At 71.7% G+C, this 112,170-nt stretch carries 101 protein-coding genes, 11 tRNA genes, 1 other RNA gene, 1 pseudogene and 1 riboswitch (1 of these 115 only partly in view); of the genes and pseudogenes, 54 read left to right on the forward strand and 60 right to left on the reverse strand.

The window, feature by feature from the left end:
* Both ABZ877_RS28720 and ABZ877_RS28725 read left to right on the forward strand, forming a co-directional pair.
* Positions 1 to 1,306: MFS transporter (locus tag ABZ877_RS28720; protein WP_361076606.1), on the forward strand; the 1,306-nt coding region annotated here is incomplete at its 5' end.
* A gap of 109 nt (positions 1,307 to 1,415) precedes the next feature.
* Positions 1,416 to 2,183: a TetR/AcrR family transcriptional regulator gene (locus tag ABZ877_RS28725; protein WP_361076610.1), complete on the forward strand. Its 768-nt coding sequence runs from the start codon at positions 1,416 to 1,418 to the stop codon at positions 2,181 to 2,183.
* 13 nt (positions 2,184 to 2,196) lie between these two features.
* Here ABZ877_RS28725 and ABZ877_RS28730 read toward each other — a convergent pair whose 3' ends face one another.
* On the reverse strand, positions 2,197 to 2,667 hold the full coding sequence (locus tag ABZ877_RS28730) for a PPOX class F420-dependent oxidoreductase (protein ID WP_361076613.1): 471 nt from the start codon (positions 2,665 to 2,667) through the stop codon (positions 2,197 to 2,199).
* A 94-nt stretch (positions 2,668 to 2,761) separates the two neighbouring features.
* Entirely contained in the window at positions 2,762 to 3,124 is a 363-nt protein-coding gene (locus ABZ877_RS28735) for an STAS domain-containing protein (RefSeq protein WP_361076616.1), read from the reverse strand.
* A gap of 303 nt (positions 3,125 to 3,427) precedes the next feature.
* Here ABZ877_RS28735 and ABZ877_RS28740 point away from each other — a divergent pair, with 303 nt between their 5' ends.
* On the forward strand, positions 3,428 to 4,075 hold the full coding sequence (locus ABZ877_RS28740) for a GAF and ANTAR domain-containing protein (RefSeq protein ID WP_361076618.1): 648 nt from the start codon (positions 3,428 to 3,430) through the stop codon (positions 4,073 to 4,075).
* Between the two features lie 28 nt (positions 4,076 to 4,103).
* Positions 4,104 to 4,877, forward strand: coding sequence for a GAF and ANTAR domain-containing protein (locus tag ABZ877_RS28745; protein WP_361076621.1), 774 nt, complete (start codon positions 4,104 to 4,106; stop codon positions 4,875 to 4,877).
* A gap of 21 nt (positions 4,878 to 4,898) precedes the next feature.
* Here the strand turns inward: ABZ877_RS28745 and ABZ877_RS28750 are convergent, their stop codons facing one another.
* The 3 genes from ABZ877_RS28750 to ABZ877_RS28760 all read right to left on the reverse strand — a co-directional run bounded on the left by ABZ877_RS28750 (position 4,899) and on the right by ABZ877_RS28760 (position 8,990).
* Entirely contained in the window at positions 4,899 to 5,717 is an 819-nt protein-coding gene (locus tag ABZ877_RS28750; RefSeq protein ID WP_361076624.1) for a YceI family protein, read from the reverse strand.
* 203 nt (positions 5,718 to 5,920) lie between these two features.
* On the reverse strand, positions 5,921 to 8,464 hold the full coding sequence (locus ABZ877_RS28755) for an MFS transporter (RefSeq protein WP_361076628.1): 2,544 nt from the start codon (positions 8,462 to 8,464) through the stop codon (positions 5,921 to 5,923).
* 19 nt (positions 8,465 to 8,483) lie between these two features.
* Positions 8,484 to 8,990, reverse strand: coding sequence for a MarR family transcriptional regulator (locus ABZ877_RS28760; RefSeq protein WP_361076631.1), 507 nt, complete (start codon positions 8,988 to 8,990; stop codon positions 8,484 to 8,486).
* Between the two features lie 195 nt (positions 8,991 to 9,185).
* On the opposite strand from ABZ877_RS28760, the gene ABZ877_RS28765 reads away from it, so the two are divergent.
* Positions 9,186 to 9,398, forward strand: coding sequence for a hypothetical protein (locus tag ABZ877_RS28765; protein ID WP_361076634.1), 213 nt, complete (start codon positions 9,186 to 9,188; stop codon positions 9,396 to 9,398).
* A gap of 20 nt (positions 9,399 to 9,418) precedes the next feature.
* Here ABZ877_RS28765 and ABZ877_RS28770 read toward each other — a convergent pair whose 3' ends face one another.
* The 9 genes from ABZ877_RS28770 to ABZ877_RS28810 form a co-directional block, all read right to left on the reverse strand.
* Positions 9,419 to 10,219 carry a hypothetical protein gene (locus ABZ877_RS28770; protein WP_361076637.1) on the reverse strand — a complete coding sequence of 267 codons (801 nt, stop codon included), beginning with the start codon at positions 10,217 to 10,219 and terminating at the stop codon, positions 9,419 to 9,421.
* A gap of 45 nt (positions 10,220 to 10,264) precedes the next feature.
* A complete protein-coding gene (locus ABZ877_RS28775) occupies positions 10,265 to 11,197 on the reverse strand; it encodes an RNA polymerase sigma factor SigF (RefSeq protein ID WP_361076640.1) in 933 nt (310 codons plus the stop codon).
* A gap of 246 nt (positions 11,198 to 11,443) precedes the next feature.
* Positions 11,444 to 12,274: an RNA polymerase sigma factor SigF gene (locus ABZ877_RS28780; RefSeq protein ID WP_361076643.1), complete on the reverse strand. Its 831-nt coding sequence runs from the start codon at positions 12,272 to 12,274 to the stop codon at positions 11,444 to 11,446.
* 199 nt (positions 12,275 to 12,473) lie between these two features.
* Positions 12,474 to 12,767 (reverse strand): Dabb family protein, encoded by a 294-nt coding sequence (locus ABZ877_RS28785; RefSeq protein ID WP_361076646.1) that lies wholly within the window; start codon positions 12,765 to 12,767, stop codon positions 12,474 to 12,476.
* Positions 12,768 to 12,804: 37 nt separating this feature from the next.
* On the reverse strand, positions 12,805 to 12,993 hold the full coding sequence (locus ABZ877_RS28790; RefSeq protein ID WP_361076648.1) for a hypothetical protein: 189 nt from the start codon (positions 12,991 to 12,993) through the stop codon (positions 12,805 to 12,807).
* Positions 12,994 to 13,134: 141 nt separating this feature from the next.
* Positions 13,135 to 13,219, reverse strand: a tRNA-Ser gene (locus tag ABZ877_RS28795).
* Between the two features lie 10 nt (positions 13,220 to 13,229).
* Positions 13,230 to 13,688: a tRNA adenosine(34) deaminase TadA gene (gene tadA, locus ABZ877_RS28800; protein WP_361076651.1), complete on the reverse strand. Its 459-nt coding sequence runs from the start codon at positions 13,686 to 13,688 to the stop codon at positions 13,230 to 13,232.
* Positions 13,689 to 13,827: 139 nt separating this feature from the next.
* Positions 13,828 to 14,394: a hypothetical protein gene (locus tag ABZ877_RS28805; RefSeq protein WP_361076654.1), complete on the reverse strand. Its 567-nt coding sequence runs from the start codon at positions 14,392 to 14,394 to the stop codon at positions 13,828 to 13,830.
* 224 nt (positions 14,395 to 14,618) lie between these two features.
* Positions 14,619 to 14,825 (reverse strand): hypothetical protein, encoded by a 207-nt coding sequence (locus tag ABZ877_RS28810; RefSeq protein ID WP_361076657.1) that lies wholly within the window; start codon positions 14,823 to 14,825, stop codon positions 14,619 to 14,621.
* A 112-nt stretch (positions 14,826 to 14,937) separates the two neighbouring features.
* On the opposite strand from ABZ877_RS28810, the gene upp reads away from it, so the two are divergent.
* Positions 14,938 to 15,573 (forward strand): uracil phosphoribosyltransferase, encoded by a 636-nt coding sequence (upp, locus tag ABZ877_RS28815; RefSeq protein WP_361076659.1) that lies wholly within the window; start codon positions 14,938 to 14,940, stop codon positions 15,571 to 15,573.
* A 103-nt stretch (positions 15,574 to 15,676) separates the two neighbouring features.
* On the opposite strand, the gene ABZ877_RS28820 is transcribed toward upp, so the two are convergent.
* From ABZ877_RS28820 to ABZ877_RS28835, 4 genes are all read right to left on the reverse strand, one after another.
* Entirely contained in the window at positions 15,677 to 16,330 is a 654-nt protein-coding gene (locus ABZ877_RS28820) for a LytR C-terminal domain-containing protein (RefSeq protein ID WP_361076662.1), read from the reverse strand.
* Positions 16,331 to 16,442: 112 nt separating this feature from the next.
* Positions 16,443 to 16,739, reverse strand: a complete 297-nt coding sequence (locus tag ABZ877_RS28825) for a type II toxin-antitoxin system VapB family antitoxin (protein ID WP_003955420.1) — start codon at positions 16,737 to 16,739, stop codon at positions 16,443 to 16,445.
* A gap of 318 nt (positions 16,740 to 17,057) precedes the next feature.
* Positions 17,058 to 17,222, reverse strand: coding sequence for a hypothetical protein (locus ABZ877_RS28830; protein ID WP_361076665.1), 165 nt, complete (start codon positions 17,220 to 17,222; stop codon positions 17,058 to 17,060).
* A gap of 70 nt (positions 17,223 to 17,292) precedes the next feature.
* Entirely contained in the window at positions 17,293 to 17,757 is a 465-nt protein-coding gene (locus ABZ877_RS28835) for a hypothetical protein (RefSeq protein ID WP_361076668.1), read from the reverse strand.
* 190 nt (positions 17,758 to 17,947) lie between these two features.
* Here ABZ877_RS28835 and ABZ877_RS28840 point away from each other — a divergent pair, with 190 nt between their 5' ends.
* Positions 17,948 to 20,593 carry a GNAT family N-acetyltransferase gene (locus ABZ877_RS28840; protein WP_361076671.1) on the forward strand — a complete coding sequence of 882 codons (2,646 nt, stop codon included), beginning with the start codon at positions 17,948 to 17,950 and terminating at the stop codon, positions 20,591 to 20,593.
* 34 nt (positions 20,594 to 20,627) lie between these two features.
* On the opposite strand, the gene ABZ877_RS28845 is transcribed toward ABZ877_RS28840, so the two are convergent.
* Positions 20,628 to 21,389, reverse strand: a complete 762-nt coding sequence (locus tag ABZ877_RS28845) for a sulfite exporter TauE/SafE family protein (RefSeq protein WP_361076674.1) — start codon at positions 21,387 to 21,389, stop codon at positions 20,628 to 20,630.
* A gap of 189 nt (positions 21,390 to 21,578) precedes the next feature.
* On the opposite strand from ABZ877_RS28845, the gene ABZ877_RS28850 reads away from it, so the two are divergent.
* Both ABZ877_RS28850 and ABZ877_RS28855 read left to right on the forward strand, forming a co-directional pair.
* Positions 21,579 to 22,505 (forward strand): LysR family transcriptional regulator, encoded by a 927-nt coding sequence (locus ABZ877_RS28850; RefSeq protein ID WP_361076677.1) that lies wholly within the window; start codon positions 21,579 to 21,581, stop codon positions 22,503 to 22,505.
* Positions 22,506 to 22,547: 42 nt separating this feature from the next.
* Positions 22,548 to 22,874 (forward strand): cupin, encoded by a 327-nt coding sequence (locus ABZ877_RS28855; RefSeq protein WP_361076680.1) that lies wholly within the window; start codon positions 22,548 to 22,550, stop codon positions 22,872 to 22,874.
* Between the two features lie 32 nt (positions 22,875 to 22,906).
* Here the strand turns inward: ABZ877_RS28855 and ABZ877_RS28860 are convergent, their stop codons facing one another.
* Positions 22,907 to 25,000, reverse strand: coding sequence for a TerD family protein (locus ABZ877_RS28860; RefSeq protein ID WP_361076683.1), 2,094 nt, complete (start codon positions 24,998 to 25,000; stop codon positions 22,907 to 22,909).
* Between the two features lie 190 nt (positions 25,001 to 25,190).
* Between ABZ877_RS28860 and ABZ877_RS28865 the strand changes: the two genes are divergently transcribed.
* Positions 25,191 to 27,116 carry a propionyl-CoA synthetase gene (locus tag ABZ877_RS28865; RefSeq protein WP_361076687.1) on the forward strand — a complete coding sequence of 642 codons (1,926 nt, stop codon included), beginning with the start codon at positions 25,191 to 25,193 and terminating at the stop codon, positions 27,114 to 27,116.
* Here the strand turns inward: ABZ877_RS28865 and ABZ877_RS28870 are convergent.
* Complete coding sequence (locus ABZ877_RS28870; protein ID WP_361076690.1) at positions 27,087 to 27,788, reverse strand: sensor domain-containing protein; 702 nt, start codon at positions 27,786 to 27,788, stop codon at positions 27,087 to 27,089. The genes ABZ877_RS28865 and ABZ877_RS28870 overlap by 30 nt on opposite strands.
* A gap of 434 nt (positions 27,789 to 28,222) precedes the next feature.
* On the opposite strand from ABZ877_RS28870, the gene ABZ877_RS28875 reads away from it, so the two are divergent.
* The 3 genes from ABZ877_RS28875 (at position 28,223) to ABZ877_RS28885 (ending at position 31,465) form a co-directional block, all read left to right on the forward strand.
* Positions 28,223 to 29,497 carry an alkene reductase gene (locus tag ABZ877_RS28875; RefSeq protein ID WP_361076693.1) on the forward strand — a complete coding sequence of 425 codons (1,275 nt, stop codon included), beginning with the start codon at positions 28,223 to 28,225 and terminating at the stop codon, positions 29,495 to 29,497.
* Between the two features lie 136 nt (positions 29,498 to 29,633).
* A complete protein-coding gene (locus tag ABZ877_RS28880) occupies positions 29,634 to 29,852 on the forward strand; it encodes a hypothetical protein (RefSeq protein WP_361076891.1) in 219 nt (72 codons plus the stop codon).
* 593 nt (positions 29,853 to 30,445) lie between these two features.
* Entirely contained in the window at positions 30,446 to 31,465 is a 1,020-nt protein-coding gene (locus tag ABZ877_RS28885; RefSeq protein ID WP_361076696.1) for a hypothetical protein, read from the forward strand.
* Positions 31,466 to 32,183: 718 nt separating this feature from the next.
* Here ABZ877_RS28885 and ABZ877_RS28890 read toward each other — a convergent pair.
* Positions 32,184 to 32,366: pseudogene (locus tag ABZ877_RS28890) on the reverse strand (GNAT family N-acetyltransferase); the annotation flags it as partial.
* On the opposite strand from ABZ877_RS28890, the gene ABZ877_RS28895 reads away from it, so the two are divergent.
* Positions 32,341 to 33,576 (forward strand): site-specific integrase, encoded by a 1,236-nt coding sequence (locus tag ABZ877_RS28895; protein ID WP_361076699.1) that lies wholly within the window; start codon positions 32,341 to 32,343, stop codon positions 33,574 to 33,576. The pseudogene ABZ877_RS28890 and the gene ABZ877_RS28895 overlap by 26 nt on opposite strands.
* Positions 33,577 to 33,638: 62 nt before the next feature.
* Here ABZ877_RS28895 and ABZ877_RS28900 read toward each other — a convergent pair.
* A tRNA-Ser gene (locus ABZ877_RS28900) sits at positions 33,639 to 33,726 on the reverse strand.
* A gap of 72 nt (positions 33,727 to 33,798) precedes the next feature.
* Here ABZ877_RS28900 and ffs point away from each other — a divergent pair.
* The 6 genes from ffs to ABZ877_RS28930 all read left to right on the forward strand — a co-directional run bounded on the left by ffs (position 33,799) and on the right by ABZ877_RS28930 (position 42,458).
* Positions 33,799 to 33,895: signal recognition particle sRNA small type (gene ffs / locus ABZ877_RS28905), an RNA gene on the forward strand.
* Positions 33,896 to 33,954: 59 nt separating this feature from the next.
* The gene (locus ABZ877_RS28910; RefSeq protein ID WP_361076702.1) at positions 33,955 to 36,174 is read left to right on the forward strand and encodes a DNA polymerase III subunit gamma and tau; all 2,220 of its coding nucleotides are present in this window, start codon (positions 33,955 to 33,957) and stop codon (positions 36,172 to 36,174) included.
* Positions 36,175 to 36,299: 125 nt separating this feature from the next.
* Positions 36,300 to 37,559, forward strand: a complete 1,260-nt coding sequence (purD, locus tag ABZ877_RS28915) for a phosphoribosylamine--glycine ligase (protein ID WP_361076704.1) — start codon at positions 36,300 to 36,302, stop codon at positions 37,557 to 37,559.
* A gap of 380 nt (positions 37,560 to 37,939) precedes the next feature.
* Positions 37,940 to 39,724, forward strand: a complete 1,785-nt coding sequence (locus ABZ877_RS28920) for a hypothetical protein (RefSeq protein WP_361076707.1) — start codon at positions 37,940 to 37,942, stop codon at positions 39,722 to 39,724.
* A 291-nt stretch (positions 39,725 to 40,015) separates the two neighbouring features.
* On the forward strand, positions 40,016 to 41,464 hold the full coding sequence (locus tag ABZ877_RS28925; protein WP_361076894.1) for a N,N-dimethylformamidase beta subunit family domain-containing protein: 1,449 nt from the start codon (positions 40,016 to 40,018) through the stop codon (positions 41,462 to 41,464).
* A gap of 91 nt (positions 41,465 to 41,555) precedes the next feature.
* A complete protein-coding gene (locus ABZ877_RS28930) occupies positions 41,556 to 42,458 on the forward strand; it encodes a phosphoribosylaminoimidazolesuccinocarboxamide synthase (RefSeq protein WP_361076710.1) in 903 nt (300 codons plus the stop codon).
* 70 nt (positions 42,459 to 42,528) lie between these two features.
* Here ABZ877_RS28930 and ABZ877_RS28935 read toward each other — a convergent pair.
* The 8 genes from ABZ877_RS28935 to ABZ877_RS28970 form a co-directional block, all read right to left on the reverse strand.
* Positions 42,529 to 42,604, reverse strand: a tRNA-Gly gene (locus ABZ877_RS28935).
* Between the two features lie 46 nt (positions 42,605 to 42,650).
* On the reverse strand, positions 42,651 to 43,259 hold the full coding sequence (locus ABZ877_RS28940; protein ID WP_361076713.1) for a response regulator transcription factor: 609 nt from the start codon (positions 43,257 to 43,259) through the stop codon (positions 42,651 to 42,653).
* A 198-nt stretch (positions 43,260 to 43,457) separates the two neighbouring features.
* Positions 43,458 to 44,693 carry a histidine kinase gene (locus tag ABZ877_RS28945; RefSeq protein WP_361076897.1) on the reverse strand — a complete coding sequence of 412 codons (1,236 nt, stop codon included), beginning with the start codon at positions 44,691 to 44,693 and terminating at the stop codon, positions 43,458 to 43,460.
* A 25-nt stretch (positions 44,694 to 44,718) separates the two neighbouring features.
* Entirely contained in the window at positions 44,719 to 45,501 is a 783-nt protein-coding gene (locus tag ABZ877_RS28950) for an ABC transporter permease (protein ID WP_361076716.1), read from the reverse strand.
* On the reverse strand, positions 45,498 to 46,481 hold the full coding sequence (locus ABZ877_RS28955; protein ID WP_361076719.1) for an ABC transporter ATP-binding protein: 984 nt from the start codon (positions 46,479 to 46,481) through the stop codon (positions 45,498 to 45,500). The genes ABZ877_RS28950 and ABZ877_RS28955 overlap by 4 nt, the downstream gene beginning before the upstream one ends.
* Positions 46,482 to 46,610: 129 nt before the next feature.
* Positions 46,611 to 46,686 (reverse strand) — tRNA-Gly (locus tag ABZ877_RS28960).
* Positions 46,687 to 46,765: 79 nt separating this feature from the next.
* Positions 46,766 to 46,837 (reverse strand) — tRNA-Gly (locus ABZ877_RS28965).
* Between the two features lie 135 nt (positions 46,838 to 46,972).
* Entirely contained in the window at positions 46,973 to 47,293 is a 321-nt protein-coding gene (locus tag ABZ877_RS28970; protein WP_361076722.1) for an Lsr2 family protein, read from the reverse strand.
* Between the two features lie 349 nt (positions 47,294 to 47,642).
* On the opposite strand from ABZ877_RS28970, the gene purS reads away from it, so the two are divergent.
* The 5 genes from purS (at position 47,643) to ABZ877_RS28995 (ending at position 52,384) form a co-directional block, all read left to right on the forward strand.
* On the forward strand, positions 47,643 to 47,936 hold the full coding sequence (gene purS, locus ABZ877_RS28975; RefSeq protein ID WP_361076725.1) for a phosphoribosylformylglycinamidine synthase subunit PurS: 294 nt from the start codon (positions 47,643 to 47,645) through the stop codon (positions 47,934 to 47,936).
* Positions 47,933 to 48,616 carry a phosphoribosylformylglycinamidine synthase subunit PurQ gene (purQ, locus tag ABZ877_RS28980; RefSeq protein WP_324774090.1) on the forward strand — a complete coding sequence of 228 codons (684 nt, stop codon included), beginning with the start codon at positions 47,933 to 47,935 and terminating at the stop codon, positions 48,614 to 48,616. Before purS ends, purQ begins: the two co-directional genes overlap by 4 nt.
* On the forward strand, positions 48,613 to 50,874 hold the full coding sequence (gene purL, locus ABZ877_RS28985; RefSeq protein ID WP_361076729.1) for a phosphoribosylformylglycinamidine synthase subunit PurL: 2,262 nt from the start codon (positions 48,613 to 48,615) through the stop codon (positions 50,872 to 50,874). Before purQ ends, purL begins: the two co-directional genes overlap by 4 nt.
* Positions 50,875 to 50,987: 113 nt before the next feature.
* Positions 50,988 to 51,506 carry an ArsR family transcriptional regulator gene (locus ABZ877_RS28990; RefSeq protein ID WP_361076732.1) on the forward strand — a complete coding sequence of 173 codons (519 nt, stop codon included), beginning with the start codon at positions 50,988 to 50,990 and terminating at the stop codon, positions 51,504 to 51,506.
* 50 nt (positions 51,507 to 51,556) lie between these two features.
* Positions 51,557 to 52,384: a sterol carrier family protein gene (locus ABZ877_RS28995; RefSeq protein ID WP_361076735.1), complete on the forward strand. Its 828-nt coding sequence runs from the start codon at positions 51,557 to 51,559 to the stop codon at positions 52,382 to 52,384.
* A 48-nt stretch (positions 52,385 to 52,432) separates the two neighbouring features.
* Here ABZ877_RS28995 and ABZ877_RS29000 read toward each other — a convergent pair whose 3' ends face one another.
* Both ABZ877_RS29000 and ABZ877_RS29005 read right to left on the reverse strand, forming a co-directional pair.
* Positions 52,433 to 53,848, reverse strand: a complete 1,416-nt coding sequence (locus ABZ877_RS29000; RefSeq protein ID WP_361076738.1) for a sulfatase-like hydrolase/transferase — start codon at positions 53,846 to 53,848, stop codon at positions 52,433 to 52,435.
* 125 nt (positions 53,849 to 53,973) lie between these two features.
* Entirely contained in the window at positions 53,974 to 54,072 is a 99-nt protein-coding gene (locus ABZ877_RS29005; RefSeq protein WP_361076741.1) for a putative leader peptide, read from the reverse strand.
* 295 nt (positions 54,073 to 54,367) lie between these two features.
* Between ABZ877_RS29005 and purF the strand changes: the two genes are divergently transcribed.
* Positions 54,368 to 55,894, forward strand: coding sequence for an amidophosphoribosyltransferase (gene purF / locus ABZ877_RS29010; protein WP_361076744.1), 1,527 nt, complete (start codon positions 54,368 to 54,370; stop codon positions 55,892 to 55,894).
* Positions 55,895 to 56,053: 159 nt separating this feature from the next.
* Positions 56,054 to 57,124 (forward strand): phosphoribosylformylglycinamidine cyclo-ligase, encoded by a 1,071-nt coding sequence (purM, locus tag ABZ877_RS29015; protein WP_361076747.1) that lies wholly within the window; start codon positions 56,054 to 56,056, stop codon positions 57,122 to 57,124.
* 179 nt (positions 57,125 to 57,303) lie between these two features.
* Here purM and ABZ877_RS29020 read toward each other — a convergent pair whose 3' ends face one another.
* Positions 57,304 to 57,570, reverse strand: a complete 267-nt coding sequence (locus ABZ877_RS29020) for a DUF3073 domain-containing protein (RefSeq protein ID WP_361076750.1) — start codon at positions 57,568 to 57,570, stop codon at positions 57,304 to 57,306.
* Positions 57,571 to 57,833: 263 nt separating this feature from the next.
* Positions 57,834 to 58,946, reverse strand: coding sequence for a Glu/Leu/Phe/Val dehydrogenase dimerization domain-containing protein (locus ABZ877_RS29025; protein ID WP_361076899.1), 1,113 nt, complete (start codon positions 58,944 to 58,946; stop codon positions 57,834 to 57,836).
* Between the two features lie 249 nt (positions 58,947 to 59,195).
* Here ABZ877_RS29025 and ABZ877_RS29030 point away from each other — a divergent pair, with 249 nt between their 5' ends.
* Both ABZ877_RS29030 and bldC read left to right on the forward strand, forming a co-directional pair.
* The gene (locus tag ABZ877_RS29030; RefSeq protein WP_361076753.1) at positions 59,196 to 60,047 is read left to right on the forward strand and encodes a hypothetical protein; all 852 of its coding nucleotides are present in this window, start codon (positions 59,196 to 59,198) and stop codon (positions 60,045 to 60,047) included.
* Positions 60,048 to 60,557: 510 nt separating this feature from the next.
* Positions 60,558 to 60,764: a developmental transcriptional regulator BldC gene (gene bldC / locus ABZ877_RS29035; protein WP_003949541.1), complete on the forward strand. Its 207-nt coding sequence runs from the start codon at positions 60,558 to 60,560 to the stop codon at positions 60,762 to 60,764.
* Between the two features lie 469 nt (positions 60,765 to 61,233).
* Here the strand turns inward: bldC and ABZ877_RS29040 are convergent, their stop codons facing one another.
* The 3 genes from ABZ877_RS29040 to hrpA all read right to left on the reverse strand — a co-directional run bounded on the left by ABZ877_RS29040 (position 61,234) and on the right by hrpA (position 65,740).
* Positions 61,234 to 61,437 carry a DUF6274 family protein gene (locus ABZ877_RS29040; RefSeq protein WP_361076756.1) on the reverse strand — a complete coding sequence of 68 codons (204 nt, stop codon included), beginning with the start codon at positions 61,435 to 61,437 and terminating at the stop codon, positions 61,234 to 61,236.
* A gap of 127 nt (positions 61,438 to 61,564) precedes the next feature.
* Positions 61,565 to 61,639 (reverse strand) — tRNA-Asp (locus ABZ877_RS29045).
* Positions 61,640 to 61,732: 93 nt separating this feature from the next.
* Positions 61,733 to 65,740: an ATP-dependent RNA helicase HrpA gene (gene hrpA / locus ABZ877_RS29050; RefSeq protein ID WP_361076759.1), complete on the reverse strand. Its 4,008-nt coding sequence runs from the start codon at positions 65,738 to 65,740 to the stop codon at positions 61,733 to 61,735.
* Between the two features lie 126 nt (positions 65,741 to 65,866).
* Between hrpA and ABZ877_RS29055 the strand changes: the two genes are divergently transcribed.
* Positions 65,867 to 66,958 (forward strand): ABC transporter permease, encoded by a 1,092-nt coding sequence (locus ABZ877_RS29055; RefSeq protein ID WP_361076762.1) that lies wholly within the window; start codon positions 65,867 to 65,869, stop codon positions 66,956 to 66,958.
* 69 nt (positions 66,959 to 67,027) lie between these two features.
* Here ABZ877_RS29055 and ABZ877_RS29060 read toward each other — a convergent pair.
* The 4 genes from ABZ877_RS29060 to ABZ877_RS29075 all read right to left on the reverse strand — a co-directional run bounded on the left by ABZ877_RS29060 (position 67,028) and on the right by ABZ877_RS29075 (position 68,991).
* Positions 67,028 to 67,101, reverse strand: a tRNA-Phe gene (locus tag ABZ877_RS29060).
* 23 nt (positions 67,102 to 67,124) lie between these two features.
* A tRNA-Asp gene (locus ABZ877_RS29065) sits at positions 67,125 to 67,199 on the reverse strand.
* A gap of 37 nt (positions 67,200 to 67,236) precedes the next feature.
* Positions 67,237 to 67,309 (reverse strand) — tRNA-Glu (locus tag ABZ877_RS29070).
* 80 nt (positions 67,310 to 67,389) lie between these two features.
* Positions 67,390 to 68,991: a metallophosphoesterase gene (locus tag ABZ877_RS29075; RefSeq protein WP_361076765.1), complete on the reverse strand. Its 1,602-nt coding sequence runs from the start codon at positions 68,989 to 68,991 to the stop codon at positions 67,390 to 67,392.
* Positions 68,992 to 69,050: 59 nt separating this feature from the next.
* Between ABZ877_RS29075 and ABZ877_RS29080 the strand changes: the two genes are divergently transcribed.
* From ABZ877_RS29080 to ABZ877_RS29105, 6 genes are all read left to right on the forward strand, one after another.
* Positions 69,051 to 69,401: a metallopeptidase family protein gene (locus ABZ877_RS29080; protein ID WP_361076768.1), complete on the forward strand. Its 351-nt coding sequence runs from the start codon at positions 69,051 to 69,053 to the stop codon at positions 69,399 to 69,401.
* 536 nt (positions 69,402 to 69,937) lie between these two features.
* On the forward strand, positions 69,938 to 70,477 hold the full coding sequence (locus ABZ877_RS29085; RefSeq protein WP_361076771.1) for a hypothetical protein: 540 nt from the start codon (positions 69,938 to 69,940) through the stop codon (positions 70,475 to 70,477).
* 239 nt (positions 70,478 to 70,716) lie between these two features.
* Positions 70,717 to 72,915: a DEAD/DEAH box helicase gene (locus ABZ877_RS29090; protein ID WP_361076774.1), complete on the forward strand. Its 2,199-nt coding sequence runs from the start codon at positions 70,717 to 70,719 to the stop codon at positions 72,913 to 72,915.
* A 207-nt stretch (positions 72,916 to 73,122) separates the two neighbouring features.
* Entirely contained in the window at positions 73,123 to 75,204 is a 2,082-nt protein-coding gene (locus tag ABZ877_RS29095) for an FG-GAP-like repeat-containing protein (protein WP_361076778.1), read from the forward strand.
* 38 nt (positions 75,205 to 75,242) lie between these two features.
* The gene (locus ABZ877_RS29100; protein WP_361076785.1) at positions 75,243 to 76,739 is read left to right on the forward strand and encodes an amino acid permease; all 1,497 of its coding nucleotides are present in this window, start codon (positions 75,243 to 75,245) and stop codon (positions 76,737 to 76,739) included.
* 112 nt (positions 76,740 to 76,851) lie between these two features.
* A tRNA-Lys gene (locus ABZ877_RS29105) sits at positions 76,852 to 76,924 on the forward strand.
* A 73-nt stretch (positions 76,925 to 76,997) separates the two neighbouring features.
* On the opposite strand, the gene ABZ877_RS29110 is transcribed toward ABZ877_RS29105, so the two are convergent.
* A complete protein-coding gene (locus ABZ877_RS29110; RefSeq protein WP_361076788.1) occupies positions 76,998 to 77,264 on the reverse strand; it encodes a chaplin in 267 nt (88 codons plus the stop codon).
* 124 nt (positions 77,265 to 77,388) lie between these two features.
* Complete coding sequence (locus ABZ877_RS29115; RefSeq protein WP_361076902.1) at positions 77,389 to 78,585, reverse strand: FAD-dependent monooxygenase; 1,197 nt, start codon at positions 78,583 to 78,585, stop codon at positions 77,389 to 77,391.
* Between the two features lie 159 nt (positions 78,586 to 78,744).
* Between ABZ877_RS29115 and ABZ877_RS29120 the strand changes: the two genes are divergently transcribed.
* Positions 78,745 to 79,095, forward strand: coding sequence for a chaplin (locus ABZ877_RS29120; RefSeq protein WP_361076791.1), 351 nt, complete (start codon positions 78,745 to 78,747; stop codon positions 79,093 to 79,095).
* A 96-nt stretch (positions 79,096 to 79,191) separates the two neighbouring features.
* Here the strand turns inward: ABZ877_RS29120 and ABZ877_RS29125 are convergent, their stop codons facing one another.
* From ABZ877_RS29125 to ABZ877_RS29155, 7 genes are all read right to left on the reverse strand, one after another.
* On the reverse strand, positions 79,192 to 80,040 hold the full coding sequence (locus ABZ877_RS29125) for a tyrosinase family protein (protein WP_361076795.1): 849 nt from the start codon (positions 80,038 to 80,040) through the stop codon (positions 79,192 to 79,194).
* Between the two features lie 3 nt (positions 80,041 to 80,043).
* The gene (locus ABZ877_RS29130; protein WP_361076797.1) at positions 80,044 to 80,436 is read right to left on the reverse strand and encodes a tyrosinase family oxidase copper chaperone; all 393 of its coding nucleotides are present in this window, start codon (positions 80,434 to 80,436) and stop codon (positions 80,044 to 80,046) included.
* Entirely contained in the window at positions 80,415 to 80,954 is a 540-nt protein-coding gene (locus ABZ877_RS29135; RefSeq protein ID WP_361076904.1) for a vitamin K epoxide reductase family protein, read from the reverse strand. The genes ABZ877_RS29130 and ABZ877_RS29135 overlap by 22 nt, the downstream gene beginning before the upstream one ends.
* 135 nt (positions 80,955 to 81,089) lie before the next feature.
* On the reverse strand, positions 81,090 to 81,593 hold the full coding sequence (locus tag ABZ877_RS29140) for a DUF5949 family protein (RefSeq protein WP_361076799.1): 504 nt from the start codon (positions 81,591 to 81,593) through the stop codon (positions 81,090 to 81,092).
* Positions 81,594 to 81,731: 138 nt separating this feature from the next.
* Positions 81,732 to 82,040, reverse strand: a complete 309-nt coding sequence (locus ABZ877_RS29145; RefSeq protein ID WP_361076802.1) for a hypothetical protein — start codon at positions 82,038 to 82,040, stop codon at positions 81,732 to 81,734.
* Positions 82,041 to 82,111: 71 nt separating this feature from the next.
* Positions 82,112 to 82,669 carry a hypothetical protein gene (locus tag ABZ877_RS29150; RefSeq protein WP_361076805.1) on the reverse strand — a complete coding sequence of 186 codons (558 nt, stop codon included), beginning with the start codon at positions 82,667 to 82,669 and terminating at the stop codon, positions 82,112 to 82,114.
* A gap of 146 nt (positions 82,670 to 82,815) precedes the next feature.
* Positions 82,816 to 83,055, reverse strand: coding sequence for a chaplin (locus tag ABZ877_RS29155; RefSeq protein ID WP_361076807.1), 240 nt, complete (start codon positions 83,053 to 83,055; stop codon positions 82,816 to 82,818).
* 301 nt (positions 83,056 to 83,356) lie between these two features.
* On the opposite strand from ABZ877_RS29155, the gene ABZ877_RS29160 reads away from it, so the two are divergent.
* From ABZ877_RS29160 to ABZ877_RS29200, 9 genes are read left to right on the forward strand one after another with little or no spacing between them, the layout of a single operon-like run.
* Complete coding sequence (locus tag ABZ877_RS29160; RefSeq protein WP_361076810.1) at positions 83,357 to 84,469, forward strand: DUF3344 domain-containing protein; 1,113 nt, start codon at positions 83,357 to 83,359, stop codon at positions 84,467 to 84,469.
* A 50-nt stretch (positions 84,470 to 84,519) separates the two neighbouring features.
* Positions 84,520 to 85,689: a glycosyltransferase gene (locus ABZ877_RS29165; protein WP_361076813.1), complete on the forward strand. Its 1,170-nt coding sequence runs from the start codon at positions 84,520 to 84,522 to the stop codon at positions 85,687 to 85,689.
* Complete coding sequence (locus ABZ877_RS29170; protein ID WP_361076815.1) at positions 85,686 to 87,119, forward strand: exopolysaccharide biosynthesis polyprenyl glycosylphosphotransferase; 1,434 nt, start codon at positions 85,686 to 85,688, stop codon at positions 87,117 to 87,119. Before ABZ877_RS29165 ends, ABZ877_RS29170 begins: the two co-directional genes overlap by 4 nt.
* A 58-nt stretch (positions 87,120 to 87,177) precedes the next feature.
* The gene (locus ABZ877_RS29175) at positions 87,178 to 88,482 is read left to right on the forward strand and encodes an O-antigen ligase family protein (RefSeq protein WP_361076907.1); all 1,305 of its coding nucleotides are present in this window, start codon (positions 87,178 to 87,180) and stop codon (positions 88,480 to 88,482) included.
* Positions 88,479 to 90,131: a lipid II flippase MurJ gene (locus ABZ877_RS29180; protein WP_361076819.1), complete on the forward strand. Its 1,653-nt coding sequence runs from the start codon at positions 88,479 to 88,481 to the stop codon at positions 90,129 to 90,131. The genes ABZ877_RS29175 and ABZ877_RS29180 overlap by 4 nt, the downstream gene beginning before the upstream one ends.
* On the forward strand, positions 90,121 to 90,903 hold the full coding sequence (locus ABZ877_RS29185; RefSeq protein ID WP_361076821.1) for a polysaccharide deacetylase family protein: 783 nt from the start codon (positions 90,121 to 90,123) through the stop codon (positions 90,901 to 90,903). The genes ABZ877_RS29180 and ABZ877_RS29185 overlap by 11 nt, the downstream gene beginning before the upstream one ends.
* Positions 90,900 to 92,033: a glycosyltransferase gene (locus ABZ877_RS29190; protein WP_361076824.1), complete on the forward strand. Its 1,134-nt coding sequence runs from the start codon at positions 90,900 to 90,902 to the stop codon at positions 92,031 to 92,033. The genes ABZ877_RS29185 and ABZ877_RS29190 overlap by 4 nt, the downstream gene beginning before the upstream one ends.
* Before the next feature lie 7 nt (positions 92,034 to 92,040).
* Entirely contained in the window at positions 92,041 to 92,703 is a 663-nt protein-coding gene (locus tag ABZ877_RS29195) for a lipopolysaccharide biosynthesis protein (protein WP_361076827.1), read from the forward strand.
* The gene (locus ABZ877_RS29200; protein ID WP_361076830.1) at positions 92,703 to 93,905 is read left to right on the forward strand and encodes a GNAT family N-acetyltransferase; all 1,203 of its coding nucleotides are present in this window, start codon (positions 92,703 to 92,705) and stop codon (positions 93,903 to 93,905) included. The genes ABZ877_RS29195 and ABZ877_RS29200 overlap by 1 nt, the downstream gene beginning before the upstream one ends.
* Here the strand turns inward: ABZ877_RS29200 and ABZ877_RS29205 are convergent.
* On the reverse strand, positions 93,880 to 95,271 hold the full coding sequence (locus ABZ877_RS29205) for a glycosyl hydrolase (protein WP_361076834.1): 1,392 nt from the start codon (positions 95,269 to 95,271) through the stop codon (positions 93,880 to 93,882). The two genes, ABZ877_RS29200 and ABZ877_RS29205, sit on opposite strands and share 26 nt — an antisense overlap.
* A 172-nt stretch (positions 95,272 to 95,443) precedes the next feature.
* Between ABZ877_RS29205 and ABZ877_RS29210 the strand changes: the two genes are divergently transcribed.
* Positions 95,444 to 96,712, forward strand: a complete 1,269-nt coding sequence (locus ABZ877_RS29210) for an ATP-grasp domain-containing protein (protein WP_361076837.1) — start codon at positions 95,444 to 95,446, stop codon at positions 96,710 to 96,712.
* Positions 96,712 to 97,971 carry an NAD(P)-binding domain-containing protein gene (locus ABZ877_RS29215; RefSeq protein ID WP_361076840.1) on the forward strand — a complete coding sequence of 420 codons (1,260 nt, stop codon included), beginning with the start codon at positions 96,712 to 96,714 and terminating at the stop codon, positions 97,969 to 97,971. Before ABZ877_RS29210 ends, ABZ877_RS29215 begins: the two co-directional genes overlap by 1 nt.
* Positions 97,972 to 98,138: 167 nt before the next feature.
* Here ABZ877_RS29215 and ABZ877_RS29220 read toward each other — a convergent pair whose 3' ends face one another.
* The 3 genes from ABZ877_RS29220 to ABZ877_RS29230 form a co-directional block, all read right to left on the reverse strand.
* A complete protein-coding gene (locus ABZ877_RS29220) occupies positions 98,139 to 98,642 on the reverse strand; it encodes a chaplin (protein ID WP_361076843.1) in 504 nt (167 codons plus the stop codon).
* Between the two features lie 88 nt (positions 98,643 to 98,730).
* The gene (locus tag ABZ877_RS29225; RefSeq protein WP_361076910.1) at positions 98,731 to 98,958 is read right to left on the reverse strand and encodes a chaplin; all 228 of its coding nucleotides are present in this window, start codon (positions 98,956 to 98,958) and stop codon (positions 98,731 to 98,733) included.
* Between the two features lie 177 nt (positions 98,959 to 99,135).
* Complete coding sequence (locus tag ABZ877_RS29230) at positions 99,136 to 99,540, reverse strand: rodlin (RefSeq protein ID WP_361076845.1); 405 nt, start codon at positions 99,538 to 99,540, stop codon at positions 99,136 to 99,138.
* Positions 99,541 to 99,749: 209 nt separating this feature from the next.
* Here ABZ877_RS29230 and ABZ877_RS29235 point away from each other — a divergent pair, with 209 nt between their 5' ends.
* Positions 99,750 to 100,154, forward strand: a complete 405-nt coding sequence (locus tag ABZ877_RS29235; RefSeq protein WP_361076848.1) for a rodlin — start codon at positions 99,750 to 99,752, stop codon at positions 100,152 to 100,154.
* 156 nt (positions 100,155 to 100,310) lie between these two features.
* Here ABZ877_RS29235 and ABZ877_RS29240 read toward each other — a convergent pair whose 3' ends face one another.
* The gene (locus ABZ877_RS29240) at positions 100,311 to 100,595 is read right to left on the reverse strand and encodes a hypothetical protein (RefSeq protein ID WP_361076851.1); all 285 of its coding nucleotides are present in this window, start codon (positions 100,593 to 100,595) and stop codon (positions 100,311 to 100,313) included.
* 85 nt (positions 100,596 to 100,680) lie between these two features.
* Between ABZ877_RS29240 and ABZ877_RS29245 the strand changes: the two genes are divergently transcribed.
* The 4 genes from ABZ877_RS29245 (at position 100,681) to ABZ877_RS29260 (ending at position 104,423) form a co-directional block, all read left to right on the forward strand.
* Positions 100,681 to 100,754, forward strand: a tRNA-Met gene (locus ABZ877_RS29245).
* A 186-nt stretch (positions 100,755 to 100,940) separates the two neighbouring features.
* Entirely contained in the window at positions 100,941 to 102,041 is a 1,101-nt protein-coding gene (locus tag ABZ877_RS29250) for a PP2C family protein-serine/threonine phosphatase (protein WP_361076854.1), read from the forward strand.
* A 166-nt stretch (positions 102,042 to 102,207) separates the two neighbouring features.
* A riboswitch (cyclic di-AMP (ydaO/yuaA leader) is annotated at positions 102,208 to 102,366 on the forward strand.
* Positions 102,367 to 102,377: 11 nt separating this feature from the next.
* A complete protein-coding gene (locus ABZ877_RS29255; RefSeq protein WP_361076856.1) occupies positions 102,378 to 103,421 on the forward strand; it encodes a M23 family metallopeptidase in 1,044 nt (347 codons plus the stop codon).
* A 48-nt stretch (positions 103,422 to 103,469) separates the two neighbouring features.
* Positions 103,470 to 104,423: an aldo/keto reductase gene (locus ABZ877_RS29260; protein ID WP_361076859.1), complete on the forward strand. Its 954-nt coding sequence runs from the start codon at positions 103,470 to 103,472 to the stop codon at positions 104,421 to 104,423.
* Between the two features lie 6 nt (positions 104,424 to 104,429).
* Here ABZ877_RS29260 and ABZ877_RS29265 read toward each other — a convergent pair whose 3' ends face one another.
* The 4 genes from ABZ877_RS29265 to ABZ877_RS29280 form a co-directional block, all read right to left on the reverse strand.
* Positions 104,430 to 105,740 carry a PrsW family intramembrane metalloprotease gene (locus ABZ877_RS29265; protein WP_361076862.1) on the reverse strand — a complete coding sequence of 437 codons (1,311 nt, stop codon included), beginning with the start codon at positions 105,738 to 105,740 and terminating at the stop codon, positions 104,430 to 104,432.
* Between the two features lie 47 nt (positions 105,741 to 105,787).
* Positions 105,788 to 106,522 (reverse strand): tRNA (guanosine(46)-N7)-methyltransferase TrmB, encoded by a 735-nt coding sequence (trmB, locus tag ABZ877_RS29270; protein ID WP_361076865.1) that lies wholly within the window; start codon positions 106,520 to 106,522, stop codon positions 105,788 to 105,790.
* Positions 106,523 to 106,964: 442 nt separating this feature from the next.
* A complete protein-coding gene (gene lhgO / locus ABZ877_RS29275) occupies positions 106,965 to 108,173 on the reverse strand; it encodes an L-2-hydroxyglutarate oxidase (protein WP_361076868.1) in 1,209 nt (402 codons plus the stop codon).
* Between the two features lie 89 nt (positions 108,174 to 108,262).
* On the reverse strand, positions 108,263 to 109,684 hold the full coding sequence (locus tag ABZ877_RS29280; RefSeq protein WP_361076871.1) for an MFS transporter: 1,422 nt from the start codon (positions 109,682 to 109,684) through the stop codon (positions 108,263 to 108,265).
* Positions 109,685 to 110,290: 606 nt separating this feature from the next.
* Between ABZ877_RS29280 and ABZ877_RS29285 the strand changes: the two genes are divergently transcribed.
* Positions 110,291 to 112,170 carry the 5' portion of an asparagine synthase-related protein gene (locus ABZ877_RS29285; protein ID WP_361076874.1) on the forward strand. It continues 226 nt past the right edge of the window, so 1,880 of the gene's 2,106 nt are visible here — the first part of the coding sequence; the start codon lies at positions 110,291 to 110,293; its stop codon lies beyond the right edge, outside the window.

Below are 112,170 nucleotides of genomic sequence, written 5' to 3' on the forward strand. Positions count from 1 at the left end.
GCAGTCGGGCCTGCTGCTCACCGCGGGCAGCACCGCCGACCGGTACGGGCGCAAGAAGATGCTGGCGGCGGGGCTCGTCCTGTTCGGGGCGGGGTCGCTGGTCGCCGGGCTCGCCCAGTCCACCGGGCAGTTGATCGGCGCCCGCGCGGGGATGGGCGTCGGCGGCGCGCTCCTGATGACCACGACGCTCGCCGTCATCGTGCAGGTCTTCGACGACGCCGAGCGCGTGAAGGCGATCGGGCTGTGGGCGACGGTCAACTCGCTCGGGTTCGCCGTCGGGCCGCTGCTCGGCGGGTTCATGCTCGACCACTTCTGGTGGGGCGCGATCTTCCTGATCAACATTCCCGTCGCGGTGATCGGGCTCGTCGCCGTGCTCGTCCTCGTACCGGAGTCGAAGAACCCGCGCGGCGACCGGCCGGACCTGCTCGGCGCCGTCCTGTCCACGATCGGTATGACGGGGGTCGTCTACGCCATCATCTCCGGGCCCGACGAGGGGTGGACCTCCGCCACCACGCTTGTCTCCGCCGCCGTCGGTGTCGTGATCATGGGCGCCTTCGTGGTGTGGGAGCTGCGCATCCCGTACCCGATGCTCGACATGCACTTCTTCCGGAACCAGAAGTTCACGGGCGCGGTGGCCGGGGCGATCCTCGTCGCGTTCGGCATGGGCGGGTCGTTGTTCCTGCTCACGCAGCACCTCCAGTTCGTGCTCGGGTACGGGCCGCTGGAGGCGGGGCTGCGCACCGCGCCGCTCGCGCTGACCGTCGTGGCGCTGAACCTCACCGGTATCGGAGCGCGGTTGCTGCCCAAGCTCGGTACGCCGCTGACCATCGCGTCCGGCATGACGTGCCTGGCGGCCGGGCTCGCGGCGATCGCCCTGCTCGGCGGGGACAGCTACGGCGGCATGCTGGCGGGCCTGATCATCATGGGCGCCGGGATCGCCCTCGCGATGCCGGCCATGGCCAACGCCATCATGAGCGCGATCCCGCCGGAGAAGGCGGGCGTCGGCGCGGGCGTCAACGGCACGCTCGCGGAGTTCGGCAACGGCCTCGGCGTCGCCGTGCTCGGCGCGGTCCTCAACGCCCGGTTCGCCGCGCTCGTCTCGGTCTCCGCCGCCTCGCTGCCCGCGGCGCTCGCGGCGGCGACGTCGGACGCGGAGCGGGCCCGGATCTCCGACGCGTTCTCCTCGGGCCTGGAGACCAGCCAGTTGGTGGGGGCCGTCGCCGTGCTCGTGGGCGGACTGCTCGCCGCCGCGTTGTTGCGCCGCGCGGAGAGGGCAGACTCAGCGGTGACCACCGCTTCCGTATAGCGGGTGGTGGCTTCCGCATAGCATCAGGGCGGGCGGACGGGCGGATTCCGGGTCTCCTCGGGTGCGCCCGTCCTCGTCCGCGTACGAGCGACTTCTGGGAGGGTGCGCCATGGCGAAGGCAGCGCGGCGGATGAGCGTCTGGCTGGAGGAGCCCGCGGTCAAGACCCCGCGCACCAGGCGCAGCGAGCAGCCGAGCGGCCTCGACCGGGACCGCATCACCGAGGCCAGTGTGCGGCTGCTCGACGCGGAGGGGCTCGCCAAGTTCTCCATGCGGCGCCTCGCGGCCGAGCTCGGGGTGACCGCGATGTCCGTCTACTGGTACGTCGACACCAAGGACGACCTGCTCGAACTCGCCCTGGACCGGGTCTTCGGCGAGCTGGAGGTGCCGGGGCCCGAGGACGTGGACGCCGGGGACTGGCGGGTGCATCTGCGGGGGCTGGCCGCCGGCTACCGCGCCCTGATGGTGGGTCACCCGTGGGTGTCACCGCAGATCGGCAACTACCTCAACATCGGCCCGAACTCGCTGCGGTTCGCGCGCGCCGTCCAGCGCGTCATCGCCGCCACCGGGCTGCCGTTCGCCGCGCAGCGCGGCGCCATCGCCTCCGTCTTCCAGTTCGTGTACGGCTACGGCACGATCGAGGGCCACTTCCGGCAGCGGTGCGCGGAGGCGGGCATGTCCCAGGACGACTACTTCCATGAGGCGATGGCGGCGTTCCGGGTGCCGGAGGAGATGGCCGAGGACTTCCGGCACGCGGAGCAGATGGCGGCGGAGGCGGGCAGCCGGACGGTCGAGGAGATGCGCGACGCGGACTTCCAGGTCGCCCTGGACCTGCTGGTCGCGGGCATCGAGGCGCTGGTCGCCGCGCGGACGCCCTGACCCGGGGTGCGGCTCAGCTCTCCTCGGCGAGCCGTGCGGGGAAGCCGCCCGTCGCGATCGGCCCCCACCTCTCCGGCGTGACGCGGATGATCGACTTGCCCTGCTTGACCATCGCCGCGCGGTACTCGTCCCAGTCCGGGTGCTCGCCGGAGATGTTGCGGAAGTACTCCACGAGCGGCTCGACCGAGTCCGGCGCGTCGATGACCTCAGCGGTGCCGTCGACCTGGACCCAGGGACCGTTCCACTCGTCGCTGAGGACAAGGACGCTGACGCGCGGGTTCCGCTTGGCGTTGCGCGTCTTGGCGCGCTCCGGGTAGGTGGAGACGACGATCCGCCCGGAGTCGTCGACGCCGCAGGTCAGCGGGGACGCCTGCGGGGTGCCGTCGGCGCGGGCGGTGATCAGGAGGGCGCGGTGGCGGGGGCGTACGAAGTCGAGCAGCTCGTCGAGGGAGACGCGGGTGTTCGTCGCGATGTTCGAAGCCATGCGCCCAGCCTATGCCGCACCCTCGCGCGCCCGACCTATGCCGCACCCTCGCGCCCGGCCTGCGCCGCCCCGCACGCCCTGCCTGTGCCGGGGCTTACCCCTCGCACGCCCGTAACGCCTCCTCCACGCTGTCGTGCATCGGCACGTCCCGCCGGACCTGCGACAGGGTCAGTACGCGCCGCGCCGCCCCGTCGGGCGGGGCCGCCACCCGCATCGAGGCGCCGTAGAGCCGCAGATAGCGGCGCAGGTCGAGGAGGAGGCGCACCCCCTGCGAGTCCAGGAACGTGGTGCCGGTCAGGTCCAGGACGAACGCGCGGCTGGACTCGGCCCGCTCGTCGGCCAGGGTGCAGGCCTCGGTGAGCAGGACCGGGGCGTTGCCGAGGTCGATCTCCGCCGGGAACGTGATGACGGTGCGCTCGGCGATGTCGAGGGGTGAGAGATGGAGGGGAGTGGCCACAGGGCACACCTGCCAGACCGGTCTCGTGGTCGGTCGGTGGACGACGAGCCGCTTCCTGACCCGGCTTCCATTGCACCACCCATGGGGGCTCCGCGTCGCTCTCCTTGCCAAATCCACTTCTTCCAAGGGAAACGGCTAGAGTTCTGTCCGTCCTGCGCTCGCAGTCGGGAATGTGCTGCGGAGCTCTCCCCGCGCATGGCCGTACGGTCATGCTCGCTGAAGAGGTTCGTGGTGGTTGCGCCAAGTTTTCCCGAAGTTCCGCCGTCTTCTGCTGCCGATTTCCGGCTGGCCGAGGCATTCACCGTGGCAGCTCGTCAGCTCCACGAGCAGACGAACCCGCGTGCCACTCTGCGCACCGCTGTTCGTCTCGCCGTGCACCTGGTGCCCGGGGCGGACCACGCCGGCATCGTCACGGTCGGGCGGGACCTCGTACCGGAGTCGGTGGCCTGGAGCGACGACGTGGCGCGCAGCGCCCAGGCGCTGACCGGGATGCCGGGCCACCGGGCCTTCTGGGAGCGGCTGTGGGAGGCGCCCGTCGCGGTCCTGGAGGACACCGCGGAGATCAAGGGGGCGGGGCAGTCCCTGCCCGTCCTCGGGGTGGGCTGTGTGCTCGCGCTGCGGCTGCGCGCGGAGCGGCGGCAGTTGACGGCGCTCGTGCTGTACGGGCGCAAGCCGGGCGCCCATGACGAGCGCAGCCTGCGCGTCGGCCGGATGCTCGCGGCGCACGTCTCCATCGCGCACGACTCCGCCACCGTGCAGGAACAGCTCACGGAGGCCATGCGCACCCGGGACCTCATCGGCCGGGCCACCGGCCTCCTGATGGCCCGTGAGGGCGTCGACGCGGCCGAGGCGTTCGACCATCTCGTACGGGCGTCGCAGCAGCAGAACATAAAGCTCAGGGAGTTGGCGCAGCGGTACGTGGACGCCGCGGCGCCGCCCCGGGAGGCGTGAGCGCTCGATTCCGGGACACTTGTAGGAAATGACCAATCCTGCCGAATTCCCGGTCCCTGATTCGGAAGACGGTCGGCCCGACGCGCGGACGCTGGACACCGGCGCCCTCTACCGGGCGCTGGCCGAGTGCGACGGCCTCGACGGGTTCCTCCAGGAACTCACCGTGCGGGCGGCGCAGGTCGTGCGGCCCGGCGGGTGCAGCGTCACGCTGCACCGCGCCCGCAGGCTGCGCACCGTCGCGGCGAGCGAAGGCGTGGTGAGCGGGCTCGACGAGCTGCAGTACGAGGCCGACACCGGCCCGTGCGTGACGGCCGCCCGCGAGTGCGTCGAGCAGCACACCCCCGACCTCGCGACCGAACAGCGCTGGGGGCCGTTCCCCGCCGAGGCGTGGCAGTGCGGCATCCGGTCCATGCTGGCCCTGCCGCTCACCCTGAACCACGGCGTCTACGGCGCCCTCAACTTCTACGCGCGCACCCGCGACGCGTTCCGCGACCGGCGCGAGAGCGCCCGCAAGCTCGCCGCACAGGCGTCCGGCGCCGTGGCGGTGGCGCTGCGGATCGAGCACGAGCGCGAGGTCGGCCTCGACCTGCGCACGGCGATGCTCTCGCGCGGCGTCATCGACCAGGCCATCGGCATCGTGATGGCGCGGCGCCGGTGCGACGCGGACGCCGCGCTCGGCCTGCTGCGCCGCCGCTCGCAGGAGGAGAACGTCAAGCTGCGCGACCTGTGCGCCCGGATCGTGACGCAGGTGGGCGGCGTGCCGCCACGCCGGGGCGACTTCACCGCACGCCTCCCCGGCTGACCCCCCGTACTCGGTGCCGCTCTAGACCTGCGGGAGGGCGTCGCCCTGGACCGCCTGGATGTCGAGCTCCACCTTGAGCGTCGCGCCGATCGCCGCGATGCCGGCCTGGACGACCTGGTTGTAGTTCATCGCGAAGTCCTCGCGCTTCAGTTCGGCCGTCGCCTTGAACGCGGCGCGGGTGCCGCCCCAGGGGTCGGCGCCGGTGCCGAGGTAGCTGAGGTCGAGGTCGACCTGGCGGACGACGCCGTGCAGGCTCAGCTCGCCGTGGACGGTCCAGCGGTCGGGGCCCGCGGGAGTGAGCCCGGTGCTCCTGTAGGTGATCTCCGGGTACTGCTCGACGTCCAGGAAGTCCGGCGACTTCAGGTGGCCGTCGCGCATGCCGTTGCCGGTGTCGATCGACGCGGCCTTGATCACGGCCTCGACGCGGGACTTCTCCACGTCCTGCGCGATGTCGATACGGGCGGTGAAGTCGGTGAACCGGCCGTGCACGCTGGTGATGCCCAGGTGCTGCGCGGTCGCCGCGACGGTGGAGTGGACCGGGTCGACGGTCCACGGTCCGGGCGGCGGCAGCTCGGCGCCGCCCTGCCGCGCGAGCACGACCGTGCCCACCTCGGCGCGGCCGGTCGCCGTCACCAGCGCGGTCGAGGCCGCGGGGGCGTATCCGACCGCCGTCACGATCACGGTGTACGGGCCGGGGGTGAGGACCGACGCGTCGTGCACGGCCCCCTCGTCGTCGGCCTCGGCCCGCAGCACCTGCGCGCCGGTCATGTCGGTCACCGTGACGACGGCGTGCGGCAGGGCCCAGCCGTCCCGCGTACGGATCCGCGCACTCAGTCCCATCAGTCACAACTCCTAGCTCAAGTACTCACACACGTAAGGAAATCAAGGTGGTCGCGGACGCGGACGGGCCCCGGACCGTGACGTCTCGGCCGTCCCCTGCCGTTGACGACGCCACCGGGTCCGGGGCCCATCTCCCACCACCGGTCCGGGAGGCCCGTGTCTCCGCTCGAAGCGCGGGCCGCCCGGTCCGGGGACTGCGCGAACTACTCGCCGGGGTGCGAGAGTTCGATGTCGTGGCCGTCGACGCCACTGCCCTGCACACTGAGGTGCGTGGCCACCGGCGGGTAGCCGGTCGCGATGACCGTGTAGTCGCCGCTGTCCAGGTCGGTGAAGGCGTACGCGCCGTCCTCACCGGTGGTGGACGTCGCCACGACGTTGCCCGCGGCGTCGATGAGCGTGACCCGGGCGTCGTTCAGGGAGCGGCCCCCGGCGCGCACGGTGCCCTGCACCTGCGAACCGGCGTTCAGCTCGATCTCGACGCGGGTGACACCCGTGCCGCCGACCTCGACGGGCAGCGCGAGCGGCCGGTGTCCGGCGGCGTTCACCGCGACGGTCACGGCGCCCGGCACCAGCTCGGCGAAGGTGAACTCGCCGTCCTCACCGGAGAGCCCGGTGGCGAGGACGTCACCGCGGACGTCGGTCACGATGACCATGGCGCCGACGACGGCGGCCTTGGTCTCCGCGGCCTTGACCACACCGCTCAGGCCGCTGGTGCCGCTGAGCAGGATGTCGTACGCGACCGGCTCCTCGCCGACGACGACGGTGGAGGCCTGCGGCTGGTAGCCGTCGGCCGAGGCGATCAGCACGTAGGAGCCGGCGCCGGGGGCGTCGATCCCGTACGAGCCGTCGCCCTGGGCGACCGCGCGGCCGAGCTGCCGTCCGCCGAGGGAGATCAGCGTGACCGCGGCCCGGGCGACCGGGGCGGACTCGGCGCCGCGGACGAAGCCGCGGACCGGGACGCCACCGCCGACGGCCTGCGCCGGGGCGTCCCCGGACGAGACGGACGCGGTCGCGGCCAGCGGCTGCGTCTGCGTGTCACCGACGGGCTCACCGGCGCCGACCAGGCTCGGCACCCGCTCGTCCTGGGCCTGGCCCTGGACCGGCTGGGCGGCGGCGGGGGCCGGGGCACCCGCGCCCTGGGCCTCGCTGGCGGCCTGCTCGAGGGCTCCGGACGTACGCAGCGGAACCTCCTTGATGAAGATCGTGACGATGAACGCCAGGAACGCGATCGGCGCGACGTAGAGGAAGATGTCGGCGATGCCGTGCCCGTAGGCGCTCTCCAGCCAGGTGCGGATGTGCGGGGGCAGCAGGTCCATGTCCGGGATGCCGCCGCCGGTCATCGCCTTGCCGGCCGCCATCTGCTCCTTCGGGTCGAGGGAGCCGATCGAGTCCTTGGCGTAGTGGGTGATGCGCGTGGTCATCACGGAGCCGAGCGCCGAGACGCCGATGGCACCACCGAGGGAGCGGAAGAACGTCACCGTGGAGGAAGCGGAACCGAGGTCCTTGGGGGCGACCTGGTTCTGCGTGCTCAGGACGAGGTTCTGCATCATCATGCCGACGCCGAGACCCATCAGCGCCATGAAGATCGCGATGTGCCAGTACGGGGTGTCGTAGCGCATGGTGCCGAGCAGGCCGAGGCCCGCGGTCAGCAGGACGCCGCCGGCGACCAGCCACGCCTTCCACTTGCCGGTCTTGGTGATGACCTGGCCCGACACGGTGGACGAGAGGAACAGACCACCGATCATCGGGATCGTCATGACGCCCGACATCGTCGGCGACTTGTCGCGCGCCAACTGGAAGTACTGCGAGAAGTACACGGTGCCCGCGAACATCGCGACACCGACGAACAGCGAGGCGACCGAGGCGAGCGTGATGGTGCGGTTCTTGAACAGGTGCAGCGGGATGATCGGCTCGGACGCCTTGGACTCGGCCAGGACGAAGAGGAGCGCGAGGACGATCGCGCCGCCGACCATCGTGTAGGTCTGCCACGACAGCCAGTCGTACTTGTCGTCGGCGAAGGTGACCCACAGGAGCAGCAGGCAGGCCGCGGCGGTGATGAAGAAGGCGCCGGCCCAGTCCACCTTGACCTTCCGCTTCACGACCGGCAGGTGCAGCGTCTTCTGCAGCACGATCAGCGCGATGAGCGCGAACGGCACACCGACGTACAGGCAGTAGCGCCAGCCGAGGAAGCTCGTGTCGGTGATGACACCACCGATCAGCGGACCGCCGACGGTCGCGACCGCGAACGTCGCGCCCAGGTAACCGGAGTACCGGCCACGCTCACGCGGCGAGATCATCGCCGCCATGACGATCTGCGCCAGGGCCGAGAGACCACCGGCGCCGATGCCCTGGATGGCACGGGCGGAGATCAGCATCGCCGGGTTCTGCGCGAGACCGGCGATGACGGAGCCCGCCACGTAGACGATCAGGGCTATCTGGACGAGCGCCTTCTTGCTGAAGAGGTCGGCCATCTTGCCCCACAGGGGCGTGGTGGCCGTCATCGCGAGCAGCGAGGCGGTGACGACCCAGGTGTAGGCGGACTGGCCGCCGCCCAGGTCGCCGATGATCTCCGGGAGGGCGTTGGTGACGACCGTGGAGGAGATGATCGCGGCGAACATGCCGAGCAGCAGCCCGGACAGCGCCTCCATGATCTGCCGGTGCGTCATCGGAGCGCCGCCGTCGGAAGGCGCGCCTCCGTGCTTGGCGGCATGGCTGCCCCGCACACCGGACGGTGTGGATGTTGCCATGGGATTCCTTTTCTTACGTTTACGCGGGTGTACGGGTGGTCTGCACTGACGCCGCGGGCTGTGCGGCGACGGGGAGCGAGGTCCGGGACGCCGTCGTCCGGCAGTCCCCGAAGCTGTCGCGCAGGCGCGTCATGAGGGTGATCAACTGGTTGACCTCGTCGTCCGACCAGTCGCTCAGCCGGTCGGCGAGCAGCTCCGTCGTCCGGACGTTCAGGTCGTCCATCTGCGCGTTCCCCTCGGCGGTGAGGGTGAGGATGCGCGAGCGCTTGTCGGCGGGGTCGGGGCGACGCTCGATCCAGCCGCGGTCGGCGGTGTGGGCCACGTGGCGGCTGGCCACGGACATGTCCACCGCGAGGAGCTCGGCCAGCCTGCTCATGCGCATGTCCCCGTACCGCTTGAGGAGCGTGAGGACGGCGGCCGAGCCGGCCGGGCACTCGGGGGGCAGGATGCGTGCCATATCCCTTTTGACGGCGCCGAAGGCACTGAGCTGACGGGCCAGCTCGTCGTAATGACGCTGTGCGGCCACAGCACCTCCTGACCTCGGATCTATTCGTTGCTTAGGGCAACCATAGAAGCAGTTGGTTGCCGCAGGCAAACTAAAAGGGACGCATGAAGATAAAATGACGGCAAAGAGGTTCGCTTGCTCTTGTAAAGACCCAGCTCACGTGGGTGATCAGCGGACTGTGGCGCCCGTCGCGCCGATTCGCTAGGGTCCTGGCCCATGGCACACAACCCCCAGGGCCCGAACCCCGAAGGCAACTACGACCCCGCGGGCAGCACCCAGATGTTCCGCGCCTTCGTCGACGAGGGCGGCACCCCCACCGTGCGCGCGCAGGCGGCTCCGGTGAAGTCCGGCCCCGGCGTCGGCGTGATCATCGGCATCGTGGTCGCGGTCGTCGTGGTGGCGGCGGTGGCCTGGCTGGCCCTCAAGTAACACCCTTCAGACAACGATCCCTACGTCCAGTCGACGGAGACGTCGCGGGTCTCGATGTGCATCCCCAGCGGGACCCGCCAGGACGCGACGCACACGGTCCACGTCTTCCTCTTCTCCTCCCCGGCGCCGATCGGCACGGGGAGTTCTTCTGTGCTGCGCACGGTCGCCCAGTCGATCCCGAGCGAGCCGACGATGTGCGTTCCGAACGTCACCGTGCCCGAGCGCACCGCGCTGCCTCCGGAGTTGCGCAGCGCCAGCGTCACCTTCTGGCACCAGCGCTTGTCGGCGGCCCGGAGGACGGGTTCGCCGACCTTGAGGGCGGCGGGGCTCGCGGGCGCCGGTGCGGAGGGGGTCCCAGAGACCGGGGCGGATGCTGTCGGGCCCGGGGCGGTTCCGGGGTCGGCCCCCGCGGAAGCGCCCGAGCCGGAGCCCGTACGGGTGTCATGGCCGCCGCCGCTCCTACCGGCACCCCGGGCGGCGTCCTGACCGGGGCCTTGGCGGCTGCTCCGGGCGGCACCCGGAGTCTCGGCCGAGGGCGAGCCGTCGTCCCGGCCCGCTGACGCGTCACCGGGCGACTTGGACCCCGTAGAGCCGCGCGAGGCGGAAGGGGGCTGGGTCCCGGCCGGGTCCAGCGGTACGAAGCGGACCTTGCCGCTGGGCGCGGTGCTCGGCGTGGGGCCACCGGAGCCCGTACCCACGGCCGTGTAGCCGTCGGGCCCCGCCCCTCCGCCGAACGCGGCGGCGGCGCCGAGACAGGCCACAGCCGCACAGGCGGCACCGGCGGCCGCCCCACGACGCCCTCGCACCCATGTCCGCGACATCGCGCCAGTGTGACTGACGCCCCGTCAGTTGGGAAGGGGGCGGTGTCAGTCCGCGATCAGGCCGTCACGCAACTGCGCCAGCGTCCGCGTGAGCAGCCGGGAGACGTGCATCTGCGAGATGCCGACCTCCTCGCCGATCTGCGACTGCGTCATGTTCGCGAAGAAGCGCAGCATGATGATCCGGCGCTCGCGCGGCGGCAGCTTGGCGAGGAGCGGCTTGAGCGACTCCCGGTACTCGACGCCCTCCAGCGCCGTGTCCTCGTAGCCGAGCCGGTCCGCGAGGGAGCCCTCGCCGCCGTCGTCCTCGGGGGCCGGGGAGTCGAGGGAGGACGCCGTGTACGCGTTGCCCACGGCCAGGCCGTCGACCACGTCCTCCTCCGAGACGCCGAGCACCGCGGCGAGTTCGGGGACGGTGGGCGAGCGGTCCAGCTTCTGCGCGAGCTCGTCGGAGGCCTTGGTGAGGGCGAGCCGCAGCTCCTGGAGGCGCCGGGGCACCCGGACCGACCAGGAGGTGTCACGGAAGAAGCGCTTGATCTCGCCGACGACGGTCGGCATCGCGAACGTCGGGAACTCCACCCCGCGCTCGCAGTCGAACCGGTCGATCGCCTTGATCAGACCGATCGTGCCGACCTGGACGATGTCCTCCATCGGCTCGTTCCGGCTGCGGAAGCGCGCCGCCGCGTACCGCACGAGCGGCAGGTTCAGCTCGATGAGGGTGTCGCGTACATAAGCCCGCTCGGGGCTGTGCTCGTCGAGCGCGGACAGCCGCAGGAACAGGGAGCGGGACAGGGTCCGGGTGTCGATGGACGCCGACGACACCGAAGCCATCGAGGACGCGGCCTCCTCCGGCGCCTCCGTCACCTCCGCCATCTCGGCGGGCGGGGAGTCGATCGGCGCGGCGGTCGTGGACGCGCTCGCGTCATCGGACACACCGGGCGGGAGCGTGAGCACCTTCGAGCTGCCCTGGTCTGCGGACATGCCACCCCCTTGAGGTCGCGGACGGTCGCGGCGGACGCTCCCGTCAGGTAAGAGCGCAGCCTCCACCTGAATACCGGACGTGGAGCCGCGCCAAACGCCGTTCCAGCAGAATGTCACATGTCGGCAACACGCTGTAGTGACATGTCGACATGGAAGGGACGAATCACCGCAGGACGCAGGGGGTGTGGCCAAAGTGGGCGGGGTTTCTGTCGGAAAAACCCCGCTGAAGTGGTCTACCCGTTCCAGCTACGCATCGATCCTGTTTGCGGATCGAAGTCGCGCGAAACTGCGGGCGAGGAGCCTTGACACATGCATCTGGGAGACGCCCAGTTCGGCGCTGATCTGCGACTGCGTCAGGTTGTTGTAGTAGCGCAGGAGCAGGATCCGCTGTTCGCGCTCCGGCAGTTGGACGAGGAGGTGCCGGACGAGGTCGCGGTGTTCCACGCCGTCCAGTTCCGGGTCCTCGTAGCCGAGCCGGTCCAGGAGCCCGGGCATCCCGTCGCCCTCCTGCGCGGCCTCCAGGGACGTCGCGTGGTACGAGCGCCCGGCCTCGATGCAGGCGAGCACCTCCTCCTCCGGGATGCGGAGGCGTTCGGCGATCTCACCGGTGGTCGGGGAGCGGCCGAAGGCGGTGGTCAGGTCCTCGCTCGCGGCGTTCACCTGGACCCACAGCTCGTGCAGGCGGCGCGGCACGTGCACGGTCCGCACGTTGTCGCGGAAGTACCGCTTGATCTCGCCGACGACGGTCGGCATGGCGAAGGTCGGGAACTGCACGCCGCGCTCCGGGTCGAACCGGTCGATGGCGTTGATCAGCCCGATCGTGCCGACCTGGACGACGTCCTCCATCGGCTCGTTGCGGCTGCGGAAGCGGGCCGCCGCGTACCGCACGAGGGGAAGGTTGGCCTCGATGAGCGCGCCGCGCACCCGGGAGTGCTCGGGGCTGCCCGGCGGAAGGTCCTTCAGCTGCGCGAACAGGACCTGCGTGAGGGCCCGTGTGTCGGCGCCGCGCGTGGACTTCGCGGGCGGCGCCTGAGGCGCAGTACTGGCCGGCACGGTCAACCCCACCTCTGTATTCATCAACTCATCGGTCAACTCATCGGTCAAAAGCGGTCATAGCATCACAAGACATGTGCACTGTGTGCAAGCACCTTATAACTACGTGTTGCAGGGCAAGTTGGGACAGTTCCGAGTGGAGACACGAAAAAGCCCCTCGCCGTTCCAGCGAGGGGCCGTTTGGCCGTACGGGTCTGTCGTGCGGGTCCGCCGTGCGGGCCGGTCAGAACTCGTAGTCGGCGATCACCCACGTGGCGAACTCGCGCCACAGGGCCACGCCCGCCTGGTGCGCGGGGTGTTCGAGGTACCGCTTCAGGGCGTCCGTGTCCTCGACCGCCGAGTTGATCGCGAAGTCGTACGCGATGGGGCGGTCGGTGATGTTCCAGTCGCACTCCCAGAACGTCAGCTCCGGGATCTGGCCGCCGAGCGCCCGGAAGGCCTCGACGCCCTGGACGACGCGCGGCTCGTCACGGCTCACACCGTCGTTGAGCTTGAAGAGGACCAGGTGGCGGATCACGGCTGTGCTCTCCCTGAAGGGCTCGGGGCTGCTTCGCCTACTTGCCGCCGTTGGCGACCCAGGTCATGAAGTCGCCGACCGACTGCGCGGCGGTCGAGACGCCCTCGAAGCCTATCTGGACGTAGTCGGCGGCCTTGGCGGGGTCGGTGATGATCACGTAGAGCACGAAGACGACCACGACGAACAGACCTATCTTCTTCGGCTGCACTACGTTCGGCCTCCCCATGCCCGCGCCCTGTTGCCGCGCGAGTCTATCTCGGTCACTTGTTCACACCGAGGAACAGGAGAACCACATCCACGAAACCTGCGCGGGACATGCAGAACGCCCCTCTTCCTCGGTGAACCCGTGGAAGAGGGGCGTTGTCAGCGGTAGCGGAGGGATTTGAACCCTCGGTGAGTTTCCCCACACTCGCTTTCGAGGCGAGCTCCTTCGGCCGCTCGGACACGCTACCGAGAGGAACTCTAGCCCAAGGAGTGCCGTGGATCGAAATCGGTATCGCGGAAGAAGCGCGTGAGGGGCCGCGCGCACTCCTCGGCGAGGACCTCGGAGACGACTTCGGGGCGGTGGTTGAGGCGGCGGTCGCGGATGACGTCCCACAGGGAGCCGGCCGCTCCGGCCTTCTCGTCGCGGGCCCCGTAGACGACGCGGTCGAGGCGGGACTGGACGATGGCGCCCGCGCACATGGTGCACGGCTCCAGGGTGACGACGAGCGTGCAGCCGGTCAGCCGCCACTCCCCGAGCACCCGCGCCGCCCGCCGGATCGCGAGAACCTCGGCGTGGGCGGTGGGGTCGCCGGTCAGCTCGCGCTCGTTGTGCGCGGTGGCCAGCACGGTGGCCCCATCCGGCCCGAGCAGCATGGCGCCGACCGGTACGTCACCGGCTGCCGCGGCGAGCCCGGCCTCGGCCAGGGCCTGCCGCATCACCGGCCGCCAAGGGTCTCGTACGGGATCGAAGTCGGAGGAATCGGAGAAGTCAGTGGGAAGGGAGGGACGGGAGGACTCAGGGGAATCGGGGGGCGTCACGGGCAGGAATGTAACCCCGCCCGTCGGCCCCCTCCGCTCAGCGCACCGTCTCCAGCACCTCCGCCGCCCCGAGCGCGTCGGCGATCTCGCTGAGCGCGTCCGTCCCGTCGAGAGCGAGCAGCTCCTTCTCGGGGAAGCCCAGGTCGGCGAGGATCTCCGTGTCGCCGAGCGGTCCGGCGGGCAGGGCATCGGCGCCCGCGCCGACGCCCCCGTCGGTATCCTCCTCGTCCTCGTCCCCGTCCGCCTTGGACTCGCCGTCCTCCGTACCGTCCAGGTCGAGGGAGTCCAGCTCGTCGGTGACGGCGTCCGGATCCTTGCCGAGCAGTTCGTCGGTGAGCAGGATCTCGCCGTAGCTGCTGCGGGCGGCGGCGGCCGCGTCCGAGATGAAGATGCGAGGATCGTCCTCGCCGTCCACCCGGACGACGCCGAACCACGCGTCCTCCTGTTCGATGAAGACGAGGACGGTGTCGTCCTCGGCGTCGGTCTCTGCCAACGCCTCGCGGGCCAGATCGGACAGGTCCGACAGGGTCTCCACGTCGTCGAGCTCTGTGTCGCTCGCTTCCCACCCGTCTTCGGTGCGCGCGAGCAGTGCGGCGAAGTACACCGTGACTCTCCCACTGGTCTCAGGTGCCGGTCGGGGGTCCCCCCGGCGGAGTCGTGAAGGCGGGGAGTGCAGTTCAAGCCCCGCCCACTCGGAATCGTGGCAGAAAGTCGGGCTCCAAGAGAGGTCTTCCGCGCGCTGTGTTCGTGGCGCGTCCCGATCAGGTGGGTCCGATGTGAGGCCGGTCACCTGTTCGTCACCTGTGTGTCACCGGCGAAACGCGGACGTCACCACCGAAACGTACGCATCCGCATCTGGCGCCGCATCCGTGCGGCCCGCGCGCGTCGCGGCTGGACCCGGGCGCGCAGCTCACGCGCCTCGGTCAGCTCGCGCAGGAACACGGCGCGCCTGCGCCTGCGTTCGGCGTCCGCCTCCACCGGCTCCCCGGGCGCCACGTCCGTCGCGGGCCGCCCCCGCCGTTCCTCGTCGGGCATCGCCGCACCACCACCCCAGTCCTTCGCGTCCCCTCCACTTTCCCCCGGTCAGGGCTGCCCATGCCACCGCGCGGGGGAGCCCGGGCCCTGGGCCCCGGTTACTGTTGAGGACATGCGGATCCACGTCGTCGACCACCCGCTGGTGGCGCACAAACTCACCACGCTGCGCGACAAGCGCACCGACTCCCCGACCTTCCGGCGCCTCGCCGACGAGCTGGTCACCCTGCTCGCGTACGAGGCGACCCGGGACGTGCGCACCGAGCAGGTCGACATCGACACCCCCGTTTCGCGTACGACGGGCGTGAAGCTGTCGTACCCGCGTCCGCTGGTGGTGCCGATCCTGCGCGCCGGTCTCGGCATGCTGGACGGCATGGTCCGGCTGCTGCCGACCGCCGAGGTGGGCTTCCTCGGCATGGTGCGCAACGAGGAGACGCTGCAGGCGTCCACGTACGCCACCCGTATGCCGGACGACCTGTCCGGCCGCCAGGTCTACGTTCTGGACCCGATGCTCGCCACGGGCGGCACGCTCGTCGCGGCGATCCAGGAGCTGATCAAGCGCGGTGCGGACGACGTCACCGCCGTGGTGCTGCTCGCCGCGCCGGAGGGCGTCGAGGTCATGGAGCGTGAGCTGGCGGGGACGCCGGTGACCGTGGTGACCGCGTCGGTCGACGAGCGGCTCAACGAGAACGGGTACATCGTGCCGGGTCTCGGCGACGCGGGTGACCGTATGTACGGGGCCGCCGAGTAGCGGGCCCCGTCCGGAAGAAAGAAGCCGCAGACGCGTCTGCCCCCTTGCTGAGCAGTCGCGGCCGCGGCTTTTTCGTGGGTGCTCGCGCCGTTCCCCGCGCCCCTCAGGAGCAGGTCGGCGATGCGGAGGGGGCGGGTTTCGGGGCGTTCAGGTCCTTCAGCGCCTTGTCCGCCGCCGGCTTCGGTGCCAGGGACTTGAAGGCCGTGCCGATGATCAGGTCGACCTCGGCCGGCTTGGCGCGGGTGTCGGTCTTCTGCTCGGCCCCGGTCAGCTGCGTGCCGAGGACCGGGAGCGCCGCGTCGGTCGCCGCCTTGGCGCCGAGCAGCAGTCCGACGCCTTTGACCTTCTTGTCGTACTCCTTCGTCGCGTTGCCCACCTCGCCGATGGTGAAGCCGCGCTTCTTCAGCTCGTCGGCGGTCTTCTTGGCCAGGCCGCCGCGGGGCGTGGCGTTGAGGACGTTCACCTTGATCTGCTTCGGGGTGGGCAGCTTCTTGGCCGTCGTCGACGCGGGGTCGGCGGAGGCTTCCGGCCGTTTCGCGCAGTCGGCGGGGGCGGCGCCCGCGGCCTTGGCCTTGCCGCCGCCGGTAAAGACGTCTACGAGCTGGAGCGAGCCCCAGCCGATCAGCCCGAGCACGGCGACGGACGCGACGACGGCGAGCACGATCCTGCCGCGGGGGCGACCGCGGCGCATCCGGGGGTACTTGTCCCCCGTGATGCGGTACTTACCGCCCATGCCGGGGGGAGTGAGCATGCTCATGAGCGCAGCGTAGTGCCGTGCGGCGGTGATGCCTATTAAATGATCACCACATGGGGTGCAGGCCAACCCAAAAGGGCCAACGCGGGGCCGGGGGGCGGACGTGCGGGGCGGGTCAGCCCAGTTCGAGGACGCGGGCGTGCAGCACCTGGCGCTGCTGGAGCGCGGCGCGGACCGCGCGGTGCAGGCCGTCCTCCAGGTAGAGGTCGCCCTGCCACTTCACGACGTGCGCGAAGAGGTCGCCGTAGAACGTGGAATCCTCGGCGAGCAGCGTCTCGAGGTCGAGCTGGCCCTTGGTCGTCACGAGCTGATCGAGGCGGACCGGGCGCGGCGCGACGTCCGCCCACTGCCGGGTGCTTTCCCGGCCGTGGTCGGGGTACGGCCGGCCGTTTCCGATGCGCTTGAAGATCACACGGAAAGCCTACCGGGCCGGGCTCGCCGGGCGCAGCCATGGAGACGCAGGACGAGTCCGGTAGATACCCCCTGGAACCGGTGCGAACCGGGAGGGCACCGGCCCGGGAGGGGGCCGGAACCAGGCAGCGCGGGGGCTGCCGCCGGTCGGACCGGGATTCGGGGCGTCCGGCGGCTTGAGAGGGAGCGTACGTCTGGAGTGACGAGGGGAACGCTCGTACGGGGGAGGGGGAGGCGCCGGGTTGACGGGGCGGGAGGGCCGTTGTTGTGGCCCCCCCGGCCTCCGTCCCCCGGCCTCCGTCCCCCGGCCCCCCCTTCCTCAGTGGTCGTTCTCGTCCCTCGGCGTGGCCTGCGTGCGGCGCGGGGCCGTCGGCGCCGGTGCCGGGGTCGGCTTCTCGCTCGGGGAGGTGTCGCGGGGGAGGCGGGCGCGGGTCGCTTCCGCGCGTACGAGGGCGCGGAGCAGCGCGTGCGGGTCCTTGGGCATGGGGGTGTCCTTCCGTGTCCTGCGGAGGTCGTGCGGTGCGTCGGTGCGGGCGGCCGGGGGCCGGTGACCGTCAGCAGCGCAGGACGACGGAGCGCGGGGCGCGGGGGGACGGGGGCGTGCGGTGTGCGGCGGCGCCGGTGCCGACGGCCTCGCGCGCGTACGGGGCCGGGCGTGGGTCCCTCGGCAGTCGCGTCGGGTGGCCCGTCGGGAGGCGGAGGGTCGCCTCCGGGGTGTCCTGGTGGAGTTCGCCGGTCTCCAGGGAGGACGCGGCGGCCGGGAGCGGGGCGGCGGCCTGCGCGGGCGTCGCGGCGAGCGGCGCGGCCACCACGGCCAGCAGGAGGACGAGGACGGGGATGAGGAGCGGGGCGAGGAGCGGGGTGAGAAAGGGGAGGGCGGCGGGGGTGAGCGCGCGTGCCCCGGTCCGGGTCCCGGTCGCCCCGGTCCGGGTCCCGGTCCGGGTCCCGGTGCGCCGTCCGCACGGGCCCGCGGGCGGCCCGGTGTGCGGGACGCGCGGGGCGGACGTGGCGGCGCTCATACGGGGTCTTGTCCCCCGGACCCGGCCGTGACCTGCGCCGGGGCCGCCAGAACCGCCCTTGTGGGCTACGCCCGGCGTGCCGCCTTGACGTCGGCCGGGAATTGGCCGGTCCTCGCCGGTCCGCCTCTCCGACTCCTGTGCGAATTAGGTTAGGGTCACCTAAGAACTGTGGAGAGCGAGTGGAGGACGCGTGACCGTCGTCGGCGCAACGGGCGTGGCGGACTTCGAGGTCTTCCGTGACGCGTGGGGGATCCCGCACCTGCGGGCGGACGACGCCTCATCGCTCGCGTACGCGCAGGGGTACGTGACCGCCGTCGACCGCGCCTGGCAACTGGAGGTCGAGCGGCACCGCCTGCTCGGCGACTCGGCCAAGCCGCTCGGCCCGGACGCCCGCGCCTGGGACGTCTTCGCGCGGCAGGCCCGCCTCGCCGACACCGCGCGGCGCTGCCTCGACGCCCTGGACGAGGCCACGCGCGCGTGGGTCACCGCCTATGTCGACGGCGTCAACCACGGCCTGCGGGAGCGCGGCGCCGACGCGCCGGAGTTCGCGCGGGCCGGGGTCGCGCCGGGCCGCTGGGAGCCGTGGACCCCGCTCGGCGTGTGGCTGTCGACGCACGTGCTGTTCGCCGGGTTCCCGGCCAAGCTGTGGCGGGACGAGGTCGCGCGGCGGCTCGGCGCGGACGCGGTCGGCCGGTTCGCCACCGACGGGCCCGCCACCGCGGGGAGCAACGGCTGGCTCGTCGACGGGGCCCGTGCGGCGGGCGGCGGCGCGCTGATCGCCGGCGACCCGCACCGCTTCATCGAGGACCCGGGCGTCTACCAGCAGATCCGGCTCGCCTGCCCGGAGTTCGACGTCGTCGGCCTCGCCGTGCCCGGCATCCCCGGCATCGGCCACTTCGGCCACGCCGGACCGGTCGCCTGGGCGATCACCAACGCCATGGCCGACTACCAGGACCTGTACCGCGAGCGGCTGCGACGTACGCCGGACGGCGGCGTGGAGGCGTACGGCCCGGACGGCTGGCGTGCCGCCCACGCGCACACGGAGGACGGCGTCGAGGTCGTCGAGACCGAGCGCGGCGTCGTCGTCATCGGCGGCCCCGACCACGAGGGCGGCGAGGGCATCAGCCTGCGCCAGCCCGCGCGCGTGTACGAGGACCTGGGCTTCGCCGCGCTCCCCGACCTGCTCCGCGCCCGTACCGTCGCCGACGTGGACCGCGCCTTCGACCGCTGGGCCGAGCCGGTCAACGTCGTCCTCGCCGCCGACACCGAGGGCGGCCTGCTGCACCGCGTCGCGGGCACCGTCCCCGTGCGCGACCCGGAGAACATGCTCCGCGTGGTGCCCGCATGGGAGGAGCGGTACGCGTGGCAAGGACGCCACGAACCCCTGCCGCGCGCCGGGGTCGAGGGCGTCGCCGTCATGGCGAACGAGCGCTCGTTGGCCGCCCCGCTCGGCGTCGAGTTCGCCCCGCCGCACCGCGCCCGCCGCATCCGCGCCCTGCTCGACGAGCGGGAGTCGTGGCAGGCCGAGGAGATGAGCCGCGTCCACACCGACACCGAACTCGCCTCCTGCAAGCCGCTCCTCGACCTGGTGGCACGGCTCGACGACCTCTCCCCGGCGGCGGCCGGGCTGCGCGAGAGCCTGCTCAACTGGGACCGCCGCATGGTGGCCGGCAGTGTGCGGGCGGCCGCCTACGCGCGCGTGCGCTCGCGCGTGGCGCTCCGCCTGGCCCGGCACGAACGGTTCGCCGGCCTCACGGACCTCACCCCCGCCTACCCGGAGGTGTTCCGGCCGTGGCTCGCGCTCGTACCGCGGGTCGCCTTCGCCCTGGAACACCTGCTGGCCGATGACTGGCTCCCGTACGAGGACCGCATCGCGGCCGTCCGCGCGGCGGTCGAGGAGGCGGCGGGCGACCCGGACACCACTTGGGGCGAGCTGCACCGGCTCGCGCCCTGGCAGGCGCTGCCGGACCCCGCCACCGTATGGCCGGCCCTCGACGGCGACCACGACTGCGTCCTGTCGACGTCGAGCGTGCCCGGACTGACCGACCTCAGCGTGCGCGGACCCGCCGCCCGCTACGTGTGGGACCTCGCACGGCGCGACGACAGCCGCTGGGTCGTGCCGCTCGGCGCGTCCGGGGTGCCCGCCTCCGGGCACCACCGGGACCAGCTGCCGTTGTGGCTGCGCGGCGAACTCGTCCCCGTGACCACCGATTTCACCCGCCTGATCAAGGAGCCGCGCCCCGTGACCGAAGCACTGCCCGCCACCTCTGTCGCGTACGAGGAGACCATCGAGGGGTTCGGCACGTTCCGGGTCGAGCGCCTCGACCCGGCCGGCGCCGACATCGACGTACTGCACTCCTGGGTGAGCGAGGAGCGGGCCCGGTTCTGGGGCATGACGGGGCTGACCCGGGACGAGGTGCGCGAGATATACACGCACCTCGACTCCCTCGACACGCACCACGCCTGGCTCGTCCGGCTCGACGGCACGCCCGTCGCGCTGTTCCAGACGTACGAGCCCGAGGCCGACCGGGTCAGCGAGTGCTACGAGGTGCGCGACGGCGACCTCGGCGTGCACCTGCTCGTCGGCCCGGCGGGCAAGGAGGGCGCCGTGCACGGGTTCACCGAGGCGCTGACGCGCGTGTTCGTCTCGTTCGGGTTCGACATCCTTGGCCGCAAGCGCCTCGTGGCGGAGCCGGACGCGCGCAACGACAAGGCGATCGCGGTGCTGCGGCGCGCGGGCTTCGAGTTCAGCGGGGAGATCGTGCTGCCGGAGATCGACCTGCCGGACGTGAAACTGGCGGAGAAGCGGGCGCAGTTGGGGTTCTACAGCCGGTAGGCGATGTCCTCCGGCCCGCGGGCCTGCGGCGTCTTCATGAGCGCACGATCAGGAGCACCGAGGCCGTCACGCCGACCGTGACGATGACCGCGCGCATCGCGGCCGGGGGCAGCCGTCGCCCGAGCCGCGCGCCGAGCAGGCCGCCCACCGTGGACCCGGCGGCGATCAGCGCGGCCACCGTCCAGTCGATGTCGGCGGCGATGACGAAGACGATCGCGGCGACGCCGTTGACCAGCGAGGCGAGGACGTTCTTGGCGGCGTTCAGGCGTTGCAGGTCGTCGCGGAGCACGGCGCCGAACATGCCCATGAGCAGTACGCCCTGGGCCGCGCCGAAGTAGCCGCCGTAGACGCCGGTGCCGAGGACGCCGAGCCACATCGGCACACCGCCGTCGGCCCGTGAACCGGCCCGCCGCCGGTCCTTCGCCCAGCGGTTCAGGCGCGGCTGGAGCAGGACGAGGGCGCAGGCGGTCAGGATCAGCACCGGCACGACGGCGCGGAACGCGGAGTCCGGGAGGCGCAGCAGGAGCAGAGCGCCCGCGAGCCCGCCGAGCAGGGAGGCGGCCCCGAACCGCATCAGGCGGCGGCGCTGGCCGCGCAGCTCGCGCCGGTAGCCGTACGCGGCGCTGAGCACGCCCGGCACGAGCCCGACGTTGTTGGAGACGTTGGCGACGACGGCGGGGTAGCCGAAGGCGAGCAGCGTGGGAAAGGTGATCAGCGTCCCGGACCCCACGATGGCGTTCATGCCGCCCGCGGCGATCCCCGCGCCGCAGACGGCTACGGCTTCCCCTACGTCCACGAGCCCTCCGGCGCTTCCACGGATCCGTCCGACGGGTCGGCACCCGACGGGTCGGCACCCGACGGGAGTTCGCGACCTCCGCGACGGGTTGCCGCCCTGGGGATCGACCCGAAAGGGATCGTGCTCCGACTCCCGAGCCAAGTCAATCCTCGGGTGCCCTTGCACACCCCCAAGCGCTAGCTTGGGTCCATGACCCTCGACGACCTCCGCGTCTTCGTCGCCGTCTGCCGCGCGGGCAGTCTCAGCGCCGTGGCCCGCGAACTGTCCTGCACCCAGTCCGCGGTCAGCCAGCACGTGAAGCGCCTGGAGAAGGAGGTCGGCATCGGCCTCATCGAACGGCACGCGCGTGGAGTCGTGCCCACCCCCGCGGGCCGCATCCTGCGCGCCGCGGCCGCCGACGGCCTCGGCGCCCTCGACCAGGCGCTGCGCCGCCTCGACGACCTGGCGCGCGGCGAGAGCGGCTCGGTGCGGGTGGCGACCGGCGCCACGTCCGTACGGCACTTCATGGCGGCGGCGATCGTCGCGTTCCGCCGGACGCATCCCAAGCTCAGCCTGGAGTTTCAGACCGTCAGTTCGAGCCGGAGCTGCTTCGAGGCGCTCGCCGCGCACGACCTCGACCTGGCCTGGATCACCCTGGGCCCGCCGGAACGCGGCATCGAACTGCGCCCCGTCGTGGAGCTGCCCTGGGTCCTCGCGGTGAGCGAGGACGACGCCCTCGCGGCGAAGAAGACCGCCACCCCCGAGGACCTGGGCGCCTCCGCCCAGCTGATCCTCCCGCCCGCGCACGCGACGTCCCGCGCCCACCTCGACCACCACTTCGCCGAACTGGGCCTCGGCAAGGGCCCCGCCTCGGGCACCGGCATCGCCGACTGGGACACCGCGGTCCACCTGGCCGAACTCGGCCTCGGCCACGCCCTCGTCCCCGACCTCCCCGGCCTGCGCACCGCCCCCCACCACTCCCTGACCATGCTCCCGGTCCCGTCCCTGCCACCCCTCCGGGTCGGCTGGGCGGTCCGCCGCTGGTCCGCCCTCTCCCCCCTGGCCAGGGCTTTCGCGGACACGGTGGACGAGAACTGCCCGGGACGCCGCCCGGCGCGGCCTGAACCGATCGGCTGACACCACGTCGCGCTCCGCAGCCGTACGGGCCACCCTGGGCCCATGACGACGACGTACGACCTCCCCGCCCTGGCCGACGAACACCTGGCCGCCGCCCACCGCGACGCACACGGCCGCAGCGCCGAAGTCCTGGTCCGCGAGGACCCCCTGCGCCAGAGCGTCATCGCCCTGACCGAGGGCAGCGCCCTGGAGGAACACAACACCCCCCAGTCCGCCACCCTCCTCGTCCTGCGCGGCCGCGTCCGCCTCACCGCGGTCTCCGGCGACGCGGACCTCACCCAGAACGAACTCCACGCGATCCCCCAGGAACGCCACGGCTTGGTGGCGCTGACGGACGCGGTGGTGCTGTTGACCGCGGTGATGGCCTGACCGGGGTCGCGTGAGCGCGCCGCGCCGGGCGGTCAGGCCGGTACGGTCGACGTGGTCGTCCGTGGCCGTCGCGTCGTACGGCGGTTCAGCTCGGCGAGGTGCGTGACCACGGTCCCGTAGAAACGGTCCACCGAGTCGTCGACACTGCGGATGAACCCGGACTCGGCGTTGCCACGGGCTCCGCCCGCACTCTTGAACAGGGACAGCCGGAAGCCCGTGATGGTGGCGCCGTCCTTCGGCAGCAGGTCACCGGGTTCCGGGCGCAGACGTTCAAGAGTGCTTCGCGGCCCTCCTCCACCGTCGGTCAACGTCTCCACGTGCAGGTCGGCGGGGGCCTCCGCCAGCGCCTTGATCAGCCGCTTCGCGGAGGACAACGGATAACTGCCCTCGGGCGGATCCACGTCGACCGATGTCCGCAGCCTGCCGGTGCGCAGGTCCGCCGTGATCGTGAGCGTGCCGGGCGCTCCGTCCACACGCAGCTCGGCGGAGAGACGTCCCTCCTCGCACAACCGTTCCGCCTGCGCCGCCCGCCGGGCCTGCGGGTCACTGCCACGCCTGCTGCGCTGGACGGGAAGTGCCTTCTGCCCGAGCTCTCCGCCGAGGCGCAGACAGACCTGCCGGATCAGCCGTTCCCAGCTCTCCACGACCTCGACCGCCCGCGCGTCCCCCTGGCACAGGGTCTCCGTGTCGATGGCGCCCCGCACCGGTAGCCAGGCGGGCCCCATGTTCTGGAAACCGTGGCAGCCGGAGTTGTCGTGCTGCAGGTAGTGCAGCAACTCCTGCAACAGCCAGGCGTGCGCCGCGTTCGCCACGCCCTCGTGGCGGATCAGCATCTGGGCCTGGTGCGCCACCTCGGCCCACGACAAGTGCCAGAGGGACACCTTGTGCTTGCGACGACCGTCGATCTTGACGTCGACCAGAGGGCTGCCTTCGAGGGCCACATCGTTGGAGAGGGTGATGACGGCTTCGTAACCCCGGCGCGCGGCGATGTCGACGTAGCTCTGGACCTGCTCGGCCTTCAGCGGGTTCCCGTTGGTCTTCGTCTCCAGAAGGGCCGTCCACAGCCTGCCCGCACGCTCCACGCGGATCACGCCGTCGGGGCGCTTCGGGGAGTCCCCGTTGGGCATCGAGACCTCGGTGAAGGTCTGCATCCGACCGGCAGGCGCGCCGAAGCCGGCCATGAGCCGGCGCCCGAACTCCGGGACCTGCTCCATCACGGCCAGCAGTACCGAGGTCGCACGCACCTCCCGCTCCTTGTCGCTCTTGAAGGACGGAACGGGGAACAGCCGGGCGGGCTTCCACGCGTCGTTCTCCGCGAGGGACTTCTTGGCGGTCCTGGGCAGGGTGACCTTCTTCTTCGCCGTACGGGCCGCGCGTTTGCGGGGAGGGGCGGCGGCCGGTGCCACCGTTGCGTCGACCGGTCCGGGCTGCGCGGGCACGGCCGGCATCGGCGACGGCGCGACCGGGGGCACGGGCACGGCGTCGGCAGCCCGTGTGCCGGTGATCCCTGCGGCATCCGCCGGACGGGCGTCCGTGCCGGCGTCATGGTCCGTCCCGCCGCCGGTGTCGCTGTCGCCGTCAGTGTCAGTGTCATCGACGATGTCGATACCGAAGTCGGTGGCCAGTCCCGCGAGCCCGGTCTCGTAACCCTGGCCGACGGCACGGAACTTCCACTCGCCCGCTCGCCGGTACAACTCGCCGAAGACGAAGGCCGTCTCGACGCTCGCGTCAGTGATGGAGAAGCCGATGAGCGGCTCTCCCGACCGGTCGGAAAGCGTCAGCCGGAGGTCGTCCAGATCCCCGAAGACAGTGGACCCGTACTGACTCGCCGCGATGACGACGCGGGACACGTCCGCGGACATCGCCGCCAGATCGAGGCCGATCCGGTCCTCGTTGCCGTCTCCCGTGGGCGACTTCCCCAGCAGGTGAACCGTTCCGTCAGCTGCCGACGGATGGTTGTAGAAGTAGAAGTCCTCGTCGCCGCGCACCTTGTCGTCCGGACCGAGCAGCAGCACGGAGACGTCCGCGTCCCCGTCCCCCGACGTGCTGCTCCAGCTCAGGCTCACGGTGACGGACCCCGTGGTCTCCCCCAAGGACGCCAGACCGACGTTGGCTCCTTTGGACATCTCGTGCACGTGCCCAACCCCCCCTCGCGCATCACCGCCACACGAACGCGGTGCATATGACGCACCGTAGACCTCCGCGCGGTCACGTGAGGAGGTGTTGTGAAGAACTGATCCACGTCTTGACCAATGGCCGGTTGCTGACAGCCTCGACCGGGAATCGTGTACCACCCACGACAGCGCGGGAGTGCGGATGAGGTCGGTCGGTACGTCGTACGAGGAAGTCTTCCGCGCGAGTACGCAGGACCCCGAGGGGTTCTGGCTGGCCGCCGCCGGGGCCGTCGACTGGGACGTGATGCCCGGGCGGGCGCTGGATGCGGGGCGGGCGCCGTTCTACAGGTGGTTTCCCGACGGGCGCCTCAATGTGTGTCACAACGCCCTCGACCGGCACGTGGCGGCGGGGCGCGGGGAGCAGGCGGCGCTGATCTACGACTCCCCGGTGACCGGCGCGCAGCGCACGTACACGTACGCCGAACTGACGGACGAGGTGGCCACGTTCGCGGGGGCGCTCGTCCGGCTCGGGGTCGGGCGCGGGGACCGGGTCGTGATCTACATGCCGATGGTGCCGGAGGCGGTCGTCGCGATGCTCGCGTGCGCGCGGATCGGGGCGGTGCACTCCGTGGTGTTCGGTGGGTTCGCGGCGCCCGAGCTGGCCGTGCGGATCGACGACGCGGCGCCGAAGGTCGTCGTCTCGGCGTCCTGCGGGATCGAGGGGGCGCGCGTCGTCCCGTACAAGCCGCTTCTCGACCGGGCGGTGGAGCTGGCGGTTCACAAGCCCGAGGCGTGCGTGATCCTGCAACGGCCGCAGGCAGAAGCCGACTTGGGTCCGCGCGACGTCGACTGGCGGGAGGCGATGCGCGCGGCGGCCGGAAGCCCGGCGGCGCCCGTGCCCGTCGCCGCCACCGACCCGCTCTACATCCTCTACACGTCCGGCACGACCGGGAAGCCGAAGGGCGTCGTCCGCGACTGCGGCGGCTACGCGGTCGCGCTGCGCTGGTCCATGGAGGCCGTGTACGGCGTCGGGCCGGGGGACGTCATGTTCACGGCGTCCGACGTGGGCTGGGTCGTCGGCCACTCGTACATCGTCTACGGGCCGCTCCTCGCGGGCGCGACGACCGTCCTGTACGAGGGGAAGCCGGTCGGGACGCCGGACGCGGGCCAGTTCTGGCGGGTGGCGCAGGCGTACGGGGTGAAGGCGCTGTTCACGGCCCCGACGGCGTTCCGCGCGATCAAGAAGGTGGACCCGCAGGGAGAACTGGCGCGGCGGTACGACCTCAGCCGCCTCACCCACCTCTTCCTCGCCGGGGAACGCCTCGACCCGGAGACGTACCACTGGGCCAGCGACCTGCTGCGCATCCCGGTCGTCGACCACTGGTGGCAGACCGAGACCGGCTGGCCGATCGCCGCCAACCCGGTCGGCATCGAGGCGGCGCCCGTGAAACCGGGCTCGGCCACGTATCCGCTGCCCGGCTGGGACGTACGGGTCCTGGACGCGTCCGGCAAGGAGGCCCCGGCGGGCGAGGACGGGGCGATCGTGGTCAAGCTCCCGATGCCACCCGGCTCGCTCCCCACCCTCTGGAACGACGACGACCGCTTCGTCGCCTCCTACCTCTCCGCGTACGACGGCTACTACCTGACCGGCGACGGCGGCCACATCGACGAGGACGGCTACGTCTTCGTCATGGGCCGCACCGACGACGTCATCAACGTCGCTGGCCACCGGCTGTCCACCGGCGCCATGGAGGAGGTCCTGGCGTCCCACCCCGCGGTCGCCGAGTGCGCGGTGATCGGGGTGGCGGACGCGCTGAAGGGGCAGGTGCCGCGCGGCCTGGTGGTCCTGAAGTCGGGCCAGGACGCCGACCCGCGCGCCGTGGAGGCGGAGCTGATCGCCCTCGTACGGGACCGGATCGGCGCCGTCGCCTCGCTCAAGGACGTGGCGGTGGTCGCCGCACTGCCGAAGACGCGCTCGGGAAAGATCCTGCGCAGGACGATGCGGGGCATCGCGGACGGGCTCGACGAACCGGTGCCGTCGACGGTCGACGACGCCACCGTCCTCGACGCGCTGCGTCCCGTGCTCACGCGCGACCGCTCACTTGGCGGAGGGTCCGGACAGGAGTGAGCGGAGCGCGACGCGGTCGACGTTCGTCAGCCCGCGCACGAGCAGCGGCGTCAGGAACACGAGCACGAACCCGATCGCCGAGACGCCGGCGACCTGCGCGGGCGACTCGATGTAGTAGGCGTGGTGCACACCCGCGTCGGTCGTGAAGTCGTAGACGCGGTAGCCCGGCCAGTCCAGGTAGCGGTGGAACACCCAGGAGTACGTCGGGAACAGCGCGACGGCCCACCCCGTGACCAGGAACGTCACCGACACGACGAACGACATCACCCGCCACGGGAACATCACCGTGTGGAACAGCAGAGCCTTCCACCCGGCGGCATCCAGGAGCCGCCCGCGCAGACCGGCCGCGGGCGCGCTCCGCGGACCGGGGACGTCCAGGTCGAGGAGGGCGCGGGCCCGGTTCCGTTCGGCCCCGCCGAGCCCCCGCGCCCCGGCCAGCGCCCCCGCCAGCAACGGCAACCCGACCCAGACCACCAGCGTGCTCAGCCCCAGGGCCACCATCGTCACGGAGAAGACGAACCCGGCGACGGCCACGGGCAGCGAGGTCAGCGTGTGCCCGATCTCGCGGTAGGTCGAACCGGCGAAGGGGGCGCGCCAGAAGGGGGCGTGCGGCCGAGGCCGGTCGGGGGTGTGCTGCCGGCTGCCGGCGCCGAGGAACGTCGTCGAGGTCATGCCACCAGCGTCCCGCCTGGAACGGGGCGGGAACATGGGGGGACTTGGGGTTTTGGGGGTGGGGTTATCCCCCGGGAGGGGAAGTGGTTGGGGGTGGGTGGGGGTGGTCGGTGGGCTCTGCTGGACGACCTGAGGCGAGACGTCGGGGCCGCCCCGCTCCGCCCGACCCGACCCGCCGGGCCCGCAGGCCGGACGCTGAAGCGCCCGGCGAGCGCCCGGCGAGCGACCTGCGAGCGCCCTGCGAGCGACCTGCGAGCGTCCTGCGAAGTGATGCACGGACCCCGCGTACCAACCCCACAAGCGAAGCCCCGCGTACCGACCCGAAGCGAACCAGCAGTCGACCCACCAGAGAACCCGAAGCGCCGCCCCGCAGTGTGTTCAGGGCCGGACAGAACGCACCGGCTACCGGAAGACACCAGGCAGGGAGCGAGCCGATGACCACGACCACTGCGCCGCACACGACCACCACGACCAACGCGCCGCACACGACCACCACGACCAACGCGCCGCACACGATTAGCGACACCCGCGCGCCGAAGCCCGACCCCGTGACGGGCCCGCACGCCACGACTCCGGCCGCGCCCCTGCCCGCCCCCGCGCCAGCGCTCCCCACACCACCACCCTCCCCCCTCCTCAACCCCACCCACCTGGGCACGCTCCCCCTCCCCAACCACCTGGTCATGGCCCCCATGACCCGCAACAGAGCCCACCCCGACGGCACCCCGACCCCCCTCATGGCGACCTACTACGCCCAGCGCGCCACCGCGGGCCTGATCATCGCGGAGGCGGCGACCCCGAATGCGGTGGGCCGGACGTACCCGAACATCACCGCCCTGCACACCGACGCGCACCAGGCCGGCTGGCAACAGGTGACGAGGGCGGTGCGCGAGGCGGGCGGCCGGATGTTCGTGCAGTTGCAGCACGGCGGCCGCGTGGGCCACCCGGCGACAAGCGGTCTGACCCCGCTGGCCCCGTCCCCGGTCCCCCTCCCGGGCGGCATCCACACCCCGAACGGCCATGAGGAGTCCGTCGTCCCGCGCGAGATGACCCGGGACGACATCAGGCAGACGATCGCGGACTTCGCGGCCGCCGCCCGCCGCGCGATCGACGCGGGTTTCGAGGGCGTAGAGGTGCACTCGGCCAACGGCTACCTGCTGCACCAGTTTCTGGCGGCCAACACGAACCGGCGTACGGACGCGTACGGCGGCCCGGTCGCCCACCGCATCCGTTTCACGGTCGAGGTGGTCCGCGCGGTGGCCGAGGCGATCGGCCCGGAACGGGTGGGCGTCCGCCTCTCTCCCGGCCTGACGGTCAACGGCATCGAGGAGGGCGACACGGAGTCCCTCTACCCGGCGCTCGTGACCTCCCTCACGTCCCTGGGCCCGCTGGCCTACCTCCACCTCGTCCACGCGGACCCGTCCTCCCCGCACTTCCAGCACATCCGGGCGGCATGGCCCGGCCCCCTCATCGCCAACCCGATCTCCCCCGCGGACACCCTCCCCCCGGACGGCGGCCGCGCCGCAGGCGAACGACTCCTGGCCGCAGGAGCCGACCTGATCTCCCTTGGCCGCCCCTTCCTCGCCAACCCGGACCTGATCGAACGCCTCCGCAGGTCAGCTCCCCTGAACCCGATACGGGACAAGTTCCTGATGTACGTGGGCGGCGCGGAGGGCTACACGGACTACCCGCCCCTGCCCTCGCCGGAGTGACCGACACGACGGCCCCATCCAACTGACCGAAACCGCTGCTGTCGGTGAGGGCGCCCATACCTACCGTCATACATGTGCGGTCACATACAACTGTCGTGGGGTCGTGCCTGAGGAGCAGGCCGGGACGGGGGTTCCTATGGTGCTGACGCTGAACGTCGCGGTCCTGCTCGCCGTCATCATCTACGTCCGCATACGCCGACGAGTACAGGCCCGCAGCAGAGCAGATCAGTGGCTGACGGTGGCGATCGTCATGGTCTTCGGCGTACTGATCGCCCCTACGGACTTCGGCCAGGGAGTACTGAACGCCGTAGGACAGGTGGCGCAGGGCATCTCCCAGGCGGGCACCAACCCCTGAGCCGGACGAGAACTGAGACGGACAACGTCGAAGGGCCCCACCTTGCGGTGGGGCCCTTCGACGTTAGTGCCCGGTGAGGCACTGGCGGAGGATACGAGATTCGAACTCGTGAGGGGTTGCCCCCAACACGCTTTCCAGATGGCTGTTCTTCGGCGTTCACGGCCGTTCAGTTGGCAGGCCCAGACGTTGCAGCGGGCTCCCATGAACAGAACTGGACGAGGGCGAACTGGACAAGAACCAGGACAACGGAGGAGCGCGCAGAGAGCCGATCCATAGGCAGGTACGACGTTGGGGTGAATCGCCCCTGTGCGAGGCTCGAGCTGCATGGTTTGGCCAGCGGGCCGAGGCTCTGGACGTGCTACAGACGGCTGCCTGGTCGATGTCGAGGGGGCATCGCACCCAGGCTCGGGCCAAAGTCTCAGCATCAGGTTAATGATCTTGCGACGGACCCCCAGCGGCAATGACTTGAACCTGTGTTCGATCAATTCCGGTCTCATTGGCGACTACAGGCTGTTGATAGGTGTCGGGGGCTTCTAGGCATATGCCAACTGCCGCTACCCTTCGTGCAGGTTAGGTGTAGTCGGGGGGATGGCATGACGAGCTTCGGGTACAGGCTTTTCACATTTTCTGTGTTCCGGGGAAACAAGCGCACCCCTGTGAACCTGAAGGACTGTGAAGGCGAGCATTATAAAGACGTCGCGGTCAGGCTCCTAAAGTCTCTATCGGTTCCAGTGGTTGGAGACCCGCCAGTCAAGCCGGACGAGCCGTTGGCGACCGAGACGGGAGAGGTCCGTGGCAAGCCTGCCCTCCGGGTGGAGGACATCGAGGTAGTCGACAACACGATACGTGCCAAAATCTGGGTCGGACGTATCGGCAGTCATGAGAAGGCGATGAGTCACGACGGGACTGGTGACTTCGATATCAAGGATCGAGCGGCAATTAACGGGTTCCGTGTCATCTTCGCTTTCCCGGAAGATGGAACCCAAGGGATCCTTGCTGTGGAGTCAATCAGTCGGAGCTGCCCCGTAAGTAGTTTGCTCAAGTGGCTCCGCTTTAAGTCGCAGGAGGAGAGCTACAAGAAAAACCTCGGGTCCGACACGACTTCCCTCTGGTGGAAGCCGAAGGTTCATGGCCTGGCCGACGAGGCCCGGCTGGCTGAAATGATTGAGGCTGGAGCAGCTCAAAGGCTTGTGCTCGTCAAGAAGGCCGTCACCTCTTCGCGCGTTAGAGGCGAACGGGAATTCGAGATCCGGGCCCCTCTGGTGAACCAGGGGAAGATTAAAAGAGTGGCGAGCCTCGTGAAGGGGTGGGCGGATCAGGCGAAGGATGCTGATGAGGCGAATGCGACGACCAACGCTCAAGCGGCACGCCAGCTAGCTGCCATCGTGAGCCCCGAGATCGAGGATCTTGACCTGGATGACGGATGGGTGGAGCTGACGGACCCAGACGATCAAGTGAAGCGGGTGAACCCCAGCACCTTCACCGACGTATTTACCTACAAGCTGTCCGACGACGAGCCCGTTGTCACACCCAGGTTCTATGCTGAGGTACGAGGGACTGCGCTGGGGCTGCAGACGGCCGCCAAGCTGGCGATTGAGTGGCCCCAAGTGTAGCGACTAGGGGGGTAAGCGGTGCTTGATCGATTCAATGTCGCTCCCATTCTTCGCGGTCACTGGAAGGGGCTAAGCGATGGGCAATACCTCACGCATCGACCGGATCTAACCGCCAGGGGGATATTGCTTCTACCGGTGGCCTTATTCGGGTTCATGGTCTACCGAGGGGCCAGCTTGGCAAGTCCGGCCGCATTACTCACAGGTACGGCGCTCTTAGCGGGTGGGATGTTGAGTGCGTTTACGCATCTTTCGACATTGCGCCTCAAACTCACAGAGTGGGACGGTGACGATGGCGTAAGCCGCTTCAGTGTCGAGCGGGATATGCTGGACGAAACTGCAGCCCACCTACTCACGGGCTCGCTCGCTTGCATTCTGGATGCTGCGTCTCTCGTGGTCGGTATGAACGTGGGGCTCGACAAAGAGGGCCACCTGGCTGGCTTTTGGGCCGCCCTGTCTGCGGGTATCAGCCTTTATGTGCTGCTACTGTTCATCCTGGTCCTGCCGCGTCTATACTCGGCTTACGTTGAAATAAATGCTGTCGCTGGCCGACTAAGCGGGTTCACGCGAACCAAGAAAAGGCGTTAAAGGCCATGAAATCGGGGGCCGCCGGCAGCTTGCTGGCGGCCCCCGATGTGCTGTCTGAAGTTTGACCAGAGCAGTCGCCGTGGGGGAGGTGCATCCAGGGCGTCCCCAAGCAACTGAGGGCTGGCCGTGTCGCCTACCTCGAAGTCTCGTCGGTCAAGCCATGGTCGACCGGACGCGCAGCTCGTTGACCCAGCCAACCGGAGACCCGAGGTCCGCCGTTGAGCGCCTCTCCTTCGGACACGGTGCGAACGTGCTGGAATCCTGCACGGAGAGGGTGATTCTGTAGCGCCGTGTTCGTCGTCCAGGCATCCAGACGTTGGCACGCGCGCGTCCCCATGGGCTACAAGGACGACGGAACGCCCTACCGGCGGCACCTGACACGTCCCACGCGCAAGGATCTCGTGGACGAAGTGCGGCGCCTGGAAAAGCAGCGCGACGAGGGATCGGCGCGGCAGCCGGGCAAGCCCTGGACGGTGGGGAAGTGGCTCGAGCACTGGGTCGAGAACATCGCCAAGCCCGTCGTGAGTGAGAACACGTACGACGGCTACGAGGTGGCGGTCCGGGTGCACCTGGTGCCCGGCATCGGACGCCACCGTATCGACCGCCTTGAACCGGAACATCTGGAGAGCCTCTACCGCCGAATGCAGAGCGCCGGAAGCAAGGCGGCCACAGCCCACCAGGCGCACCGAACGGCCCGTACAGCTCTGGGGGAGGCGGTGCGGCGCGGCCACACGGCCAAGAACGCTGCCGCGCTCGCCAAGCCGCCCCGGATGGAAGAGGAAGAGACGGAGGTCGAGCCCTACTCGGTGGACGAGGTGCAGCGCCTCTTGCTTCAAGTGAACAAGCGCAGGAACAGTGCCCGCTGGATGCTGGCCCTGGCACTCGGGCTGCGGCAGGGGGAGACGCTAGGGCTGCGGTGGTCCGACGTGGACCTGGAGAACGAGTACCTCAAGCTGCGCCGGAATCGGCTGCGGCCGAAGTACGAGCACGGATGCGGTGAGGGAGCTCCCTGCGGGCGGAAGGCTGGCTACTGCCCGGCACGGGTGCAGGTGCGGCGCGAGACGAAGAACACGAAGTCCCGGGCCGGACGTCGCGCCGTACCGCTTCCGGGCCCTCTGGTCGCGATGCTGCGCCTTCACAGGGAGGCGCAGGCGAAGGAGCGCGCGACCGCCGGGAATCTCTGGGTCGAGTCCGACTACGTGTTCACCAAGCCGTTGGGCGGGCCGCTCAGCCCGAACACGGACTACCACGACTGGAAGCGGCTGTTGGAGGACGCCGGGGTCCGTGACGGCCGGTTGCACGACGCCCGCCACACCGCCGGCACCGTCCTGATGCTGCTCGGAGTCCCGGACAGGGTCATCGATCAGATCATGGGGTGGGAGCCGGGCGGCGCCGCTCGGATGCGGGCGCGGTACCTGCACGTGACCGACCCCATGCTCAAGGAGGCGGCGCGGAAGATCGAGCGTGCCATCTGGGGAGCGCCCGAAAACCTCGCTGTGGACAAAGACCAGGACAACGAGGCGTAGGGACAACGACGAAGGGCCCCCTGTTTCCAGGGAGCCCTTCGACATCGTGCCCGGTGAGGCACTGGCGGAGGATACGAGATTCGAACTCGTGAGGGGTTGCCCCCAACACGCTTTCCAAGCGTGCGCCCTAGGCCTCTAGGCGAATCCTCCGCGGCAAACAATACAAGACGTTGAGGAGTGCTCGCGAACTCGTTCCCCGGGACCCGGAGCATGTACTCTTGGCGCAGCCCCTCACGTGGCGCTATCTGACTGAACTCCCCCAGGGCCGGAAGGCAGCAAGGGTAGGTTGGCTCTGGCGGGTGCGTGGGGGGCGTCTGCGTTCCCGGGGGCCGGGTCGGGCGGGGACTGTTGTCAGTGGGCGCCTATAACCTCGTAGGTGTGTCGTCTCTCGCGCTGTACCGCCGTTATCGCCCGGAGTCGTTCGCCGAGGTCATCGGGCAGGAGCATGTAACCGACCCGTTGCAGCAGGCGCTGCGGAACAACCGGGTCAATCACGCGTACCTGTTCAGTGGTCCGCGCGGCTGCGGCAAGACGACCAGCGCGCGCATCCTGGCCCGCTGCCTGAACTGCGAGCAGGGGCCCACGCCCACCCCGTGCGGCGAGTGCCAGTCCTGCCAGGACCTCGCGCGCAACGGGCCGGGTTCGATCGACGTCATCGAGATCGACGCCGCTTCGCACGGTGGGGTGGACGACGCCCGTGACCTGCGGGAGAAGGCCTTCTTCGGGCCGGCCTCCAGTCGTTACAAGATCTACATCATCGACGAGGCCCACATGGTCACGTCGGCGGGGTTCAACGCCCTGCTGAAGGTTGTCGAGGAGCCGCCCGAGCACCTCAAGTTCATCTTCGCCACGACCGAGCCCGAGAAGGTCATCGGCACCATTCGGTCCCGTACGCACCACTACCCCTTCCGGCTCGTGCCGCCCGGCACGCTGCGCGAGTACCTGGGTGAGGTGTGCGCCAAGGAGGACAGCCGCGTCGAGGAAGGTGTGCTGCCGCTCGTCGTGCGCGCCGGGGCCGGGTCCGTACGTGACTCGATGTCCGTGATGGACCAGTTGCTCGCCGGTGCCGGTGAGGACGGTGTGACGTACGCCATGGCGACGGCGCTGCTCGGGTACACGGACGGCTCGCTGCTCGACTCCGTCGTCGAGGCCTTCGCCACCGGGGACGGGGCCGCCGCTTTCGAGGTCGTGGACCGGGTCGTCGAGGGGGGCAACGACCCGCGTCGGTTCGTCACCGATCTGCTTGAGCGGCTGCGGGACCTCGTCATCCTCGCCGCCGTTCCGGACGCCGCCGAGAAGGGGCTCATCGACGCCCCCGCCGATGTCGTCGAGCGGATGCAGGCGCAGGCATCCACGTTCGGCGCCGCCGAGCTGAGTCGCGCCGCCGACCTGGTCAACGAGGGACTGACCGAGATGCGCGGCGCCAATTCCCCGCGCCTCCAGCTCGAGCTGATCTGCGCGCGCGTGCTGCTGCCCGCCGCGTACGACGACGCCCGTTCCGTCATGGCCCGCCTCGACCGCATCGAGCGCGGCGGCGTCTTCACCCCGGGCGGGCAGGGGCCCGGTCCGGCGATGGCGTACGTTCCCGGGCCGGATGCGCATGCTCCCGTCGCCCCGGGCGGGGGGCCCGCCGCGGCCCGAGCCGCCGTGCGCGGCACCACTCCGGAGACCCCAGCGGCAGCGCAGCCTCAGCCTCAGCCCCAAGCGCAGGCCCCTGCACCGGCTCCCGTCGCAGCTCAGCCGTCATCCCCGGCCCCGGCCCCGGCACCCGCTCCCGAAGCGGCAGCCCCCGCCGCGCCCTCCGCCCCCGGCGCCTGGCCCACCGCCGCCCCGGCCGGTGGAGGCGGCGGCGCCCGTCGGCCCGGCGGCTGGCCCACAGCCGCGTCCGCCGGATCCGCCCAGCCGCCCGCCCCGGCGGCGGCCCCCTCGGCCCCGCAACAGCCCGCGGCCCAGCCCGCGCAGGCCGCCGCCCCGACCGGCGGTCTCGACCCCCGTACCCTCTGGCCGAACATCCTGGAGGCGGTGAAGAACAAGCGCCGCTTCACCTGGATCCTGCTGAGCCAGAACGCGCAGGTCATCGGGTTCGACGGGACGACACTCCAGCTCGGCTTCGTCAACGCCGGAGCCCGGGACAACTTCGCGAGCAGCGGCAGCGAGGACGTACTGCGCGCGGCCCTGGCCGAACAGTTCAACGTGAACTGGAAGGTTGAGGCGGTCGTCGACAACGGCGGCGGCCCGGCAGCGCCGCCCACCTCCGGTGGCGGCTACGGCAACGGCGGCGGCTACGGGAACGGCGGCGGCTACGGAGGCGGCGGAGGCGGCGGCTACCCCCAGCCCCCGGCCCCCGCCCCGGCCGCCGCACCCGCGCCCGCCGCGCCCCCCGCCCAGTCCGCCGCGCCGTCCGCCCCCGCCCCGGCCTCGGCTCCGTCCGCGCCCGCCCCGGCCCCGGCGCCCGCCCCGGCCCGCCCGCCGGTCTCGGTCGAGGACGACATCCCGGAGGACGACGACCCGGACCTGGACGAGAACGCGCTGTCCGGGCACGAGCTGATCGTCCGCGAACTCGGCGCCACGGTGGTCGAGGAGTTCACCAACGAATAACGAATAGAGCCCCTGACCGGGGCCCCTCCCTCTCGTAGCAACTGTAGGAACCCACAACCGCGCCCCCACCCCCCACTAGGCAGCCCGTACGAGACCACCCCACCCGGACGGATAGGCTGACCGGCGTGAAGGTCCTCGTCATCGGCGGCGGCGCCCGCGAACACGCCCTGTGCCGCTCTCTGTCCCTCGACCCCGCCGTCTCCGCCCTGCACTGCGCCCCTGGCAACGCAGGCATCGCCGAGGTCGCCGACTTGCACTCCGTCGACGCGCTCGACGGTGCGGCGGTCGCGGCTCTCGCGCGGGAGCTGGAGGCCGACCTTGTCGTCGTCGGCCCCGAGGCGCCCCTGGTCGCGGGCGTCGCCGACGCCGTGCGGGCCGCCGGGATCCCGGTCTTCGGCCCGTCGGCCGAGGCCGCGCAGCTGGAGGGGTCGAAGGCGTTCGCCAAGGACGTCATGGCGGGCGCAGGTGTGCCGACGGCCCGGTCGTACGTCTGTACGGAACCGGCCGAGGTGGACGAGGCGCTGGACGCGTTCGGCGCCCCGTACGTGGTGAAGGACGACGGGCTCGCCGCCGGCAAGGGCGTCGTCGTCACCGACGACATCGAGAAGGCCCGCGCCCACGCGAACGCCTGCGAGCGCGTCGTCATCGAGGAGTTCCTCGACGGGCCCGAGGTCTCGCTCTTCGCGATCACCGACGGCACGACGGTCGTCCCGCTCCAGCCCGCGCAGGACTTCAAGCGCGCGCTCGACGGCGACGAGGGCCCGAACACGGGCGGCATGGGCGCGTACTCGCCGCTTCCGTGGGCCGACCCGAAGCTGGTGCGGGAGGTCCTGGACACGGTTCTTCAGCCGACGGTCGACGAGATGCGCAGGCGCGGCACCACCTTCTCCGGGCTGCTCTACGCCGGTCTGGCCATCACGAGCCGCGGCGTGCGCGTCATCGAGTTCAACGCCCGGTTCGGTGACCCCGAGACGCAGGTCGTGCTCGCCCGGCTGCGGACCCCGCTGGCCGGTGTCCTGCTCGCCGCCGCGAACGGCACGCTGGCCGATCTGGAGCCGCTGCGGTGGAGCGACGACGCGGCCGTCACCGTCGTCATCGCCTCGCACAACTATCCGGACACCCCGCGCACCGGCGACCCGATCACCGGCCTCGACGCGGTGGCCGAACAGGACGCCCCGCACGCGTACGTCCTGCACGCCGGGACGAAGCGGGACGGCGAGGACGGGGCGGTGCTGAGCGCCGGTGGCCGGGTCCTGTCGGTCACGGCGACCGGTGGCGATCTCGCGCAGGCCCGCGAGCGCGCGTACACCGCGGTGGGCCGCATCCGGCTCGACGGCTCCCAGCACCGCACGGACATCGCCGCGAAGGCCGCCTCGGGGAGCTGAGCGGATTCCCGGAACGGGACGGATCGATCACGCCGGGCGGCTGCCACCCTCTCCCGCCCGGCCCCCTGATGTCAGCCACCTTTGCCCAAAGCCATTCCATCGAGTGACCGATGGCCCATCCTGCTGACGGTGGCCCGAGCCCCAACTAGGGTGCGGCGCACGGCGGTCAGACGCCCGCGAAGTGCACCATTACGCGTCGGGAACGGTCCGGTGAACGGACAGATCCGGACGGACCACCGGCATTGCGATGTCGGTGGCGGGTGCCACAGTGGGGGAGTGAGCAAGGCCACCAGCGTCCCGCTCCGGGCCTCGGTCCGCGGGCGGACGAGGAGCACAGGCAGCAGGGGGTGACATCGATCGTGTCCGGTACGGGTTCCGGTATGGGTGCGGAAGCGGGTGCGCGGGCTGCGCGCTCCCGGGCCGTCGCCGTGCTCCGCATCCGCGGCAGGGCCGTGGCGCTCGCGCTGCTGCCCGCGGCCGCGTCGGTGATCCTGCTGGCGGGCGGTGCCACCGGCCATCTGAAGGGCGGCGGCTGGGACGCCACACGGCTCGCCGTGACCGTCCTCGCGGTGCTCGTGCTGCTCGTCGGGGCGGCCGTCGCGCTGGTCGTGGCGCGGGCGAGGCCCGCCCTCAGCCCGACGGTCCCGATCGCCGAGGAGACCGCCCCCGACCTGTACCGCCTGGTCCGGGACCTGGCGGACCGGCTCGACGTCCCGGCGCCCTCCGCCATAGCGCTCACCCCCGACTGCGACAGCTGGCTGGAGGACCGCACCCATCCGGCCCACGGTCCGCCCCGCCCGGCCCCGGAGTCCGCGCGCGCGGGGCGTGATGTGCGGGAGGCCGGGGACGGCGGCGCCAAGGCCCCGACCGCGCCCGTCCTCGTCATCGGCTCGCCCTTCCTGTGGTGGATGCGCGTCGCCGAGCTGCGCGCCGTGCTCGCCCCGGTCGTCGCCGGTACGGGCCCCTCGGCGCACCCCGACATAGCGGCCGCCCGGCGTTTCGTACGGGGCCTGGACGCGGCCGTCGCGGTCGCCGCCGCACCGGGGCGCGGCCCCCTGGCCCGGCTCGTGCTCGGCGGCGTCGGCCGGATCGCGCGCCTGATGCTGCGCGGCTGCCGGGTGCACGCCGCCGAGATGGAGCGCGGGGTCGCGGCGGCCGGCGCCGAGCGTGCACAGGCTGTGGACTACGGGCTGCGGATCGTCGCCCAGGAGCAGGTCGGGCTGGCGTACGCGGGCTGGGACCGGCTGCTCACGCGGGTCGCGCTGCCCGCCTGGCGCATGGGCCGCTGGCCGTCCCGCCTGGACGTGGGCGTGGTCGCCGCCCTCACCGAGCTGTCCCGGCGCGACCGGCTCGCCGAGGGGTTCGCCTCCCGGCTCGGCGAGCGCCCCGCCTGCGACCTCCTGGAGGAGCCCGGCGCCGTCGACGAGGCGGCCTCGCTCCTCGCCGCCCGCCTCTTCCACGGCGGCCCCGCCGAGCCGGGCCCGGACTGGGCGCCGGTGGACTGGCACGAGTACCCGGACGAGGTCGTGGACCGCACCTGGCGCGCCGACGCCGCCCGGCTGCACCGCGTCCTGGACACCCTGGGCGTGCGGAGTACCCGTACCGACGCGTCGAGCGCCCCCGAGGGCCCGACCCTCGCGCGCGTCCTCGACCACCTGGCGGCGGACCCGGAAGCCCGTCCGGAGAGCGGTGACCGGCCCGGGGACGCCGCCCCGGAGACGTACACCGACGCCGAGCTGGAGGCGCTGCTCGCCCCGGCGCCCCGCCCCGAGGCCGACTCCCTCTCCGCCGGGCTCAGCGCCGAGCTGGCCCGAGAGGAGCGCGCACGCCCCGTGGAGTCGTCCGCTCCGGCCGGCAAGAGCCCGGACGACGCGCTCTGGGACGAGGGCGCGTTGCCGCTGTTCCCGCTGCAACCGCCGCGCGGCGGCAGGGAGTTGCTGGTTGATCATGTCACGGCTATGGTCTGCTGCGCGGCCGTGGACACAGCCGGTGCGACCCCGGGCCTGGACTGGCTCGACGGGCCCGCGCTCCTGGTCGACGGGGAGCGCGCGGGCGACCTCGCGCCCCGAGTCCTGAGCCTTGTCGAGGACGGTGATCCGGAGCCGCTGAAGGGGTGGCTGGCCCGGCTCGGTATCCGTCCGGAGAAGCCCGTACGACTGGTCTGACCTCCGTTCCGGCCCAGGAACACGCGTCCCGCCCTACCCGGAGGTATGCGTTCCGCTTTCGTCGATCCCTGACGAGCGGCGACGTCAATTCCTGACGAACGGTGACGTTGTGCGTGCGTAATGTGATGTGCTGGGGACCGGTCGCGGAACAACACCGCGCATCAGGGCTCGGGGGCGCGAGGGAGGGGAGCAGCCATGGGGCCGGACAGCGTGGGGCACCCGGAGGACGCGGCGGCACACGGCGCCGCGCCGCCTGCCCGCGCGCGGACGCGCCGCTGGGAGTCCGGTGCGATGGCGCACGCCGTCAGCGACCCCTTCGGGCAGGGCCCGCTGCCCTGGCTGCGCGGCAGCGAGAACTACTTCGACGACACCGGCCAGGTCGTCCCCTGGTACGTGGACACGGTCGCGCAGTCCGGCGGGGTCAGCCCGATCCCGGCGCCGCGCAGCACCAACGGGCCGCGCACCGCCGACGACGTGCACCGGCAGATCAAAGGATTCTCCTCCACCGGCGCGGCCGCCCCCGGCGAGTCGATCGACTTCCATGTCACGGTCGACCCGCCGCAGCAGTTCAGCGTCGACATCTACCGCATCGGCCACTACGGCGGTGACGGCGCCCGCAAGATCACCACGAGCCCGCGCCTGTCCGGCATTGTCCAGCCCGCCCCGCTGACCGCCGACCGCACGGTCTCCTGCCACCACTGGTGGCTCTCCTGGCGCCTGCAGATCCCCTCGTACTGGAACGTGGGGGCGTACGTCGCCGTCCTCACCACCGCTGACGGCCACCGCTCGCACGTGCCCTTCACCGTCCGCGACTCCCAGCCCGCCGACCTGCTCCTGCTGCTCCCGGACATCACCTGGCAGGCGTACAACCTGTACCCGGAGGACGGCAGGACCGGCGCCAGCCTCTACCACGCGTGGGACGACGAGGGCCGGCTCCTCGGCGAGAGCGAGGCCGCGATCACGGTCTCCTTCGACCGGCCGTACGCGGGCGCGGGCCTGCCCCTGCACGTCGGCCACGCCTACGACTTCATCCGCTGGGCCGAGCGGTACGGCTACGACCTCGCCTACGCCGACGCCCGTGACCTGCACGCGGGCCGCGTCGACCCGACCCGCTACCGGGGCCTGGTCTTCCCCGGGCACGACGAGTACTGGTCGGCGAACATGCGCCGCACCACCGAGCTGGCCCGCGAGGCCGGCACCTCCCTCGTCTTCCTCTCCGCCAACACCATGTACTGGCAGGTCGAGTTGGGCCCGTCGGCGTCCGGGGTGCCGGACCGGCTGCTGACCTGCCGCAAGCGGCGCGGGCCCGGGAAGCCCGCGCTCTGGCGCGAGATCGACAAGCCCGAGCAGCAGCTCCTGGGCATCCAGTACGCGGGCCGCGTCCCCGAGCCGCACCCCTTGGTCGTACGGAACGCGGACCACTGGCTGTGGGAGGCGACCGGCGCGCACGAGGGCGACGAGATCGACGGCCTGGTCGCCGGTGAGGCCGACCGCTACTTCCCGCGCACGGCGCTGCCCGAGCACGAGGACCGCATCCTGCTCGCCCACTCCCCGTACCGGGACGGCGACCAGGTCCGCCGCCATCAGGAGACGTCCCTGTACCGGGCGCCGTCGGGTGCGCTGGTCTTCGCGTCCGGGACGTTCGCCTGGTCCCCGGCGCTCGACCGGCCGGGCCACGTAGACCCGCGGATCCAGCGCGCGACGGCCAACCTGCTCGACCGCATCTGCAAACGGGACTGAACGCGCGGCGCCCCGCGCCACCCCTGGCCAGAACTCGTCCCCTCGTACGGGAGAATCAGGAAGCACTCGTACAGAACCACGGGGAGGAACCGTGTCCGGATTCGTCGAAAAGCCCGAGCCAGCGCAGGTGCCGGGCCTGGTGCACCTCCACACCGGCAAGGTGCGTGAGCTGTACCGGAACGAAGCGGGCGACCTGGTCATGGTCGCCAGCGACCGCATGTCCGCCTACGACTGGGTCCTGCCCACGCCGATCCCCGACAAGGGCCGGGTCCTCACCCAGCTCTCGCTGTGGTGGTTCGAGCAGCTCCAGGACCTCATGCCGAACCACGTCCTCTCGACGGAGCTGCCGCCCGGCGCGCCCGACGACTGGGCGGGCCGCACGCTGATCTGCAAGTCCCTGGAGATGATCCCCGTCGAGTGCGTGGCCCGCGGCTACCTCACCGGCTCCGGGCTCGTCGAGTACGACGAGACGCGTACGGTCTGCGGCCTCGCCCTGCCCCCCGGCCTGGAGGACGGCTCGGAGCTGCCCGCGCCGATCTTCACCCCCGCCACCAAGGCCGAGGTCGGCGAGCACGACGAGAACGTCTCCTACGAGGAGGTCGCCCGGCAGGTCGGCGCGGAGACCGCCGCGCACCTGCGCCAGTCGACGCTCGCCGTGTACAGCAAGGCCCGGGACATCGCGCGCGAGCGCGGCATCATCCTGGCCGACACGAAGTTCGAGTTCGGCTTCGACAAGGAGGGCGGGCTCGTCCTCGCCGACGAGGTGCTCACCCCGGACTCCTCGCGCTTCTGGCCGGCCGACCAGTGGCAGCCGGGGCGCGCGCAGCCCAGCTTCGACAAGCAGTTCGTGCGCGACTGGCTGACCTCGGACGCGTCCGGCTGGGACCGCAAGAGCGAGCAGCCGCCGCCGGCGCTGCCCGAGGAGGTCGTGGCGGCGACGCGCGGCAAGTACATCGAGGCGTTCGAGCGCCTGACCGGGACGCCCTGGTCGTAGGCCGGACCCTGGGAACGCCGAGAGCCCCGGTCCTGTGACGGACCGGGGCTCTCGTACGAACTTCTTGAACTGGAGCGAACGACCGGGTTCGAACCGGCGACCTCAACCTTGGCAAGGTTGCGCTCTACCAACTGAGCTACGTTCGCAAAGCTCCGCTTTCGCGGTGCTCCGTGCGCCGAAGCGCGACGCCTACTATACCCAACCTCGCTCGCGCGCGATCCGCACCGCCGCGTGCCGGTTCTCGGCGCCGAGCTTCGAGACGGCCGACGACAGGTAGTTCCGTACGGTGCCCTGCGAGAGCGCGGCCCGCTCGGCGATCTCCGTGACGGGTGCGCCGTCGGCCGCCAGTTCGAGGACCTCGGCCTCGCGGGCGGTCAGCGGCGAGTCCCCGGCGGAGATCGCGTCGGCGGCCAACTCCGGGTCCACATAGCGGTTTCCGGCGTGCACGGTACGGATGATCTCGGCGAGCCGCTGTGCGCTGACCGTCTTCGGCACGAACCCCCGCACCCCTGCCGCGAGCGCCCGCTTCAAATGCCCCGGCCGGCCATGACTCGTCACGATCATCGTCCGGCAGCCGGGCAGCTCGGCCCGGAGCGTTGTGGCCACACTCACACCGTCGGCGCCCGGCATCTGCAGATCGAGCACGGCGACATCAGGACGGTGCGCCCGCGCCATGGCCAGCGCCTCGGGCCCACTGGCCGCCTCGGCGACCACGACCAGATCCTCCTCGAGCGCGAGCAGAGCGGCGAGCGCACCACGAATGAGGTGCTCATCATCGGCGAGCAATACACGCAGGACCATCACGCACCTTCCCGCGCGGGACGTACCGCCGCCGGCTCCGCCGTATCGGCGACGACTACGGACGGGGCTGTGACGCGCCCTGCATCGGCAAACAGCGCTCGCCGCGTCAGCACGCGCCCTCCCGTTCGCGGATGCGCCTCGTCGCGTCGACACACCCCATCCCCCTCACACCGCACCGCCCCGCTCCACGTCGCCCCATCACACACCCTCCCGCTCGCGCCGCACCATCGGCTCCGCCGTCACCGGCACCGTCGCCGTCAGTCGGAACACCCCGTTCCGGACCACGGCCGCCTCCAGCGTTCCCTCCAGTACGGTGAGGCGTTCCCTGAGGCCGGTGAGGCCTGAGCCGTGGCCGGGGGTGGTGGGGGCGGTGGCTCCGTCGTTCTCCACCGTCAGTACGACCTCCTGTGGGCCCCTCGCCAGTTCGATCCGGCAGGCCGTCGCGTCGCCGTGGCGGAGTACGTTCGTCGTGGCTTCGCGGACGACCCAGCCGAGTGCGGACTGGACGTCGGGCGGGAGCCCCGTGGCCGACCCCGTCACCGTGCAGTCGATGCCCGCCGCGCTCAACACGCCCTGCGCGCCGGCCAGTTCCGCGCCGAGGTCTGCCTCGCGATAGCCCCGTACGACCTCGCGCACTTCCTTCTGCGAGTCCTGGGCGATGCGCTGCACCTCGATCATCTGGCTCACGGCGTCCTCGGTCCGGCCGCGCCGGGCCAGTTGTGCCGCCAGTTCGCTCTTGAGGGCGATCACGGCGAGGTTGCGGCCCATGACGTCGTGGAGGTCGCGGCCGAACCGGAGGCGTTCCTCGGCGACGGCGAGCCGGGCCTCGACCTCGCGGGCGTGCTCGGACTCCCACATGACGGCGAGGCTCCACGCGCTGCACCGCGCGGTCAGCAGCACGAGGGGGACGCTGATGGCCAGCACGACGGTCAGGGCGACGATCTGCCCGACGTCCCTGCCGACGACCGCGAACAGTGCCAGCGCCGCGACGGCGGCGACACCGCTCCGCCTCAGGAACGTACGGACGGGCACGGTCAGCACGTAGGCGCAGGCGAACGGCATCGGCACGAAGAGGAGCGGCAGGGCGATGAGGCCGTCCTTCATGCTGTCGGTCGCGTCGAGCGCGGCGAGCAGGCCGACCGCCGCCACGGTCAGCCCGGCGGCCACGCGCGTCTGTACGGGTGGCACGGGCCCGCGCCCGAGGTATGCGTCGAGGGCGCTGCCCACGTGGACGTGGGCGACGGCGCACTGGGCGACGTTCACCACGGCCAGCGTGGTGCCGAGGGCGATCGCGGGCCCGTCGTGGCGGAGCGACCCGATGAGCGCCGGGCCGCTCCAGGCCACGAAGTAGAGCCAGTTCACCGCGCGGAGCATGAGCCGGCTCTGCCACTCCACCCGCTCGATCTTGCTGCGCTCCCGCCACCGGCCTGGCATCCGCACCGCTACGCTCCTGCCCGCTTCACCGTCGGGGCTCCCAGCGGAACCACCGTCGTACAGCAAACACCGCGACGATGATCCAGGCCACCGACGTGGCGACGGCGCCGAGCGCGTCGTGCGCGGTCAGGTCGCCGCTCCAGCCGCCGCGGACCAGCGTGAGCGGTCCGGTGAGCGGCAGCAGCTCGCAGACCGACGCCAGCTTGTCGGGCATGACCTCCAGCGGGACGAACGTGCCCGAGCCGAACATCGACACCAGCAGCATCGGCATGGAGGCGACCTGCGCGCTCTCCACACTGCGGCTGAACACGGTGGTGATCGCGGCGAGCGCCACGCAGAGCGGGAAGCCGAGGAGCACGCCGAGTACGGCGTATGGGGGTGCGCCGGGGGCGCCCGCGTCGAGCGCCACGCTGCACGCGACGGCCAGGACGACGCACTGCACGAGCCCGATGGCGACGGACGGCAGCGCCGCCCCGATCAGGATCTCGCCGTCGCGCAGCTCGCCGGTGCGCAGCCGCTTGAGGACCAGCTCCTCGCGCCGTGCGGCGTAGACGCTGACCAGCGCGCCGTAGACGGCGAAGAGGAGCGAGAAGCCGACCGCTCCGGTCAGGATGACGACCCCGACGCTGAGCCCGGTGCCCTTCAGCGCCTTCTCGTCGACGGACACGCTCGCGCTGAGCGGCAGTACCAGGGGCACGAACAGGGCGGTGAACAGCACGCCCTTGCTCCGTCCGAGCAGCGTCAGCTCGGCCCGCGCGAGGGATCGCAGCCGCCCCGCCGGGGTGGTCGTCATCGTCGCCGTGCTCATGTCGCCATCTCCTTCGCCCGCTGGTTCTCCGGCTCCCCGGTGCCGTCCTTCGCGTCCCGCGCGATCCGCAGGAACGCCTCTTCGAGCGAGGCGCCGCGCACATCGAGTCGGCGCAGTTCCACGCCCGCGTCCCTGGCCCAGACGAGCAGCCCGGTGGCGGCGCGCTGGAGCTCGTCGGTGCGCAGTGTGACCAGGCGCCCGGTGGTCTCGTGGTCGCTGACGCCGAGCGGGCCGAGCGGCGGGAGGTCACCGACGTGGTACCCGTCGGGCAGTTCGAACGAGATGTGCGAGGGCTGGGCGGCGACGACCTCGTCGACGCGCCCCTCGGCGGCGATCCGCCCCTCGTGCAGGATCGCGAGCCGGTCGGCGAGCGACTCCGCCTCTTCGAGGTAGTGGGTGGTCAGGAGCACGGTCGTGCCGTCGGCGCGCAGGCGGCGCACCAGTTCCCAGGTCTCGCGGCGCCCTTCGGCGTCGAGCCCGGTGGTCGGTTCGTCGAGGAAGAGCACCTCGGGGCGGCCGAGCAGTGCGAGCGCGAGGTCGAGCCGCCGCTTCTCGCCGCCGGACAACTGTTTGACGCGGACCTTCCCGCGGCCGGTGAGCCCCACCGTCTCCAGGGCTTCCCCGACGGGCCGCGCCCCGCTGGTGCAGCCCGCCCACATCCGTACGGTCTCGGCGACGGTCAGCTCGGCGGGGAACCCGCCTTCCTGGAGCATGACGCCGATCCGCGGCCGTACGTGGTCGCGGTCCCGGTGCGGGTCGTGGCCGAGGACCCGCACCCGGCCGCCGGCGGGCGCCGCGAGTCCTTCGAGGAGTTCGACGGTGGAGGTCTTGCCCGCGCCGTTGGTGCCGAGGAGGGCGAAGAGTTCGCCGCGGCCCACGGAGAAGCTGACTCCGCGCACCGCCTCGTAGGAGCCCCGCTTGCCGTCCCCGTACACGCGGCGCAGATCAGTGACTTCGATCACGCGCTCGTTGCTGGTCATGGTTCCAGCGTCGTGGCAGGCCGGGCGGGTCGGCAGTGCGCGCTGTCATCGGCCCGTATGACAAATGTCAGATGCCCCCGGCACACATACGAAAGGCCCCGGATCCTGGGATCCGGGGCCTTTCCTTTCTGGAGCGAACGACCGGGTTCGAACCGGCGACCTCAACCTTGGCAAGGTTGCGCTCTACCAACTGAGCTACGTTCGCATTGCCTCTGATCGGCTCTCACCGACCAGCGCGAGCATCAGCCTACCTCACTCGGAAGAGTGCCTGGTACGCGATGCGGAGCGGGTGACAGGAATTGCACACTGCGCCTTCCCCCTGGAAGGGGGATGTTCTACTACTGAACTACACCCGCACGACCTTGTGGGCTGCGGCTTTGTCGGCCTCGCCCCTCGGCGTGCTCCAGACTTTAGCCGACCGCCGGGGGTGCAGCGCAAGTCGGTTGTGCCGAGGGGCTCCTGACGGGGGCCCGGACGCCGGGCCCCGCGCTCTAGTTGGCCTCGGCGAACGCCTCGTAGACCCGCTTCGGGATCCGGCCGCGCGCCGGCACGTCGAACCGGTTGGAGAGGGCCCAGGCGCGCACGGCGGCCGGGTCCGGGCTCAGGTCGGTGTGGGTGAACGCCTTGCCGGTCCGGCTGGAGCGCTTGCGGCCCGCCTCCAGGTACGGGGCCAGGGCCGAGCGGAGCTTTTTGGCATTGGCCTGATTGAGGTCGATCTCGTACGACCTGCCGTCGAGACCGAAGACGACCGTTTCCGCCGCTTCTCCGCCGTCGATGTCGTCAAAGAGAGTGACCACGACACGCTGCGCCACGAATATCGGTCCCTTCGTCCGGCATCCCCGCTTTGACGTGCGGTGATGTCGACTGTCCAGCTCTGAGTGAGCAATGTCCGGGCTTTGTCGCCGCCCGGGTTCAGGCGGGTTGCCTGTATGCGCCATTTCCTTTTTACCCTGCCCGGCATTGTGCTGGGAAGGCCAGTTAATAGTCTGCGCGTGTCTGTCGGGATCGTTATCCGGAGTCTTTCCCCTGATTTTCCTCGCGGATCTCCTTCCGATGCCGGAACGTGACGCGGCTCTCGTAGCTTCCTACCGTCTACGCGAGTAGAAGATTTGGGCAGGTACGCTGAACTGACCTGCTCAGCACCACACACCGGGAGTGCCAGTGGCACGCGTCGTAGTCGACGTCATGCTCAAGCCGGAGATCCTCGACCCCCAGGGCCAGGCGGTGCAGCGTGCGCTGCCGCGCCTCGGTTTCGACGGCATCTCCGACGTTCGCCAGGGAAAGCGATTCGAGCTCGAAGTGGACGGGCCGGTGGATGACGCCGCCCTCGCCCGTATCCACGAGCTCGCGGAAAGCTTCCTCGCCAACACGGTGATCGAGAACTTCGTCGTGAGGGTGGAGGACGCCGCGGGCGCGGAAGAGCCCGTTTCCTCTGCGGTGGGGGCCGAAAAGTGACCGCTCGTATTGGTGTCGTCACCTTTCCGGGCTCCCTCGACGACCGGGACACCCAGCGCGCGATCCGTCTCGCCGGTGCCGAGCCGGTGGCCCTGTGGCACAAGGACAAGGACCTGAAGCAGGTCGACGCGGTCGTCCTGCCGGGCGGATTCAGTTACGGCGATTACCTGCGCGCGGGCGCCATCTCGCGTTTCTCGCCGGTCATGGAGACGCTGATCGACCAGGCGAAGGCGGGCCTGCCGGTCCTGGGCATCTGCAACGGGTTCCAGGTCCTCACCGAGGCCCACCTGCTCCCCGGCGGCATGCTCGGCAACGACCACCTGCACTTCATCTGCCGCGACCAGAAGCTGCGCGTGGAGAGTGCGGACACCGCCTGGACCGCCGACTACGAGGCGGGCCAGGAGATCCACATCCCGCTGAAGAACATGGACGGCCGCTACGTCGCCGACGAGCGCACGCTCGACATGCTGGAGGCGGAGGGCCGCGTCGTCTTCCGCTACCTCGACGTCAACCCGAACGGCTCGCTGCGCGACATCGCCGGCATCACGAACGAGGCGGGCAACGTCGTCGGTCTGATGCCGCACCCAGAGCACGCCGTGGAGCCCCTCGTCGGCTCCGGCCGCACCGATGGCCTCCCCTTCTTCACCTCGATCCTCAAGAAGCTGGTCGCCGCCTCATGAGCCTCGACACCGTAGAGAACGCGAGCAAGACCCCCGACGTCGAACTCCCCTGGGCCGAACTCGGCCTCAAGAAGGAGGAGTACGCGCGCGTGGTCGAGATCCTCGGCCGCCGCCCGACCGGCGCCGAGCTCGCCATGTACTCGGTCATGTGGTCCGAGCACTGCTCGTACAAGTCCTCCAAGGTGCACCTGCGCCAGTTCGGCGAGAAGGCGCCCCAGTCCGACGCCATGCTCGTCGGCATCGGTGAGAACGCCGGAGTGGTGGACGTCGGCCAGGGCTACGCCGTCACCTTCAAGGTGGAGTCGCACAACCACCCCTCCTACGTCGAGCCCTACCAGGGCGCGGCCACGGGCGTGGGCGGCATCGTGCGCGACATCATCGCCATGGGCGCCCGCCCGGTCGCGGTCGTGGACCCGCTGCGCTTCGGCGCCGCCGACCACCCCGACACCAAGCGCGTCCTGCCCGGCGTCGTCGCGGGCATCGGCGGCTACGGCAACTGCCTGGGCCTGCCCAACATCGGCGGCGAGGTCGTCTTCGACGCCTGCTACCAGGGGAACCCGCTGGTCAACGCCGGTGCGATCGGCGTCATGCGGCACGAGGACATCCACCTCGCGAAGGCGTCCGGCGCGGGCAACAAGGTCATCATGTACGGCGCCCGGACGGGCGGCGACGGCATCGGCGGCGCCTCCATCCTGGCGAGCGAGACCTTCGACGACGCAAAGCCGTCGAAGCGCCCCGCCGTGCAGGTCGGTGACCCGTTCCAGGAGAAGCTGCTCATCGAGTGCACCCTGGAGGCGTTCGCCGAGAAGCTCGTCGTCGGCATCCAGGACCTCGGCGCGGCGGGCATCTCCTGCGCGACGAGCGAGCTGGCGTCCAACGGCTCGGGCGGTATGCGCGTCGACCTGGACGACGTACCGCTGCGCGACTCCACGCTCTCGCCCGAGGAGATCCTCATGAGCGAGTCGCAGGAACGCATGTGCGCCGTCGTGGAGCCGGAGAAGGTCGACCGCTTCCTGGAGATCTGCGAGAAGTGGGACGTCATCGCCACCGTCATCGGTGAGGTGACCGACGGCGACCGCCTGGAGATCTTCTGGCACGGCGAGAAGATCGTGGACGTCGACCCGCGCACGGTCGCGCACGACGGCCCGGTCTACGAGCGCCCCTACGCGCGCCCCGAGTGGCAGGACGCGCTCCAGGCCGACGACGCGAACAAGCTGCCCCGGCCGAGCACGGGTGACGAGCTGAAGGCGCAGGTCCTGGCTCTCGTCTCCTCGCCCAACCAGGCGTCGAAGAAGTGGATCACCTCGCAGTACGACCACTTCGTGCAGGGCAACACCGTGCTCGCGCAGCCCGAGGACTCGGGCATGATCCGCATCGACGCGGAGTCCGGTCTCGGCGTCGCCATCGCCACGGACGGCAACGGCCGGTACGCGAAGCTCGACCCGTACACGGGCGCGCAGCTCGCCCTCGCGGAGGCGTACCGCAATGTCGCCACGACCGGTGCCAAGCCGCTCGCGGTCTCCGACTGCCTGAACTTCGGCTCGCCCGAGGACCCGGCCGTCATGTGGCAGTTCGCCGAGGCCGTGCGCGGTCTCGCCGACGGCTGTCAGCAGCTCGGCACCCCGGTGACCGGCGGCAACGTCTCGCTCTACAACCAGACGGGTGAGGCGGCCATCCACCCGACGCCGGTCGTCGCGGTCCTCGGTGTCATCGACGACGTGGCGCGGCGCACGCCGGTCGCGTTCAAGGAGGAGGGCCAGCTGCTCTACCTCCTCGGCGACACCCGCGAGGAGTTCGGCGGTTCGGCCTGGTCGCAGGTGGTCCACGACCACCTCGGCGGGCTTCCGCCGCAGGTCGACCTGGAGCGCGAGCGGCTGCTCGGCGACATCCTCATCTCGGCCTCGCGCGACGGCATGATCGACGCCGCGCACGACCTCTCCGACGGCGGTCTGATCCAGGCCGTGGTCGAGTCGGCGCTCCTGGGTGACAAGGGCGCGCGCCTGGTCGTCCCGGACGGCCTCGACGCGTTCACGTTCCTTTTCTCCGAGTCGGCGGGCCGCGCGGTCGTCGCCGTCCCGCGCAGCGAGGAGCTGCGGTTCACCGACATGTGCGGGGCGCGGGGCCTGCCCGCCACGCGCATCGGTGTCGTGGACGGTTCGGGCGCGGAGGCGACGGTGGACGTGCAGGGCGAGTTCGCCCTGCCGCTGTCGGAGCTGCGTGAGGCGCACGAGGGGACGATCCCGGCGCTGCTGGCGTAGCCGGTTTCCTGAGCATCGAGGCCCCTGCCCGACCCGGGCGGGGGCTTCGTCGTGCTCGACTTCCCCCGAACGAGTGATTGCCCGGACTCTACGTAATTACGTAATCTCGACGTATGACGGATCTGGAGCGGAGGGTCGCGGAGCTGGAGCGGCGGCTCGACGCGTGGGAGAGCGGGCACGCGGACGGCCCGGCGGCGCCGACGGTCGCCCCGGGCACCTTCTGGGCGCTCGAAGGGCTGAAGGAGCAGCTCGCCGACGTCGCGAGCGGAGGCGTGCTGTTCACGGGGGCGGTCCGCCTGCCGGGCCCGGAGGAGGGCCGCGCACACGAGTGGCAGTACGGGGCTGTCACCGACGAACTGCTCGCCTCCGACTGGACGGACGTGGCCGAGGCGTTCGCCGCGCTGGGCCACGGCCTGCGCCTCAGACTCCTCCGCGAGGTCCTGAGCGGCCGCACCTCGGCGACGGAGCTGGCCGACCTGGACGACGTGGGCACCAGCGGCCAGATCTACCACCACCTGCGCCAGTTGACCGCCGCCGGCTGGCTCCGCTCGGCGGGACGAGGACGCTACGAGGTACCGGAGGGCCGGGTCGTACCGCTCCTGGTGGCCCTGGCGGCGGCGAGACCGGCCTGAGGGGAGGCACGGCCCGAGCGGTGTCGGCGGGCGGGCGTAGGGTCGCCGGCATGACTCCTTCGCCGACCGGGAGGGGCGCGGGCGCCTCGGGCAAGAAGCGCACCCGTACCTACGCCTCCGACAAGATCCGCAGCGCCGTGCTCACCCAGTTCGGGACCGTACGGAAGGCGGCCGGGACCCTCACCGACGAGCAGCTGGCGGGGCCGACGCGGCTCGGGGACTGGACCGTGCGGGACCTCCTGGCGCACCTGTCGATGGCGCTCGGCGCGGTCGACCGGGCCCTGGAGCAGCCGGAGCCGGGCAAGGCCGAGGTCGCCGCGCTCGACTGGCCGTTCGCCACGGCGGCGAGCGCGGCGGAGATCGCCGACCGCAGCCGAGCCATCGCCGCCGAGCACCCCGACCTTCCGGCGCTGCTCGCCCGTACCGAGGAGCGTTTCGCGGCGAACCTGGAGGAGACCGCCGACAGCCGGGTGCTCGCGGTCGGGGCGGGCGCCATGACGTTCGCCGACTACCTGGTCACCCGTACCGTCGAGCTGGTCGTCCACACCGACGATCTGAACGACGCGGTGCCGGGGCTCGACGTCCCCGTGGACCGGCAGGCGCTGGCCGCCTGTACGCGGCTGCTCGCCGACGCGCTCGCCGTGAAGGCGCCGGGCGCCTCGACGGAGGTGCGGGTCCCGCCGTTCGCCGTCGTGCAGTGCGTCGAGGGGCCCCGGCACACGCGCGGCACCCCGCCGAACGTCGTGGAGACGGACCCGCTCACCTGGGTCCGCCTGGCCACGGGGCGTACGCGGTGGGCGGTGGCGGTCGACGACGCGCTCGTCAGCGCCAGCGGCGAACGCGCCGATCTGACGGCCCTGTTGCCGATCATGACCTGAGCCATCGGGCCGGATTCAGGCCGGGCACAGACGTGCGGAAGGCGGTCGTCAGGCCGGGTACGGGAGCAGCTCCTTGTCCGTCCTCTCCCACACCGCCTTCAGCTCGGCCAGCACCTTCGGCTCGTCCGCGGCCCGGTCGGCCTGCTCGCGCCGGTCGGCGGAGAGATCGAACAGTTGGTCCTTGCCGCCCTTGCCGCGGTAGTACTTCCAGTTCCCGCGCCGCACGGCCCGCTCCCCGCGCACCCGCCAGAACAGGGCGCGCTCGGGCAGCCGCTCGCCGCGCAGCAGGTACCCGGCGAGGCTGGTCCCGTCGAGCGGGTGGGCGCGGTCGGGCCGGGCGCCGCCGATCTCCAGGAGCGTCGCCGTCCAGTCGGGGGTGAAGACGGGCTCGTGGCTGACCTGCCCGCCGTCGAGCCGCGCGGGCCAGCGGACGATCGTCGGCACGCGGATGCCGCCCTCCTGGAGGGACGCCTTGTTGCCGGAGAGCGGCCAGTTGTAGGAGAAGCGCTCACCGCCGTTGTCCGAGGCGAAGAAGACGAGGGTGTCCTTTTCCTGACCGGACTCCTTGAGCGCCTTCAGCACCTGGCCGACCGACCGGTCGAGGTCCTGCACCATCTGCGTGTACTTCTCCACGGAGCCGCCGTCGTCGTGGAACAGCGCCCGGCCGTCCCCGGCCTTGATCCGCCGGACGACCTCGGCGCTCTCCTCCTCGTCCCCGTCGGCTATCCAGGGCCAGTGCGGGGTGGTGAAGTTCAGGTTGAGCAGCCACGGCTTGCCCCGGTGGTCCCGGCGCACGTACTCGCTGGCGCGCTCGGTGAGGATGCGCGTGTAGTACCGCAGGTCCTTGTACTCGGCGTCGCCCTCCCGTACGTCACCCTCGTACAGGTCGTACTCGCCGCCGAGCCCCAGCTTCGAGTAGTACTCCAGGGCCCCGCCGAAGTTGCCGAAGAACTCGTCCCAGCCGGACTTGGTCGGGGAGTAGTCCGGCAGATAGCCGCAGTGCCACTTGCCGATCAGCGCGGTCGCGTACCCGGCGCCGCGAAGGAGTGAGGCGAGCGTGGGGTGGTTCGGGTCGAGCCCGACGGACCGGTCGGCGATCGGCTCCGCGAGCCCGCCCTTCGTACGGCCCGGATAGCGGCCGGTGTAGAGGCTGAACCGGGTCGGCGAGCAGGTCGCGGAGCCGCTGTAGGCGTCGGTGAAGCGGACGCCCTGCCGCGCCAGCCTGTCCAGGTTCGGGGTCTTGATGTGCGGGGCGCCGTACGACGAGAGGTCGGCCCAGCCCAGGTCGTCGCCGAGGATGAACAGGATGTTGGGCCGCTTGGCGGACCGGCCGGGGGCGGCGCGGAACGGGCGTTCCGCGACGGTGGCGGAAGCGGGTGTCGTGCCCAGCGCGGCGACGGTCGCCGAGGCGCCGACCACCCCGCCGAAGGCGCGCCGGGACAGCTTCGAGGCATGCGAAGGCATGAAGGAACTCCGGAGGAGAGAGAAGAGAAGAACAGAGAAAGAGGGAGGAAAGGGAGGAAGGGGAGAAGAAGGCCACGCTCCTCCGGCGCAAAGGAGCGGAACCGTGCCGGATCAGGCGAAAGAACTCAGACGCAGCGGCGACAGATCGCGCTGGCGACACGGACGAGGTCGACGTGTCGGCGCTCCACGAGGGTGACCGTGCGGTCACTGAGGAGGGGCTGCATGATCCAGGACCATGCCGAGCGTGACGTACACCTGTCAACGGTGGGTCCGCAGTACGGACGCCCGGAGTGCGTCCCGTAACATCGGGCGCACGGCGCTCGCCGCGCCCCCACCGACCTGTCATTCACCCCGGTGAACACGGCAGAAGCCCCGGAATCGCAGGCCCGAACGGCCCTCAGGCCCACCTTGCGCTACGCGCGTCCAGTGGGTTCCACCAAGGCCGCGAACCCCTCCAGGACGTAGGAACCACCTATCCCCAATTCGGACCAGTGGTCGATCTCGCCTACACTCGAAGGCGTGCCACGTGGTGACGGTCGACTCAATCACGATCTGCTCCCCGGCGAGAAAGGCCCCCAGGACGCTTGTGGCGTCTTCGGTGTCTGGGCTCCGGGCGAAGAGGTCGCAAAGCTCACGTACTTCGGGCTCTACGCCCTCCAGCATCGGGGCCAGGAATCCGCGGGAATCGCGGTCAGCAACGGCTCCCAGATCCTCGTCTTCAAGGACATGGGGCTTGTCTCCCAGGTCTTCGACGAAACCTCTCTCGGCTCCCTGCAGGGTCATATCGCGGTCGGTCACGCCCGCTACTCGACCACCGGGGCCTCCGTGTGGGAGAACGCCCAGCCGACGTTCCGGGCCACCGCGCACGGTTCGATCGCGCTCGGCCACAACGGCAACCTGGTCAACACGGCGCAGCTCGCCGAGATGGTCGCCGACCTGCCGAAGGAGAACGGGCGGGCGACGCAGCTCGCCGCCACCAACGACACCGATCTCGTCACGGCGCTCCTCGCGGGGCAGGTCGACGAGGACGGCAAGCCGCTGACCATAGAGGAGGCGGCGCCCAAGGTGCTGCCCCAGGTCCAGGGCGCGTTCTCGCTCGTCTTCATGAACGAGAACACCCTGTACGCGGCCCGCGACCCGCAGGGCATCCGTCCGCTGGTCCTCGGCCGCCTGGAGCGCGGCTGGGTCGTCGCCTCGGAGTCCGCCGCGCTCGACATCTGCGGCGCCTCGTTCGTCCGCGAGATCGAGCCGGGCGAGTTCGTGGCGATCGACGAGAACGGCCTGCGAACGTCCCGCTTCGCCGAAGCAAAGCCCAAGGGCTGTGTCTTCGAGTACGTCTATCTTGCCCGTCCCGACACCGACATCGCCGGGCGGAACGTGTACCTCTCCCGTGTGGAGATGGGCCGCCGCCTCGCCGCCGAGGCCCCGGTCGAGGCCGACCTCGTCATAGCGACGCCGGAGTCCGGCACGCCGGCCGCGATCGGCTACGCCGAGGCCAGCGGGATCCCGTTCGGCGCGGGTCTGGTGAAGAACGCCTATGTGGGCCGCACCTTCATCCAGCCCAGCCAGACGATCCGCCAGCTCGGCATCCGGCTGAAGCTGAATCCCCTCAAGGAAGTGATCAAGGGCAAGCGGCTCGTGGTCGTCGACGACTCGATCGTCCGCGGCAACACGCAGCGCGCCCTGGTCCGCATGCTCCGCGAGGCGGGCGCGGCCGAGGTCCACATCCGGATCTCGTCCCCGCCCGTGAAGTGGCCGTGCTTCTTCGGCATCGACTTCGCGACCCGCGCCGAGCTGATCGCCAACGGCATGTCGGTCCAGGAGATCGGCACCTCGCTGGGCGCCGACTCCCTCTCGTACATCTCCATCGACGGCATGATCGAGGCGACCACCATCGCCAAGCCGAACCTGTGCCGCGCCTGCTTCGACGGCGAGTACCCGATGGACCTGCCCGACCCCGAGCTGCTCGGCAAGCAGCTCCTGGAGACGGAGCTGGCGGCGGGCCCGGCGGCCACGGCGGCGAACGACGCGATCCGTCGCCCGTAGGCAGCCCGTCCCGTCCCGCTCCCGCAGCCTCGAACAGCACGCCAGTCCGGTCGTCCCCGTCCGCCCCGTCCTCTGTGACCCCACAGCCGGCGGGTCGCCGGGGCGACGGCTCGACCGCCTCGACAGCTCGACCGCCTCGACACGAAAGCTCTCACACCCATGTCTTCTGAGTCTTCCGGTGCCAGCTACGCCTCCGCGGGCGTGGACATCGAGGCGGGCGACCGCGCCGTCGAACTGATGAAGGAGTGGGTGAAGAAGACGCGGCGCCCCGAGGTCCTCGGCGGCCTCGGCGGCTTCGCCGGCCTCTTCGACGCCTCCGCCCTGAAGAAGTACGAGCGTCCGCTCCTGGCCTCCGCCACGGACGGCGTCGGCACGAAGGTCGACATCGCCCGCCGTCTGGGCGTGTACGACACGATCGGGCACGACCTCGTCGCGATGGTCATGGACGACATCGTGGTGTGCGGCGCCGAGCCGCTGTTCATGACCGACTACATCTGCGTCGGCAAGGTCCACCCCGAGCGGGTCGCGGCCATCGTGAAGGGCATCGCCGAGGGCTGCGTCCTCGCGGGCTGCGCCCTGGTCGGCGGCGAGACGGCGGAGCACCCCGGCCTCCTCGGCCCGGACGACTTCGACGTCGCGGGCGCCGGCACGGGCGTCGTGGAGTACGAGAACCTGCTCGGCCCCGATCGCATTCGCGAGGGGGACGCGGTCATCGCCATGGCGGCGTCCGGGCTTCACTCGAACGGGTACTCGCTGGTCCGCCACGTCCTCCTGGAGCGCGCCGGGATGGCGCTGGAGCAGCAGGTCGACGAGCTCGGCCGGACACTCGGCGAGGAGCTGCTCGAGCCGACGAAGATCTACTCCCTCGACTGCCTCTCCCTCACCAGCACCACCGAGGTCCACGCCTTCAGCCACATCACCGGCGGCGGTCTCGCGGCCAACCTCGCCCGGGTGATCCCGGACGGCCTGCACGCCACCGTGGACCGCTCCACGTGGGCGCCTGGCGCGATCTTCGACCTCGTCGGCAAGGTCGGCCGGGTGGAGCGCCTGGAGCTGGAGAAGACGCTGAACATGGGCGTCGGCATGATGGCGATCGTGCCGCAGGAGTCGGTCGACATCGCGCTCACCACGCTCGCGGACCGGGGCGTGGAGTCCTGGGTGGCCGGCGAGATCATCGGCCGCGGCGCGCACACGACGGGCGCCGAGCTGACGGGTGACTACGCCAAGTAGAGGCGGGAGGCGGGTCCGCCGTCGCACGGCGGCGGACCGCACCGCGCCCGGGGCAGCGCGGAACCCGGACAGCACAAAACCCGGTCCGGCGTGGTGTCCACTCCGGACCGGGTGAAAGTGCAGCAGTAAGCAGAAATCGGTCTTCTGAGATCAGTTACGTGCTGGCATCGGTCACGAGGTCAAGCGCCGCGGCGCTGAGACGACGGACCGGACTCGTCGGAGTCCTCGTCCTCGCCCTCGTTGTACAGATCCGCATAGCGGGCGTACGGGTCGTCTTCCTCGTCGTCGTCCTCGAACCGCTCGCCGTTCGGCGGCTGATTCGAGACTGGGTTCGACGTCGATGCGCCCAGCTCATTGGCCAGACGCGACAGGTCAGTCCCGCCGCTGCTGTACTTCAGCTGGCGGGCGACCTTCGTCTGCTTGGCCTTTGCCCGGCCGCGCCCCATGGCTCGACCCCCTCGGATACGGGGCTCGACGGCCCCAGAGTCTTGACACGCGTTCATGATCTAGAACGGGCTCCCCGTGAGGAGACCGGTCCGTAGGGCTTCCACGGTACCTGAGCCCACGCCCATACGGTACGTCGCCCGCAGGACGCGCCTGTGCGCAGGACCAGCAAGGAGCCCTGTCCTCGCTGGTCAGGTGCGATTTTAACCTCTTCTGGACCCGCGACCCGCCGAAGAGCGTGACTCTGGTCATGTCCGCGCCGCGATCAGCGCGACGCGCGCGCCTCCGCCATCCGCTGCTCGGCGATCCGGTCGGCCGCCGCGGCCGGCGGAATGCCGTCCGACTTTGCGCGAGCGAAGATGGAAAGAGTGGTGTCGAAGATCTTCGCCGCCTTCGCCTTGCACCGGTCGAAGTCGAAGCCGTGCAGCTCGTCGGCGACCTGGATGACACCGCCCGCGTTCACCACATAGTCCGGGGCGTAGAGGATCCCGCGGTCGGCGAGGTCCTTCTCGACGCCCGGGTGCGCGAGCTGGTTGTTGGCCGCGCCGCACACCACCTTCGCGGTGAGCGCCGGCACCGTCTCGTCGTTCAGGGCGCCGCCGAGCGCGCAGGGCGCGTAGATGTCGAGCCCCTCCACGCGGATCAGGGCGTCCGTGTCCGCGACGACCGAGACCGAGGGGTACTGCTCGGTGATGCGCCGCACCGACTCCGCGCGCACGTCCGTGACCACGACCTCGGCGCCGTCCGCGAGCAGGTGCCCGACCAGGTGGTACCCGACCTTGCCGACGCCCGCGACACCGACCTTGCGGCCGCGCAGCGTCGGGTCGCCCCACAGGTGCTGGGCGCTGGCGCGCATGCCCTGGAAGACGCCGAAGGCGGTGAGCACGGAGGAGTCGCCCGCGCCGCCGTTCTCCGGGGAGCGTCCGGTGGTCCAGCGGCACTCGCGCGCGACCACGTCCATGTCGGCCACGTAGGTGCCGACGTCGCACGCCGTCACGTAGCGCCCGCCGAGCGAGGCGACGAAGCGGCCGTAGGCGAGCAGCAGCGCCTCGCTCTTGATCACGGACGGGTCGCCGATGATGACGGCCTTGCCGCCGCCGTGGTCGAGCCCCGCCATGGCGTTCTTGTACGACATGCCGCGGGCCAGGTTCAGCGCGTCGGCGACGGCCTCGGCCTCGGTGGCGTACGGGTAGAAGCGGGTGCCGCCGAGCGCCGGGCCGAGGGCGGTGTCGTGCAGGGCGATGACGGCCTTGAGGCCGCTGGCGCGGTCCTGGCAGAGCACGACCTGTTCGTGTCCGCCCTGGTCCGAGTGGAAGAGGGTGTGCAGGACGTCCGGGGCGGTGGTGGTGCCGGAGGTGGTGACAGGGTCGCCGGTCACATCGGTCACGGTGGTGACTCCCAAGTACATAGCGGCGGTTGGGCGGAATCCCGTGCGGGTGGCGGGCTTCCACCGTTCGTGGGCAAGAGATTAGAACGTGCGGGGGCCCGCCACGGGCGCAGTGCCGAGGATCACTCTCTCGCGTCCGGGGGCGGCGCAAGTACGGTCGAATCCCGCCGCGTCCCGCGGGAGCCCGTCGTGGGACGATTTGCAGTGTTTTCCAACCGATGGGCGGGGGAGGGAGCAGTCGTGCCCGAGGTGTCGTCGGTGACCGTTCCGTATGCGGCGTACCTGCGTGTGTACGAGCCGCTCGCGGCGTTCCCGCAGCCCGAGCGGGACCACTGGGAGCGGTACGCGAAGCGCGAGCACCACCCTTCCTTTCAGGACGAACTCCGGCGCTCCCTGGCCGACTTGCTGCCCACGCCGCCGGTGCCGGTGCCGGTGCACGAGAGCGACGACGCGTTCGTCCTTGAGGTCGAGGGCGTGCTGTGCGTGTGTCCGTGGCGCACGCGGCTGCGCAGTTGGCAGGCGCTGGAGGAGCTGCCGGGCCAGTGGCCGGCGCCGGTCCTGGACGCGGTGCTTCCGCCGGTGGTGCGCCGCCAGGCGACCGGTGACTACGAGCGCTGGCTGGAGCGCAATCCGGACGCCCGGCCGTGGATCCGCACGGAGACCTGGCAGGTGCCGATCAACTGGTTCGTGCTCTTCTCCGACGAGGAGCGCGTGTACGAGGCGAAGCCCGACGCGGCCGGGGAGGACGGGCCCGCGCTGCGCTACCGCACCCCCATGGTGCAGGCGCGGCGCCGGGTCGCGCGGGGCCTGAGGGCGCTGCGGGACGCGGTGGACGAGGGGCCGCTGATCGACGGCCTGGTGGACGTGGGGCGCTGGCTGGAGGAGTTCCACCCGCGTTCGTACGTCGAACTCGACTACGGCGGACTTGTGTACGTTCTCCCTCCGGACCTCCTCGACGAGGATCACTCGGCCGCCGATGTCGCCGAGGGAATCGAAGCACTCCGACGCGGGGACGCGGACGGTGCGAGCGAGGCGTACGCCCGGCTCGTGGAGCGGTGGCGTGCGGTGCGGGACCGGCGCCAGGCCAACTGAGGGACCGGACACCGCGTCAACTGACGGACCGCGCGGGGCCCTTCGGGACCTACGTCCTGATCCGGGCGTTTGACTCAAGCGTGACGGACTGCACTAACTTCACCCTTGCGCCCATCGCCCCTCCTCGTGCCAAAATAGGACAAGGAGCCCGGGCCGGGCTCCATCCGTCCATCTATGTCCATCCATAGGCAGCAATGGACGGATTACTCAGCATTGCACTGTCGCTGGGGGGTCTGACGACTCCTGATCGCTCTGTGACTGATCGTCACTGTGGCGTGACTGTCCGCTATGGCATGGTCCATCGGCTTCCGTCGCTGATGAACACCTGGGAGGGCAATTCCATCGGTTTGGCCGACGAGGCTGGACGGATGGTGTAGTTGTAGTGCCGAGGACAAGCCGTTCGTCCTATAACCGACTCGACCCGTGTCCGCCATTTCGGGCAACGCGGGTCAAGGTGCAGAATTTAAAGGAAAGAACCGAGAAGGTTCGGTTCTCCCGAGGAGGCCGCTCATGACCGCTCGCACCCCTGATGCCGAGCCGCTGCTGACCCCCGCCGAGGTCGCCACGATGTTCCGCGTGGACCCGAAGACGGTCACGCGCTGGGCCAAGGCTGGCAAGCTCACGTCGATCCGCACGCTCGGCGGGCACCGCCGTTACCGCGAGGCCGAGGTCCGCGCCCTGCTGGCGGGTATTCCGCAGCAGCGCAGCGAGGCCTGAGGCACCGCAGAACGCAGCATGACCGGGCGTTTCGGGCCCCCCAACCCGTACCGCGCCCACCCTTAGCTCCACACGACGCGGGTTCTGCCCCAACAGTTCCCATGCCCACCGAAGCGTCATCTCAACTGCATCACGGGTGCGTCGTCGATCGCGCTGGACTCCGCCGGGTCCAGCGCGATCTTTTTTGTGCGCGCGCGGGGGCGGCCGGCGTCCGGCGGCGGTGATCTGTGCGTGCCCTTGTGGGGGCTTGATCGGTCTCTGGCGGGTATCCGACCGACAGCTGTGAGGGCAGTGCAATTGCACATATTAAATTGAGCGGTTGTAGGAAGGGTGTAAGCAACGGTGTTTCCAAAACTAGTTCGGTGACACCCGTCACACCCCGGGGAGCTTGTTGCTGGTGGCGCCTGTGCGCTAGAGGGGGCCTGCCCTCAGAGTGCCACGTCCTGAGGGGCGCGTGCGGCGGCTTTGGTCACCGCTTCCGGGGACTTTCGTCCCCACCCTCCTCGCAGGCGCTCCCGGGCCCCTCCTGGGCCTCCGTGGCGGGCTCCAGGGCGAGACGGAGCAGCCGGTGGCAGATCGGGCAGTGCCGGGTCAGATGGGGGCGGCCGGAGGCGGCGGAGAGGTGGGCGCGCAGCAGCGCCCTGACTTCGTGACGTTGTACGGGTGCCGCCATCGGGTCCGCCTCCCGCCTCGCCGGACGCGTCTCTCCCCTCCGGGGTACCGACGGCCTGTGCCGGAGTCAAGAACCGGGGCGCACGAGAAGAGGCCCGCACCTTCCGGTGCGGGCCTCTCGCTCACTGCGGTCCTGACGGGATTTGAACCCGCGGCCTCCACCTTGACAGGGTGGCGAGCACTCCAAACTGCTCCACAGGACCTTGCTCCGCTGCGCTGTTACCGCGTTGCGCTGCGAGCAGGACTCTACAGCAGTGCAGGCCCGCAGGTCGAACTCACTCCGCGTGCCCGGCCGGTCACGGCGCCGCGGCGTCGATCGCCTTCACGATCCGCTTGTCCGAGACGGGGTACGCCGTGCCGAGCGCGTGCGCGAAGTAGCTGACCCGCAGCTCCTCGATCATCCAGCGGATGTCCAGGACCTCTTGCGGCACGGGCCGCCCCTGCGGCATCTGTTCGAGCAGCCAGGCGTACTCGTCCTGCATCTCGTGGACCTTCTCCATGCGGGTGGTGTCCCGTTGGACGTTGGTCGGCATCTGCTGGAGCCGCCGGTCGGCCGCGACGAGGTAGCGCATCAGGTCGGGCAGCCGGCGCAGGCCGGTGTCCGTCACGAAGCCCGGGTGCACGAGCGCCGTCAACTGCGTCCGGACGTCCTGCCGGTTGGGCAGCAGGGTCGGGCTCGTCGTGGCCTTCAGGCGCCGCTCGCACGCCTGCCAGGCGGCGAGGACCTGCTGGACCTGCCCGACCGTCCGCACGGTCGTGTCGACGATCTCCGCGCGCACCTTGTCGTAGAGCTTGCGGTACGACTCCTCGTCCCAGGCCGGGCCGCCGAAGTCCGCGATCAGCTTGTCCGCCGCCGCCATCGCGCAGTCGTCGAAGAGGGCCTGCACGGAGCCGTGCGGGTTGGCCGACAGGGCGAGCTTCTGGGCGTTGGTCAGCTTGTCCGAGGCGAACTTGCCGGGGTTGACCGGGATGTTGCGCAGGATGAGCCGCCGCGTGCCCTTCCACATGGCCTGCGCCTGCTCGGCCTCGGTGTCGAAGAGGCGTACGGAGACGGTGTCGCCGTCGTCCACCAGGGCGGGGTACGCCTTCACCGGCTGCCCTGCCCGCCGCGTCTCGAAGACCCGGGACAGCGTGCCGATCGTCCAGTCGGTCAGGCCCGTGCGCTCGACGGACTCGCCGCCCGAACGCTCGGCCGTCGCCGCGGCGGCCTTGGAGATGGCCTGGCGCGCCTTCGGCCGCAGCTTCAGCTTGAGCGCCTCCAGGTCCTTGTCCTCGGCGAGCTTGCGGCGCCGCTCGTCGACGATCCGGAACGTGATCTTGAGGTGGTCCGGTACGCGGCCGAAGTCGAAGTCGTCGGCCGAGACGGGGACGCCGACCATCCGCTGCAACTCGCGCGCCAGCGTCACCGGCAGCGGCTCCTGCAACGGCACCGCCCGCTCCAGGAACGCCTTCGCGTAGTTCGGCGCGGGCACGTAGTTGCGCCGGATCGGCTTCGGCAGCGAGCGGATCAGCTCGACCACGACGTCCTCGCGCAGCCCCGGGATCTGCCAGTCGAAGCCCTCGTCCGTGACCTGGTTGAGGACCTGGAGCGGGATGTGGACGGTCACACCGTCCGCGTCCGCGCCCGGCTCGAACTGGTACGTCACCCGGAACTTCAGGTTCCGCTGGCGCCAGACGTCCGGGTAGTCGTCCTTGGTGACGGCCTCCGCGGACTCGCGGATCAGCATGGACCGCTCGAAGTCGAGCAGCTCCGGCTCCTCGCGCTGCTTCTTCTTCCACCAGGAGTCGAAGTGCGCGCCGGAGACGACGTCCGCGGGCACCCGCTGGTCGTAGAAGTCGTAGAGCGTGTCGTCGTCCACCACGATGTCGCGGCGGCGCGCCCGGTGCTCCAGCTCCTCGACCTCGGTGAGCAGCGCCCGGTTCGCGGCGAAGAACTTGTGGTGCGTGCGCCAGTCGCCCTCCACCAGCGCGTTACGGATGAACAGCTCGCGGGAGACCTCGGGGTCGATCCGGCCGTACTTCACCTTGCGCTGGGCGACGAGCGGGACGCCGTACAGCGTCACCTTCTCGTACGCCATCACGGCCGCCTGGTCCTTCTCCCAGTGCGGCTCGCTGTACGTGCGCTTCAGGAGATGCTCGGCGAGCGGTTCGACCCACTCGGGCTCGATCCTGGCGTTGACCCGCGCCCAGAGCCGCGAGGTCTCCACCAGCTCCGCCGACATCACGAACCGCGGCGGCTTCTTGAAGAGGGCCGAGCCGGGGAAGATCGCGAACTTGGCGTTGCGGGCGCCGATGTACTCGTTGCGCCCGCCGCCCCGCTCGCGCTGCTTGGGGTCCTTCTGGACGGACTCCTTCGTCTCCTTCACGTCCTTCATCCCGATGTGGGAGAGCAGGCCGGACAGGAGCGAGATGTGGACGGAGTCGGCGGGCGCGTCCTCCTCGTTGAGGTGGATGCCCATCTGCTTGGCGACCGTGCGCAGCTGCGTGTAGATGTCCTGCCACTCGCGGATGCGCAGGAAGTTCAGGTACTCGCGCTTGCACATGCGGCGGAACGCGGAGGAACCCAGCTCCTTCTGCTGCTCCCGCACATACCGCCACAGGTTCAGGAAGGCCAGGAAGTCGCTGGTCTCGTCCTTGAAGCGGGCGTGGCTCTGGTCCGCCTGCTGCTGCTTGTCGGCGGGGCGCTCGCGCGGGTCCTGGATGGAGAGGGCGGCGGCGATCACCATGACCTCGCGCACGCACCCGTTCTTGTCGGCCTCCAGGACCATGCGGGCCAGGCGGGGGTCGACGGGGAGCTGGGCGAGCTTGCGGCCCTGCTGCGTGAGGCGCTTGCGGGTGTCTTTCTCGGCCGGGTTCAGCGCGCCGAGTTCCTGGAGGAGCTGGACGCCGTCGCGGATGTTGCGGTGGTCCGGCGGGTCGATGAAGGGGAACTTCTCGATGTCGCCGAGGCCTGCCGCCGTCATCTGGAGGATGACCGAGGCGAGGTTGGTGCGCAGGATCTCGGCGTCCGTGAACTCGGGGCGCGACAGGAAGTCGTCCTCGGAGTACAGCCGGATGCAGATGCCGTCGGAGGTACGGCCGCAGCGGCCCTTGCGCTGGTTGGCGCTGGCCTGGCTGATCGGCTCGATGGGCAGGCGCTGCACCTTCGTACGGTGGCTGTAGCGCGAGATGCGGGCCGTGCCCGGGTCGATGACGTACTTGATGCCCGGGACGGTCAGGGACGTCTCGGCCACGTTCGTCGCGAGCACGATGCGTCTGCCGGTGTGCTGCTGGAAGACGCGGTGCTGCTCGGCGTGGGAGAGCCGCGCGTACAGCGGCAGCACTTCGGTGAAACGGTACTTCTTCTTCTCCAGGGCGTCCGCCGTGTCGCGGATCTCGCGCTCGCCGGAGAGGAAGACGAGGATGTCGCCGTCGCCCTCGCGCTGGAGCTCCTCGACGGCGTCCGTGATCGCGGTGATCTGGTCGCGGTCGGCGTCCTCGGAGTCCTCCTCCAGAAGCGGCCTGTACCGCACCTCCACCGGGTACGTACGCCCGCTGACCTCGACGATCGGCGCGTCCCCGAAGTGCCGCGCGAACCGCTCCGGGTCGATCGTCGCCGAGGTGATGACGACCTTGAGGTCCGGGCGCTTCGGCAGCAGCTGGGCCAGGTAGCCGAGCAGGAAGTCGATGTTGAGGGACCGCTCGTGGGCCTCGTCGATGATGATCGTGTCGTAGGCGCGCAGCTCGCGGTCGGTCTGGATCTCCGCCAGCAGGATGCCGTCCGTCATCAGCTTGACGAAGGTGGCGTCCTGGTCCACCTGGTCGGTGAAGCGGACCTTCCAGCCGACGGCCTCGCCCAGCGGTGTGCGCAGCTCGTCGGCGACGCGCTCGGCGACCGTACGGGCCGCGATCCGCCGGGGCTGGGTGTGCCCGATCATGCCGCGCACGCCGCGGCCGAGGTCGAGACAGATCTTCGGGATCTGCGTCGTCTTGCCGGAGCCGGTCTCGCCCGCGACGATCACGACCTGGTGGTCGCGTATCGCGTCGGCGATCTCGTCCTTCTTCTGGCTGACGGGGAGCTGCTCGGGGTACGTGACGTCGAGCGCGGCACGGCGCTCGCGCCGGACGGCCGTACGGACCCCGGCCTTCTCCGCCTCGGCGTCGATCTCGGCGATCACGGCGGCGCGCGCCTCGGGCTTGCGGATCTTGCGCGCCCCTTCGAGCCTGCGGCCCAGGCGGTGCGCGTCACGGAGGGACAGCTCGGACAGGCGCCGCGCTACGGCGGCGATCCGGTCGGCGGCGGCGGGGGCAGGCTGCGTAGACATACGTCCTCCAGGATCTCACCTCGGAGAAATTCGTGGCGAACGGTTTTGCTGGGGCCCCTTCACGACGTACCGCTGCCCGCTACTTTCAGGGTGTACGTCCCCTATGTCTGGCTTAGCGTCTTCGGTATGTCCTCCCTGTCCGAACCACCACCGCCACGGCCCCATCCGCCCCACGGCGAGCACGGGCGGCCGCCGACGGGGGCCGAGCGCTGGGCCTCGTACAAGAAGTCCCCGTTCCTGCCGGCGTGCGTGCTCGTGCTGATCCTGGCCGCGGCGGCGGCGCTGTTCGCGGCCTCGTACACGTACTCCATGGCCAATCCGACGCCGCACGACATCCCGACGGCGGTGACCGGGGAGCCGGACGCGCGCGGCAAGACCTTCGTCGGCGCGATGGAGAAGGCGCTCGACGCGCAGCTCGACCTGAAGCACTACGCCACCCGGGCGCAGGCCCTCCGGGCGATCGAGGAGCAGAAGGTCTTCGCGATCCTCGACGTGCGCGACAAGGGAGGCCGCGTCGACCTCGACGTCTCCAGCGCGTCCGGGGTCTCGGTCGCCCAGGTGTTTCAGCAGGCGGGGCCCGTGGTCAGCCAGAAGACCGGTGTCCCGGTGACCGTGCGGGACCTGAACCCGCTGCAGAAGGGCGATCCGCGCGGGCTGGCGATCTTCTACATCTCGCTCGCGGCCGTGATCATCGGCTTCGTCGGGGCGATCCAGCTCAGCGTCCACGCGCGCGGGCTCAACCCGGCCGAGCGGATCGCCTTCACGGTCGTCTACGCGCTGTTCGGCGGCTTCGCCGTGGCGGCGGTCGTGGACTGGGGGCTCGGCGCCCTCGACCTGCCGTTCGTCGAGTCCTGGCTGATCCTCGCGCTGACCATGTTCAGCTGCGGGATGGTCTTCACGATGTTCAACACGTTCTTCCACCGCTGGGCGATGATCCCGACCTGGGGCCTGCTCGTCCTGGTGGGCAACCCGGCGTCGGGCGGCGCGGTGGCGCCCCCGCTGCTGCCGACGGTCATCGGCCGTCTGGGCCAGTGGCTGCCGCCGGGGGCGTCGGTGAACGCGCAGCACACGGCGGTCTACTTCCAGGGCCACCAGCACGCCTTCCCGTTCCTGGTGCTCGCCGGGTGGGCGGTGGTGTCGAGCGGCCTGTTCTGGTTCTGGCGCCACAAGCATCCGGGCGGACGCGGGACGCAGCCGCTGCACGCGGCGGCCGTGTGAGGCGCTCGGCAAGGCAGTCGGTTTCGGGCAACGCAATGGGCCCCGTCCGAAGACGGGGCCCATTTCCTGTGGCTGGGGCCGGGATCGAACCGGCGACCTATCGCTTTTCAGGCGATCGCTCGTACCAACTGAGCTACCCAGCCACGAAGTCCACGAGGAACTTCAGCGGTCCTGACGGGATTTGAACCCGCGGCCTCCACCTTGACAGGGTGGCGAGCACTCCAAACTGCTCCACAGGACCAAGCTTTGCGTGCAACAGTGTCGCACACGGACTTGCGTGCCCCCAACGGGATTCGAACCCGTGCTACCGCCTTGAAAGGGCGGCGTCCTAGGCCGCTAGACGATGAGGGCTATCGGCCCGCCTGGGCGCTTCGCAGCGCGTCGGGGACGTGAGAAGCATATGGGATGCGGGGAGCTATCGCCAAAACGGTTTACGACCGGCTCGGCGACGCCTCCGGCGACGGGGTCGCGCCGGGCTGGTTCTCCTTCGGCAGATGGCGGCTGACCTCGGCGGTCGTCAGTCCCAGACCGCCCAGCCTGATCTCGTCCCAGGCCTGGAGGCGCTTGGTCGCGCTGTCCAGGTAGAGCACGGACGCCTCGACCGGGTCGGGGTGCTCGCCCTCGACCGCGCGCAGGCCGCTGCCGCCGGTCGAGCCCTCCGTCCGCATCCGGGTGCCGAGCGGGAGCACCTCCATCTTCTGGCGGTGGATGTGCCCGGCGAGGACCAGCGGCACGGTGCCGTCCGTCTCGCGCGCCGCCACCGGTTCGTGCGCCAGGGCGATGTCGACTGGGGTGCCCGCGGTCCGCTGATCCCGGATCGCCGACGCGAGCCGGATGCCCGCCAGACGCTCCGCCGGGTCGCCGAGGGCGGCGGTGGAGCGGTCCGGGGTGTACTGCGGGTCGCCGGTGCCCGCGATCCGCAGGCCCGCGACCGTGACGGCCCTGCCGTCGTCGAGCACGCGCACGTTCGGGAACCGCTTGCGGGACGACAGGTAGTTCTGTGTCGTCCTGGAGTCGTGGTTGCCGCGGACCCACACGTAGGGCGCGCCCAGGTCCCTGATCGGGTCGAGGAAGGCGTTCTCGGCGGCGGAGCCGTGGTCCATGGTGTCGCCGGTGTCGATGATCACGGAGATCTTGTACTGCTCGACCAGCGAGCCGATGATCTTCCACGAGGCCGGGTTCAGGTGGATGTCGGAGACGTGCAGGACGCGGATCGTCGACGGGTCCGGACGGTACGTGGGCAGGGTCGACGTCACGTCGTAGAGCTTGGTGACGTTGGTGACCAGGCGGGCCAACTCCCGCTGATAGACGTCGAACTCGGTGACGATCGAGCGCGCGTTGCCGACCACCGAGGGCGCCGAGGAGAGCAGCCCGGAGAAGCGGGGCTCGAGGACCGAGTTCGGGTTCCAGGTCGCGTACGCCGTCCCGCCCGACGCCGCGAGCAGCGTGAGCGCGAGACCGCCGGCGGCCAGGGCGCGGCGCGGGCGGCGGTAGACGGCGAGGCCGAGGGCGGTCGCCCCGGAGACGACCGCCACGCAGGAGCGGACGGCCAGGTCGAGGGTGCCGTGCTCGACGTCGCGGGCCACCTCGTCCTGGAGCCCGGAGATCCGCTCGGGGTGGTCGACGAGGGCGCGGGAGCGGACCGGGTCCAGGCGGTCCACGTCCACGTCGAGGCGGATCGGGGCCGTGTGCGAGCGCAGTTCGAGCGCGCCCAGCGGGGACACGTTGATCTTCGTACCGCCGGACAGGGACGGGCGCAGCGTCATCCGGGTGTCCATCGGGCCGACGGGCGTACGGACGCTGCCGACGACCAGCAGGCCCAGCCAGGCGCCGAGCAGGACGACCGCGATCAGGCCGAGGGCCCGCAGGAACGGGTGCGGCGCGTGCTCCACCGACAAGGTCACGGCTCTGGGGTGACGGGGGCGGTGGGAGTGGTGGGGGTGGCGGCGGCGAAGGACGGCCGACGGAACGGTGCGTGCGCCCCGGATCCGGTGCAGGGCACGGCGTATGGCGACAGCGGGCGGTCGGGCCATTGCCTCCCCATGCCCCGGCGGACGGGTGGATATGCGGGGCCGTGCCCGACAATGGCCGTGTGCTGGAGATGACGCGCGAGGAGTTCGAGGAACTGGTGGCCGAGGCGCTCGACCGGATCCCACCCGAGTTGACGCGGCTCATGGACAACGTCGCGGTGTTCGTCGAGGACGAACCGCCGTCCGACGATCCCGAGCTGCTCGGGCTCTACGAGGGGACGCCGCTCACCGACCGCGGCGAGTGGTACGCGGGTGTCCTGCCGGACCGGATCACGATCTACCGGGGGCCGACGCTACGGATGTGCGACTCCCGGGAGGACGTCGTCGCCGAGACGGAGATCACCGTGGTGCACGAGATCGCCCACCACTTCGGGATCGACGATGCGCGGTTGCATGCGCTGGGGTATGGGTGACTCCGGCAGGGTGGGGGCTGCTCCGTGGGGACGGGTGGCTCCATCGGTACGGGTGACTCCGTCGGTACGGGTGGGGCTCGTGGTTCGGGGGAGGCTTCGATACGGGTGACTCCGTCGGTAGGGGTGGTGCCCGTCGTTCGGGTGGGGCGTCGCGGTGTCGGGTGCAGCTCGCGGTACTGGTGAGGCCAGCGGTGCGAGTCGGGCGTTCCGGTTCAGACGAGGCCGACGGTTCCCGGTGAGGGCCGTGGTTCGGGTGGGCGTCGCGGATCCGGTGGGGCTCGCGCGGTTCGTGTGGGGCTCGCCGCCCCGGGGGAATCCCGTTGTGCCGGTGGGGCTCGTGGTTCGGGGAGACGGCGGTACCGGTGGGGCTCGTCATTCGGGGGAGGCTCGCGGGGTGGTTGGGGGTTCTGTACGCGGAAGGGGGCAGGGGCGGTTCTTTGTGCGGGCTTTGTGCGGTGCGGGGGCTGCGCGTGTCCTCTTGCGGCGCGCGGGAGTTGGGACGGGTGTCCCCGTCACCTGTCCGGAGGTGCTCGCCCGTGAGCCGGCTGCCCGTACCGCTTTGCGCTCTTCGCCTCGGCCGTCTGGCCGCGACCACGGTGGCCGTCGCCGCCGCCGCGGGCTGTATGAGCGTCGCCGACCACGACGACGACCCGCCGCCCGCGCCCTCGCACTCCGCGGGCCGCCACCAGCAGGGCGCCGCGCCCGACGGGGGCACGATGGTCACCGAGGGGGTCGGCCCGGCCGGCGCCCGGTCCGGGGAGCGGTCCGTACGCCCGAAGGGGGCCGCCACCACGCCCGCGTCATCGAAGGAGGCGTCGCCCACCGCCTCCGCGACGCACGGCGGGGCCCAGGCCCCGCCGAAGCAGGCCCCGCCCGCCCCGCACACCCCGTCGCCGCGGCCGAGCACCCCGCGCGCCACCCCCTCGACGCCCACTCCGACACCGACCAAGGAAACGCCGACGCCGACCCCCACACCGTCCCCGACGGCCGCGGAGCCCTCCTCGTCCGCGCACGAGCAGCGGGCCTCCCCGCAGCTCATGGGCGAGCCGCGGCCGCAGGCCGGGACACCGGCGTAGGCGTGACGCCTGAGGCCGGTGTGACCGGGGTCTCAGGCGGGTGGTTTGCCTTCGGGGGTGGGGGGTGCGTATGGTGGTAGATCGTTTGATCCCATTTGCCCGGCGCCGCACAGGAGCGCCGCGTGGCGCGTACTCTCCCTTGCCGTGGCTGGACCGCATTGAGGCGGTCGATTTGCGAAACCGCAAGTACACGGAGTTGACGGGCGCGTGCCGAGACTCCGGAAGGTTTCGCATTTCGCATGTCCATTTCTGCTGAACACACCATCGAGAACACCACCGTCGACACCGACGAGCTGGTGGAGGCCGCCGACACGGCGGTCGAGGCCGTCGAGACCGTCGAGAACGACGTCGACACCGCCGTCGAGGACGACGAGCCCACCCTCACCTTCGCCGACCTCGGCCTGCCCGAGCCGGTCGTCCGCAAGCTCGCGCAGAACGGGGTGACCACCCCCTTCCCGATCCAGGCCGCGACCATCCCGGACGCCCTGGCCGGCAAGGACATCCTCGGCCGTGGCCGCACCGGCTCCGGCAAGACGCTCTCCTTCGGCCTGCCGACGCTGGCCCGCCTCGCCGGCGGCCGCAGCGAGAAGCACAAGCCGCGCGCCGTCATCCTCACGCCGACGCGTGAGCTGGCCATGCAGGTCGCGGACGCCCTCCAGCCCTACGGCGACCAGGTCGGCCTCAAGATGAAGGTCGTCTGCGGCGGTACGTCGATGGGCAACCAGATCTACGCCCTGGAGCGCGGCGTCGACATCCTCGTCGCCACCCCGGGCCGTCTGCGTGACCTCATCAACCGCGGCGCCTGCGACCTCGGCAGCATCGAGGTCGCCGTCCTCGACGAGGCCGACCAGATGTCCGACCTGGGCTTCCTGCCCGAGGTCACCGAGATCCTCGACCAGGTCCCGGCCGGCGGCCAGCGCATGCTCTTCTCCGCCACCATGGAGAACGAGATCAAGACGCTCGTCACCCGCTACCTGAACGACCCGGTCAGCCACGAGGTCGACAGCGCCCAGGGCAACGTCACGACGATGTCCCACCACATCCTCATCGTGAAGCCCAAGGACAAGGCGCCGGTCACCGCGGCCATCGCCTCCCGCAAGGGCCGCACGATCATCTTCGTCCGCACCCAGCTCGGTGCCGACCGCATCGCCGAGCAGCTGCGCGAGGCGGGCGTGAAGGCCGACGCGCTGCACGGCGGCATGACCCAGGGCGCGCGCACCCGCACCCTCGCCGACTTCAAGGACGGCTACGTCAACGCGCTCGTCGCCACCGACGTCGCCGCCCGTGGCATCCACGTCGACGGCATCGACCTCGTCCTGAACGTGGACCCGGCCGGCGACCACAAGGACTACCTGCACCGCGCGGGCCGCACCGCCCGTGCCGGCCGCACCGGCACGGTCGTCTCGCTCTCCCTGCCGCACCAGCGCCGCCAGATCTTCCGGCTGATGGAGGACGCGGGCGTCGACGCCACGCGCCACATCATCCAGGGCGGCGCCGCCTTCGACCCCGAGGTCGCGGAGATCACCGGCGCCCGGTCCATGACCGAGGTCCAGGCCGAGTCCGCGGGCAACGCGGCGCAGCAGGCCGAGCGTGAGGTCACCCAGCTCACCAAGCAGCTGGAGCGGGCCAACCGCCGCGCCGCCGAACTGCGCGAGGAGGCCGACCGCCTCACCGCCCGCGCCGCCCGTGAGCGCGGCGAGGACGAGGAGGGTGTGGCCGCGGCCGTCGCCGCCGCCGCTGAGGCCGCCGCCGCGCAGGTCGCCGAGGCCGCCGCCGAGGTCCCGCAGCAGCCCTCGTCCTCGTACGAGCAGCCGCGTCAGCGCCGTGACGAGCGGGGCAACTACGAGCGCCGCGACCGTCGTGACGACCGTGGTGGCCGTGGCGGTTTCGAGCGCCGTGACAACGACCGTGGTGGTTTCCGCCGGGACAACGACCGTCGTGACGACCGTGGCGCCCGGGGTGGCTTCGAGCGCCGTGACAACGACCGTGGTGGCTTCCGCCGCGACGACCGTGACAACCGTGGCGGCGGCTTCAACCGCGACGACCGTGGTGGTTTCCGCCGGGACAACGACCGTCGTGACGACCGTGGCGCCCGGGGCGGTTTCGAGCGTCGCGACAACGACCGTGGCGGCTTCCGCCGCGACAACGACCGTCGTGACGACCGTGGCACCCGGGGTGGCTTCGAGCGTCGCGACAACGACCGTGGCGGCTTCCGCCGCGACAACGAGCGCCGTGACGACCGAGGCGGCTTCCGCCGCGACGACCGCCCGTCCGGCGGCCACCGTGGCAGCGACCGCCCGTTCAACCGCGACCGCCAGGGCGACCGCCCCGCGACCGGCCACCGCCCGTACGGCCGCCGCGACGACCACCGTGGCGCGGGCTCCGGCTCGTCCTTCGGCCGCCGCGACGAGAAGCCGCGCTGGAAGCGCAACGGCTGAACGCAGTAGGTGAGTTGAGGCCCGGGAGACGCATTGCGTCTCCCGGGCCTCTCGCGTGCTCAGGCGCTGCTAACCTTTGGGCGCCCTGTGTATAGGGCATACACATTCTGCCGAGGGGCCCCACACCCTCCATTGTCCGGGGAGGAACCCTTGGCCCGTCGGGCTGCCCGACACGCACGTCTGCTGTCGGCTTCGCTGGTCACATTCATGGCGGTGGGGGCCGTCTCGGCCGCTCCGGCCGTCACCGCCACCGCCGCACCCTCGGAAGGCACCGAGGTTGTCGTGCCGACGGGCGACACATGGGGTCTGGACGTCGCGGGCGGGAACCTCAGCACCGTTGAGCGTGCGCCCAACGGCGAAAAGTACGTCACCAACCGCACCCTCCTCGCGGACGGCACGGTCGGCCCCCTTTCCTGGCGCGGTTACGCAGGGACGTTCGCGAACGGCCAGCACGCCGAGCGAGTCCCGTGCGACGCCCCGGGCGGTGGCTGCGTCCCGCTGCGGGCCTCCGGCGACGGAAGCGTCGGCTACTTCAGCATGCAGGAGAACGGCGCCCAAAGGGCGCAGATATGGCTGAGTGAGAACAGCTACCACGGCACCGAGCCCAGCGTGACGGGCGGCCGGTTCACGGACCTCAGCGGCCGCTTCTACGCCCATGAGGCCGCCTCCACCGGCAAGCAGTACGTCGACGCGGTGCCGCGTTACGTGATCGACACCGAGCGGATCACCCGTAGCAGGACGGCCGCCGCCTTGTGGGGGACCCGGCTGTGGGCGCCCGGCTCCGGCAATGGCGTCGTCACCTCGTACGACCTGAAGACGAGGAGAACGGTCACGACGGTGTCCACGGGCGCGCCGTGCACGGTCAAGGAACTCCAGGTGATGGGGCGCTGGCTGTACTGGAACTGCGGGCCCTCGGGCGCCGCGGGCGTGTACGACCTCACCGCGAAGAAGAAGATCACCGTGGACTCGGGGCCCGCGCTGCTCGGCGACGGGTACCTCGTCCGGCACGACCGCACCGCCGGGAAGCTGCTGCTCACCGACTTCCACACGGGCACCGCCCTGGCGCCGCGCGCCGTTGCCGACCTGGCGGCCGGCACCACGGCCGACCAGCGGCGACTGTCCTGGTCGGTGGACCGGTTCGGCGGGGGTATCGCGTACGCCGGTCCGGACCATGCCGTCCACATCGTGCCGAGCGGCGTGCCGACACAAGCTCTGGCCGCGATCGAGTCCAACGTGAACAAGGACCACCTCGACATCGGTGAGGAGGACCACGGCTGGTACAGCAGTTGGCAGCTCAACCGCGCGGCCACGTGGACCTTCACGGTGAAGAACGCCGCGGGCCGCGCCGTGCGGACCCTCAGCGGCGAGGGCGGCGCCGGGGTGGTCGTGCGGTGGGACGGGAGGACGGACGGGGGTATCGACGTCTCCAACGGCAAGTACACCTGGACCCTGTCGGCGAAGCCCGCGAACGGGCAGGGCGCCGCGGTCACCAAGTCCGGCACCGTCACGGTCACCGGCGCCCGCCCCGCCCCCCACGACATGGTCGGCAAGGACGGCCACGGCGACCTGCTCACCATGAACTCCTCCGGGTCCTTCACCTACCAGCACGGCACGGGCAGGGGCGGCTTCTCCGGCAGGACCTCGGCGAGCGGCTGGCCGACGGGGACGATCGCCGTGCCGTTCGGGGACGCGAACCGCAACGGCAGGAACGAGACCCTGGTCAGGACCGTCTCGGGCGAGCTGCGCTCCTACCGCACCGAGGGTGGCGCGCTCAGGACGAGCACCCCGTACACCCGGATCGGTGCCGGCTGGAACGCCTACGACAACCTCGTCTCTCCCGGCGACCTGAACGGCGACGGACTGCCCGACCTCCTCGCCCGCAAGATCTCGACCGGTGAGCTCTTCGCCTACCCGGGCCGGAGCAACGGGACGCTCGGCGCGCGTACGCGGATCGGGGGCGGATGGACGCCGTACCGGATCATCGCGGCCGGCGACCTGGACGGCGACGGGACCGGGGACGTCGTCGCCCGGCACACGGACGGCACGCTGTACCGCTACGACGGGGCGGGCAACGGGCGGTTGAAGGCGCGGACCACGTTGTTCCGTAACTGGGGCAACTCCTACAACGCGATCCTGGGCGCCGGGGACATCACGGGTGACGGTCGCAGTGACCTCGTGGCCCGGGACACCTCCGGGAACCTGTACCGCTACGACGGCGCCGCGGGCGGCTCCTTCGGCCCCCGGGTGAAGATCGCCACCGGATGGAACGTCTACAAGGGCGTCTTCTAGCCGCATGGCGCGCCCCCGGCGAGGGAATCGCTGGGGGCATGACAAGAGAAGCGGATGGCCTCGCCGATCAGGGAGCCGGGCCCGGCGCGCCCGGGACGGACGAGGAGCGGCTCGCTCAGCTCGGGTACACGCAGGTGCTGGCCCGGCGCATGTCGGCGTTCTCCAACTACGCCGTCTCCTTCACGATCATCTCGGTCCTGTCCGGCTGCCTGACGATGTATCAGTTCGGCATGGACACCGGCGGCCCGGTCCTCATCACGTGGGGCTGGGTCGCCGTCGGGCTGATGACCCTCTTCGTGGGGTTGTCGATGGCCGAGATCTGCTCGGCCTATCCGACGTCGGCGGGGCTGTACTTCTGGGCGCGCAAGCTCGCCCCCGCGCGCTCCGCGGCCGCCTGGGCCTGGTTCACCGGCTGGTTCAACGTGCTCGGGCAGGTCGCCGTCACCGCGGGGATCGACTTCGGCGCCGCGTCCTTCCTCGGCGCCTATCTGAACCTGCAGTTCGGGTTCGGGGTGACACCCGGGCGGACCATCCTGCTGTTCGCGGCGATCCTGGTCCTGCACGGGCTCCTCAACACCTTCGGCGTCCGCATCGTCGCCTTCCTCAACAGTGTCAGCGTGTGGTGGCACGTGGGCGGGGTCGTGGTGATCGTCGCCGCTCTCGCCCTCGTGCCCGACCGGCACCAGTCCGCCTCCTTCGTCTTCGGCGAGTTCGTCAACAACACCGGGTGGGGCAGCAGCGCGTACGTCGTGCTGATCGGGCTGCTCATGGCCCAGTACACCTTCACCGGCTACGACGCCTCCGCCCATATGACCGAGGAGACGCACGACGCCTCCACGGCCGGACCGAAGGGGATCGTGCGGTCCATCTGGACGTCGTGGGTCGCCGGGTTCGTGCTGCTGCTCGGCTTCACCTTCGCCATCCAGTCCTACGACGGCGCCCGCGAGTCGGCGACCGGCGCGCCCCCGGCGCAGATCCTGCTCGACGCCCTCGGCGCGACGGCGGGCAAGCTGCTCCTGCTGGTCGTGATCGGCGCCCAGTTGTTCTGCGGGATGGCCTCCGTCACCGCCAACAGCCGCATGATCTACGCCTTCTCGCGCGACGGGGCGCTCCCGTTCTCCCGGCTCTGGCGCACGGTCAGCCCCCGTACGCGGACGCCGGTGGCCGCGGTCTGGCTGGCGGCCGGGGGCGCGCTGGTGCTCGGGCTGCCGTATCTGATCAACCGGACCGCGTACACGGCGGTGACGTCGATCGCCGTGATCGGGCTCTACCTCGCCTACGCCGTCCCGACCCTGCTGCGGCTGCGCAAGGGGAGTTCCTTCGAGCGCGGGCCCTGGCACCTGGGCCGCTGGTCCGGTGTGGTGGGCGGGGTCGCGGTGGTCTGGGTCGGGATCATCACCGTGCTCTTCATGCTGCCCCAGGTCTCGCCCGTGACCTGGGAGACCTTCAACTACGCGCCGGTCGCCGTCCTCGTCGTGCTCGGGTTCGCGGGGGTGTGGTGGGGGGTGTCGGCCCGCCACTGGTTCCTGCGGTGACCACCGCCGCGCGGCCGGTCCGGTGTGCTGACACCCCGTGTTGGCGATACCCGATCGGAGTCGCGGCGCCGTCCGGCTATGCTCAGGGGTGCGTCGGCCGCGGCCGACGTGTGGACCCTTAGCTCAATTGGCAGAGCAGTGGACTTTTAATCCATTGGTTGTGGGTTCGAGTCCCACAGGGTCTACGGCGTGACAAGCGCCCCCACCTGCGGCGAGTGCCGCGGGTGGGGGCGCTTTTGTGCTCGCTGTCAGCCGAACTCAGTCGGTCTGGGTCTCGCACGCGTTGCCGAACGCCGGGTTCAGCAGGCCGATCACGTCGATGGTGTTGCCGCAGACCTCGACCGGGATGTTCACGGGAACCTGGATGTTGTTCCCGGACAGGACACCCGGGCTGTTCTGGGCGTTGCCCACGGCGGTGGCGCCGTCGGGGCCGCCGTCGCCGGCGTGCGCGGAGGCCATGGCGGCGGAGCCCAGAACCGTGGTGCCGGCCAGGACAGCGGCGGCGGCGAATACGCGGAGTCGCATCGAATCTCCCTGAGAGATGGGGAAAAGGTGATGACTCGACTATCACACCGGATATGGGTACCTAGCCTCTCGAATTGGTCCATCCGTGGACATGTCTCCGAGATGGCCCTGGGCGTCCCCGTCCTCAGTCCTTCTGCAGCACGCGCGCGAGCCGCGGTCCCAGCCAGCGCTTCAGCGAGCGCAGCGCCTGTGTCCGCTCGATCGCCCGGTCGACGCGGTAGTACAACTGCGGCGGCACGTACGGGAGCAGCGGCGAGTGGCGCTGGCCGAGCAGCGCGAACATCTGGTGCGGCTCCAGGCCGACGTAGCGCGGCAGGTTCTCGTACCAGTGGGCGCTGTGGCGTGCCGCGCTCTGCTGGGGCAGCAGCGCGCGCTTGCGTTCGCGCTCGTAGGCGCGCAGGGCCGGGGAGAGGGGGCCGGGGGTTCGCAGGGCGGCCGCGAGCGACATGGCGTCCTGCATCGCCAGGGTGGTGCCCGCGCCGATGGAGTAGTGGGTGGTGTGGGCGGCGTCGCCGATGAGGACGAGGTTGTCGCGGGACCAGACGCGGTTGGTGACGGTGGGAAAGGTCTGCCACTGCGCCGGGCCCTCGACGTCCGTACGGCCGATGAGCGGGTGCCCTTCCAGCGGCGCGGCGAGGAGCTTCTCCAGCAGGCGCAGCGCCTCCTCGCGCTCCATGGTGTCGAGGCCGAGCCCGGTCCAGGTGGCGGGCGCGCACTCGACGATGCAGGTGCTGTGCTCGCCGTCGAAGCCGTACCCGTAGGACCACAGCCAGCCGTGCTCGGTCTCGACGAAGGCGAAGGTGAAGGAGCGGAAGACCTTGGTGGTGCCGAGCCAGATGAACCGGTTGCGGCCCGCCGTGATCCGCGTGCCGAAGTGGTCGGCGTGCTGTTCGCGCAGGGTGCTGCGGGCGCCGTCCCCGGCGACGACGAGGTCGGCGTCGAGCAGCGGGTCGCCGGGGGTGACCGTGCGGCCGAAGTGGACGGAGACGCCGAGGTCGGTGGCGCGTTCGGCGAGGATGCGGAGCAGTTCGTGACGGCCGACGGCGAAGCCCTCGTCGCCGTGGTGGACGGTGACGAGGTCGCGGACGTGCGCGACGCCGTCGCTCCAGCGCGCCGAGCGCTCGGCGAGGGCGCGGGCGGACGGTGCGTCGTGCGCCATGAGGGTGTCGAGCATGGCGGGCCAGTAGGTGACGCCCCAGCCGTAGGTCGAGCCGGCCGGGTTCTTCTCGTGGACGCTGATGTCGCGGGCCGGGTCCTGGGCCTTCAGGAGGATGGACAGGTACAGGGACGCGGGTCCTCCGCCCACGCAGACCACCTTCATACGGTTCCTCTCGTCGGGCACGCCCGCGTCGCAGGGTGCGCATTCGTCTCCTTTTCAGGATGTATCCCGGTATGGACCGTTACTGGCTCCGCGCCGCGCCGTTGAACAGGTGACGGCTGCGACCACGTGGCCGCACCTGCCAAGCAGAAGGAGAACGTGATGTCTCGCATCGCGAAGGCCGCGGCTGTCGCTGTCGGCACGGGTGCCATGGTGCTCGGCGGAGCCGGTCTGGCCATGGCCGACGCGGACGCCGCGGGCGCCGCCGCCAACTCGCCGGGCGTGCTCTCGGGCAACCTGCTCCAGGTCCCGATCAACGTCCCGATCGAGCTCTGCGGCAACACCGTGGACGTCATCGGCCTGCTGAACCCGGCGTTCGGCAACAGCTGCGCCGACAACGGCCCGGACGACCACGGGCACCACGGCGGCGGCCACCACGGCGGCGGTCACCACCACGGCGGTCACGACGACGGTGGCAACGGCGACGGCGACAACGGCGGCTACGGCGACTGAGCCCGCCCGCCACGCTTTTCCACGGCTCTCGGCACGGCGGTGCCGGGGGCCGTTCTCCATGCCGTCCGCCCCGCGTCCGCCCGCACGTGGGCCCGTTCACCCGGACGCGTACCGGGACCGGTGCTCCACCATCTCCCGCACGGGCGTGTCCCACGGCGGCATGGGGTCGTTCACCGCGAGGACGTTCCGGTGGTGCTCGCCGGGCAGGTACGGGTCCGCCTGCGGATGGCGCGCGCACCATCGCGTCCAGCACAGGTCGACGAAGGCGTGGTGCAGCCAGAAGACCGGGTCGTTGACGGAACCGGCGCCCAGCATGTGGCCGCTGACCCAGCGGTGCACCCGGTTGTGGTTGTACCAGGTGCGGTCGCCGTGCCGGATCGGCCAGCCCTCCAGCTTGTTGCGGAACCCGGTGGCCGCGACCGAGTTCCACGGCCGCGCGTCGTACACGGGTTCGCGCATGGCGCGCTCCAGCTCCGCCCCGGTCGGCAGGTCCACCGGGTCCTTCGGACGGCCGAAGTCGCGCATGAGGAAGTCGCCGTCCGTCACCGCCACCCTGATGTCCCAGTGGCCGTGCCGGTGGGCGAAGGGGCCCGTGGTGACCTGGCGGTCCGAGCGGCGGCCGTTGCCGCCCAGGAAGTCGGCGCCCCACAGCGACGCGCCCGGCGTACGGTCCACGGTCCAGTCCCAGTAGGGCACCGTGACCCCCGGATCGACCTTCCGCAGGGCCGTTTCGAACTCCAGCAGGAACTTGCGGTGCCAGGGGAAGAAGGACGGGGTCATGTGCGCGACGCGCAGTTCGCCGTCGCCGTCGCCCCGGTAGAAGTCGATGTGCGTGCCGACGAAGTCGTCGTAGCGGCCGGTGCGCTTGAGCGTGAGCACCGCGTCCACGAAACGCTTCTTCTGACCCTTGTTCAGCGTCCGCTGGTTCTGGCGGGTGTGCGTCACCGCTCACGCCTCCCGGGGGTGCGGGCGCAGGGCCTGGCCCCCCAGCTCCGCGACCGCGCCGCGCGCGGCGGCCAGCGGGCTGTCGTGGGCGTCGTAGTGGTCGACCATGGACAGGTACGAGCCGTCGGCGCGCCGCATGAGGTGCAGCGGGCGGCCGTCGACGGTGACGTGCCAGGCGTCGGCCGCGCCGGGCCGTCTCGTCCCGGAGATGCGGCGGCCCAGGTACACCTCGTCGAACGACTCGGTCTCGGGGCGCGTGGCGGCGGCGGAGAGCAGGCGCGGGACGGCCGTGGCGGTGGCGGCGGTGCCGAGGAGGATCAGGGCGGCGCTGCGGCGGGTGAGGTAGGTCTCGGGGTTCATCGTCGGCGCACCCGTCAGCTCGTCCAGAAGTCCCACCAGCGGGTGAGGATCAGCATCCCCACGGCGCCGATGTGCAGGACGGGCGGCAGCCACGGGAACTCGGCGCCGAAGGAGCGGGCCCAGGGCGGGGCGGGCAGCCGGCCCTCCCGCACGTTGACGGCGGTCACCGACCAGAACAGGGTGATCGTCGCGGCCCAGGCGAGGCAGCACCACAGGCAGAGCGAGTTGATCCGGTACAGCGACTCGAACTGCAGCCAGGTCACGAAGGAGACGCCGAAGAGACAGCCCGCGTTCAGCGTCAGCCAGTACCAGCGGGGGAAGCGGGCCCCGGCGAGCAGGCCCGTGCCGACGCAGAGCACCACCGCGTACGCGGCGAGCCCGAGCATCGGGTTGGGGAAGCCGAAGACGGCGGCCTGCTCGCTCTTCATGATGTTGCCGCAGGACACCACCGGGTTCAGGCTGCACCCGGGCTGGAAGTGCGGGTCCTGGAGCAGCTTGAACTTGTCGAGGGTGATGACCCAGGACGCCAGCAGGCCCGCGGCCCCGGTGACGATGAGGACCCACGCGAGGGCGAGGCCGCGCGGACGGTCCCGGGGGGACGGCTGGACGCTTCCGCCGCCGGGCCCGGCCTGGGACGGCACGGGCGCGGTGGCCCGCCGGACGTCGCTGCTCACTCGGCCTCCTCGGCGCTAGGAACGGATCCGGCGGACCGGCAGCAGGCAGTGCGCCGCGGCCGTCAGCGTCGTCTCGTCCCCCACGAACGCGGTCAGCTCCTCCTCGGCGACGGCCTGGCCGGGCGTCGCGACGGGCCAGGGGCGCGTGGTGAACAGGAAGTAGACGACACCGTGCGCGTCCGCGGCCTCCAGCCATTCGGGCGGCGCCGGGCACTGGGCCTTCAGCGGCGGGATGGTGAGGACGGCCTGGCCCGCCTCGACGAGCAGGGAGACGGGGAAGCTCGGCCGGCGCACGGCGTTGTGGACGGTGTCGCCGACGGACAGTCCGTTCTTTTCGAGGAGGGCGCGCAGCGCCGTCTCGGCGGCCTCGGGGCCCGCCGGGGAATCCCCCGTGGTGTAGGCGAGGAGAAAAGGCGTGTCGCCTTCGCTTTCCGCGCTCTCACCGCTCCAGGCGATGACGGCCACAGTTCCCAGATCTGCCGCACGGAACGGGGCGGCAACAGTCGGCGTAGAAGTCACCGGGCAACCCTAGCCACAGGTGATCGGGCCCCGGCCGGAATGTCACTCGTACGGTCGAAAGCGAATGCCGGTTCGAGAAATCGTATTTCCGAACCGGCATTCGACATGTCATTTTTTCGATGCGCTGCGCGCGGTGGGTCACTTACCGAGCGGGAGACCGCCGAGGAGGCCGGACGGAGCGCCGGCGGCCTTGCCCGGGTTCAGCAGCTTGGCGCCTCCGGTGAGGCTGCCGACCAAGCCCTTCTCGTGCTTGGGGTCGAGGAGGTTCGTGTCCACCGGCGAGCTGAGCGACGGCGTGTTGGTGATCGTCGTCAGCGCGTCGCTCAGGCCGCCGTTGAGGCTCATGGGAGGGATGTCCGACGTCGGGTCCGCGGCGAAGGCGGGAGCGGTGGCACCGGCGATGACCAGCGAACCCGCTACGACAGCGGCGGCCTTCAGAGCCTTCATGGTTTTCCTTCTTTCGACGGAATTGGATCTTCACCCGCTTCAACGAGCGGTCCCGCCGCCGGAAACGGAGATCAGTACTTCGCGGCGCCGCCGAGCCACTGCGAGGTGAGGCTGTCGACCAGGTCCGACACGGCGGACCGCAGGTCGGTGGCCGCGTCGTCGGTGTCGCCCGCGGCCGCCGCCCTCACGTACGCGTCGATCGCCTCGTGCAGGGAGGCCATGGCCTCCGTCTGGCTCTTGGTCGCGTCCTTCGGCAGGGCCTTCTCGATCGCCGTGGCCTGCTTCTGCGCGTCCAGCGGCGTCAGTTCGGCGTTCTCCTCGGCCGGGTCGGCGGCGAGCGGGGCGGGCGCGGCGGGCGCGGCCTCCGGCGCGGGCTTCTCGGCCTCCGGCGCGGGCTGGGGGTTGGTCCCGAGGAGGCCGCCGAGCAGGCCGGTGACCGGCGCGAGGATGCCGGCCAGGATCCCGGACGGTGGCGCCGGGTCGGCCGCGGCGGCCAGGTCGGCGGTGACGAGGGCGGAGCGGGCGGGGGCGACGGCGGTGTCCGCAGCGAACGCGGGCGCCGCGGCACCGATCAGGAGGGACGCGCAGAGAGCAGTGGTCGCGAGACGGCGTACGGGCAGAGCGGACATGTTTTCGCCTTTCGAGGAAGGTGTCGCTTGAGATCACCGTGGGGCGACCCACTGGACCCTGCAACCGAACCGCCCTCATACGGGCCAAACGGCGGCGGCCGCCCCCCGTACGGGGAACGGCCGCCGCGGAAAGAGCCGACTGTCCGTCAGTCGTTGACGCAGGTGTTGCCGAACGCCGGGTTCAGCAGACCGATGACGTCGATGGTGTTGCCGCACAGGTTGACCGGGATGTGGATCGGGATCTGGACGGCGTTGCCCGAGATGACACCCGGGGAGTTGCTGGCGGCACCCTGGGCGCCGGCGTCGGCGGCGGCGACACCGGCGCTGCCGGCCATGGCGGCGGCGGCCACCGCGGAGAAGACGACTGCCTTGGCGGTACGCGACATGAACATGCTCCTTGGGGGTCGTTCTGTTCGGCCGGGACAGGTGCCCGGCTTGTGGTGCAACGGAGAGGCGATGGCCGGGGTTGCGGCTCCGAACGGGTGAATAAGCGTTAGGGCATTGAAGTGCGTCACGGAGCGTCTCCGTGAGTCGAGCAGTAATTTCACAACTCCAACACACATCGTGTATCAAGTGAAATCCGCATTCCGGCCGGGACGTTCACGCTCTCGTTCGTGGGGGTTACTGCCGGATGGGTTGACGAATAAGTATGACTTTCTTATCTGTCCCCTGAAAGGGAAGTCGGCCGTGCGCAATGTCAAAGGCTGTCTCCTGCGTCGAACGACCGTGGGTCTGCTCTTCCTCGCCGCCGTGGCCCTGCCCTGCCAGGCGGCGGCGACGCCGGTGACGCCGGTGGCCGAGCAGCCGCGTGTCCCGTTCGGCACGCGCTACGAGGCCGTCCTGCACGGCGGGATCGTGCGCGCGGCCAACGCGTCGATCACGTGCGACGACGCCCCTGCGGCGAAGGCCGCCGGGGAGAAGATCGGCTGCCCGGGCGCTCGCGCGGGCGCGGCGGCGGTCAACGGCCAGTTCGCGATGGACTACACGGACGTCGACCGCGACCCGAACACCTACAACTCGTCCCGGGCCGAGGTCCGCCTCCCCGACGGCGCCCGGGTCGCCTACGCCCGCCTGTACTGGGGCGGCAACCTGCGCGTCGGCGAGCAGAAGGCGCCGCGCGACAACGGGCGGGTGCTCGTGGCCGAGCCCGGCGGGCAGTACAAGGAGGTCCTCGCCGACGGCGCGACCGGGCACCGGGCGGCGCGCGGCGCGGACGCGTTCCAGGCCTCCGCCGACGTCACCGACCTGGTGCGCGGCGCCGGTCCGGGCCTCTACACCGTCGCGCAGATCAACATCGCCAAGGGGCGCTCCGCCGCCGGGGCCTGGGGCGGCTGGACGCTCGTGGTCGCCTACGAGCAGGAGTCCGCGCCGCTGCGCCACGTGTTCGTGCGGGACGGCTTCGACCTGTTCGACGAGGAGCACCCGAGCCAGGACTTCCGGGTGCGCACGCCCCCGGCCACCGGCACGGGCGGCTACCTCGGGTTCGTCGCCTACAACGGCGACCGGGGCAGGACCGGCGACTCGCTGACCGTCTCGTCCGGCCCCGGCGCGCCGGTGGCGCTCGCCGACCGGGCCAACCCCGCGCGGGACGTCCTCAACTCGACCATCAGCGAGCCCGGCGGACGACCGGCCCTGCGCGTCCCCGCGCACGAGAACACGCTCGGCTACGACTCCGACGTCCTGCCACTGGGCCGGGCCGTCCCCCGGGGCGCGAAGGCGTTCGACGTCCGCCTCACCTCCCGTACGGACGAGGCCTGGACCGGGGTCTTCTTCGGCGCCGTCGACGTCGCCCGCTCCTGACCGCCCGCCGTGCCCCTGCCCTGGACGCCTCTCAGCCAAGGAACAAGGCGATGCCTGTGACGTCTGCACCCTTGCCGCCGCACGTTCTCCACGTGACGCAGCCGGTCGACGGCGGAGTCGCGCGCGTGGTGGCGGACCTCGTGCGCGGGCAACTGGCGGCCGGGATGCGGGTCTCCGTGGCCTGCCCGGCCGCCGGTGACCTGCCGCGCCTGCTGGCCGACACGGACTGCGCGGTCCTGGAGTGGCGGTCGGTGCGCTCCCCGGCCCGGGGCCTGCTCGGCGAGGGGCGCGCCCTCGCCCGGCTGATGGCGGCGGTGCGGCCCGACGTCGTCCACGCCCACAGCGCCAAGGCGGGCCTGATCACCCGGCTCGTCGTACGGGGCCGCGTCCCCACCGTGTTCCAGCCGCACGCCTGGTCCTTCGAGGCGGTGCGCGGGGCGAGCGCGCGGGCGGCCCTGCGCTGGGAGCGGTTCGGCGCCCGCTGGGCCGCGCGCATCGTCTGCGTCAGCCGCGCCGAACAGCGCGCGGGACGGAGCCTCGGCATCGACGCGGAGTGGCGGCTCGTGCCCAACGGGGTCGACCTGGAGCGGTTCCGCCCCGCGGAGAAAGCCCCGGAGCCGTACGGCGACGGGCCGCTCGTCGTCTGCGTCGGCCGGCTGTGCCGCCAGAAGGGGCAGGACCTCCTCGTCGAGGCGTGGCGGGACGTGGTCCGCGCGCACCCGACGGCCCGGCTCGTCCTGGTCGGCGACGGACCGGACGCAGAAACGTTGCGGAGCACGGCGCCCGCCTCGGTCACCCTCGTCGGGGCGGTCGACGACCCGGCGCCCTGGTACCGCGCGGCGGACCTGGTCGTCATGGCCTCGCGGTGGGAGGGGATGGCGCTCGCCCCGCTCGAGGCGATGGCCTGCGGCACCCCGGTGCTCGTCACCGACGTGGCCGGGGCCCGCGAGAGCCTGCCGCCGCACATGGTGCCCACCTGCGTGGTCCCGCCGCACGACCCGGCGGCGCTCGGCCGCGCCCTCGGCCGCCTGCTGCGCGACCCCGAAGGACTGCGCGCCCGCGGCCGTGCGGGCCACCGCCATGTCCGCGCCCACCACGACGTACGGCGCGCCGCCGCGGCGGTCGCCGAGGTGTACGGCGAACTTCTGGGCCCGGGAGGCACCGCGTCCGCGGTCCCGGGCCCGGCGACCACCGCAGACAGAGAGCCGATCACGACGTGACCCAGGACCAGACCGTTGCCTCCGCCGCCGTGGTCATCCCCCAGCGGACGACCGAGGGCGACCCGTTCACCCTGGTCGGCGGCGCCGCCCGGGGCCACGCGCCGCGCACGCTGCTGCTCGCGGCCGACGCCACGGCGGCCCTGCTCGGCACGGTCGCGCTGACCTCGCCGCAGCGCCATCCGCTCCTGGTGACCGGCTTCCTCGTCCTCGTCCTCGCCCTGCACCGGGCCGGCGGCCTCTACCGCCGTCTGGACGGGCGGCACATCCTCGACGACTGCCCGTCCCTCGCCGCCCGCGTGGTGCTGGCCTGGTGCGTGCTGACGGCGGCCTCGGCGACCCTGCCCGGCCTCCGGCAGATCCCGCTGCGCGCGGTGGTCACGGGCTGCGCCGTGCACGGCGCGCTCACCGTAGCCGCCCGCACGCTCATCCTCTGGCGCCACCGGACGGCGCTGATCCGCAGGCCCTGCGCGACGCTCCTGGTCGGGCCCGAGGCGGCGGCGTCCCGGGTCGCCGCCGCGCTCCAGCGCCACCGGCCGAGCGGCATCCGCCTCGTCGGCATCGTCAGCGGCGACACCGCCGACCGGCGCCCCGACGCGGGGGAGCCGCCGGTGCCGGTGCTGAGCAGCGCCGCCGACGTCCGGCGCGCGGTGATCCAGAACGGGGTGCGGCGCGCCATCCTCCTGGGCAGCGCGAGCGCGCCGGAGCACCGGCCGTGGCTGCACAGCCTCGCCGAACTGCGCTGCGAATTCTGGGAGCTGGACCCCGACCCGTCGGTGTACGTGCCCGAGCAGCGGGGCGCCGAGATCCGCCTGGCCGGCTTCCGCTGCCGCCCGCTGACCGGCGCCGCCCACCGCCTCCACCCCGGCAAGCGCGCCCTGGACCTGGCCGTCTCCGCGGCCCTGCTCGTCCTCGCCGCGCCCGTCCTCGCGGTGTGCGCACTCTGGCTGCGCGTCAGCGAGGGGCCGGGCGTCGTGTTCCGGCAGGAACGCATCGGCAAGGACGGGCGGCCGTTCACGCTCCTGAAGTTCCGTACGCACCGCCCGGCGGACCCGCTGGAGTCGGCGACGCGCTGGAGCGTCGCGGGCGAGCACCACATGCCGTGGTTCTGCCGGTTCCTGCGCCGCACCTCGCTCGACGAACTGCTCCAGCTGTGGAACGTCTTCCGCGGCGACATGAGCCTCGTCGGGCCGCGCCCCGAACGCCCGTACTTCGTCATGAAGTTCAGCGAGACCTACCCCGGCTACGGCGACCGCCACCGCGTGCCGACCGGCATCACCGGGCTCGCCCAGATCAACGGCCTGCGCGGCGACACCTCCATCGAGGACCGCTGCCGCTACGACAACGCCTACATCGACACCTGGTCGCTCTGGGGCGACCTCACCATCTTGGCGCGCACGGCGACCGAGTTCTTCCGCCCGACGGGAAGTTGACGCAGTGACCGCAGTACCCGCCTTCACCGGCGCGCGTACCACCTGGACAGCGGCCCCGCTGCCCAGGGCCGCGCGCCGGGCGGGCCCCGTCCTCCCGCTCCTGCTCCTGATCGCCCTGCTGGCGCTGCCGCTCGGCCCCGGCGACCAGGACGCGGGCGGCGGCCTCACCCCGGCCGACGCCGTCTCCGGGCTCGTGGTCCTCTTCTGCGCCGTACGGGCGGTGCGCGCCCGGCAGCGGCCGCTGACCCGGACCGCGTACGTGGTCCTCGGCCTGCCCGTGCTCGCTATCGCGGTGGCCGCTCTCGGCGCGGGCTCGGCGTCGGACTCCCTGCAAGGCATGGTGCGGTACTGCCAGATCTTCGTGCTGGTGCCCGCCGCCGTCCTGCTGCTCGTCCGGGACCGGCGCGACTTCCGCCTGATCGGCTGGGCCCTCATCGCGCTCGGCCTGTACCAAGGGGCGATCGGCGTCCACCAGTACCTGACGGGGACCGGTGCCTCGTACGCCGGGGAGGACGTGCGGGCTGTCGGCACGTTCGGCGCCACCGATGTGATGGGCATGTCCACGGTGGTCGCGTACGGGCTGGTCTGCGCCGTGGCGCTCGCCCTCGGCGACGGCACCCGGCGCGTCCGGCTCACCGCCCTGGCCTGCGCGCTCGCCCTGCTCGTGCCGCTCGCGCTCTCCTTCAGCCGGGGCGCGTGGATCGCCACGGCGGTCGCCGTCCTGCTGCAGATCGTCCTCGCCGGGGCGCGGCGCGCGGTCCGGCTCCTGCTCGTCGCCGCCGCCGCGGCGGTCGTCCTGGTCGGCGGGTTCGGCGTCGGCACGTCGATGCTCCAGGAGCGGCTGAGCAGCATCACGCAGGTCACGGCCACCCCCGACCAGTCGGTGACGGACCGGTACACGATGTGGGCGGCGGCGGCCGACATGTGGCGTGAGCACCCCGTGACCGGCGTCGGGCTCAAGAACTTCCCCGCCTACCGCGACAGCCACGCCTCCCTCGCGCTGTCCGCCGGAAGCGACGTCGCGGGCGCGGGCGCCGCCTTCCACCGGCAGCCGCTCCTGTCCCCGCACAACATGTACCTGCTGATCCTCAGCGAACAGGGGCTGCTCGGCCTGGTCGCCTTCGTGGGCGCCTGGGCCGCGCTCCTCGTACGCGGCACAAGGCGGCTCGGAGCCGCCCACCGGACGCGGCGCGGCCTCGACTGCGCGCTGCTCGCCTGCGCGCTGCTCACCTGGCAGCTCATCGACTTCGCGTACGCGGACATCGGCGGGCCCTCGACAGTACTTACTGCCGTGGTCTTCGGCCTGGTCGCCTGGTGGGCCCTCGCGCCCGCCGCGCTCGACGAGCCGGGGGCCACGCGATGACGGCCAGCCCTCCCGTCGACGGGGACGAGACCGTGCGGCCGTCCGCCGTCCCCGCCCAGCAGACACCCGTCCTCACCCCGGGTCACGAGGGCGCGTCCAACACCTTCCTCGCCCGCGCCGCGCTGCTCACCGCCGTGCTCTCCGCCGCCGGATCGCTCCTCGGCCTCGGCCGGGACCAGGCGCTCGCCCACCTCTTCGGCGCGGGCAGCGAGACGGACGCCTTCCTGGTGGCGTGGACCGTGCCCGAGGTGGCGACGACGCTGCTCATCGAGGACGGGCTCGCGTTCATGCTCGTCCCCGCCTTCAGCGCCGCCATCGCCGCCCGCTCCGCCGCACCGGACCTGGCCCACGACCCGGTACGGGCCCTGGTCGCGGGCTCGCTGCCCCGGCTGAGCCTCGCCTTCCTCGCCTCGGCCGTGCTCCTGGTGATCGGCGCGCCCCTGCTCGTCGAGGTGCTCGCGCCCGGCCTGCCCGACCCGCGGCTCGCCGTCGACTGCACCCGGCTCACCGCGACCTGCCTGCTGACCTTCGGGCTCACCGGGTACTGCAGCGCGGCCCTGCGCGCCCACAGCAGCTACCTCGCCCCGGCCGCGATCTATGTCGCGTACAACGCCGGGATCATCGCCACGCTGTTGCTCCTCGCCGACCGGTGGGGGGTGCGCGCCGCCGCCGCCGGTGTGGCCGTGGGCGGCTGCCTGATGGTGCTCGTACAGGCACCCGTGCTGCGCCGCAGGCTCAGGAGCGCGCCGCGCGCCGACCGCGCGGCCGACGCCAAGGCGGCCAAGCGGCAGTCCATGAACCTGGCGCTGATCGCGACCGTCCTGCTCTTCGCCCTCTGCCGCCAGTCCCAGGTCTTCGTCGAACGCTTCCTCGCCTCCTCGCTGCCGTCCGGCGCCATCTCGCACCTGAACTACGCGCAGAAGGTCGCGCAGTTGCCGATGGCGCTGTCCCTGATGCTGTGCACCGTCACCTTCCCGGTCGTGGCCAAGGCGCTGGCGCGCGGCGACACCGAGCGCGCCCGCGACCGGGTGGAGCGCGACATCGCGCTCGCCGCCTGCATCGTCCTGTGCGGGGCGGCCCTCGTCTTCGCCTGCGCCCCGCAGATCGTCGAACTGCTCTTCCAGCGCGGCGCCTTCACCGGCCGGGACACCGCCGCCACCGCCTCGATCATGCGCGTCTACTCGCTCGGCCTGCTCGGGCACTGCCTCGTCGGCGCCCTGGTCCGCTCCTACTTCTCCGCCGGGCGGCCCACCTGGTACCCGGTCGCCACGATGGCCGCGGGCATGGTGCTCACCGCCGGGCTCGGCACGTGGGCCGTGGCGTTCTGGGGCGTCGGCGGCATCGCCGCCGCCAACGCGCTCGGCATCACCTTCACCGCCGTCCTGCTCCTCGCGGGCATGGACGGGCGCAGCGTCCCCGTGCGGCTCGGCACCGTCCTGCCCGAACTCGCCAAGACGCTGCTCGCCGCCGTGGCCGCCACGGCGGCGGGCCTCGCGGCGGCGCTGCCGTTCACGCACCCCCTCGCCGGGCTCGCCGTGGCCGCGCCGGCCATCGCGGCCGTCTTCCTCCTCTCCCTGTGGGCCCTCAACGTCCGGGCCTTTCTGCCCGCCGTCCGCATCGCGACCAGAAAGCTCCGCCATGTCAGCTAGAACAGCGGTCCAGGACTTCCCCGGCCCCGGCACACGGGACCGGCTGTCCGGCCCGCCCGCGTGGGTGGCGATGTACCACTCCGTGGACGACTGCCCCGACGACCCCTACAACGTCACCGTCACACCCGAACGCCTCGGGCAGCAGCTCGGCTGGCTGCGCGCCCGCGGACTGCGCGGCGTCAGCGTCGCCGAGCTCCTCGACGCACGCGCGCGTGGAGCGGGCCGCGGCCTGGTCGCCCTCACCTTCGACGACGGCTACGGCGACTTCGTCGACCACGCCCTGCCGCTCCTGCGCCACCACGACTGCACGGCGACCGTCTTCGTCCTGCCCGGCAGGGTCGGCGGCGACAACGCCTGGGACGCGGAGGGACCGCGCAAACCGCTCCTGACCGCCCAGGGCATCCGTACGGCCGCCGCCGCGGGCATGGAGATCGGCTCGCACGGCCTCATGCACGTCGACCTCACGCGCGTGGGCGAGCCGGAGCTCCGCGCCGAGATCGCGGGCAGCAAGGCGCGCGTCGAGGAGCTGACCGGCCGCCAGGCACAGGGCTTCTGCTACCCGTACGGCCACGTGGACGAGCGCACCGTACGGGCCGTGCGCGAGGCGGGCTACCGCTACGGCTGCGCCATCTCCCCCGGCCACCTCACCGGCGTGCACGCCATGCCGCGCGTCTACGTGGGCCAGCGGGACACGCCCTTGCGGCTCGAACTCAAGCGCCGCCTGCACCGCGTGCGAAGACGTGCCTGGCAGCCCGGGGAGGACGCCCGGTGAGGGTCCTCCACGTCATCACCGGGCTCGGCGCGGGCGGTGCCGAGCAGCAACTACGGCTGTTGTTGCGTCATCTGCCGCGGGGCCACGACGTCGTGACCCTGACCAACCCCGGGCAGGTCGCCGAGGGCCTGGTCCGCGACGGCGTGCGCGTCACCCATCTCGGCATGGCGGGCAACAGGGACGGCCGCGCGCTGCCCCGCCTCACGCGCCTCGTCCGCGCCGGCCGCTACGACCTCGTCCACACGCACCTCTACCGGGCCTGCCTGTACGGGCGCCTCGCGGCGCGGCTCGCGGGCGTCCGGGCCGTCGTCGCCACCGAGCACTCGCTCGGCGACGCGCAGATCGAGGGGCGCCCGCTCACGCGCGGGGTCCGCGCCCTGTACCTGGCGGGGGAGCGCCTCGGCCGCGCCACCATCGCGGTCTCCCCGGCCGTGGCCGAGCGGCTGCGCGGCTGGGGCGTCGCCCCGCACCGCGTGCACACCGTCCCCAACGGCGTCGACGTGGGCCGCTTCGCCTTCGACGCGGCGGCCCGCGCCAGGGCGCGCAAGGCGCTCGGCCTCCCCGAGGACGCCTTCGTCGTCGGCGGCGTCGGGCGCCTGGTGCCCGGCAAGCGGTTCGACGTCCTGATCGCCGCCCTGCGCCTCCTCCCGGCGGACGTACGCCTCCTGCTCGTCGGCACCGGACCGGAGGAGACCGCCCTGCGCCGGGCCGCGCGGCAGGCGGGCGTCCTCGACCGGGTCGTCCTCGCCGGGGAGCGCCCGCACACGTCAGCGAACACGCACGACGTGGACCTGCCCGCGCTGCTGTCGGCGATGGACGTGCTCGCCTCCCCCTCCACCGACGAGGCGTTCGGCCTCGCGGTGGTGGAGGCGCTCGCATCCGGTCTGCCCGTCCTGTACGTCACCTGCCCGGCCGTCGACGACCTGCCCGCCGGCCTGACCGGTGGAGCCGTCCGCATCCCGTGCCAGGCCGCCCCCTTCGCGCGCGAAGTGCGCGGACTGAGCGAGATCCGCGAAACCCGCGACCGGCCGCCGTCGCGGGCCGCCCTGCATTACGACATCGCCCGCAGCGCCGAGCGCCACCTAGAGGTGTACGCGGCGGCCATGGGCGCCCCGAACCCCCAGGAGTGAGTACGCGATGACCGAAGCCGCCCAGGAGAGGGCCACCGCCCCCCACCCGCCGGCCGCCCGCATCGGCACCCGCACCAGGAGCGTGCCCCGCTGGTGGCCGCTGCCCGCCGCCCTCCTGCTCGGCGGGCTCGCCGGCGGGGTGTACGGCGCGGTGAGCACCCCCGAGTACACGGCGACCAGCTACGTGATCGCCGTACCGACCTCGCAGACCGACCCCGCATCGGCGGTCGGCTTCGCCCAGGCGTACAGCCGGGTGGCCACACAGGTCGCCGTGTTGAGCGACGCGCAGGTCGCGGCGGGCGTCCCCGTCGGGACGCTGCGCTCCCACGTCCGCGCGGAGACCTCGCCCGACGCGCCCATGGTCGCGATCTCCGCCTCGTCGGAGCGGCCGGACACCGCGATGGACATGGCCAACGCCGTGGCCCGCGCGCTGACCGCCAACGCCAGCCACGTGAAGAAGGACACGCACGTGGAGCTGTTGCGCTTCACGCGCGCGGTGGAGCCCACCGAGCCCTCCTCGCCCTCCACGGGGCTGACGACCCTCGTCGGCGCCTGCGCGGGCGGCCTGCTCGGCGGCCTCGCCCTGCTGCTCCGCCCGCGCCGGGAGGCCGCGCACACGACGCCGACCGTGCCCGCCCCCGCAGCGGCCGCCCAGCGCGGAGGCGCCTGATGGTGAGCCTCGGACCCGCCCCGGCCGTCCTGACCCGCCCGGACACCTTCGCGCCGGGGCCGGCCGTCACCGTCTGCACGGACAGCGCCGAGTTCGGACGGCTGCGCGAGGAGTGGGACCGCCTGCACCGCGCGTGCGCGACGGCGACCCCGTTCCAGAGCCACGCCTGGCTGCACTCCTGGTGGCTCTCCTACGGCCACCCGGGGCACCTGCGCGTCGTGCTCGTACGCCAGGAGGGCCGTCTCGTGGCGGCGGCGCCGCTCATGCTGCGCCCGCTGCCCTTCCCCGCGCTGACACCGCTCGGCGCACCCATCTCCGACTTCAGCGACGTCCTCGTGGAGGACAGCCCGGCGGCCGCGCCCTCGCGGGCGGTCGACGCGCTCCGCGCCGGTCTGTGGCGCCTCGCCCGGAGCGCGGTCGTCGACTTCCGCGAGGTGCGCCCCGGCAGCGCGGTGGAGGCCCTGTACGCCCGCTGGCCGGGCCCGCGCCGCCGCCTCGACGACTCCCCGTGCCTGGAGCTGCCCGCGCTGACCATGGACGAGCTGGTGGCACGGCTGCCCCGGCCCCGCGCCCAGCGCGCCCGCGCCAAGCTCCGCAAGCTGGACGCCTCGGGCATCGAACGCCGCCCCGTCCCCGCCGCCGAGGCCGGCGCCTCCGTACGCCGCCTGCTCGACCTGCACCAACTGCAGTGGCAGGGCCGCAAGGTGACGACCGAGCACGTCAAGCCGCGCTTCGCCGAGCACCTCACGCGCGCGGTCGCCCGGATGGCGCGCACGGGCGACGCCGTCGTCACCGAGTTCACCCTCGACGGTTCCGTGGTCGCCGCCGACCTGACGTTCCTGTCCCCACGGCTCGCGGGCGGCTACCTCTACGGCGCCCACCCGGGGCTCAGGGACCGCAAGATCGACGTCGCCACCATGCTGCTGCGCTCCTGCACCGAGCACCTGCGGGGCGGCCCGGGGGACGGCGTCCTGAGCCTGCTGCGCGGCACAGAGCCCTACAAGCTGCACTGGCGCCCCGAGCAACGCGTCAACCAGCGCTACCTCCTCGCCCGCCACGCCACGGCCCCGCTGCTCGGCGCGGTCCTCGCCGACGTACGGGCCCGCTCCTGGGCGAAGCGGGCCCGCACGGTGTGGGAGGAGCGCGGTGCCGGTCCCGGCCAGGGCGGGCGCCGCCTCAGTACCGGTGCACCCAGTTCCTGAACCGCAGGCACACCTTGCCACCGACCCAGCGCTCCACCCACCTGCCGAGATCGACGGTGGAACACCGCGGAGGCTGCGCCGGCCGACTCGGCTGCGACGGCCGCACCGGCGGGGCGGGCGGTGCCGGCGGGCTGGGCTGAGCGGGCGTGTCCGCCTTGTCGCGGCCGGTCAGCATCGACCGGTACACCTGTGCCGCCCGCGGGTTCTGCCGGCACTGCCACACCCCGTGCGGGCAGTAGTCCGTGAGCGTGTTGTAGAGCGCCTTGTGCTCGTCCATCCAGGCGAGCATGCGCCGCATGTACTCCGGGTTGTCCCCGTTGCGGAACAGCCCCCACTCCGGGTACGACACGGGCTTCTTGTGCTCGGCCGCGAAGTCGACGTGCTTTTGCAGCCCGTACGGCTCGGACACCTGCTGGTCGAAGGTGAGCCCCTCGGGCTGGTCGTAGGCGTCCATCCCGATGATGTCGACGACGTCGTCACCGGGGTAGCAGTCGGTCCACGGCACGGCGTCCCGGCCCCGGCTCGGCGCGAAGTCGAAGCGGAACCGCTGGCCCGGCACCGACCGCATCGCCGTCACGATCCGCGTCCAGTACGCCTTCCACGACGCGGGGTCGGGCCCGCACCGGTGCGTGTAGGTGGTGCCGTTCATCTCCCAGCCGAGCACGAGGACGGTGTCCGGCACCTTCAGCGCGACCAGGCGCTTCGCCAGGGTGCGGAAGTGCTCGTCGAAGTCGCCGGCCGCGCCCTGCCGCAGCAGCGTGCGCACCTGCGCGTCCGACACGTGCGCCTCGTTGCGCTCCATCATCGGTACGTTCAGTACGAAGAGCCGGTCATCGCGGTCGCGACGCCACTTGGCCCAACTGTCGAGGAACGTCGGGGCGCCCTCGATGTTGCTCCACCTGTCACCGGGAAGATAGGTGTGCCCTACCCGCAGATCCGCGCCGCCGAGCCAGTCCGACAGCCTCGTCATCCGCGCCACCCCGCCCGGCCCGAAGTCCAGATAGGCACCGAACGACGGGAACCTGTCGGCCCCGATCACCGGGAACGGAGCGGGGGACTCGGCCGACGGGGTGGGTGTCGGCGTCGGTGACGGTGTCGGCGTCGGTGACGGGGGCGTCTCGGCCGGTGGCGGTGGCGCCTCCGTCGGCGACACCTCCGCCGTCGGTGGTGCCGGCGGTGTGGGTGTCGGTGGCGGTGTCGGTGTCTCGGTGGGCAGGTTCGCGGCGGCCGGGATCCGTTCGGCGCGCGGCGTCGCGTCCGCGCGCTCGATGGACACGGAACCGCCCGCGACCACCGCCGACACCAAGGCCCCCACCGTGATCAGCGTCAGACGTCCGCGTTTCCCGCTCCGGCGTGCTCCGACCATCTCAGCTCCTCGTCCCGCGCTCGCACCACTCCTGACACTCAGTCATACGAATCGCCGCGGCGCCAATCGTGGAGCGGCCGATGGCCGCCCTGCTCACCCTCACGGGTCAGTTCCTCTTGCTTCCCCCCTGATTCCGCCTGATCCCGCCTAGGTCCTCGAAAGGAACCGACACATGCTCGATCCCTGTGTCCCGGTCGTACTGCTGCGGATCGACCCCAACCCCTTCCACCACGGCACGCTGGGGGCCGCCCGCTCCCTGGGGCGCTGCGGGGTGGAGGTCCACGTGGTGGCCGGGCCGGGCGGCGGCCCCGTGGCCCGGTCCCGCTACGTTGCCCGGACGCATCCCGCGCCGCGCCCGGGGGCGCCGCCGCACGAGATCGCCGCCGTGCTGCGCCGGACGGCGGCACGGATCGGCCGGCCCGCGGTGCTGATCCCGGTGGACGACGCGGGCGCCATCGCGGTGAGCCGGCTGCGCGAGCCGCTCGCCGAGTCCTTCCTCCTGCCCGAGCAGCCCGCACACCTCGCGGAGTATGTCGCGGACAAGGCGCGCCTGCCCGAACTGTGCCGCGCCGTCGGCGTCGACCACCCCCGCACCCTGCTGCCGCGCGACGCGCGGGACGCCTACCGCGCGGCCGAGGAGCTGGGCACGCCGGTGGTCGCCAAGTGGAGCCACCCCTGGCTCCTCCCGCGCGACGCGGGCCTGCGCTCCACCTGCCTGCTCCACTCCCCGGGGGAGGCGACGACCCTCTACGAGAAGGGCGCGGCCACCGGCGCCGACCTGCTGCTCCAGAAGTACCTGCCCGCCGCCCCCGGCGGTGACTGGTTCTTCCACGGCTACGCGGACCGCCACGGCGCCCTGCACGGCGGCGGCGCGGGCACCAAGCAGCGGTCCTGGCCGCGCGGTGCGGGCCTGACCGCGGTCGGCCGCTGGATGCCCGCCCCCGCGCTGCGCACCGCCGTCGAACAGCTCATCGACGCGCTCGGCTACCGGGGCATCTTCGACATCGACTTCCGGGTGGACGCCACGACCGGCAGGTACTACCTGCTGGACTTCAACCCCCGGCCAGGCGCCCAGTTCCGGCTCTTCGCGGACGGCGGCGGCCTGGACGTCGTACGCGCCCAGTACCTCGACCTGACCCACCAGCCGCTGCCCGCGGGACGCGCCCTGCCGGGCCGCGCCTTCGTCGTCGAGAACTACGCGCCGCTGTCCGCGCTGCGGACCCTGCCCCGCCCGTCCGCCGCGTCGGAGCTGGCGTGGCACGCCCCGGACGACCCCGCACCGGGGCGCGCCATGGCCGCCGCCTGGTCCCGGCACGCGGCACGGCGGCTGCTGCGCCGGGCGCGGCCCGTACCGGCCGCCGTGCCCGCGCAGGCGCCGGGCCCGACCGAGACCGCGGCCGCCGTCCCGACCCCGGCGGCCGAACGAAAGGCGAGTTGCTGATGCACGATCTGCTGGTTGTGGGCGCAGGCCCCTACGGACTGTCCATCGCCGCGCACGCGCAGGCGCGCGGGCTCGACGCGCGGGTCCTCGGCCGACCGATGGCGTCCTGGCGCGACCACATGCCCCGGGGCATGTTCCTGAAGTCGGAGCCCTGGGCGTCCCACCTCTCCGCGCCGGGCGGCCGGTTCGGCCTCGACCGGTACTGCGCCCGCGTCGGCGTGCCCGCCGAGCACGGCCGCCCGCTGCCCGTCGAGACGTTCGCGGAGTACGGCCTGTGGTTCGCGCGCGAGGCCGTGTCCCAGCTCGACGAACGGCTGGCCGAGAGCGTCGACGCGACGCCCGACGGCTTCGTCCTGCGCACCCGGGACGGCGAGGCCCTGCACGCCCGCGCGGTCGCCCTGGCCACCGGCCTCCTCCCGTACACGCACGTCCCCGAGGCGCTGCGGAAGCTGTCCGCCGAGCACGTGTCGCACAGCAGCCACCACAACGACCTGGGCCGGTTCCGCGACGCGGACGTGACCGTGGTCGGAGCCGGTCAGGCCGCCCTGGAGATCGCCGCGCTCCTCGCCGAGCAGGGGACCCGGGTCCGGATCGTCGCCCGCGCCGCCGCCCTGAACTGGAACACGGTCCCGCCGTCCTGGACCCGCCCCTGGCACCAGAGCCTGCGCGCCCCGCACAGCGGCCTCGGCTGCGGCTGGCGGAACTGGTTCTACTCGGAGCGGCCCGGCGCCTTCCGGCGGCTGCCGGAGCGCACCCGGGCCGCCATCGCCGAGAGCGCCCTCGGCCCGGCGGGCGCCTGGTGGGTCAGGGACCGTGTGCACGCGGGCGCCATCGACCTCCGCATGGGCCGCACCATCGTGGACGCCCGTCCCTCGGCGGGCCGGCTGCACGTGCGTACGGTCGGTACGACGCAGGGCCTGGAGGAGTTCGAGACCGATCACGTCATCGCGGCCACCGGGTTCCGGGCGACCCGCGAACGGATGACCGTGCTCGCGCCCCGGGTCCGCCACATGCTGGCGCCGGGCCCCGGACACACCCCGCGCGTCGGCCGCGGCTTCACCTCCGCCTACCCGGGCCTCTTCCTCGCGGGCCTGGTCACGACGCCCGACTACGGGCCCGCGATGCGCTTCGTGCACGGGGCGACGTACACCGCGCCCGCGCTGGTCGCCGGGGTCGAGCGGTACCTGTCACGGCAGCCGGGCCGGGCCGCACCCGAGCCGACCGGACCCATGGGGGTGAAATGCCTGGCAAACGGGTGAACCGGTGCATCCGGAGCGGCGGTTCGGTGGTCGACTGGGGGCTGTCATGAGAAGAGCCGCGCTGCCTCCCTCCCAGCCGTCGGCGTCACGCCGTTGGTAGGCAGCCTCCACCGCGGCCTCCTCTGTGGGCCGGGAAGAGCGCCCTGGCTGCTCTTCCCGGCCCGGCATCACCGTCGTACCAGGCCCGTCCGGCCCCTGCGGTACAGGATCGCGCCGCCGGCCAGGAGTCCGGCCCCGGCCGCGGCGGCGGCCAGCTCCTCCCCGGCGCCCGACTCCGCGAGCCGCTCGCCCTCGGGCCGCGCGCGTACCGCTGTCTCCGGCGCGTCCTCGCGTACGTCGCCCGCGACCGGAGCCGACCGCTGCCGTTCCCGCTGCCGCTCGTGTTCTTGCTCCGGCTCTTGCTCGTGCTCTTGCTTCTGCCCGGCCGGGGCCGCGTTCCCGCACGCGTTCCCCGTCGCCGGGTTGAGTCCACTCACCGCGTCGAAGGAATTGCCGCACGCGTTGGCGCCGATGGTGATCGGAATCTGCACCGAGTTGCCCGAGAGGACACCGGGAGAACCGCTCGCCCGTCCCTGATCGTCCGACGATGCTGAGGCGGCCGTCACCGGCACGGACAGAATGCCGGTCGCCGCGACGACCGTCACGGCCCCGATTCTCAGTGCCTGCCTCACAGTTGTTCCTTTCCCGCTCCAATTCGAAGCCGACCCCGGTGCCGGAAGGCACCGGGGTCGGCGGTAATACATACTGCGCGGTCGCGCCTCAGTCGTTGACGCAGGGGTTGCCGAAAGCGGGGTTCAGCAGACCGATGACGTCGACGGTGTTGCCGCAGACGTTGACCGGGATGTGGATGGGGGCCTGCACGTTGTTGCCCGAGAGCACACCCGGGGAATTCACGGCCGCGCCCTGCGCACCGGCGTCGGCGAACGCCGGGGCGGCGATGCCGAAGGCCATGACGGCGCCGGCGACGATCGTGACGCTCTTCTTCAGGGACATGCTTTTCTCCTTTTACCGAGGAAGTTTCTGGGACTCCGCGTAGCAAACGAGCCGGCACCGGCTGAGGAAACTGTGCCGACCGGGCGACGAAGCGGACCGGCGCCCGGTAAAAAGGCCCGAACCGCCCGCGTGCGATACGACGCGGACGGCCCGGGCCGGTTGCGCAGGGACTCAGCCGTTCTGCGTACCGTTCGAGGAGAGGACCGGGATGTCGTCCAGGATGTGCGACAGCGGCTCGTCGCCCTTCCTCTGCGTCGAGTTCTCGACGCACTGCTGGTTCTGCGGGGACGTCAGGATGTCCTGGACACCGATGTTGACCAGGCCCACGACGTTCTGGATGTCCGCCTTGGCCGGCAGGCCGATGCAGGGCTTGTTCAGCGAACCCTGGACCAGGCTGAGCTGCGGGCTCATGTCGCCGTCGGTCGAGGAGTTGCCGAATGCCTGCTGCGCGCCGTTGCCGCTGGCCGCGGTGGTGCCGTTGTCGTCGCCGTTCGCGAGCGCCGAGGGCGCGGCCGCCACGGAGATGCCGACCACGGACACGGCGACCGCGGCTGCGGCCATTGCCTTCTTGAGCATTATGTCTGTTCCTTTTCTGACAGGCACCGGTTACTGCGTCAGGAACAACTCCCCGGACCCGGGATGGTTTCGCAGGTTCACCCGTTGTGCCGAGAGTCCGGATGTTCGCACGGTGTGCGCGCCCCCATCCGGGTGAATTCGGACAACCAAACCGGTTCGCGTGTGGTTGGTACGGGTGCTCTCTGAAACAACTGAAGGGGATTTCTCTCATGGTGAAAAAGGCCGTGGCGGCCGCAGTCGTCACCGCGTCTCTCGTCGGCATCTCCGCGGCGGCGGCCCCCCAGGCGCTGGCGAACGGCGACGACAACGGCACCACTTCGTTCAGTGGCAACCAGGCGTCGCAGGCCTACGGGAACTCGGCGACGTACGGCAACATGAGCCCGCAGATGGCGCTCATCCAGGGTTCGCTGAACAAGCCCTGCATCGGCCTGCCCGCCAAGGCGGACATCCAGAACGTCGTGGGCCTGGTCAACATCGGTGTCCAGGACATCCTGACGTCCCCGCAGAACCAGCAGTGTGTCGAGAACTCGACGCAGACGAAGGGCGACGAGGCGCTCTCGCACATCCTGGACGACATCCCGATCCTCTCCAGCAACGGAAACGGCAACCGCTGATCCGTACGCCGTACGCGCCGGGCCGCCTGATCGGGCGGCCCGGCTTTGTTCTGTCGCGCTCGTGACCGACCCGAAGGGGTCCGGACACACCGGAGGGGCGGCTGCGCTCGGCAGCCGCCCCTCCGGCGTGTTCCGGTTCCGTTCGGGCGGGTGTGGTCAGACGAGCAGGCCGGTGACCGGCGCCACCAGGTCCGTGAGCTGGTGCAGCTCGCTCAGCTTGCTCAGCTGGTGGATGCCCTGGAGCTGCTCGGCGGTGCGGGGCACCCCGTCGCGGTGCGAGGCCGGGATGGCCATGGTGCTGACCGTGTCGAGCATCGCGGTCGGGGAGATCATGTTGCCCTTGGCCTGGGGCGTGGTGTCGGCCTGCGCGGCCGGGGCCACGATCGCGGTGGCGCCGACGGCGAGAAGGGCAGCGGTGAGTACGCGTCGAGTTGAGGTCATGTCCTCTTAACGCCACCCGGGAGGCACCGGACACGGCCGCGATTGGCATTCGTCGTCCCTGATGGCGTACTGTTGGGTTCACCGACGCGGGGTGGAGCAGCTCGGTAGCTCGCTGGGCTCATAACCCAGAGGTCGCAGGTTCAAATCCTGTCCCCGCTACTGAAGGCCGAGGCCGGAATCTTCCGAGATTCCGGCCTCGTTCCTTTTCTCGGCACGTCCCCTTCCCGGGCTGACCCCGTTCCCCGCCTGACCCGGACGGAGCAGCACCGCTCGCCCCCCGGCCCCCTCCCCGGAAACCCTTTGGTGAGGCGCCGGACAGCGGGCGCGGACGGCAGGAGAGCAGCGGTGGGGCAGCGAGGAGGGCGGCACAGGTATCCGGCGGACGCCCCCGGCACGCCCGTCCTCCTGCGGATCCTGCCCCTGCTGCTCATCATCGGCGGCGCGGTCTACGAGTACTGCACGCCGTCCGGATTCGCCGGCTCGCCCCTCTTCAGCGCGGCGCCGCTGGTCGCCGCGCCGTTCTTCTCGCTGGGCAGCACCATCGCGGCGGGCGTCGCCTCGATCGGCGCGATCGTCGCCGTGCACCTCAGATACGCGTCGTTCCACAGCGGTGTGTGGACCGAGATGGCGACCGTCGCCACCGTGTGCGTCCTCGCCTGCTTCCTCAACCGGATCAAGCACCGCGACGACGAGGAGCTGGCGTCCGCGCGGCAGATCGCGGCGGCGGCCCAGTTCGCGGTGTTGCCGCGCCCGGCCGGGCGGATCGCGGGGCTCGCCATCGCGGCCCGGTACGAGGCGGCGCAGGCCGACGCGTTCATCGGCGGCGACCTGTACGCGGTGCAGGACACCCCGCACGGCGTCCGCATGGTCGTGGGCGACGTACGCGGCAAGGGCATGGGCGCGGTCGCCGCCGTCGCCGTCGTCATCGGGGCGTTCCGGGAGGCCGCCGAGCAGGAGGACAGCCTGGAGGCGGTCGCCCAGCGCCTGGAGCGGGCGCTGGCCCGTGAGGGGTCGCGGCGGCGCGGCATCGACGACTTCGAGGGGTTCACCACCGCCGTGCTCGCCGAGATCCCGCACGGCGGCGACCTCCTGCGCATCCTCAACCGCGGCCACCCCGAGCCGGTCGTGCTGCACGGCGACGGCACGGTCCGGGTGATCACCCCCGCCGAGGCGGCGCTCCCGCTCGGCCTCGGCGAACTCGGCTCCTGGCCGGACCGGGCGACCGAGGCGGAGTTCCCGCCCGCGGCGACCCTGCTGCTCTACACGGACGGGCTCTCCGAGGCACGCGACGCGAAAGGTGTCTTCTACGATCCGGCGGCCCGGCTCGCCGGGCGCGTCTTCCCCGGCCCCGACGAGCTCCTCGCGACGCTGGCCGAGGAGGTGCGGCTGCACACCGGGGGCGGGGCCAGCGACGACATGGCGCTGCTCGCCGTACGCCGTCCTTGATCGACATCACCGGGGGTGACCGAACGGCGTCGCTCCGCATAACGATTGACACTACGTCAGAAACTGTGAGGTTTAACGAGCCTGGGACGGCTTGGAATTACCCTCCGCTGTCTATTAACGTTCGATAACGCAGCACGGTCGTCCCAGCCGTCACCAGCGACGGCTCCGTGCGCACGCGCCTAATCCCACGAGGGAGCCGGGGAACCACCAACTTGGGGTGAATCAGGCATCGTTCCGACGCTTTCCGGGCGCCGGACCGTGCTCGTAGGAGACCTTCCTGCTCCGAACCCGTCAGCTAACCCGGTAGGCGAGAAGGAAGGAAAGGAGAGCGCCCCCGTGGCGTCGAACCGTCCTGCCCCGGAGCTCTCCGGGTACCCCGCCCAGCCCGCCGACGGCGACTTCGCCGGCCCCCCGCGCGAGAGCTGGGAGGAGTGGAACCCTACCGAGGAGTCCGTCCGCCCCGTCCGCGGCAAGCACCGCGTGGCCCGGCAGCGCGGCGGCCTCGCGCGCAGCTCCACGGTCCTCGGCGTCGGCGTCATCGCCGCCGTCGGCGCGGGCGGCATCGCCACCGCGCAGGGCGGCAAGCCCGCGGTCCGGATATCCATGCCGGACCTCTCCGCGGTCAAGGACTCGCTGCCGGAGGCCACGTCGCTGCCCGGTGTCGGCGCGCTCATGGCCGACGACTCCGCTCCCGCCACCACCCCCGCCGAGACCGCCCCGCTCACCGCGATGAGCGGCGGGCACGCGGACGCCGGTGAGGCGCTGCGCGCCCGCATCATGCAGCAGGCCGAGACGCAGCAGGACGCCGCCGACGCCAAGGCGCAGGCCGAGGCCGAGCAGGCCGCCGCGCGCAAGGCCGCCGAGGAAGCCGCCGCCAAGCGGGAGAAGGCCGAGGCCAAGGCCGCCGCCGACAAGAAGAGGGCGGAGGAGGAGGCCAAGAAGAAGGCCGAGGCCGAGCGCCTCGCCAAGCTGGCCAAGAGCTACAAGCTCCCCGTCGCCTCCTACACGCTGACCGGCACCTTCGGACAGCCCGGCTCGCTCTGGTCCTCCGGCTACCACACGGGCCTGGACTTCGCCGCCCCCACCGGTACGCCGATCTACGCCGTCCACAGCGGCACCATCACCGAGGCCGGCTGGGCGGGCGCCTACGGCTACCGCACGATCCTCACCCTCGACGACGGCACCGAGCTGTGGTTCTGCCACCAGTCGTCGCTCAATGTCAGCGTCGGCCAGAAGGTCTCCACCGGCGACGTCATCGGCCGCGTCGGCGCCACCGGCAATGTCACCGGCGACCACCTCCACCTGGAGGTCCACCCCGGCGGGGACGCGACCGGCGTCGACCCGGCGGCCTGGCTGCGCGGCAAGGGCCTGGCACTCTGATGCCCGTCTGACGGAACACTCGCTTTCGCGGGGGCGTTGAATGACGGCATGACTTCTTCTCCCTTGCGCAAGCTCGGCTCCTCCGACCTGGAGGTCTTCCCGCTCGCCCTCGGCGGCAACGTGTTCGGCTGGACCGCCGACGAGGCCGCCTCCTTCGAGGTGCTCGACGCCTACACCGCCGGCGGCGGCAACTTCATCGACACCGCCGACTCGTACTCGGCCTGGGTCGAGGGCAACCACGGCGGCGAGTCGGAGACGATCATCGGCAAGTGGCTCAAGGCCCGCTCCAACCGCGACGACGTCGTCATCGCCACCAAGGTCGCCAAGCACCCCGACTTCCCCGGCCTGCACGCGGACAACATCAAGGCCGCCGCCGACGCCTCCCTCAAGCGCCTCGGCACCGACCACATCGACCTGTACTACACGCACTACGACGACGACGAGACGATCCCCGTCGAGGAGATCATCGGCGCGCTCGACGAGCTGGTGAAGGCGGGCAAGGTCCGCGACATCGGGGTCTCCAACATCTCGCCCGACCGTCTCCAGGAGTCCCTCGACTTCTCCGACCGCGAGGGCGTCGCCCGCTACGTCGCCATCCAGCCGCACTACAACCTCGTCTCCCGCGACACCTACGAGGGCCGCCGCCAGGAGATCGCCTCGCGCGCGGGGCTCGCCGCCGTCCCGTACTACGCGCTGGCCTCCGGCTTCCTCACCGGCAAGTACCGGCCCGGCGTCGAGGTGGACAGTCAGCGGGCGGGCGGCGCCGCCAAGCACCTGGAGACCGAGCGCGGCCGGAAGGTCCTGACCGCGCTCGACGAGATCGCCCGGGCGCACGAGGCCGAGATCGCCACCGTCGCCCTGGCCTGGCTCGCCGCGCAGCCCACCGTGACCGCGCCGATCGCGTCCGCGCGCACGGTCGAACAGCTTCCCGCGCTGCTCGCGGTGGCCGACCTGACCCTCACGGACGAGGAGATCGCCCGCCTCACGGACGCCTCCGCCTGAGACCGGTCAGCAGCGGTACGGGGGGTACGGGTACGCGGCGCCGGGCGCCATCGGTGCCGCGTACCCCGGAGGGCGCCACATGGGGGTGGTGACCTGCGCGGCGTACGCCAGCGCCGCGCGCGCGTAGCCGCGCCGCTCCCACAGCCCGTCGAGCAGCTCCCGCTCCCGTACGGCGAAGTCGGCGCCCGCCCCGCCCTTGCGGGCCCGATGCCGCAGGAGTGCGAGCGAGGTCGCGTACGCCTCGTAAGCGGTGACCGCGCGCTCCGCCTCCTTGCCGCCGTAGTGCGCGGCGAACTCCTTGGCCAGGCGGCGCGCCTTGAGCGAGCCGAGCGCGAAGGGCTCGGGCGGGGCCAGCCATCCGGCGCCGACGTAGACGCCGAGTTCCGTGCGCACGGTGCGCAGCTCGCGGTGGCGCAGATAGATCGCGAGCCAGGTGACGAGCGCGAACACCGGCACCATGAAAGCCGCGTACACGGCGAAGAAGCCGTACTCGCCGAAGGACGACGAGCCGTTCCAGAAGGCGTGCATGGCCATCGCGACGAGCAGCCCGGCGAGCGGCACCAGGACGCGACGGACCCTGCCGCGCTCGGGGGCGAGGACGGCGGCGACCCCGAAGCCGATGCCGGTGAGCACGGTGAACAGCGGATGCGCGAACGGGGACATCACGACGCGCACGAAGAAGGTCGCTGCCGTCACCGAGGTGAGGCCGGGGCCGGTCCCGGTGAGCTGGTCGGTGCCGAACGCGTTGCCCAGATAGAGGATGTTCTCGGTGAACGCGAAGCCGGTCGCGGTCACCCCGGCGATGACGACGCCGTCGACGACGCCCGTGAAGTCACGTCTGCGGAAGAGGAAGACGAGCAGCACGGCGGCGGCCTTGGCGCTCTCCTCGACGACGGGCGCTATCACGGTGGCGCCGAGGGTATCGGCGCCGGTCGGGTCCGCGGTGGCGGTCTCTATCCACCGGGTGGCGAAGCTGTTGGCGACGATCGCTATCAGGGCCGCCGCGCAGGCGCCCCAGGCGAAGGAGAAGACCAGGTTCCGCCAGGGCCCGGGCTGCACCCGGTCCAGCCAGCGGAACGCGGCTATCAGCAGCGGTACGGGGACCAGGGCCAGGCCGAGACCGACCAGGAACCCCTCCGTGCCGGTCTGCTCCCGGACGAGCGCCGCGATGACGGCGCCGGAGACCGCGAGCAGCGTGGCCAGAGCGGTGGCCCGTACACCTTTCCGCTCCCACCAGCGCGGATGCGGGACCGCGCCGGTCGGCCGGGGGCCGGCGGCGTGGTCCTGGTGCGGCGGACTACTGGGGTACGAGGCCACTCATTGACCCTAACGAGGGATGCGCGGCGCCGCGACGGGGCCTGTGCTCAGCGCCGCCTGAACAGCAGGTCATGCACCACATGCCCCTTCTTCAGACCCTGACCCTCGAACCGGGTCAGCGGCCGGAAGCCGGGGCGCGGGGCGTACCCGCCGTCCGCCTGCGTGTTCTCGTAATCGGGGTGGGCGGTGAGCACCTCGAGCATCTGCTCCGCGTACTCCTCCCAGTCCGTCGCGCAGTGCACGAGCGCGCCCGGCTTGAGGGGGCCCGCGACCTGGGTGAGGAACTCCGGCTGGATGAGGCGCCGCTTGTTGTGCCGCTTCTTCGGCCACGGGTCGGGGAAGAAGACGCGCAGGCCGTCGAGGCTGTTCTCGGGGAGCATCGCGCGCAGCAGGATGATCGCGTCACCGTTGGCCACCCGTACGTTGGTCAGGCCGCCGCGCTCGGCGAGGCCGAGGAGATTTCCCTGGCCCGGGGTGTGGACGTCCACGGCGAGGATGCCGGTCGTGGGGTCGTCGGCGGCCATCTGCGCGGTGGCCTCGCCCATGCCGAAGCCGATCTCCAGGACGACGCGGTCGACGCCGGGGAACATCTCCGCCAGGTCGAGCACCCGCTGCCCGTCGATGTCGAGCCCCCACTTCGGCCACAGCCGCTGCAACGCGTCCGCCTGCGCGGTCGTCACCCGGCTGCGGCGCGGCTGAAAGCTGCGGATACGCCGCTCGAAGTGCGACCCGGCGGGATCGGGCTTGGGCCCGTCCGGAAACCGCGGCTCATTCGCACGCACGGGCGGAACGGAATTCTGGGGACTCTCGGACTCAGACACAGTGGGCCAATTTTACGCGCCGACGCCTCCGGCGGTTCCGGGCGGTCCGTTGCGGCGGCGGGCTGTGGGCATGGTTGCGAGGTTGGGTGGTTTCGCGCGGTCCGGTGTTGTGGCGGCGGGTTCTGGACGTGGTTGCTGGGCTGGGTGGTTTCGCGCGGATCGTCGCTGCGGCTGTGCCCTGCCTTGGGCGTGGTCGGTGCGCTTGGGAGCCGCGTGCTGTCCGTGGTGCTTCCGTCCTTGGGCGTCGGCGGCGTCCGTAGTGGCGGCGTGCGGTCTGCCGCTGCGTTCTGCCCTGGGCGTGGTTGGCGCGCTTGGAGGCCCGCGCACTGTTCCCCGTGCGACCGTCCTTGGGCGTGGGCGGTGCCCGTCGCGGCGCCGAGACAGCTCACCCCCGGGGACGGGCCTAGGCGGTGCTCAGTGCGGCCAGGGCGCGGCGGGAGACCTCTCTGCCGATGGGTAGGGACGCTGTCGCGGCGGGGGAGGGTGCGTTCAGTACGTGGACCGTGCGGGCGCCCTCGCGTATCAGGAAGTCGTCTACGAGCGTGCCGTCCCGCAGGACCGCCTGGGCCCGTACCCCGGCGGGCGAGGGCACCAGGTCGTCGGGGGTGACGGCGGGCACCAGGCGCCGCACCGCGTCGGTGAAGGCGCGCTTGGACGCCGAGCGCCGCAGTTCGCCCGCCCCGTACCGCCAGTGGCGGCGCGCGATGTGCCACGAGCCGGGCCAGGCGAGTGTGCCCGCCAGCTCGCGGGGGCGGACGGTCGCCCAGTCGTAGCCCTCGCGGGCCAGCGCCGGTACCGCGTTCGGCCCGACGTGGACCGAGCCCTCGATGCCGCGTGTCAGATGCACCCCGAGAAAGGGGAACGCCGGGTCCGGCACCGGGTAGACGAGGCCGCGCACCAGCTCGGGCCTGGCCAGGTCGAAGTACTCGCCGCGGAAGGGCACGATCCGCATCCCCGGGTCGTCCCCGGTGAGCCGGGCGACCTGGTCGCACTGGAGCCCCGCGCAGTTCACCAGGACCTTGCCGCGCACGACGTCCCCGGCGGCGGTCCGCACGGCGACCCCGCGCGTGGGCCGCCGGTCGATCTGCACGATGTCCGCCCCGTACCGGATCTCCGCGCCGGACGCCTCGGCGAGGTGGCGCGCGACCGCGCGGTAGTCGGCGATCCCGGTACTGGCCACGTGGATCGCGGCGAGCCCGCGCACCTCCGGCTCGTACTCCTGGATCTGGGCGGGGCCCAGCTCCCGTACCGCGATCCCGTTCTCCCGGCCGCGCTGGGCCAGGGCGTGCAGGCGCGGCAGCTCGTCCCGCTCGGTGGCGACGATGAGCTTTCCGGTGACCGCGTGCGCGATCCCGTACTCCGCGCAGAACTTGACCATCTCGGCGGCCCCGCGCACCGCGAACCGCGCCTTGAGCGAGTCCGGCCGGTAGTAGATCCCGCTGTGGATCACCCCGCTGTTGCGCCCCGTCTGGTGCCGGGCCGGGCCCGCCTCCTTCTCCAGGACGACGACGCGCGTGCCCGGAGCGGCGCGGGAGACGGCATAGGCCGTGGCGAGCCCGACGATCCCGCCACCGACCACCAGCACATCCCCGTCATACGCGACCGCGCTCACCGGGCCTCACCTCCATGTCCTGCATCTTGCCCGACACCACTGACAATCCATGCGGGACGGAGGGCACGGGCCCCCGGTGGACGTCCGGATCACGCCGGAGCCATGAGCAGCGGCCGGGCCCGCTCCCGCAGCTCGACCACCCGCGGCTCGTCGCCGTACGGTTCGAGGCGGTGCAGCAGGTCCTTCACGTACTCGGTGGTCCGCGCGGAGGAGATCCGGCCCGCGACCTCCAGGGCGCGGGTGCCCTGCTCGCAGGCGGCGTCCAGGTTGCCCGACTCCAGTTCGGCGACGGCCGACACGACGAGGCGCAGCCCGTGCGAGCGCACGAACTCCTCGGTGGGCCGCGAAAGGGCCTGCTCGGTGAACCTGCGCACCTGGCGCGGCGCCTTCAGGTCCCGGTAGCACTCGGCGGCGTCCGCGGCGAACCGGTCGTAGGAGTAGAAGCCCAGCCAGGAGGGGTCGCTGTCGCCCTCGCGGGAGCGCTCCAGCCACCCTTCGGCGGCCCGTAAGGCGGCACCGGCGGCCTGCGCGTCACCCGCGCGTGCGTGCGCGCGTGCCTCGACGAGCCGGAAGAAGCTCATGGTGCGGGCGGTGGCGAGCCCCCGGTTGCGCTCGACGGCGGCCTGCGCGAGATCGACGCCCTCGTCCCCGAACCCGCGATAGGTGGCTTGAAGCGACATGGAGGCGAGCACGTAGCCCCCGAGCGGCACGTCCGCCGCCGCCCGCGCGAGCCGGAGCGCCTGGATGTAGTACCGCTGCGCGGCTTCCTGCTGCCCGGTGTCGAACGCCATCCACCCGGCGAGCCGCGTCAGTTCGGCCGAGGCGCCGAACAGCGAGCGCCCCACGTCATCGGAGTAGGAGCCGAGGAGCAGCGGCGCCGCCTCGACCCGCAGGCACTCGGGCACCATCGACGAACGCCAGTCCCCGCCGCCGTACTTGGAGTCCCAGCGCCGCGCGTCCTGCGCGGCCTCCCGCAGCTTCACCACATCACTGTGGCCGACCTTCTGCGGCGAGCCCTCCTCACTGAGGTGGGCCTCGCGCGCGACCGACGAGTCGGCCGGGGTTATCAGCCATCGCGAGGCGGGGGTCGCGTAAGCGCTCACCGCGAAGGATCCGGCCAGGGACTGCCAGATGCCGCCGCTGCCCGCCCGGCGACCCGCGAGGTCGAGCCGGTACAGCTCGGTGGCCGACTTCACGGCCGCGCGGACGTCGCGCGGGAAGGCGAGGCCGACCTCGGGCGCGGGGTCGGCGTCGGCGAGGCCGATCTCGTGCAGCGGCACGGGCCGGCCGAGCTTCTGGCCTATGGCGGCGGCGATGAGGTGCGGGGCGGCGCCCTGCGGCACCATGCCCTTCGACACCCAGCGCGCCACCGAGGTCTTGTCGTAGCGAAGGGTCAACCCGCGCTGTGCACCGAGGTCGTTGACGCGGCGCGCCAGTCCCGCGTTGCTGATTCCCGCGAGGGCGAGAACGGCGCCGAGCTTCTCGTTCGGTCCGCGTAGCTCCCTGGACATGCGCCACCCCTCGACACAGACGGCTGCCGCCGCAACACCTCGCCGGTCCTCTGGACTGGCATAACCGCGCGGCATTCGTACACCCAGAGTAGTTCGCCGAATCCCAAGCGTTAAGTGGCGCAGATCCGGATGGCGGGATTCTTGTTCGGTCCGGACCACGGCGCACGCCACGCCCTGTGACCGTGTGCTCCGGTTGTGGCGCCGTGCGCCTGTCCGTGCGCTCTTACCCGGGTACGGGCGGAGCGCTTCGATGAGAACTGCGTGGGTCGGCCCGCTGTACTGGATCCAGTGGGCTGGGGGACACCGCCGCCTACATCCCCGCGGGCGGCGGACCGGTCCGGGAGGCGATGGGTGCCTCCCGGACCGTGCGTTGCGCGCTGTGGCCGAAGCGGGGCGACCCGCTCCGGCCACCGGCGGCCGATTTGGCCGAAACTCGCCCCCGTATTCCTCCCCCTCCTTGGTGGTGCGGCGGTTCAACCACGGCTCGAAAGGGGCGCATTGGGGGGAGCACACATCATGGCTCACCCCCTACTTGCCCCCTCTGTCCCGCCTCCTTCGTGGCAGCATGTAGAGCCCTTGGGTTGTCCACAGCGCGTGGAGGCGGCGATGCGGTGGTTGGTGGGGTGGAGCAGTGCCACCGCGGGGCCCCTTGCCTTCGAGTCCGCGGGGGCCTACGGAACGGACGGCGAAACGGTACATCCGGTCGGCTCCCAACTCCTGTGGGGCGACCCGGATCCGCTGTGGGCGGTCGGCGACTGGCGCCCCGACGAAGTGCGCATGGTGAAGGTCGACGACCAGACGCGCATCGCCGTCCTCGGCGTGTGCGGGGCGACCGACGAACAACTCCGCCTGGGCCTCCTCACGGCGCGCGGGGGCGCACTGCGTCACCTCACCAACTGGCCCGGCAGTTACACGGCCGTCGTCCAGGTCGGCCGCCGCGTGATGGTCATCGGCGACGTGGCAGGCGCCCGCCCCGTCTTCTACACGCCCTGGGCGGGCGGCACGGCCTACGCGACCGCCGCGCTGCCCCTCGCGGACCTCATCGAGGCGAACCTGGACGTCGGCCACCTCGCCGCACTGCTCGCCACCCCCGACGTCCCCGAGGCGCTCCAGGACTCGACCCCGTACGAGGGCGTACGCCGCATCCCGCCCGGCCACGCGCTGATCCTGCGCGCGGGCGCGCGTGAGATCGCCGGTTACGAGGCGGTGGCGTCCCTCGCGGTGGGCGCGGCACCGGTGGACCCGGACACGGCGGTGGCGGGCGTACGGGACGCGCTGGTGGACGCCGTACGAGCCCGCCTGGCCGCCCCCCGCCACGTACCCGGCACCGACCTCGACCCCGGCCCGGTACCGGGCATGGGCCCGGCGGAACGGCGTGCCGCGCGCGGGATGCCCGTACCCGGCATCGGGGCGGACCTCTCGGGCGGCCCGGCCTCCGGCACCCTCGCGCTCCTGGCGGCGGGGCTGCCCGGCATGCCCGGCACGGTCCTGGGCCACGGCACGGGGGCGGGCGAACGCCTCCTCGCGGTCACCTTCAACGACATCTCCTCGACCACGGCGACGGCCACGCGCGAGGCGGAGCTGGAACGGGCGGGAGCGATCGCGGCCAACCCCCGCCTGCACCACGTAGTGGTGGCGGCGGGCGAAGAGGCGCTCCCCTACGCGGACCTGGACGGCCCGCTCACGGACGAACCGAGCGCCGTCCTGGTCACGGCGGCCCGCCACCGCGCACGCCTGGCCTCCGGCAGCGCCGACCACTTCACGGGCTACGGGGCACGCCAAGTCCTGGACGCGCACCCCGCCCGCCTCACCGACCTCCTCATGGACCGACGCCGCCGCCACATGGTCCGCCCCATGGCGGCGCTCACCAAGGCGGACGGCGGCTCGCTCGCGGTGCCCGCGCGCGTGTACGGCGCGGCCCGCAAACTGGCCCGTACGCCTTACAAGGCGGGCCTGTCCCATCTCGCCGACCGCCTCCTCCACCGCAGCTTCGACGAACCGGGCGGCCCCGTCGGAGCGTCCCTGGCCGCGCTGAACTGGGCCAGGCCCGGCCCCGCCGCGCGCTGGCTCACCGGTGAGGCGCTCGCTGAAGTATCGGTTCGCCTGCAACTCGGCACGGCACGACCGGGGTTGGGGCCCGCCCAGCGCCCCGGCGAACTCCGGGCCCGTGCGGTGCTGGCCCGCCACGCCGCCGACCTCCGCATCCTCGAACAAGCCGCGGAGATCCGCTTCCAGCGGCTGCACGCGCCGTTCCTCGACAACCAGGTGGTCCGGGCCTGCCGCGCGCTCCCCGAAGCGCTGCGCGTCCAGCCGGGCGCCCGTGCGTCCATCCTGCGTACGGTCCTGGAGGGCGCCGGGGTCGGGGACCTGCCGCCGGGGTGGGGGGCGCCGTCGCACGCGTCGTCCGCGGCGGCGGCCCGCACGGGGCTGCGGGCGTCGGCGGACCGGTTGATCGCCCTCTTCGACACGCCGCTGCTCGCGCAGAC

The organism is Streptomyces sp. NPDC046939 (assembly GCF_040644575.1).
In the GTDB taxonomy this organism is placed as follows: Bacteria; Actinomycetota; Actinomycetes; order Streptomycetales; family Streptomycetaceae; genus Streptomyces.

Excerpts from the sequence above, each read along its gene's own strand:
- ABZ877_RS29230 (WP_361076845.1), bottom strand. The coding sequence starts at position 99,540 with ATGCTCAAGAAGGCAATGGCCGCAGCCGCGGTCGCCGTGTCCGTGGTC.
- ABZ877_RS28865 (WP_361076687.1), top strand. The coding sequence starts at position 25,191 with ATGAGGTCGGTCGGTACGTCGTACGAGGAAGTCTTCCGCGCGAGTACG.
- bldC (WP_003949541.1), top strand. The coding sequence starts at position 60,558 with ATGACCGCTCGCACCCCTGATGCCGAGCCGCTGCTGACCCCCGCCGAG.
- ABZ877_RS28950 (WP_361076716.1), bottom strand. The coding sequence starts at position 45,501 with ATGAGCACGGCGACGATGACGACCACCCCGGCGGGGCGGCTGCGATCC.
- ABZ877_RS28820 (WP_361076662.1), bottom strand. The coding sequence starts at position 16,330 with ATGAGCATGCTCACTCCCCCCGGCATGGGCGGTAAGTACCGCATCACG.
- ABZ877_RS29195 (WP_361076827.1), top strand. The coding sequence starts at position 92,041 with ATGACCGAAGCCGCCCAGGAGAGGGCCACCGCCCCCCACCCGCCGGCC.
- ABZ877_RS28945 (WP_361076897.1), bottom strand. The coding sequence starts at position 44,693 with ATGCCAGGCCGGTGGCGGGAGCGCAGCAAGATCGAGCGGGTGGAGTGG.
- ABZ877_RS28850 (WP_361076677.1), top strand. The coding sequence starts at position 21,579 with ATGACCCTCGACGACCTCCGCGTCTTCGTCGCCGTCTGCCGCGCGGGC.
- ABZ877_RS28790 (WP_361076648.1), bottom strand. The coding sequence starts at position 12,993 with ATGGGGAGGCCGAACGTAGTGCAGCCGAAGAAGATAGGTCTGTTCGTC.
- ABZ877_RS28775 (WP_361076640.1), bottom strand. The coding sequence starts at position 11,197 with ATGTCCGCAGACCAGGGCAGCTCGAAGGTGCTCACGCTCCCGCCCGGT.
- ABZ877_RS29150 (WP_361076805.1), bottom strand. The coding sequence starts at position 82,669 with ATGTCCGCTCTGCCCGTACGCCGTCTCGCGACCACTGCTCTCTGCGCG.
- ABZ877_RS28770 (WP_361076637.1), bottom strand. The coding sequence starts at position 10,219 with ATGTCGCGGACATGGGTGCGAGGGCGTCGTGGGGCGGCCGCCGGTGCC.
- ABZ877_RS29165 (WP_361076813.1), top strand. The coding sequence starts at position 84,520 with ATGCCTGTGACGTCTGCACCCTTGCCGCCGCACGTTCTCCACGTGACG.
- ABZ877_RS29185 (WP_361076821.1), top strand. The coding sequence starts at position 90,121 with ATGTCAGCTAGAACAGCGGTCCAGGACTTCCCCGGCCCCGGCACACGG.
- ABZ877_RS29205 (WP_361076834.1), bottom strand. The coding sequence starts at position 95,271 with ATGGTCGGAGCACGCCGGAGCGGGAAACGCGGACGTCTGACGCTGATC.
- ABZ877_RS28810 (WP_361076657.1), bottom strand. The coding sequence starts at position 14,825 with ATGCCCGACGAGGAACGGCGGGGGCGGCCCGCGACGGACGTGGCGCCC.
- ABZ877_RS29145 (WP_361076802.1), bottom strand. The coding sequence starts at position 82,040 with ATGAAGGCTCTGAAGGCCGCCGCTGTCGTAGCGGGTTCGCTGGTCATC.
- ABZ877_RS29210 (WP_361076837.1), top strand. The coding sequence starts at position 95,444 with ATGCTCGATCCCTGTGTCCCGGTCGTACTGCTGCGGATCGACCCCAAC.
- ABZ877_RS29155 (WP_361076807.1), bottom strand. The coding sequence starts at position 83,055 with ATGTCGCGTACCGCCAAGGCAGTCGTCTTCTCCGCGGTGGCCGCCGCC.
- ABZ877_RS28745 (WP_361076621.1), top strand. The coding sequence starts at position 4,104 with ATGACCAATCCTGCCGAATTCCCGGTCCCTGATTCGGAAGACGGTCGG.
- ABZ877_RS29240 (WP_361076851.1), bottom strand. The coding sequence starts at position 100,595 with ATGACCTCAACTCGACGCGTACTCACCGCTGCCCTTCTCGCCGTCGGC.
- ABZ877_RS28855 (WP_361076680.1), top strand. The coding sequence starts at position 22,548 with ATGACGACGACGTACGACCTCCCCGCCCTGGCCGACGAACACCTGGCC.
- ABZ877_RS29075 (WP_361076765.1), bottom strand. The coding sequence starts at position 68,991 with ATGGCCCGACCGCCCGCTGTCGCCATACGCCGTGCCCTGCACCGGATC.
- ABZ877_RS28725 (WP_361076610.1), top strand. The coding sequence starts at position 1,416 with ATGGCGAAGGCAGCGCGGCGGATGAGCGTCTGGCTGGAGGAGCCCGCG.
- ABZ877_RS28780 (WP_361076643.1), bottom strand. The coding sequence starts at position 12,274 with ATGAATACAGAGGTGGGGTTGACCGTGCCGGCCAGTACTGCGCCTCAG.
- ABZ877_RS28885 (WP_361076696.1), top strand. The coding sequence starts at position 30,446 with ATGACGAGCTTCGGGTACAGGCTTTTCACATTTTCTGTGTTCCGGGGA.
- ABZ877_RS28755 (WP_361076628.1), bottom strand. The coding sequence starts at position 8,464 with ATGGCAACATCCACACCGTCCGGTGTGCGGGGCAGCCATGCCGCCAAG.
- ABZ877_RS29110 (WP_361076788.1), bottom strand. The coding sequence starts at position 77,264 with ATGCGACTCCGCGTATTCGCCGCCGCCGCTGTCCTGGCCGGCACCACG.
- ABZ877_RS28870 (WP_361076690.1), bottom strand. The coding sequence starts at position 27,788 with ATGACCTCGACGACGTTCCTCGGCGCCGGCAGCCGGCAGCACACCCCC.
- ABZ877_RS28765 (WP_361076634.1), top strand. The coding sequence starts at position 9,186 with ATGGCACACAACCCCCAGGGCCCGAACCCCGAAGGCAACTACGACCCC.
- ABZ877_RS28880 (WP_361076891.1), top strand. The coding sequence starts at position 29,634 with ATGGTGCTGACGCTGAACGTCGCGGTCCTGCTCGCCGTCATCATCTAC.
- ABZ877_RS29090 (WP_361076774.1), top strand. The coding sequence starts at position 70,717 with ATGTCCATTTCTGCTGAACACACCATCGAGAACACCACCGTCGACACC.
- hrpA (WP_361076759.1), bottom strand. The coding sequence starts at position 65,740 with ATGTCTACGCAGCCTGCCCCCGCCGCCGCCGACCGGATCGCCGCCGTA.
- ABZ877_RS28955 (WP_361076719.1), bottom strand. The coding sequence starts at position 46,481 with ATGACCAGCAACGAGCGCGTGATCGAAGTCACTGATCTGCGCCGCGTG.
- ABZ877_RS28730 (WP_361076613.1), bottom strand. The coding sequence starts at position 2,667 with ATGGCTTCGAACATCGCGACGAACACCCGCGTCTCCCTCGACGAGCTG.
- ABZ877_RS28835 (WP_361076668.1), bottom strand. The coding sequence starts at position 17,757 with ATGAGCGCCGCCACGTCCGCCCCGCGCGTCCCGCACACCGGGCCGCCC.
- ABZ877_RS29280 (WP_361076871.1), bottom strand. The coding sequence starts at position 109,684 with ATGTCCAGGGAGCTACGCGGACCGAACGAGAAGCTCGGCGCCGTTCTC.
- ABZ877_RS29000 (WP_361076738.1), bottom strand. The coding sequence starts at position 53,848 with ATGCCTTCGCATGCCTCGAAGCTGTCCCGGCGCGCCTTCGGCGGGGTG.
- ABZ877_RS28875 (WP_361076693.1), top strand. The coding sequence starts at position 28,223 with ATGACCACGACCACTGCGCCGCACACGACCACCACGACCAACGCGCCG.
- ABZ877_RS28995 (WP_361076735.1), top strand. The coding sequence starts at position 51,557 with ATGACTCCTTCGCCGACCGGGAGGGGCGCGGGCGCCTCGGGCAAGAAG.
- ABZ877_RS28940 (WP_361076713.1), bottom strand. The coding sequence starts at position 43,259 with ATGGTCCTGCGTGTATTGCTCGCCGATGATGAGCACCTCATTCGTGGT.
- tadA (WP_361076651.1), bottom strand. The coding sequence starts at position 13,688 with ATGCGGCAGGCCCTGGCCGAGGCCGGGCTCGCCGCGGCAGCCGGTGAC.
- ABZ877_RS29040 (WP_361076756.1), bottom strand. The coding sequence starts at position 61,437 with ATGGCGGCACCCGTACAACGTCACGAAGTCAGGGCGCTGCTGCGCGCC.
- ABZ877_RS29200 (WP_361076830.1), top strand. The coding sequence starts at position 92,703 with ATGGTGAGCCTCGGACCCGCCCCGGCCGTCCTGACCCGCCCGGACACC.
- ABZ877_RS29215 (WP_361076840.1), top strand. The coding sequence starts at position 96,712 with ATGCACGATCTGCTGGTTGTGGGCGCAGGCCCCTACGGACTGTCCATC.
- ABZ877_RS29095 (WP_361076778.1), top strand. The coding sequence starts at position 73,123 with ATGGCGGTGGGGGCCGTCTCGGCCGCTCCGGCCGTCACCGCCACCGCC.
- upp (WP_361076659.1), top strand. The coding sequence starts at position 14,938 with ATGCGGATCCACGTCGTCGACCACCCGCTGGTGGCGCACAAACTCACC.
- ABZ877_RS28750 (WP_361076624.1), bottom strand. The coding sequence starts at position 5,717 with ATGGGACTGAGTGCGCGGATCCGTACGCGGGACGGCTGGGCCCTGCCG.
- ABZ877_RS29235 (WP_361076848.1), top strand. The coding sequence starts at position 99,750 with ATGGTGAAAAAGGCCGTGGCGGCCGCAGTCGTCACCGCGTCTCTCGTC.
- ABZ877_RS28860 (WP_361076683.1), bottom strand. The coding sequence starts at position 25,000 with ATGTCCAAAGGAGCCAACGTCGGTCTGGCGTCCTTGGGGGAGACCACG.
- ABZ877_RS29100 (WP_361076785.1), top strand. The coding sequence starts at position 75,243 with ATGACAAGAGAAGCGGATGGCCTCGCCGATCAGGGAGCCGGGCCCGGC.
- ABZ877_RS29115 (WP_361076902.1), bottom strand. The coding sequence starts at position 78,585 with ATGAAGGTGGTCTGCGTGGGCGGAGGACCCGCGTCCCTGTACCTGTCC.
- purM (WP_361076747.1), top strand. The coding sequence starts at position 56,054 with ATGTCTTCTGAGTCTTCCGGTGCCAGCTACGCCTCCGCGGGCGTGGAC.
- ABZ877_RS29020 (WP_361076750.1), bottom strand. The coding sequence starts at position 57,570 with ATGGGGCGCGGCCGGGCAAAGGCCAAGCAGACGAAGGTCGCCCGCCAG.
- ABZ877_RS29055 (WP_361076762.1), top strand. The coding sequence starts at position 65,867 with ATGTCCTCCCTGTCCGAACCACCACCGCCACGGCCCCATCCGCCCCAC.
- ABZ877_RS28920 (WP_361076707.1), top strand. The coding sequence starts at position 37,940 with ATGGGTGCGGAAGCGGGTGCGCGGGCTGCGCGCTCCCGGGCCGTCGCC.
- ABZ877_RS28830 (WP_361076665.1), bottom strand. The coding sequence starts at position 17,222 with ATGCCCAAGGACCCGCACGCGCTGCTCCGCGCCCTCGTACGCGCGGAA.
- ABZ877_RS28925 (WP_361076894.1), top strand. The coding sequence starts at position 40,016 with ATGGCGCACGCCGTCAGCGACCCCTTCGGGCAGGGCCCGCTGCCCTGG.
- ABZ877_RS29180 (WP_361076819.1), top strand. The coding sequence starts at position 88,479 with ATGACGGCCAGCCCTCCCGTCGACGGGGACGAGACCGTGCGGCCGTCC.
- ABZ877_RS29260 (WP_361076859.1), top strand. The coding sequence starts at position 103,470 with ATGACTTCTTCTCCCTTGCGCAAGCTCGGCTCCTCCGACCTGGAGGTC.
- ABZ877_RS29120 (WP_361076791.1), top strand. The coding sequence starts at position 78,745 with ATGTCTCGCATCGCGAAGGCCGCGGCTGTCGCTGTCGGCACGGGTGCC.
- purL (WP_361076729.1), top strand. The coding sequence starts at position 48,613 with ATGAGCCTCGACACCGTAGAGAACGCGAGCAAGACCCCCGACGTCGAA.
- ABZ877_RS29005 (WP_361076741.1), bottom strand. The coding sequence starts at position 54,072 with ATGCAGCCCCTCCTCAGTGACCGCACGGTCACCCTCGTGGAGCGCCGA.
- ABZ877_RS28990 (WP_361076732.1), top strand. The coding sequence starts at position 50,988 with ATGACGGATCTGGAGCGGAGGGTCGCGGAGCTGGAGCGGCGGCTCGAC.